Below are 115,343 nucleotides of genomic sequence, written 5' to 3'. Positions count from 1 at the left end.
TTGAGGACTTCCACGGTGCGCGCACCGAATTCCTCGTCATCGCGCGCCGCGACGACGCGCGCGCCGAACTCGACGCCGCATGCGCGCGCGGCGTCGCCGAATTCGAATCGATTCTCACGTTCATTCCGTTGGCGACCGGTCCGGGCGTCCTCGCCGACGCGCTCGACGCGATCCGCGACGCCGGACTTAACATGACAAGCTTCATCTCGCGGCCGATCAAAGGCCACGACGGCACCTACAGCTTCATCGCGACGCTCGACGCAGCGCCGTGGGAGCCGCGCTTCCACGCGCTGCTCGTCGAAATCATCGAACACGGCGATTGGATCAAGACGCTCGCCGTCTATCCGCGCCGCGAGCGGCCGCATCCGCCAGTGGACGAGTGGATGCTTCCGCAAGGCGGGGTACGATGCACTATGGAGACCAACGCCATCGAGACCAACGGGGCATCGTCCGCTCTTGCAAGCGATGATGCGACGATGCGAAAGGAACTGCTGTGGTAGAAGAGGTAGCCGTCGAGGTGACGGACGCGACGATCGAGGAGACCGCGACGATGCCGGCGATCGGCCCGGAGGGCATCGAATGCCCGCGGCACATCGCGATTGTCGGACTTGGACTGATCGGCGGTTCGCTCGCGCTGCGCCTGCGTTCGGCGGGCGTGTGGGTGAGCGCGTGGAACCACCGTCCGCACCCGTACGCGGCTGCGCGCGCCGCCGGAATCGACTGCAAGGACAGTCTCGAAGAGCTCGTCGCTGAGCATCCGGACGTCGTCGTGCTGTGCAATCCGCTCGTCGCGATGCCGAAGATCCTCGAGACGATCAAGCCGATCATCGACCCGACGCGCACGACGCTCACCGATGTCGGCTCCGTCAAGGGACTCGTGCGCGAGCAGGTGCATGCCGCTGGCATCACCGATTGCTACGTTGGCGCCCATCCGATGACTGGCAACGAACGTTCCGGCTGGGCGGCGGCCGATCCGTCGATCTTCGACAACGCGCTGTGGGCGCTCACCTACGACCATCACACCGATTACGCGCGCATCGTGCAGGTCGCCGGCATGATCACGCGCGGCCTGCGCAACACGATGATCGTCGTCGACGACGAGACGCACGACCGCGCCGCCTCACTGATCTCGCACATGCCGCACGTCGTCTCGACGGCGCTCATCAACGAGCTGACCGACAACCCCGACCGCAATATCGCGGCGGCGCTGTCCGCGGGCTCATGGCGCGACATGACGCGCGTCGCATTGACCGATCCGCAGCGCACGGCGGCGATGATCGTCGAGAACGCCGGCAACGTCGAGACGCTGCTGCGCAGCATGGCGCGTCGTCTCGAATCCTTCGCCGACGCGCTGCATGACGACGACAAGGCCGCGCTGCACCGTTTCTTCACCGAAGGCCAGCCGTACCGCGACTACAAGGCGAAGCAGCGTGAGGCGGCCGTCACCGGCGAGACGCAGACGGTGTTCACGACACTGAAGGTCAGCGCCGACGACTGGCGCGCCGACTTGCTCGCGTCGGCGAAGCGCGGCGAGCACATCGTGCGGTTCACCTCCGGCCACCACGCGCTCGCCGAACGCCAGTTCATCATCTGATTGCGAACGCCAGTTCATCATCCGATTGATTGTCTGACTGGACGTTCCGGCACCGGTTTGAGGATCGCGATCTGCTCGGGGCGAATGCTGACGTCCTGCGCCGGCCGCGATCCGTTCGCGGCCGCGTCGCGCGTCAGCTCGAGCGTCGTACCGTCCCATGAGCGGACATGGCCGACGACGTCGCGGTACTGCATGCGTCCGGTGCGTTCGTCGATCCCCGCGTACAGTCGCACGACGACGCGCGCGCCTGCGGGGATATGCTCGGGAAGTCTCATCATCATGCGCCTTTCGTGCAGAACCCTGCAGAACAGGGGAGTGGAGGGCTGAAGGCCCGACTATCACGTGGATTGTAGACGCCGTCGTCGGCAACGGGCAGGGCCCGGTTTCCGTATCGATACGGAAACTGGGCCCTGCGTTGTTCGGATCGCGGAGTCGTGCGCTCACTCGCTCGCGACGGCGTTGAGCACCGGCTGCTTGAGCGCGCGCCGCGCCGGCGAGATGCTCGCGACGAGACCGACGAGGATCGCGACGACGAGGAACAGCACAAGCTGATCCCACGGGATCGCCAACGTCGTCAGACCCTGCGATTCGTAGGCGGCACGGATGACGACGCCCGCCGCGACGCCGACGATGATGCCGACGATCGTGCCGAAGACCGACAGGATGACCGCCTCGATCGCAAGCATGCCGCGCACCTGTCCGTTCGACGTGCCGATCGCGCGCAGCAGGCCGATCTCCTTCGTGCGTTCGGACACGTTGAGCGCGAGCGTGTTGACAATGCCGAAGATCGCGATGACGATCGACAGCGCGAGCAGCGCGTAGATGATCGCAAGCATCGAGTTGATCATCGAGCTCATCGACGACTTGAACTCGTCGCGCGTGAGCACCGAGACCGTGTAGAACGGCTTCACGGTCTTCTTCAGATCCTCGCCGAGCTGCTTGACGTCCGCGCCGGGCTTGGCCTGCAGATACATCTGCGTGACCATCATCATGTCCTTGTCGGTGAGCGTTTCGGCTGTCGGCAGCGAGATGAAGATGCTGTCCGAATACAGCGAGTCGTCGATGATCGCGCCGATCGTGATCTGCGCCTTCTTCGTCTCGGTCTTCATCTTGACGAACTGCTTCGGATCGACGTTCTGCGCTTGCTTGACGACGTTCTCGGCTTCCTTCGCCTTGGCCTGGGCACCTGCGACGTCTCCGGCGGCCGCAAGACGCTGCGCTTCGGTCTGCAACGCCGTCGCCTGCTTCTCGATCTGCTGCTGGTACGCCTCGGACGCCTGCTTCGTGGCTTCCTCATCGACCGATGTGTTCTTCGATTCGAGGTCGACCGTGTCGCCGATCGTCCAGTGTCCGTCATCGGCGACCGTCCGACCGATCGCGGCCTCGCCTCGCTCGATCGCCTGCGCGGCGTCGCCTTCCTGGGATTCGATCGGCGCGATCTTCGTGAGCAGATCGGTCTTGATCGCTGCCGTCATGACGTCCTTCTTGGCGTTCGTCGCCGTCACCGTCGGCAGCATGTACACGGCCGACGAAGCGCCGACGCCCTTGGTGTCTTCGATCGCGTCGACGGCCTTCGCGGAGATCGGCTGCGTCATGCTCGCCGTCATCGCCACATAGTCGGCGTTCACGTTGTTGTCGACGAGGTCGCTCACCGACGTCTTCATCGAAGAGGCGACGACGCCGAGGCAGCTGACGATTGCGACGCCGACGAAGAGCGCGGCCGCCGTGTTCGCCGTGCGTCGCTTCGCGCGTCCGATGTTGCGTGTTGCGAGCTTGCCGGTGACCGGGAACAGCTTCGTTGGGATCCAGCCGAGCACGTGCGCCGACGGTGTGACGAAGGCCGGCGCGCACACGATCGCGCCGATGATGATGAACGCCGCGCCGAGGCCGAGCGTCCAGCCGGAGCCCATGTCCTTGAGCCACGCCCAGTCGACGCGCTTGTCGGCGTCGAGATAGCACAGCGTCCACCATGCGGCACCGATGACGACCATCGCAATGCCGATCCAGCCGCGGGCCTTGACCGGCTTTTCCGGATTGACGGTCTCGTTCATCGCCTGGATCGGAGGAGCGGTCGCGGCCGTCTTCGCCGGCAGTGTCGCGCCGGCGATCGTCACGACGACGCCGACGATCAGGCCGATGACGACGTCGGTCGCCGACGGGGCGGGCGATCCGGACAGCGGCATGCCGCTGCTCGTCATGCCCTTGGCGATCAGTTCAAGCAGACCCCAGCCGAGCAGCACGCCGATGCCGGAGCCGACGAGGCCGAGGATGACGGCCTGGATGAGGACGCTCGCGAAGACCTGCGTCGGTGAGGCGCCGACCGATCGCAGCAGCGCGTAGCCGCGCATCGATTCGCGCACGATCATCGTGAAGGTGTTCGCGATGATGAACGCGCCGACGAACAGTGCGATCGCCGCGAAGATGAGAATCAGCGGCTGGATGAAGCCGAGCTGGTCCTGAATGCTCTTCGTCGCGTCGTCGCGCACCGAATCGCCGGTCACGGCATGCGCGTCGGCGCTCTTCGGCAGCTCCTTGTTGATGCGGTCAGCGAGCTGCTGCTGCGCCGCCTCGTCGAGCGGCGTCGTCTTGTCGCCGTAGACGCCGATGAACTGGACGCTCGATGTGTCCTCGCCCTCCTGCTGCAGCGTATGCTCGACGAAGCTCGGGCGCGCGAGGATCAGGATCGCGCCGAGCTGCGTCGACGGCGATGTGAAGACGCCCGAGACTTTCATCTTGTGCGCCTCGCCGTCGATGACGACCGTCGCCGTGTCGCCGGTCCTGAGTCCGGCCTTGTTCGCGGTGTCCTCGAGCAGCGCGATCTGGTCATCGCTCTTCGCGTAACCGCCGGAGACGAAATGCACCGAGCGCCACGGGTCGTCGGTGTCGACGCCGATGACGAGCGTCGGCGCGCCGACCGTCGTCATCGCGTCGCCGTTGCGGTCGAGCAGCACGACGTTGCTCAGCTGGTGCGTCGCGTCGGCGCTGACGACGCCGTCGACCTTCTCGATGTCGGCGATGACGTCGGTGCTGATCTCGTTGTAGGTGCTGTTGTAGCTGGTGACGCTGCCTCCGTTTTCCTTCTTCTGCTCGGTCGCGCCGCGCACATAGACGTCGGCGTCCGAGTTCGAGCCCATCATCTGCGCGACCTGGTCGTTGAGCATCTCGCGGAAGCAGAACGAGCCGACGACGAACGCGACGCCGAGCGCGATCGCGATGATCGACATGATGAAACGGCGGAAATGCGCCTTCGTGTCTCTGAGTCCGATCTTGAACATCGTTGGCTCAGCCCTCCTTGACGGCTGCGGATTCGACGTTGACCGGGCCGTTGTCCGGATCGTCGTGTTCGGCGAAGACGGCGAGGATCTCGTCGTAGGTCGGGTGGTCCATGTCCTGCGTGATCGAACCGTCGGAGAGCACGAGCACGCGGTCGGCGAAGCTCGCGGCGCGCGGGTCGTGCGTCACCATGACGATCGACTGGCCGTAGTCGCGCACGCACTGGCGCAGGAACTCGAGCACCTCGCGGCTCGAACGCGAATCGAGGTTGCCGGTCGGCTCATCGGCGAAGATGACTGACGGGCGTTCCATCATCGCGCGGGCGCAGGCGACGCGCTGTTGCTGGCCGCCGGAGAGCTGGCTCGGACGATGATCGAGGCGGTTTTTCAGGCCGACGACGGAGACGACCTTGTTGAACCAGTTGCGGTCGATCGGGCGGTGCGCGATCTGTAGCGGCAGCAGGATGTTCTCCTCGGCCGTCAGCGTCGGCACGAGGTTGAAGGACTGGAAGATGAAGCCGATCTCCTTGCGGCGCAACTGCGTGAGCTGCTTCTGGTTCATTGACGAGACCTCGAGCTCCTCGACGAAGACCTCGCCGCTCGTCGGCACGTCGAGACCGGCCATGCAGTGCATCAGCGTCGATTTGCCGGAACCTGACGGGCCCATGATCGCCGTGAGCTCGCCACGGCGGAAGTCGACGCTGACGTGGTCGAGCGCCGTCACCTGGCTGTCGGTGTCGCCGTAGGTCTTGACCAGATCGACCGCCTTCGCGACGATCGGGTCGGTCTTCTCCATGGTGTCGCCTGTGGATTTCCTGTTCATGTGAACCTTTCGCGTATGTATGTCGATTGCGCATGGACGCGCAGTGCGCGGGACATGCGCCTGATGTCGTTACCCGATACCCAATCATCCGCCGCTTCGCCTGCGCGAAGCCATGACCGCCGTCACCTTCGGCGTTGCCGGATCGGCGTCGCATGTGACAGCGGTCACAATCGCGCCGATGTGCGGATCTGCACAACCGAAGCGTAGCGTGTCGGCGGGCGTCGGGTGCGGGAATGTCTATTTTCCCTGGGATTCCCACGTTCCCGATTCGCCGCCGCCGTGGCCACGTCGCGGTCGCACTCCCTACTATCGGTGATATCGTCGCCGCCGTCCGCCAGCTTATGGTTGCAACCCGCTCGAACGACGGCAACCATTGGTTGCATCGGCGTCGTTCCAACGATTTCGCGATGCCTGCGTTGTCATTGCGCGGCCAATGCGTCGCCGTTGCTTGTCTCACGATGCGAGACCGGAGGGCGCCGCCGGGCGCCATGCAACCGTTGTGTCACCGCTGTGCAGCGGCCGTACCTTTTGCGCACAGCCGACATGCGAATGATGGCGGGGGTTGTTAGCTGCTGACTGATTGGTTTGCTTTAACGTATTTCTGAGTACTATACTGTAGTTATGCGAGTAAAGGAATGGGCTAAGCTGGAAGGCTTGAATGTTCAGACGGTATGGCGTTGGTGCCGTAGCGGGAACATGCCTGTCCCTTTCACGCGCACGAAGTCGGGTGCGGTGCTTATCCACGACCCGAAATACGAATCTGACAACACCCGCGAACCCATCGCGGAGGGACGCACGGTCTGCTATGCGCGCGTGAGTTCCGCCGACCAGAAAACAGATTTGCAACGTCAGGCAGACCGTCTGAAAGCGTTCGCCGTCGCAATGGGTGTCACGGACGCCGAAGTGGTGACGGAGACGGGTTCCGGCATGAACGGTTCACGTCGCAAGCTCAACAAGGTTCTGGCCGACCCGACTATTGGCACGATAGTCGTTGAGCATCGTGACCGTCTGGTACGCATGGACTTCCAGCTAATCCAGTCCGCTCTCGAAGCGCAGGACAGGCGTATCGTCGTTGTGGACGATACGGAGATGGATGATGACTTGGTGTGTGACATGACCGAAGCGCTCACCTCGTTCTGCGCCCGTCTGTACGGCAAGCGCGCGGCGAAGCATCGCGCCATGAAAGCGTTGGAAGCGGCGGGTGAGAACGATGCTTAAGGGAATCGACGTGGCGCTCGATCCGACGCCGACGCAGGAACGTCTCATGCGTCAGCATGCGGGCGCTGCACGGTTCGCCTACAATGCGGCGTTGGCTCACATCAAGGCTTGTCTTGACCGCCATGAGAAAACGGGATGGTCGTACTACGGTCTGCGCCGCTGGTGGAACGGCAACAAGGACGTTCTTGCCCCGTGGTGGAAGGAAAACAGCAAGGAAGCGTACAACACCGGACTGGAAGCGCTGTCCAATGGGCTGACGAACTGGTGGAAGTCCAAGACCGGACAGCGCAAAGGCCGTCGCGTGGGGTTCCCGAAGTTCAAGAAACGCACCAAGGCCAAGCGTCGGTTCACGTACACGACCGGAGTTTTCGGCATCATCGAAGGCGACCCATACGGGTTGAAGCTGCCGCGCATCGGCCGTGTGCATTGCATGGAGAACATGCTCCTGCGCACGAAAGGCGGGAAGGTCACTCGCATGACCATCTCCTACCACGGCAACCGCTGGCACGCCGCACTCACCGTTGACGTGTCTGAAACCGTTGCTCCACGGCGGAAGCCGGAAGGTTCCGTCGGCGTCGATTTGGGCATCAAGACGCTTGCCACGATGTCGGACGGCACCGTGGAATGCAATGAGCGTTTCCTGCGCAAGGCGCAGGACATGCTGCGCCACGAACATCGCGCACTGTCTCGCAAACAGTACGGCTCGAACCGTTACCGGAAGCAGCAGTCACGGCTGGGCAGGGTCGAGAACCATGTGGCGAACCAGCGTCGGGACAGGCTCGACAAGCTCACCACACGTCTCGCCAACACGTATGCGGACATCCACATCGAGGACTTGAACGTGCAGGGCATGATGGGCAACCACAAGCTCGCCAAAGACATCGCGGACGCCGCATTCGGCACCATTCGCACCATGCTCACCTACAAGACCGCGCAGACGGGTTCACGGCTGCATATCATCGACCATTGGTATCCAAGTTCCAAGACGTGCTCGAACTGCGGGGCGGTAAAAGCCACACTGTCCCTCAACGAACGAACATATCATTGCGAACATTGCGGATACACGATTGACCGCGACCTTAACGCGGCAATCAACATCAAGAATCACGTCGCCCCGAGTGCCGAGGAGACGGTAAACGCACGCGGAGGGAATGTAAGACGCGACAGCCCACGGGTTGCCGTGCGAAACCCTGTGAAACGTGAACCAAGCAGCAGCGACCGTTGCGTAGGACTTGGAGTTTCCGCTGGCAACGGCGGAATGCTAACTAAAACAAACTAGTTAGCAACGGCGATAGAGTCTGAACGATACAGTGGACTCACATTTACAGTGGACTCACATGTACAGTGGTCGCACATCGTTGGCGGCACAGGCGGCATGAAACAGGGGAGCGGACGATGGCGGATGCGCGACGCATGATCGAGGAATACGTCGACTACTTGCGCGGCGCGAGGGGACTGAGCGAGCACACGGTGGCCGCATACCGCGGTGATCTGCTCGGCTGCATCGCCATCCTCGAATCGGGAGGCACGACCGAGCTCGATAACGTGACGCTCGATGACCTGCGCATGTGGATGGCGCAGGAGTCGAAGCAGGTCGCCAAAAGCAGTCTCGCGCGCAAGACGATCGCCGTGCGCGGATTCTTCGCCTGGGCGCATCGGCGCGGACGGATCGCCCATGACCCGGCGGCCTCGTTGCGCACGCCGAAACTGCCGAAGACGCTGCCGGCCGTGCTCAACGAGACGCAGGCCGAAGCGCTGATGGACAAGGCGGACGCGGAGCCGGCCGACACGGACGATCCGCATCGTCGGGCGCTCGCGCTGCGCGACTGTGCGATGCTCGAAATGCTCTACGCGACCGGCATCCGCGTCGCTGAACTCGTGTCGATGGATCTGGACGACGTGCGCTACGGCAACCGCACGATCACCGTCACCGGCAAAGGGAACAAGCAGCGCGTCGTGCCCTTCGGAGCGCCGGCGCAGCATGCGCTCGAACGGTGGACGTCGCAGGGCAGACCCGTGCTGGCGAACGAGCGTTCGGGGAGTGCGCTGTTCCTCGGCGCGCGCGGAGGCCGCGTCGACCAGCGCGTCGTGCGCGCCGTCGTGCACCGCGAGGCGGCGTGCGCCGGCGTGCCCGACATCTCGCCGCACGCGCTGCGCCACAGCGCGGCGACGCATATGCTCGACGGCGGCGCCGACCTGCGCGAGGTGCAGGAGATGCTCGGCCACGCGTCGCTGCAGACGACGCAGCGGTACACGCACGTCTCGATCGAGCAGCTCAAGGCGCGATATGCGCAGGCTTTCCCGCGCGCATGAGCAAGGATTTCACGTAGTGAGAACGATTGCCGGACATCGTTGGCAATGTGACACCCTGCGTTGCAAACGCTCGCATCGGCATGGCAATCGATATACGTAAGGAACCGATTCGCCATATGCGTTGAGGTGACGGTGTTTCCTGACGGAACCGCCAGCCGTGCATGCCGCCATGTGCGCCGGCGGAACGGCGAATGCGGCCGTCGGTGATGACAGCGTTATCGGTTTCGGTGGTTGCATGGCTGTGGCACAATGGGAAGTTAATCGGCGATGGGGTCGGAACTTGAAACGGTTTCGACCCCATCATTTTCGGCGGCGGGAACCGCCGAACGACTGCAAGAAAAAGGAGTGATCTCATGAAGAAGAAGGCAATCGCCGTCGTCGCAGGTGCCTGCGCGCTCGGCATGCTGCTCGCCGGCTGCGGTGGATCAGGTGATTCGAACGCCAGCGGCAACGTCATCACCGCGTTCAACTCGGAACCGCAGAACGCGCTGATCCCGGGCGACACGAACGAGACCGGCGGCGGCAAGGTCGGCCAGCTGCTCTTCGCAAACCTCGTGCGCTACGACTCGAAGGGCGACACGAAGATGGAGGTGGCCGATTCGATCGAGCCGAACAAGGACGCGACCCAGTACACCGTCAAGCTCAAGGACGGCTGGAAGTTCACCGACGGCACGCCGGTGACGGCCGAATCCTTCACGAAGTCGTGGAGCTACACGGCCAACGCGAAGAACGCGCAGAAGTGCTCGTCGTTCTTCAGCATGATCAAGGGCTATGACGACCTGCAGAAGGACGGCCTCAAGGGTGACGAACAGCTCTCTGGCCTCAAGGTCGTTGACGACAAGACCTTCACCGTGGACCTGACCCAGCCGGATTCGGTCTTCCCGACGAAGGTCGGCTATCTGGCCTTCGCGCCGCTGCCGGAGTCCTTCTACAAGGATCCGAAGGCCTTCGGTGAGAAGCCGGTCGGCAACGGTATGTACAAGCTCGACAAGTGGGACCACAACTCGCAGATCGTGCTGACGAAGAACGCCGACTACAAGGGCGACGAGAAGCCGAAGAACGACGGCGTCACCTTCAAGATCTACACGTCCTCCGACTCCGCCTACGCCGACGTGCAGGCCGGCAACCTCGACGTGATGGACACCGTTCCGGCCTCCGACACGAAGACCTTCGAGAAGGATCCTTCGGTCGAAGCCTACAACAAGGCCGGATCGGTCATCCAGACCTTCACGATCCCGGCGGGCATGAAGCATTGGGAGACCAACACGAAGGAAGGCCAGCTGCGTCGCCAGGCGCTGTCGATGGCCATCGACCGCGAGCAGATCGTCAGCAAGGTGCTCAACGGCGTCGGCACGCCGGCCACCGATTTCACGGCGCCGGTCATCCCGGGCTATTCGAAGGACCTCAAGAACGGCAAGTACCTCAAGGCCGATCCGACCGAGGCCAAGAAGCTGTGGGCACAGGCCGAGGCCATCTCCAAGTGGGACGGCACGCTCACCTTCTCGTTCAACGCCGATGGCGGCGCGCAGCCGATCTACGACGCGATCGTCAACCAGGTGAAGAACAACCTCGGCATCAAGGCCGCGACGAACCCGATGCCGACCTTCCAGGAGTTCCGTAACGCGGTCTCCGAACGCAAGATCGACGGTGCGTTCCGCACCGGTTGGCAGCCCGACTACCCGTCGGCCGAGAACTACCTGTACCAGCTCTATGATTCGGACGCGGCCGACGGCCACGGCTCGAACGACGGCGACTACAAGAACGCCGATGTCGACGAGCTGCTGAGCAAGGCAGCCGCCGCGACGGACAGCGACGAGCAGATCGACCTCTACCATCAGACCGAGGAGATCCTGCTCGAACAGCTGCCGGCCATTCCGCTGTACTACTCGAACGCCAACGGCGTCGCCGCCAAGGGCGTCAAGGGCTTCGAGATGGATTGGCAGAACCAGCCGATCTACGCGAACATGACGAAGTAAGACGGCTGGCGGTGGCCGCCTGATCCGTGGGGCGGTCACCAGCACAGACGACATCGATGTCATTGACGTCATCTCCGTCATCGACGACGAAGGGCTCCGGAACCACCGTGGTTCCGGAGCCCTTCGTCGTCGATGACGTCGCTCAGATCGGCGGCGTCATGCTCTGCGCCCCTCAGTCCTGCCGCGTCTCCTCGGCGGTCTCGGACTCGTCATCGAAGAACTCGATGCGGACGGTCACGGTTGGCTGATCATGCATACGTCCCCCTTTCCGGTCATTTTTGATGTAAATGTATAGTTTAGCAATATAAATCCATCGTTTTTCGTCGCGCTCACAGTGTGGGACGTGGTGCGGCGCCACGCATCGCCGTCACATTGCGCGAAGGCGCGCTGTTCGCCCGGAACGTGGACAGAACGTGTCCGCTTCGGACAATGGCATGAACAAATCGCCCCGGAAGTCAAGTCATGCGGTAGACTTGCTGGATACCGCGACCGCGAGCGGCATGATGCGTCATGCCCGAATGCGGTCTGTACGACAACAAGGAGCAACCAATGGGCAAATATCTTCTGCGCCGCATCCTGCAGATGATCCCCGTGGTTCTCGGTACGACACTGTTGGTGTATGCGCTCGTCTTCGCACTCCCGGGAGACCCGGTCAAGGCGATGTTCGGAGACAAGCCCGTCAATGAAGCCGTCGCTGCCCAGATCCGCGCCGAATACAATCTGGACAAGCCGTTCTTCGTACAGTATTTCCTGTTCCTGAAGAACGCGTTGAGCCTCAACTTCGGTGAGACCTTCGCCGGACAGCCCGTCATCGCGGAGATCGGGCGCGCGTTCCCGGTCACGATCAAGCTCGCGCTCATGGCGTTCTGCTTCGAGGCGATCTTCGGCTGCGTATTCGGCGTCATCTCCGGCCTGAAGAAGGGCAAGTGGTACGACTCGGTCATCCTGATCGTCTCGCTGCTGCTCATCTCGGTGCCGACCTTCGTCACCGGCTTCCTCGGCCAGTATTTCCTCGGCGTCAAATGGCGCATCCTGCCGGTGACTGCCGGCTCGAACCCAGGCTTCCTCGATCTGCTGATGCCGGCGATGGTGCTCGGCTCGGTCTCGATGGCCTACATCATCCGCCTTGCGCGTTCCGAGGTCTCATCGAACATCGCGCTGGACTACGTGCGCACCGCGCGTGCGAAGGGCATGAGCAACACCTCGGTCACCTTCCGTCACATCCTGCGCAACTCGATGATCCCGGTCGTCACCTATCTGGGACAGGACCTCGGTGCGCTGATGGGCGGTGCGATGATCACCGAACAGATCTTCAACATCCATGGCATCGGCTTCCTCACCTACCAGAGCATCCTCAAGGGTGAGGCGAACATGGTCGTCTCGGTCGTCACGCTGCTCACGCTCGTGTTCGTCATCTGCAACCTGTTGGTCGACATGCTGTACGCGGCGCTTGATCCGCGCATCCGTTACGCGTGAGGGAGGGCACAATGACAGACATCACGAAACCGACAGACATCACGAAACCGCTGCCGGGACAGGAACGCTACGTCGCGCCGCTCGACGAGACGCCGCTTGAGACCGTGGACACGGTCGACGAATCGGCGCCCGCGACGAGCATGTGGGCCGACGCCTGGCGCACGCTGCGCAAGAACCCGTTGTTCATCATCTCGGGCGTCCTCATCATCTTCATCATCTTCGTCGCGCTCTTCCCGGGCGTCTTCACGAAGAACGACCCGAACTACTGCGACCTCACCAATTCGTTGGAGCCGGCGCGCCCCGGACACCCGTTCGGATACGACCTGCAGGGCTGCGACGTCTACTCGCGCGTCATCTACGGCACGCGCACGTCGCTGAGCGTCGGCATCCTGACGACGATCATCGTCGTCGCCGTCGGCACGCTCATCGGTGCGATCGCCGGCTTCTTCGGCGGTTGGGTCGACGCCGTCCTCAGCCGTATCGTCGACATCTTCATGGCGATCCCGATGCTGCTCGGCGCGATCGTCGTCCTGCAGATGTTCCGCACGGTCACGTCGATCTGGAAGGTCGTCCTCGTGCTCGCGCTCTTCGGCTGGGTCTCGACGGCGCGCATCGCGCGCGGCGCCGTGCTCTCGTCGAAGAACCTCGAGTTCAACACGGCGTCCACGGCGCTCGGATCGACGCCGACGCGCAACCTGTTCCGCCATATTCTGCCGAACTCGGTTTCGCCGATCATCGTCATTGCGACGACCTCGCTCGGCTCGTACATCGTCTCCGAGGCGACGCTGAGCTTCCTCGGCATCGGCCTGCCGACGACGACAGTCAGCTGGGGCGGCGACATCTCGAAGGCGCAGTCGATCCTGCGCACCGACCCGATGGTGCTGTTCTACCCGTCCGTCGCGCTCGCGATCACCGTGCTGGCGTTCATCATGATGGGCGACGCCGTCAAGGACGCGCTCGACCCCAAGAGCCGCACGGCCTGAGATTTCCCGTAGGAGTAAGCAATGACAGAAGACACGAAGATCGAGGAGAAACTCGAGGATCTGCAACGGCAGGAGGGTCCGCTCCTCGAAGTCAAGGACCTGCAGGTCGACTTCACGACCGACGACGGCCGCGCCGTGCACGCGGTGCGCGATTCGTCGTTCAGCGTCTACCCGGGGCAGTGGGTCGCGATCGTCGGCGAATCCGGCTCCGGCAAGTCGACGTCGGCGATGGCTTGCCTCGGCCTGCTGCCGGGCACCGGCAAGGTCGTCGGCGGTTCGATCAGGCTCAACGGCACCGAGATCTCGCACTACACGCAGAAGCAGTTCGCCGCCGTGCGCGGCTCGAAGATGGGCCTTGTGCCTCAGGATCCGATGAGCAACCTCAACCCGGTGTGGCGCATCGGCACGCAGGTCAAGGAGGCGCTCGTCGCGAACAACATGGACGTCTCGCACGAGAAGCGCTCCGACCTCGCGAAGGCGCTCGCCGACGCGGACATCGAGATCAAGAGCGAAGGTGACGAGACCTTCCTCGGCTCGAAGGAGCTGCCTGAGCTCATCGAGGCGGCCGAGCAGGCGCTCGTCAAGATCGGCAAGAGCGGCGAGGCGCTGACCAAGAAGATGGAGTACTTCCGCTCCGAATGGGTCCCGGGCTCCGAGACGCGCTGGCGTGTCGCCGACGACCTGATCAAGGCGGGCGTCAACGACGACGATGCATGGTATATCGCGAAGAAGTACGTCACCGGCTCCTCGATGGAGGACCGCATCGCCGGTCTGCTCGACGAGGCCGGCCTGCCGGACGCGGCCGTGCGCGCACGTCAGTACCCGCATGAGTTCTCCGGCGGTATGCGCCAGCGCGCGCTCATCGCGATCGGTCTGGCATGCCGCCCCGAGCTGCTCATCGCCGACGAACCGACCTCGGCGCTCGACGTGACCGTGCAGAAGAGGATCCTCGACCATCTGCAGGGGCTCACCGACTCGCTCGGCACGGCGGTGCTGTTCATCACGCACGACTTGGGCCTTGCCGCCGAACGCGCGCAGCACATCGTCGTCATGTACAAGGGCCAGGTCGTCGAATCCGGTCCGTCGCTCGAGGTGCTCCAGCATCCGCAGCATCCGTACACGAAGCGTCTCGTCGCCGCCGCGCCGTCGCTCGCCTCGCAGCGCATCGTCTCCGTTGAGGAGCGCGGCGCGGACGCGAGCGCGCTCATGGAGCACAAGGTCAACGAGGATTCGCTTGAGCACGCCGACACGATCATCGACGTCGAGCATCTGACGAAGGAGTTCAAGCTCCCGCGCCGCAAGGAGATGTTCAAGGCCGTCGACGACGTGAGCTTCAAGGTCAAGCGCGGCACGACGCTTGCGATCGTCGGCGAATCCGGCTCCGGCAAGTCGACGGTGGCGAACATGGTGCTCAAGCTGCTCGAGCCGACGAGCGGCACCGTCACCTACAATGGGCAGGACATCGCCCAGTTCACGGGCAAGTCGCTGCTCGACTTCCGCAGGCACGTGCAGCCGGTGTTCCAGAACCCCTACGGTTCGCTCGACCCGATGTATTCGATCTTCCGCTCGATCGAGGAGCCGCTGCGCATCCACGGCATCGGCGACAAGAAAAGTCGTGCGGCGCGCGTGCGCGAGCTGCTCGACATGGTCGAACTGCCCGAATCGGTCATGCGCCGCTATCCGAACGAGCTGTCCGGCGGTCAGCGCCAGCGCATCGCGATCGCGCGCGCGATGGCGCTCAACCCGGACGTCATCGTATGCGACGAGGCCGTCTCGGCGCTCGATGTGCTCGTGCAGGACCAGGTGCTCCATCTGCTCAACGATCTGCAGGCGAAGAACGGGCTGAGCTACCTGTTCATCACGCATGATCTGGCCGTCGTGCGCCAGATCGCCGACGACGTCGTCGTCATGCAGCACGGCAGGCTCGTCGAGCACGGCACGACCGACGAGGTCTTCCTGCATCCCAAGCAGCAGTACACGAAGGATCTGCTCGATGCGATCCCGGGCGGCAAGCTCGAGCTCGGCCTCGACCTGTAATGTGATCGCTGCCTGATTGCTCAGGCGGCGATCACATTACCGATCACATTACACAGACGGCAACACTCAGACGGAGGAGCGCAATCCGGTCATTTCTCGACCGGATTGCGCTCCTCGTCGTCGTTTGCGTCATCATCATCGTTGCCGTTAGTGTCTTTGTCGGCGTTGTCGTCATTGTTGACGACGGAGCCGTCCTCCTGGGCGAAGCTGTAGGCGGCCATATGGTGCGCCTTGCCGATTCTGTGGATCGAATCGAGCAAATCGAAGGCCTGCGCGAAGATGATCAGCGAGAAGATCTCGTGCGTCACTTCCTTTGTGAGCAGGTCGCCGCCGGGAAGATGGCCGAGCAGCACGAACGCGAAGAACATCGTCGGATAGATGAGCTGGCGTTGGTAGCTGTAGAAGAACGTGCGGTCGCTCAGATGGTAGACGCAGATCGGCACGAGGTTGATCGCTGAGAAGATGAGCTGGATGAGGACGAGCACGCCGACGCCGCGGTTGAAATTGTCGTAGAAGACCTTGCCGAAGATCGACAGGAAGATGATGACGTAGACGTTCGCGCCGATGAGATACCACAGCTGCAGACGCCGGGAATTCGTGAAGAAGCCGGCGATGAACACGACGAACACCGAGATCTCGACGAAGATGTCGCTGTAGAACTCGCTGTCGTCCCGCAGCGAGACGATCGCACACACGAGTGCGACGGCGACGAGCGCCATGCACGCGAGGAACATTTTTGGGATACAGCGACGGGCGCCGGCATGCGGGGACACGGGGGAAGAAGTGGACATTCATTGCTCGATTCGTTGACGGGATTCGTTCATCCGATGACGCCTCCCACGGTAGTGCGCGCCCATGGGCGGCGTTCAACTATGCCGTGGCCGAACGCGGCGGCCATGCGCGTGTCGTGAATCGGAGGACGTTCGGACATGCGCGCGGGTAGGCTCGTGAGCTATGACGATGACGATCACGACCTCGAACCTCAACGGCATCCGCGCCGCGAAACGCAAAGGCATGGAGAAATGGCTCCTCAAGCACACGCCGGACGTGTGGTGCATGCAGGAGACGCGCGCCCCGCAGGAGATACTCGACGAGATCTTCCAGCAGATCGGCGCCGACTACGTCGAGGCGGGGAAGGTCGACAGTCCCGACGATGTCCATACGCTCGACGACGTGTGCGCGATCAAGGGACGCGCCGGCGTCGGCCTCGTCAGCGTGCTGCCGATCGTCGACACGCGCATCGGCCTGCCCGGGCTCGACGAGGACGTCGACACTGGACGATGGATCGAGACGGACGTGACGACCGAACAGGGGTACACGGTGACCGTCGCATGCGTGTACGTGCATGCGGGCGGCGACGGCAACGACATCAAGGAGACGCAGAAGTACCGCTTCCTCGACGCGATGACCGAACGCATGGAGCAGATGCGTCAGGAGGCGGCGGGCGGTGGCAGGCAGGCCGTCATCTGCGGCGACTTCAACATCGCGCACCGGCCGATCGATCTGAAGAACGCGAAGGCGAATCTGACGACGCACGGTTTCCTGCCGGCCGAACGCGCCTACATCGACAAATGGATCGACGAGATGGAATACGTCGACGTCATGCGCGATCTCGCCGGCGACATCCAGGGGCCGTACACGTGGTGGAGCCAGCGCGGCCGCGCCTTCGACAACGACGCCGGCTGGCGTCTCGACTACCAGTTCGCGACGCCCGAGCTCGCGCAGACGGCGCGCGGATTCGTCGTCGACCGCGCCGAGGAATGGTACAAGCGCTGGTCGGACCACGCGCCGCTGAGCATCACCTACGACGTGTGAGCGACGGAAACGACGCAATCGCACGGCATTGGTCGCACGGCATCAACCGTGGAAAAGTCGTGACGGGACACGGGATCGAGCGGACGCGGGCCGTGCGCCCGTGCTAGGCTGGTGGCGATGATCGTCGGCCGCGCCGTGGGTGCCCGGCCGACGGCGCAGGCACGCGCACCAGCAGACATCAGCAGACAGGAGACGAGGCACAGATGGGACTGTTCGGATTCGGCAAGAAGAAGAAAGAGAAGGAAGCGGCGGCGAAGGAACGCGAAGAGAGTCTCGCCAAGGCCGTCGCCTCGCAAACCGAGGACATCGCGCGGGAAGACGCCGACGACATCGACGTCACCGCCGCCGAACAGCCGGACAGGGACGCGAAGATCGCCGACGAGGAGCGCGATGCTGAGCGGCGCGCTGTACGCACCGATGAATCCGAAGGACTGCCCGAAGCCGCCGACGTCGAGGACAACGACGGCGACGACGATGAAGCGCTCGCCGTGCCGACCGAGGCCGTCATGGACTACCAGGGCCGCGGCGAACAGTTCGGCCCGTGGGACATCGACGAGGAGAACGGCCCCGACTATGACGAGTATCTGTCGCTCGGCTCGTTCTACATCCCCTTCGTGCAGGGCATCCAGCTGCGCCTCAAGGCGAGCAAGGCGGACAACACGCTGCTCGGCGCGACGGTGACCATCGGACGTTCGAGCCTCGAACTCGAGGCCTTCGCGGCGCCCAAGACGATGGGCCTGTGGGACGACGTGCGCGACGACCTCGTCGCCGCGAACCCTACCGCGACCGTCGAACCCGGCATCTTCGGCGCCGAGGTGCGCCTGCCGATCCAGCTGCCGAACGGCAAGAAGCACATCACGCGCATCGTCGGCGTCGACGGTCCGCGCTGGATGCTGCGTGGCATCTTCTCCGGCCCCGCCGCCGACAATCCGGACAGCCCGGAGGCGAAGGTGCTCGACCGCTTCTTCTCGTACATCGTCGTCGACCGCGGCGAGGAGCCGCTCGCGCCGCGCGACCTCATCCCGATGGCGCAGCCGCTGACGCCGGGCGAGCGTCGCGCGATGGCCGAAGCCTCCGACGACGCCGGTGACGAGACGCCGGCGACGATCGACGGCAAGCCGACCGGCCCGATGAACTCCGACCACGAGGTCGAGCAGAAGACGACGCTCTCGCGCGGCCCGATGTTCTCCGAACTGCGCTGACGGCATGGCTCAGACACGCAAACGCACCGGACTCGGTGCGCTCGCATCCAGCGACGGGAACGACTTCTCGGTCATCGAGGCGATCGGCGGCCCGCGAGGCGTCGTCGAATCGATGCTGCCGGGCGTCGTCTTCGTCGTCATATTCATCGTCACGAGCGACCTGAAACTCACCGTCATCGTCTCCGCGGCGCTCGCGGTGGCGCAGGTCGTTGTGCGCCTGTGCCAACGGCAGTCGGTCATGGGCGCGCTTTCGGGACTCGTGGCTGTCGCGATCTGCCTGATATGGGCGTGGAAGAGCGGCGAGGCGCGCAACTACTACATGTACGGCTTCATCACGAACGCCGTCTACATCGTCGTCCTGCTCGTCTCGCTGCTCGTCAAGGTGCCTGGACTCGGCTTCCTCATCGAGTTCATCCGCTCGCTGCCGACCGAACGATTCCGCGCATGGCTCGACGGCTGGCGTTCCGACGCCGCGCTGATGCGCGCCTACACGACGATCACATGGCTGTGGATCGGCGTGTTCGCGCTGCGTCTGGTCGTGCAGGTGCCGCTGTATCTGACGAACCACGTCGGCTGGCTCGGCACGGCGCGCCTGCTGATGGGTATCCCGTTCTGGGCGCTCGCGATCTGGGTGTCTTATCTGATCGTGGCCAATCCGATGCACCGCCACAAGCAGCTCGAACGCCAGCGCGCCGAGGAGGAAGGCGCGCGCGAGGCGGAGAAGAGCGCGCAGCGAAGTGCACAACACGAATCGAACGACGATAGTCAGTCAAACACTGAGCAGCACGACGACGGCGATCCAGGGACGGGAGCCTGACATGGCCAATGGCATCATCCTCAAGGTGGCGGTGGGCGTGTGCTGTGCGCTTGCCGTCTTCGCGCTCGCCTCATGCGCGCCGAAGAACGCCGCCGTCGGCGACACCGGATCGTCGAGCACCGACGCCCCGGCGCATGTCGATTCGCCGGGCGAGACGCAGACGGTCGCAATCGTCGGCTCCGCGAACGGCGCGGACGGCCTCGTCGAGGAGGCACTGGACGCCGACGGCTACAAGGTCGTCCTCACGCCGGTGACGGACGCGGATGGCACGACTGATACCGATGCTGCAACGGCCGCGCGCATCCAGGCGGTGCGCGACGCCGTCGGACGCAACATGAGCCTGATCGTCATCGGCGAGGCGGACATGGCGCATCAGGCCGACCAGTGGCGCGACGCGCTGCAATCGGCGCGCGACGCCGGCATTCCGGTCGTATTGCTCGACCCGGTCTCGACGCCGGACGACGACACATTGTTCGCCGCGTCGCTCAAGGTCAACGACCGCATGATGGACGCGACTCCGGTCGGCGAGGCCATACGTCAGGTCATCGAGGACGAGCCGCACGAGCGCGACATCATCGTCACGACGCTGCACTGAGCGCGTCGGCATCACCACACGAACGCAGATACGAACGCAAGCAACGCGCGCCGTACGCACGGCCGCGGGGACAGGAGCAGGCATGGAAGCCACGGTGGACATCGAACGGTACGCGGATCAGGGACGATGCGTCGCACACATCGACGGGCGCGTCGTCTTCGTGCGCTTCGCACTGCCCGGCGAACGCGTGAGGATCGCGCTCGACGAACCGGCCGACCGCAAGGACCGCTTCTGGACCGGCGAGGTCGTCGAGGTGCTCGAGGCGAGTCCCGACCGCGTCGAGCCGGCATGGCCGCTCGCCGGGCCGCTCTCGACCGGCGGCGGCGTCGGCGGCGCCGACCTCATCCACGTCTCGCTCGAAGGTCAGGAACGCTGGAAGGAAGCCGCCGTCAAGGACGTCATGGCACGCCTTGGCCACGTCGAACTCGACGAAGTGCCCGTCTACGCGATGCCCGGCGACGAGGAGACGGGCGGCCTCAACTGGCGCACGCGCATCGAGATGATCACCGACGACGAAGGTAGGCCGTCGATGCACCGGCGCGGCAGCCATGTGCGTGTGCCGATCGACACGATGCCGCTCGCGACGCGCGCCGTGCTTGAGGCGGCCGCGATGAACAACATCTGGGACGGCGACCTGCCGGCGAACGCGCAGCTGCGCATCGCCGTGCCCGAACCGCGCGTCGACGCCGCCGACATCGCGACGCCCGAGGCACTGCGCCGCGCAATCGGCGACAACTACGCCGTCATCGTCGACGGCAAGGTGCGCCACGGCAGCCGCAATCTCACCGAACGCATCGTCGTCGACGGCCGCGAATTCACGTACACGGTCGACGCGGCCGGCTTCTGGCAGATGCACCGCGAGGCGCCGCAGGTGCTGCCGCAGTACGTCGTCGACCAGATCCGCGAGGCGATGGACGGCCGCGCGCCGCGCAATGGGCGCAACCTCGTCATCTGGGATCTGTACTCCGGCTCGGGCCTGTTCACGCTGCCGCTCGCGACGCTGATCGACGAACACGCAAAGCTCGTCAGCATCGAAGGCGCGAAGACTGCCGTCGCGAACGCCCGTCGCAATCTCAAGGCCGCCGGCGTGCACACCGTGCAGGCGCTGTGCGGGGACGTGCTGCGCACGCTTGGCAAGGATATCGACCCGCAGCGCGCGCATCCGGACATCGTCGTCCTCGACCCGCCGCGCGCCGGCGCGAAAGCGAAGGTGTGCGCGAAGATCGCCGATTCGGGCGCGCCGGTCGTCGTCTACATCGCCTGCGACCCGGCGTCGCTCGCGCGCGACACGGCGACGCTGACGCAGCGCGGCTATGCGCTGCGTTCGATCGCCGCCTTCGACATCTACCCGATGACGCATCATGTGGAGACGGTCGCCGTCTTCACGAAGTGAGGGAACGACGATGGTCTTCGACTTCAAGAAGGAATACAAGGCATACTATCTGCCTGCGCGGCGGCCGCAGTTCGTCAACGTACCGCCGATGCGCTGCATCGCCGTGCGCGGCGACGGTGACCCCAACGAGCCGGACGGCGCCTATCACCAGGCGCTCGCGATGCTGTACGCCGTCGCCTACACGATCAAGATGAGCAAGAAAGGCGATCATACCATCGCCGGCTACTTCGATTTCGTCGTGCCGCCGTTGGAAGGCTTCTGGTGGCAGCGCGACGGCGGCGCAGTCGACTTCGCCCACAAGGAGGGCTTCGCGTGGATCAGCGCGATCCGCATGCCCGATTTCGTCGCCGCACAGGACGTGGCGTGGGCGAAGGCGCAGGCCGCCATCAAGAAGAAGCTCGACTGCTCGGCCGTGGAGTTCCTGCGCGTCGACGAAGGGCCGTGCGTGCAATGCCTCCACGTCGGCTCCTACGACGGCGAGCCGGCGACGATCGCGGCGATGGACATGTACGCGCGCGCCCACGGCTGCACACCCGACTTCGCTGACGCCCGCCGCCATCATGAGATCTATCTGAGCGATCCGCGCCGCGTCGCCCCGGACAAACTGAAGACGGTCATCCGCCATCCGGTGCGCGCGGTGGAGGGTGCGGCGGCCAGCGCAGTGGAGCACGGCAGCGTAGTGGACAGCGTGGCGGCGGATGCCACGGACGGCCTTCCCACCGGCTTTGGCGCATGCATCCCCATGCCGGAGTTTACGACGATCGACAGGTGACGCACGCGGCGACAACGTAATCAATATGCGTAGCCGCGGGGGAGCGGGCGCGCGGCCCGATGCACACGGTCGGGTAGACTGGCGCGCATGAGCGAAACGACGAAGGCGGCCACGGCCGCGGCAACGCACGACGACGTTCCGAAGACGGACGCGTCGAGGATGCCGGAGGTGTCCGAACGGGGACTGACGGGCGCCGAGGTCGCCGAACGCGTCGAACGCGGGCAGGCGAACGCCGTCAAATCGTCGACGTCGCGTTCGCTCGCCGACATCGTGCGTGCGAACGTGTTCACATTGTTCAACGGCATCATCCTGACGGCGATGGTCATGGTGCTCATCGCCGGCTCGTGGAAGGACGCCGTCTTCGGCTTCGTCATCATCATCAACACCGGCATCGGCATTGTCACCGAGCTGCGCGCCAAGCACACGCTCGACAAACTGTCGATCCTCGTCGCCTCCGACTACCTTGTGCGCCGCGACGGCACCGACGTCGACGTCTCGCACAACGACATCGTCCTCGGCGACTATCTGTGGCTGCGTTCGGGCGAGCAGGTGCCGGCCGACGCGACGATCGTCGAGACATGGGGACTCGAACTCGACGAATCGATGATCACCGGCGAATCGCGCACCGTGCGCAAGAAGGACGGCGACACCGTCTATTCGGGATCGACGGCCGTCTCCGGCATGGCGCTCGTGCACGTGACCGCCGTCGGCGCGCACAGCTACGCGGCGACGCTCACGGCGCAGGCGAAGGTGTACAAGAAGAACGTCTCCGATCTCAACAAGGGCATCAACACGATCCTCAAATTCATGACCTTCCTCGTCGTGCCGCTGTGCGTGCTGCTCATCATCACGCAGATGCGCACCGTCGGCGGATGGTCGGCGGCAATCGCGACCGGAGAATGGCGGCAGGCCGTCGTCTCGTCGGTCGCCGGCGTCGTCGGTATGGTGCCTGAAGGCCTCGTGCTGCTCACGTCGCTCAACTTCGCGCTTGCGGCAATCAGGCTCGCGCGCAAGAACACGCTCGTCCAGGACCTCGACTCGGTCGAGACGCTCGCACGAGTCGACTGCCTCAATCTCGACAAGACCGGCACGATCACCGACGGCGGCATCGTCTACGACGATTGCGTCACGCTGCCCGGCTGCGCAAACAAAAACCACGCGCTGCAGGCGCTCTACGACCTGGCGAATGAGGCGAGCCCGAACGGCACCGGTCGCGCCGTGCTCGCAGGCCTGAGCAAACAAGGATTCAACGGCACCGCGGATCTTCAACGCGTGCCGTTCTCGAGCGCGCGCAAATGGAGCGCCGTCGCGTTCCACGACGCCCCCGAGGCCGGCCCCGACGGCGTGTGGTACATGGGTGCGCCCGAAGTGCTGCTCTCGGCGCTCGACACATCGTATCCGGACGTGCTCAAGCAGGTCGACGGCTATGCGAACGACGGCATGCGCGTGCTGCTCGTCGCGCACGCCGCCGGCGCCGTGCCGCCCGATTTCGAAACCGACCCGAAGCTCGAGGAGAACGCCAGACCGGTCGCGATCGTGCTGTGTTCCGAACACATCCGCGACGACGCCGAGGCGACGCTCGGCTGGTTCCGCGAACAGGGCGTGCGCTGTCGCATCATCTCCGGCGACAACCCGGTGACCGTCGGCGCGATCGCCGGCAAGGTGCGCCTGACCGGCGAGCGCAAGCCGGTGGCGATGGACGCGCGCAAGCTGCCGAAGGACGTCGACGAACTCGCGCGCGTCCTTGAGGACGTCGACGTGCTCGGCCGCGTGCTGCCCGAACAGAAGAAGGCGATCGTGCAGGCGCTGCACACGCAGCGCCACATCGTCGCGATGACCGGCGACGGCGTCAATGACGCGCTCGCGATCAAGGAGGCCGACCTCGGCATCGCGATGGGCAACGCGGCGCCGGCGACGAAGGCCGTCGCCGAGGTCGTCCTCGTCGACTCGAAGTTCTCGCATCTGCCCGATGTCGTCGCGCGCGGCCGTCAGGTCATGGCGAACATGGAACGCGTCGCGAGCCTGTTCCTGACGAAAACCGTCTACTCGGCGCTCATCTCCTTCGGCATCGTGCTCAGCATGATCCCGTTCCCGTACCTGCCGCGCCACATCAGCTACATCGGCGCGCTGACGATCGGCGCGCCCGCCTTCCTGCTCGCGCTCGCGCCGAACACGCGCCGCTACATCCCCGGCTTCCTGCGCCGCGTCTTCGCGTTCTCGCTGCCCTGCGGCGTCGCGACGGCGCTCGCTGTGCTGCTGTCCGCATGGTTCATCCCGAAGATGATGGATTGGGACGTCGCCACGTCGGCGGCCGAACTGACATTGTGGCGTTCGATGTGCGCGACGGTGCTGTTCGTCATGGGCATCTACGTGCTCGCGCGCGTCGCGACGCCGCTCAACTCGTGGCGCGGCTGGCTCGTCGCGGCCTTCGCGGCCGCCGGCGTCGTCGGCATGTGCATCCCCTTCGTCGCGCATTTCTTCGCGTTCGAACTCCCCGGCGGCACGGCGCTGCTCGCGCTCGGCCTGCAGATCGTCATCGCGACGCTGCTGTTCGCATTGAGCGTGTGGCTGTTCCCGAAGTTCCTGCCGAAGGCGATGCGCGGCGTCATCTCACAATACAAACGCGTTTCCAAGCGGTGAAACATCGTCGCGGTATCGTCATGTGATGGCCGCCGCGGCACGATCGCGCGCGGCGTGCCCGATACACGCAACCGGACCGTCTTGCGGCGGTCCGACACTGAAGTTCGGAGGAACCTATGTCCATGCGCGACGATCAGTTGGACGTCCTCAACGTCGGGGGAGAGTCGTACGACTACTACCGCATCGGCGATCTTGAGGGCATCGATCACCTTCCCTATTCGCTCAAGGTGCTCGTGGAGAACCTCGTGCGCAACATCGACGGCGCCAACATCACCGACGCGCAGGTGCGCGAGCTGCTCGCGTGGGATCCGGCCGCGGACCCGAGCCATGAGATCCAGTTCACGCCGTCGCGCGTCGTCATGCAGGACTTCACCGGCGTGCCGTGCGTCGTCGACCTCGCGACGATGCGCGACGCCGTCAAGGCGCTCGGCGGCGATCCGGAGGTCATCAACCCGCAGGTCCAGTCGGACATGATCATCGATCATTCGGTGCAGATCGACGCCTACGGCGTAGACGACGCCGTCCAGATCAACATGGACATCGAATACGAGCGCAACGGCGAACGCTACCAGTTCCTGCGCTGGGGGCAGCAGGCCTTCGAGAACTTCCGCGTCGTGCCGCCGGGAACCGGCATCATCCATCAGGTCAATATCGAATACCTCGCGCAGGTCGTCATGACGAAGGCCGCATCCGACGGCCGCGCGCTCGCGTATCTTGACTCGTGCGTCGGCACCGACTCGCACACGACGACCGTCAACGGCCTCGGCGTGCTCGGCTGGGGCGTCGGCGGCATCGAGGCCGAGGCGGCGATGCTCGGACAGCCGATCTCGATGCTCGTGCCGCGCGTCGTCGGTTTCAAGCTCAAGGGCTCGATCCCCGAGGGCGTCACGGCGACCGACGTCGTGCTGACGATCACCGACATGCTGCGCCGCCACGGCGTCGTCGGTAAGTTCGTCGAGTTCTACGGCGAGGGCATCGCCTCGGTGCCGCTTGCCAACCGCGCGACGATCGGCAACATGAGTCCGGAGTTCGGTTCGACGTGCGGCATTTTCCCGATCGACGAGGTCACGCTCGACTATCTGCGCCTGACCGGCCGCTCCGATGAGCAGGTCGCGCTTGTCAAGGCGTATGCGAAGGCGAACAAGCTGTGGCACGACGTCAACGACCCCGACTATGCGGAGCCGCAGTACTCCGAGTATCTCGAGCTCGACCTGTCGACCGTCGTCCCGTCGATCGCCGGCCCGAAGCGTCCGCAGGACCGCATCGAGCTCGCGAAGGCCAAGACGACCTTCGAACAGACGCTGCCCGGCTATGTTACCGAGAAGACGAACGGCAACCCGGTGCACGTGTCCACCGATTTCCGCGGCGATTTCGATCTGCGCAACGGCGACGTCGCCATCGCGTCGATCACGTCGTGCACGAACACGTCGAACCCGTCGGTCATGGTCGCCGCTGGCCTCATCGCGCGCAACGCCGTCGCCAAGGGCCTGCACCCCAAGCCGTGGGTGAAGACCTCGCTCGCGCCCGGCTCGCAGGTCGTCGCCGACTACCTCAAGCAGGCCGGTCTGCAGGACGATCTCGACCGCCTTGGCTACCAGCTCGTCGGCTTCGGCTGCGCGACCTGCATCGGCAACTCCGGTCCGCTGCTGCCCGAAATCTCCGCGGCGATCAACGAGAACGACCTGACGGTGACGGCCGTGCTGTCCGGCAACCGCAACTTCGAGGGCCGCATCAGCCCGGACGTCAAGATGAACTACCTCGCCTCGCCGCCGCTCGTCATCGCCTACGCGCTCGCCGGCACGATGGACTTCGACTTCGAGACCGAGCCGCTCGGCACCGACCCGGAGGGTAATGCGGTCTTCCTCAAGGACATCTGGCCGACGAACGAGGAGGTCGAGCAGGTCGTCTCCGGCAACGTCAGCCGTGAGATGTTCCTCAACGACTACGCCTCCGTCTTCGAGGGCGACGCGCGCTGGAAGGGCCTCGACGTGCCCGAAGGCGAACTGTTCGTCTGGAACCCAGATTCGACCTATGTGCGCAAGCAGACCTTCTTCGATGGCATGAGCGCGACGCCGGCGCCGGTCGAGGACATCCGCGACGCGCGCGTCCTCGCCTTCCTCGGTGATTCGGTCACAACCGACCACATCTCGCCGGCGGGCGCGTTCAAGGCGACGAGCCCGGCGGGCGAGTACCTGATCGAGCATGGCGTCGAGCCGAAGAACTTCAACTCCTACGGTTCGCGCCGCGGCAATCATGAGGTCATGGTGCGCGGCACCTTCGGCAACATCCGTCTGCGCAACATGCTGCTCGCCTCGGTCGGCGAGGAGGTCAGGCCCGGCGGCTACACCTACGACTTCCTCGCGATGAAGCCGACGACGATCTATGAGGCGTCGCGTGACTACATCGCGGCGAACGTCCCGCTCGTCGTCATCGGCGGCAAGGAGTACGGCACCGGTTCGTCGCGCGACTGGGCCGCAAAGGGCACGGCGATGCTCGGCGTCAAGGCCGTCATCGTCGAAAGCTTCGAGCGCATCCACCGTTCGAACCTCATCGGCATGGGCGTCCTGCCGCTGCAGTTCCCCGAAGGCGAATCGGCCGAGTCGCTCGGCCTTGACGGCACCGAGACCTACTCGATCGACGGCATCACCGCGCTCAACGACGGCGTGACGCCAAAGACCGTGCACGTCGAGGCGACGCACAAGGACGGTTCGAAGACCGAGTTCGAGGCGGTCGTGCGCATCGACACGCCTGGCGAGGCCGACTACTACCGCAACGGCGGCATCCTGCAGTACGTGCTGCGCAACCTGATGGCCAAGTAGGCCGTCCGCGCTGCGCGCAGCAGACGACGAGGGGCGTCCACGGAACTTCCGTGGACGCCCCTCGTCGTCTGCTGCGCCATCGGCATGGGGGCGGCCGTCGCCGGAGCGTGACACGGCGTCCGGCCACGTCGGCCTACTTGTCCGACTTCCCGGCGGCCTTCGCCGCTTGCTTGCGCTGCTCGTCGGCGACGATCGCTCGCACACGTTCCTCCTGCAGCGCCTCGCGTTCGGCCTGCAGCTTGTCGTCCTTCGTGATGGGCGTCGCCACCTTGCCCATCTGCTCGTAGGCGTCGATGATGCCGGCGCGCACGGCGGCGCGAATCACGTAGTACAGCGCCCAGATGCACAGCGCGGCGATGATGATCATGAACAGGATCGTGTAGATGGTACCGGCCATGGTCGTAGCTCCTTTTGATATCGTCTTTCCTCACGTGATGCCATCGTTGGCAAACACTGAAGGTCATTATAGGCACCATCCGCCGGGCCGTCCGTTTTCTCGCCTGCGAGCACAAGGCTCTCCGCTAGAATCGTGTGCTATGGCGAACAACGACACCGTGAACAACGAAACCCCCGATACGCGCGAGCGCGACCGCATGCTCTCCGGCGAGCTGTACATCGCCGACGACCCGTATCTGCATGAGCTCGGACGCCGCCGTCGCGCACTGCAACAGCAGATCAACACGTCCGCGTGGGACGCCTTCGACGAGCGCGCGCGGCTGTTCCACGAGCTGTTCGGCGCATTCGGCGAGGGCTCGTACATCGAGCCGCCGTTCCGCTGCGACTACGGCTGCAACACCTTCATCGGCGAGCGTTTCTACGCGAACACCGACTGCATCATCCTCGACGTCGCGACCGTCACAATCGGCGACGACGTCTTCTTCGGTCCGCGCGTCGCGCTGTACACGCCGTACCATCCGATCGACGCGGACATCCGCAGCATGCAGCTGGAGGGCGGCCTGCCGATCCGCATCGGCTCCAACGTCTGGTTCGGCGGAAACGTGACCGTCTGCCCGGGAGTCACGATCGGCGACGACGTCGTCATCGGCGCCGGCAGCGTCGTCACGAAGGACATTCCCTCGCATTCGGTCGCCGTCGGCAATCCGGCGCGCGTCGTGCGCGGCATCGGCGGCGACGACCGCGCCTACTGGAGTGCGCGCGTCGACGAATACCGCGCGTGGAGGGACGCGCGCTGACGTCCGATGCGCGGCGCGCGACCCGGTGCATGCGAGGGCGCGTGCATTAGAATAGCGAACGTGTGCACGAAGAAGACAGCATTGATCATCGTCGACGTCCAGCCGACGTTCACCGAGGGCGGCGAGCTCGCCGTCGAGGGCGGCGAGGCCGTCGCCCAGACCATCCATGACTTCGTCGAACGCGAGCGCGGACGGTACGCGCTCATCGCCACGACGCAGGACTGGCACGTCGACCCCGGCGACCACTGGTCGGCGCAGCCGGACTATGTGGACACGTGGCCGCGGCACGGCGTCGCCGGATCGGCGAACGCGCGGCTGCATCCGGCGATCGAATCGCTCGACGTGCCGCACCACATCAGGAAAGGGCAGTACGCGGCCGCCTACTCCGGATTCGAGGGTGTCGAGGACAACGACGAGCGCATCCCGACGCGCGACGAGGTCGACGCGGCGATGGCGGCAGGGCGTTCGCTCGACGCGCTGCTGCGCGCGCACGGCGTCACGCGCGTCGACATCGTCGGCATCGCGCTGTCGCACTGCGTGCGCGACACGGCGCTCGACGCGGTCGCGCGCGGCTATGAGACGCGCGTCTACGAGGACCTGAGCGTGCCGGTGAGCGCACAGCTCGGCGCTCAGGCCGTCGAGCGGATGCGCGACGCCGGCGTCACGATCATCGAGGGGGAACGATATGTCGATTAGCGCAAGCGAAAAGCCGCTGTCCAAGGTCTTCACATCCGACTACCGTTTCGCGATCCCCGCGTTCCAGCGCGCCTACAGCTGGCACGATGTGCAGATGCGTCAGCTCATCGAGGACGTCTCCGACGCGTGCGCCGTCGACGACGGCCCGTATTTTCTCGGCTCGCTCATCCTCGTGCGCGACGAGCACGGCATGCATCAGGTCATCGACGGCCAGCAGCGCCTCGTGTCGCTGTCGATCGTCTTCTCGGTGCTGCTCACGCTCGAAGAGGACCCGCAGCTGGCGGCGAGCCTCGCCGGGCTGCTCACCGAAGCCGGCGACAAACTGCGCGGCATCGCCGCCGAGCCGAGGCTCAGCCTGCGCGAACAGGACGAGGGATTCTTCCGCGAATACGTGCAGCGCGGCGACCTCGAGGCGCTCTTCGACCTGCGCGAGGCCGACATCGCCACGACGGCGCAGCGCAACATCCAGACGAATGCGAAATGCGCGTACGACATGCTCGCGCCGCTCAAGGAGGAGGAACGCCGCCGCTTCGCCTCCTACCTCGTCAACGACGTCATGTTCGTCATCGTGACGACCGACGACATCTCCGGCGCCTACCGCATCTTCGACGTCATGAACATGCGCGGCATGCCGCTGACGCCGTCCGACGTCTTCAAGGCGAAGGTCGTCTCCGGCATCTCGAGCGCCGCCCGCGACGTGTACGCGCGCTACTGGGACGACATCATGGAGCCGATGGGCGACGACAACGCGCGCATCGAACGATTCTTCGCCGACCTCGACCTCATCTTCACGCGCGCGCCGATGTGCCAGTCGCTGCTCGCCGACTTCAGCGACCATGTGCTCGCGAAGTACATCGGCAAAGGACAGTGCATCGAATTCATCGACGACGTGCTGCGGCCGTACGCGATCTGTGACGAGATCCTGCACAAGCCGGGAGAAAGCCTGCTGCCGGCCAAGGTGCGCGATCTGCTCGCCGGACTCGCCGACTATCCGTACGACGACTGGAAGCCGGTGGCGCTGTGGTCGCTCGTGCACACGCTCAAGAACCTCGACGATCCCGACACCGTCGTCTTCGCGGGCGGCAAAGTCGGTCCGCATGTCTTGCTGCACGACGGCGAACGGCTCGTGCAGATCCTCACGTTGCTCGACCGTGTCACCGGCATCGACTGCCTCAACGGCAAGTCGGAGCTTGAACGGCGCACGCGTTCGGCGACGATCGTGCGCGATCTGGCCAAGGGGATGCCGCTGCAGCGCATCGCCGGCTTCCATGTCAGTGGCGATGAACAGCGGCTTGCGATGCTGCATCTGCGCGGCGAACTGTCGATCGACGCAGGCATGAAACGGCTGCTGCTCATCCGGGCGAACGAACAGCTCGCCGGCGAACGCATCACGCGGCCGCGCAGCCTCAACGCCGTGCCGATCATCCCCGAACGCATCTCGTCGCGTTCGCCGTTCGCGTCGTGGCCGGCGGGCACATGCGACTACTGGGCGGAACGGATCGGCAATTATGTGCTCACGCAGACGATGCCCCGCTCGCTTGAGGATGTCGACGATTTCGCGACGCGACGCAATTTCATCCTGCGTTCCGCCAGCTCGCAGCGGTTCCCGCTCACGCGCGCGCTGCTCGACCTCGAGACGCTCACGCCGCAGTTCCTGCAGCTGCGGCAGAAGCAGATCATCGACCTGATCGCGCAGGCGTGGCGCATCAGCTACGAGGACATCGTCGTCGCCGAACAGGAGGAGCGACGCCGCGAGCGCGCGGGCGGCAGCACGCATCGGCCGAAGCGCACGTCGAAGCGGGTGACGGTCGCCGAGGTCGTGCGCGCCGGGCTGCTCAAGGAAGGCGACCGATTCGTGTGGGTGCGGCCGCGCAAACACGAGACGTGGGTCATCACCGTCACCGGCGACGGCTTCCGCGGCGACGACGGCACCGAATACGCGACGCCCACGGCCGCCGCACGTGCGGTCGGCGGCGCGAGCGCGAGCCTCAACGTCTGGAAACGCGAGTCGGATGGCCGCGCGCTGAGCGACATCTGGAAGGCCTACCGCGCCGCGATGTAGAACGAATGCCGCAGCCGATCATCGCGTGCACAGTGCGCGCGCGACGATCGGCTGCGGGGCCGCTTGAAGCGGCGCGGGGTCAGACTTCGGCGAGTTGGGTGGTGCCGGGGGCGGCGAGGACAGGGTGGCTGCGGCGACCTTTCGAGAAGGCGAGGCCGAGGCAGATGAACGCGACGCCGAAGAGCAGCACGAGGCCGTTGCACGACAGCCAGCCGCCGAGGTCGACGCGGCCGTCGACGCCATCGACCGCGTCGATCGACTGGCAGAACCACCAGCCCGGCAGCAGCTTGCCGATCGTGATCATCACCTTCGGCATCATGTCGATCGGGAACGCCATGCCCGACGTGAACATGACGAGCAGGCCGTATACGTTCGCGATCGCGTTGATGGCCACGGCGTTGACCGACAGCATGCCGATCATGAAGCCAGACGCCACCGACACGAGCGCGTACAGCGCCAGCGAGACGCCGGAGTACAGGATCGTCGGCAGCGGGATGCCGTCGATCGGCAGGCCGGCGAGCGCGGGCAGCGCGAGTGAGATGCCCCAGTACAGCAGGCTGACGACGATGCCGAAGAGCGCGCAGCCGGCGAACTCCTGGATGACCATCGTGCCGGTGCGCTGCGGCGACGCGTACAGACGGCGGCGCACGTTCGCGCCGGCGAAGGCGTTCATCGTCAGCGCCGTGCACACGAGCATCGCGGCGAGCAGCGGGTAGACGCCCATCTTGACGGTCTGTACGTAGGCCGTGCGCGCCGCCTCCTGACGGTCGCCCGCAGCGCCCGGGTCGTCGGCGACGGCGATCCGCGGATAGGCGTCCGAGGCGTCGGCGAGTGTGTCGACGACACGGTCTGCGGCGTCGGCGAGTGCCGCCGCGCTCACCGACGCGTCATGCGCGGCCGCGAGCGCGGCGGTGCGTGTGAGCCGCAGGAACTCGTCGACCTGAAGTCGGGCGAGTGAGCCGTAGGCGCCGGTGAAGCTGACGACGACGTCGAGCTGCGGCATGCGCGCGTCCCGCCCGATCGCGTCGGCGAGGCGGTCCGTGTAGCCGTCGGGGATGATGACGATCAGGTCGACGTAGTTCGAGGCGGCGGCCGTCTGCAGCTGCTCGTCGGTCGTGCCGACGTCGACGAGGTCGCAGTCCCTCTCGAGGAAGGCGCGCATCGGCTCGTCGAGGCCCGCGCCGTGCGCGTCGCGGTTGACGACGGCGACTTCGGGGCGCGCCGAATCGAAGGTGGTCGAATTGTCCATCTTGGACAGGTCGGAGATGAGCGACCAACTCAGGCCGAACATCATCAAGCACAGCCATACGACGTAGATGAGGATCATCAGACGCTGCGCAAGCAGGATCTTCAACGTGGCTTTAAAGGTGCGCATAACGCTGCCTCCTGAGGAACACGGTCGCCAGCGCGAGGGCGAGGACGGCCATCGTCAGCAGGATGCCGACGGTGCGGAAGAACGGGGTGTAGGAATCGTAGTAGAGGATGTCGTAGAACAGGTTCGTCACCTGCTGCGTGGGGTTGATCGTCGCGACGACCGGCATGTTGCGCTGGATCCAGTCGCTGAGCGCCATCGCGCCCGAGCCGTACAGGCCGCTCAGGAGCGACAGCGCGCACGAGAACGCCGTCGTCAGGCCGATCTTCGCGCCGGCGGTCAGCTTCGGCAGCGAGCCGAGCAGCGTGCCGAGCGCGTTCGCCGTGAACGAGGCGACGACAATCGCGAGCAGCGTGGCCGTCCATCGTCCGCCGAAGGAGATGCGGCACACGAAGTGGATGTAGAGCAGCGTGACGACGAGCGAGCAGAACGTGCACAGCCAGCTGGCGAGGAATCCGCCCATCAGCTGCTTGAAGCGCGTCAGCGGCGCGAGCGAGCGGCGCATGCCGAGCGCCGAAAGGTTGGCCTGCGTCGAACATACGGTCGTCACGGCGAAGGTCATCGCCATCAGCGCCGTCATCGCGAGCAGCGCATAGTAGTAGCGCGCGCCTTCGTCCGGCTTGAAGTTCGTCAGGCGCACCTGTCGCGTGAAGTCCGGCGATTCGCCGACGGCGGCCGTGAACGACGGCGACGCGAACGCGGACGGGTCGGTATGCATGATCTGTTCGAGCGTCAGTGTCTGGCGGTTGAACATGCCGATCGCGCCGTTGAGGATGCTCAGCGACACCGGCAGTCCCGGCGAGGACATCGCGTCGCTCGCGTTCGAGACGGTCGCGCGGCTGATCGTCATATGCGGCAGGCCGTCGTCATCGACGCTGATGAAGCCGCGCACGTCGTCGTCGCGGTTGATCAGCGCGATCGCCTCGCGCGTGTCGTCGACGGCCGTCAGCTCGAGCAGGTCGCGCAGGTCGACGCCGCCGGAATCGACGTCCGCCGCCTCCTGTGCCGCGGGCGTCGCGGCGCAGGAGGCGGGCGTGATCGGGTCATGCTGCATCGCGGCGAGCAGCGCGCGCGTATCGTCCGCCTTGCAGTAGGCGTCGTCGGCCACGACGGCGAAACGCATCGTCGTGATCGCATAGGTGGCGTCCAGATTGCCGAACATGCCGAGGAACATCGTCGACAGCAGGATCGGGAAGCAGAACAGCCAGAACAACGACGACTTCTCGCGCAGGTTGATGCGCAGCGTCGTCAGGAACGTGGTTCCCATCGTCGTCTTTCCTTTCTTTTTGTCGCTCCGGGCGGCTCAGTCGCGCAGGTCGGTGCCGGTGAGCGCGAGGAACACGTCGTTGAGCGTCGGCGTGTGCGAACTGACATGGCCGGCGGGTACGTCGAGGTCGCGCAGCGCCTGCAGCACGTCGATGAGGTTGTGCGCGCCCTGCACGCAGGAGACGACGAGCACGTCGTCCTCGTAGTCCGCGTCGCGCACAACGTCGAGCGCGCGCAGCGCCGCGAGCGTGCGTTCGCGCAGGTCGGCGTCCGCGGCGAGTGACGGCGTCTCGATGCTGATGCGTTCGCCGACGTCGATCATGCGCTTGAGTTCTTCGGCGGTGCCGAGCGCGATCTGACGGCCGTGGTCGATGATCTGGATGCGATCGCAGATCTGCTCGACCTCCTCCATGTAGTGGCTCGTGTACACGATCGTCGAACCTTCGGCGTTGAGTTTGCTGATGCCTTCGAGGATCGAGTTGCGGCTCTGCGGGTCGACGGCCACCGTCGGCTCGTCGAAGAAGATCAGCTCGGGCTTGTGCACGATGCCGCATGCGATGTTCAGGCGCCGCAGCAGGCCGCCCGAGAGTTTGCGCGGGCGGAAACGGCGATAGTCGCCGAGGCCGACGAATGCGATCGCCTCGTCGACAAGACCCTTGCGGCGCGCGCGGTCGGCGACGTAGAGCGAGCAGAAGTACGAGATGTTCTCCTCGACCGTCAGCTCGTTGAAGACGGCGATGTCCTGCGGGACGATGCCGATGCGGCGCTTGAGGTCGTAGCTCGTCGGGCCCATCGGCTCGCCGAAGATGCGGATCTGCCCCGAATCGTAGGTGAGCAGGCCGAGGATGCAGTTGATCGCCGTCGTCTTGCCCGAGCCGTTGGGGCCGAGCAGACCGTAGATCTCGCCGCGGCGCACGCGCATGTTCAGGTAGTCGAGGGCGAGCTTGTCGCCGTAGTGCTTGACGAGTTCGTCGACGGCGATCGCGGGGGAGGGGTGCGCGACGCGCTGCGCGGGGCGGGTTGCCGTGCGCGTCATGGAATCGGCATGGGTCGTATCGTTCATGATTCCATGATGCGCGGCGCGGCGCGCGCAAAACGGTGTCCCAAGTCCCCGTTCGCGTGGACGTATCGTGACAATTGTCATCATCGGACGCGCCGGCGGCCGTGCGATGCTCGATAATGGAAACGGACGGGTGGCGCGCGTCTGTGTGCGTGGACAGCGCGCGTCGCACAGACGTGTGCAGGCGGCACATCAAGGCATATCAGGACTTATCAGGACGCATTTGGCACAGGGAGGAGCGGGACATGGTGGACACGATCGTGCATGTGCTCATGATCGCCGTGTGCGCGCTGCTCGCCGTGCTCGCGCACGACGATGTCACCGCCGTCGCGATCGTCGGTCTCCTCATCGCCGCGACGCTCGCCGCGCTCACTGTGCTCATCGGCGTCCGCCCGTGGTTCGCACTGGCCACCGCGTTCTGCATCGCCGCATGCGCGGTGCCCACATGGGCGACGCTGCTGCCGGTCGTCGGCTGCGACGCCGCCTACCGGATCGTCGAAGGCGCGTGTCCCCGCACACGCCGCGCACGCTTCGCGCTCGCCGCGATCCCGTGCGCCGGCGCGTTCGTTGTGGCGCTGATCGCGCTCGCGCACGTCACAACGAACGCGCCGGCAGACGAGTCGACGATCGTCGCGCTGCTGCTCGTGCCGCTGACGGCGGTGACGAGCGTCGCCGGATACCTGCGCGCCGACGGACTGCGCGCGCAGATGCGCTACCGCGCGCTCGCCGACGAACGACGAGAACGATTGCGCCTGTCGCACGCGCGCATCAATGACGTCGAAGCGTCGCGCGCCGCCGACATGCGCCGCGCGCGGCTCAACGAACGCACGCGCATCGCGCGCGAGATCCACGACAACGTCGGCCATCTGCTCACGCGCGCGATCATGATGGCGCAGGCCGACCAGGTTGTCGCGACGACGGTCGGCGACGACGTGCACGCCGCGCAGTTCGCGAGCCTCGGCACGACGCTCGACGAGGCGATGACGATGATCCGCCGATCGGTGCACGGCCTCAAGGACGAAGGTACCGACTTCCACGGGATGATGCAGGACGCGGCCGCCGTCTCCGACGCCTCGTCACTGCAGGTGCGGCTCGACGACGGTATCGGACAGGCGCCGTCCGCGCTCGCGCACTGCTTCGCCGCTGTCATCCGCGAGGCGCTGACGAATACGGTGCGCCACGGCACGGCGTCACACGCGACGGTGCGGCTCATCGATCTGCCGGGGCTGTGGCAGCTCGTCGTGCAGGACGACGGCGGTCCAATCACGCGTACGCCGTCGCGTTCGGGCGGCATCGGTCTGGCGGACATCGAGGAACGCGCACGCGCGCTCGGCGGCAACGCTACGTGCGGGCCGTACGCGCAAGGCTGGCGCGTCTTCGTCTCGGTACCCAAGACACTCGGCGACGACGCGGCGGCTGCGGGTACGCGGGCGGCGCAGTCGGAAATCAATGTGATGCAACGGATGGAGGGATGATGGCGATTTCGGTGGCCATTGTGGACGACGATCCAATCGTGTGCTCGTCGATCGGCACGATTCTGACGGCGACGGGCACGGCGACGGTGCTGTGGACGGCGCATGACGGCGCGGCGGCCGTGCGCGAATACGCGGCGCACGGGCCGGACGTGCTGCTCATCGACGTGCAGATGCCCGGCATGGACGGCCTCGACGCGGCCGAACGGATCCTGCGCGAGCATCCAGGCGCGCGGATCCTCATTCTGACGACTTTCGCCGACCCCGACTACATTCGCCGCGCCGTCGAACTGCATACGAAGGGGTATCTGATCAAGCAGGACGTCGCGTCGGTCATCCCGGCCGTGCAGGCCGTCATGGCTGGGCAGATCGTGCTCGGCGCCGAAGTGCTCGGGCAGCTGACGGCGCCGCAGGCCTCCGCGCCCCAGCCGGACGACGTTGTGCCGATCATCGAGGACGAACGATTCGCACGGTTGACCGACCGCGAGCGCGACGTGGCCGCGCTTGTCGCCGAAGGCTACGACAACCGGCAGATCGCCGCTGAGCTGCATCTGAGCGAAGGCACCGTGCGCAACCGCATCAGCGACATCCTTGCGAAGACGAACATCGCGAACCGCACGAAGCTCGCCGTCGAATGGCTCAGCTGTCACTGATGTGGCTGGTTGGTGAGGCAACGGTGGCCGGTGGTTGAGCTCAATCGCATACTGCCGTTGCGGCGGCGGTCGGTGGCAGTCGATGGTTGAGTTCAATCACGTACTGCCATCGGAGGGGCGACGGATGGCAGTTGGTGGTTGAACTTAATTACGGACTGCCGTTGTAGGGGTGTGCGGTGGCAGTTGGTGGTTGAGCTCAATCACGTACTGCCGTTGGTCGTTATGGTTGGTTGTTGCGGCGGCAGACACTGCACAGATGGACGCCGTGCAACGAATGCTGACATCGTTGCAGGAGATGTATGCAAATGTTGTCATACTGATACACAATATGAGTAGGATGATTTTGTTTTCAAATCTGCATAGGTTATCATTGGGTCATGGAGACAGCAGACACCGTTACGAAGACAGTGGCAAACGCAGCGGACGCAGCAGCTACGCCGGTGGCAGCGGCCGGCACGATGCTGGACGTCAACGGCACTTCCTATGAGGTCGTGCGGCTGCTTGGCAAGGGCAAGGGCGGGTGTTCGTATCTCGTGCGCGATGCGGACGGCGTCGGGCTCGTGCTCAAGCAGATCCACCACGAGCCCTGCTCGTACTATCAGTTCGGCGACAAGCTCGCCTCGGAGCTCAACGACTACCGGCGGCTGAACGAGATCGGCGTCGCGATGCCGCGGATGATCGACGTGGACGAGGACGCCGAACGCATCCTCAAGGAATACGTCGACGGGCCCACCGTCTACGAGCTCGTCCTCGCCGGCGGCGTGCGCCCCGAGTACATCGAGCGGATGCGCGCGATATGCCGCAGGCTGTACGCAGCGGACACGAACATCGACTACTTTCCGACGAACTTCGTCGTGCGCGGCGACGCGCTGCTCTACGTCGACTACGAATGCAACGCCTATATGGAGGAGTGGGACTTCGAGCATTGGGGGATCCGCTACTGGAGCCGCACGCCCGAACTGCTCGCCTACGCCGCCGAACACGGCGACGACGTGCGCGAAACGGACGCCGTAGCCGCTGATGATGAACCGATGAACAAGGAGGAATCATGACACCGTTCGAATCACTGTGGCGCGCTTTCGCGCAGCTGCCTGAAGTGACGGCGATCGCACTCGGCGGATCGCGCGCCGGCGGCGTGTACGACGCGACGAGCGACTACGATCTGTACATCTACTGCGACGCGCTGCCGAGCGAGGCCGAGCGCCGCGCGATCATCGCCGAACATTGCGGATACGCCGAGATCGGCAACGCGTTCTGGGAGCTCGAGGACGATTGCACACTCAACGACGGCGTCGACATCGACATCCTCTACCGCAGCCTCAACGATTTCGCGCGCTCGATTTCGGCGGTCGTCGACGAAGGTGAGGCGGCCACCGGATATACGACGTGCATGTGGCACAATCTGCTGCGCTGCCGTGTCCTGTTCGATCGCGACGGGCGTCTCGAGGCGCTGCGCCGGCGTTACGCGGTCGACTATCCGGACGAGCTGCGCGCGAACATCATCGGCAAGAACATGCGTCTGCTCACCGCGAACCTGCCGTCCTACGACCATCAGATCGCGAAGGCGGCGTCGCGTGGCGACCTCGTCAGCGTCAACCATCGCACGGCCGCATATCTGGAGTCGTATTTCGATGTGCTGTTCGCGCTCAACCGGCTCACGCATCCGGGCGAGAAGCGCATGGCGAGCTATGCGCGCGAGCATGCGGGGCTGCTGCCCGCGCATTTCGACGAGGATCTCGACACGCTGTTCTCGTCGATGTTCACCGACGCCGACGCGACGTCGCGCACGCTCGCGCGGATGACCGACGAATTGGGCGGCCTCGTCGACATGGCCGACCGCGCCGCCTGAGCGCCGACGACCGCAGACGCTAACTGACCGCAGAACAGGGGAGGGGCGTGGGCTCGGCACATGCGCTGAGCCCACGCCCCTCGTTATCTTTCTTCTCTGCGTCGGCGACCGCCTGCTCTGTTTCCGCCTCCGTCTATCGGCGGTGTCGTCGGCTCACGCGACGTACAGCGCGGCCGGGTAGGTGAGGTAGCGGATCTCGTCGAGCTGGTCGACGGTGACGTATCCGGCCGGCGCGTTGAGCACGTCGGGGATGCGGTTGACGACCGTCGCGCAGGTGTGCTCGACGGTGGCCGGCTTGACGACGTGGAACTCGGTGTCGGGTTCGCCTTCGATCTTCCAGTCGCACATGTCGCCGTCGTCGGGGCCGTAGACCTTGCCGATGCATGCGGTCTCGAGCACCGGTCCCTGCATCGTCTCCGTCGTGACGACCGCCGACATGCCGACGCACCTGCCGGCCGGGATCGTCTCGCCCATCGTCTGCGAATACACGTCGACGTCGTTGAAGTACGGCACCGCCTTCTGCGTCTGCGATTTGATCGTCAGGCCGAGCTTCTGCGCGAGCGCCTCGTTCGAGTTCCACACGTACGACGGCACGATCTCCTCGGGGTGCGCGAGCTGCGCCTCGAACTCCTCTGCCGTCAGGCCCACGCCGTGCGCCTTCGCGAGCGCCAGTCCGTAGTCCTCGACGTTGTAGCTGACGGCGCCGGTGATCTTGTCGACGCGATCGCAGCCGCCGGCGACGAGCGCGACCATGTTGATCCAGAAGATGTCCTGCATCCCCGTGCCCACAATCGTCGCGCCGTGTTCCTTGGCGATGCGGTCGAGGCGGTTTGTGACGGTCGGGTTCGTCGTCCACGGGTAGATCGCCTCCTCGCAGGTCGTGACGACGTTGACGCCGTGTTCGAGGCACAGCTCGCACATCGGCGCGATGTCGTCCATGAAGCTGAACAGCGTGACGACGGCGATGTCGGCGTCGCATGAGTCGAACACGGCCTCGGCGTCGTCGCTCACCTTGACGTTGAGCGGGCCGATGCCGGCGAATTCGCCGATGTCCATGCCGACGACATCCGGGTTGACGTCGATTGCGCCGACGATCTGGATGCCCTTCTCATGCATGTAGCGCACCGTGTACTTCGCCATCTTGCCGCAGCCGTACTGAATCGCTCGTATTGGTTCCATCGTCGCTCCTTTGGTCACATGGATGGATGCGTCCGCTCCAGCCGTCGTCGACATCGGTGTCTGCATCAGCGGCGTGGGACGTGCCATCCACTATAGCCCGCCGCGCGGGGCGCGAACCGCCGGCGAAGACCGCCCAAACGCCGCCGAGGGCGGGAATACCGCCGTCGCGGCACCTGTTGTGAAGATACTGCGAACATTTACGGACGCTCATGGTTTTCCCAGCGCGCTTTCAGCCAAGCGGCGCGGACGGCCGGTAGAATGGGGGTCCGATACGAAACCATCAAGGAGCAACGAATGACTTATGGTCAGCAGCCGGGCGAGCGTCGCCCGGACGGCGCGCAGCCGTACGGCGCGGCGCCGCAGTACGGCATGTACGGCGCGAACCAGGGCGCCGGCACGATGCATCAGGGCGCCGACGGCATCTACACGATCCAGCCCACCGCCGTCACCGAACGCGCCGAGCACGTCTCGATGACGCGCGCCTACGGCGAGATGACGATCGCGCTCGTGCTCACGGGCCTCGTCGCAATCGTCACGAACATGACGGGCCTGTATGCGCGTTTCATCCTCGCGACCGGCACGCTCGGCGTGTGGCTGCCGATGATCGTCGAGGTCGGCATCGCCATCTACCTGGGCATGCGTGTCATGAACATGAAGTCGTCGACGGCGCGCGTGTGGTTCTACGTCTACGCGGCGCTCATGGGCTTCTCGCTGAGCGTCATCTTCAGCTTCTACGAGATTGCCACGATCGGCTACGCATTCCTCATCAGCGCCGTCTTCTACTTCGCGCTGACGATGTTCGGCCTGACGACGAAGGCGAACATGCTCAAGGCGGGCCCGGTGCTCGTCATCGGCCTCATCGTGCTCATCGTCACGCAGGTCGTGCTGATGTTCGTCGCGCCGACGAACACGACGCTCAAGATCGTCGCCGCGATCGGCATCGTGCTGTTCGCCGCGATGACGATCTACGACGCGCAGTTCACGAAGCGCGTCTTCGCGCAGTACGCGTCGCAGGGCCCGGAGATGATCAAGCGCGTCTCGATCCTGTGCGCGCTCAACCTCTATCTCGACTTCGTCAACATGTTCCTCTACGTGTTGCAGCTGCTGGGACTGAGCCGCGACTGACGCCGACACATACCAACGCGGGCGCCCGCACACATCCTCTTGTTGATGTGTGCGGGCGCCCGCGTTTTGTGTTCCGTGGCGATTGCCGTACGCCGTCCGTCAGCTCAGGTGACGCGGCGCGCCGTCGGTCGCCGGCGCCTGCGAACCCTGCGGCGCGCCGTTGATGTCCCGATGGATCGACTGCATCTGCGTTTCGACGTTCTGCAGCGAACGTGCGCAGTCGAGCAGCGTCTGCGAATGCTCGGTGAGCTTGGCGTCGGGAAGGTCGGTCTTGTAGCGCAGCGCATGCTCGAGGCTCGCCCAATAGTCCATCGCGATCGTGCGGAACTGCACCTCGACCGGCGTGTAGTGCGCGCCACTCGACAGGAACACCGGCACCGCGTAGATGACGTGCAGCGAACGGTAGCCGTTCTGTTTGGGGTTGAGGATGTAGTCCTTGACGCGCAGCACCTGGATGTCCGACTGCGCGGACAGATAGTTGGCGACCGAATACACGTCGTCGCGGTAGTTGCAGATGACGCGGATGCCGGCGACGTCGAAGAGGTTGTCGCGCACCGACTTGACGGTGAACGGCAGATGCTTGCGGCGCATCTTCTCGATGATCGAATCGATCGACTTGAGACGGCGCTCCATATGGTGGATCGGGTCGTGCGAGAAATGCACCTGGAACTCCGAATCGAGGATCTCGAGCTTCGTGCTGATCTCGTACATCGCGCCCTCGTACACCTGCATCTGGTCGATGAACTCGGTCACGGCGTCCACTTCGGACGTCTCGATTGCCGGCGCGCCGTCGCGTTGCTCGAGCTCGTCGGCGATCGCGCTCAGGCGGGCGCGCAGTTCATTGGTGTTCACACGGTTCTGACGGTCAAGTATCACGATCGACCATTGTAGCGGGCGCGCCTGTCGGCATGCTGAAAACGGCCAGCGTCGACGCTGCGGGGCGTGGATGTGCGGCTGCTGTGACGATGCGCGGCAGTGCGGTCGCACTGTGCCCGCCCTCGGTTAGCATGTGCGGTATGAACGAAGAGATGATGACCGAAGAGGAACGTGCGCTCGCGACCGGAGGCGACGAGGGCGCGGGGCGCGGCAGGGGCGTGTTCGCCGTGCACACGCTCGGCTGCCAGATGAACGTGCACGACTCCGAACGCATCGCCGGCGTCCTCGAGGCGGCCGGCTACGTGCGCGCAAGCCAAGCGCAGGAGGAGGCGCATGACCTCGACCTCATCGTCATGAACACCTGCGCCGTGCGCGAGAACGCCGCCGAACGCATGTACGGGACGATCGGCCTGTGGGCGAAGATGAAACGCGAACGTCCGGGCATGCAGATCGCAATCGGCGGCTGCATGGCGCAGCTCGACCGCGAACGGATCGCACGGCGCACCCCATGGGTCGACGCCGTCTTCGGCACGCGCAACATCGAGGATCTGCCGACACTGCTCGAACGTGCGAAGGCCACCGGCAAGCCACAGACAAAGGTCAACGAACGCCTCGAGGTCTTCCCGAGCGAACTGCCGGTGCACCGCGCGTCGAAGACGTCGGCGTGGGTGGCGATCTCGGTCGGCTGCAACAACACGTGCACGTTCTGCATCGTGCCGACGACGCGCGGCCGCGAGCGCGACCGCCGTCCCGGCGACGTCCTCGACGAGATCCGCGCCGTCGTCGCCGACGGGGCGAAGGAGGTCACGCTGCTGGGGCAGAACGTGAACTCCTACGGCTACGGCATCGGCGACCGCTACGCGTTCTCGAAGCTGCTGCGCGCGTGCGGGGACATCGAGGGCCTCGAGCGTGTGCGGTTCACGTCGCCGCATCCGGCCGCGTTCACCGACGACGTCATCGCGGCGATGGCCGAGACGCCGAACGTCATGCATCAGCTGCATTTCCCGCTGCAGTCGGGCTCCGACCGCATCCTGCGCGCGATGCGCCGCTCCTACCGTTCCGAGCGTTTCCTGTCGATCCTCGACAAGATCCGCGCGGCGATGCCGGACGCGCAGATCTCGACCGACATCATCGTCGGATTCCCCGGCGAGACCGAGGAGGATTTTCGCGACACGCTGCGCGTCGTCGAACAGGCGCGCTTCTCGTCGGCGTTCACGTTCATCTATTCGCCGCGTCCGGGCACGCCGGCGGCGTCGATGGAGCAGGTGCCGCACGAGGTCTCGCGCGAGCGCATCGAACGGCTGCTCGCGCTGCAGGAGCGCATCACCGCCGAGAACCTGCGCGGCTTCGAGGGACGCGACGTCGAGGTCATGGTCACGGGGCGCGCCGGCAAGAAGGACGGCGAGACGCATCGCGTGACCGGCCGCGAGCGCACCGGCGTGCTCGTGCACGTCGGCGTGCCGGAAGGCGAGCCGATGCCCGAGGTCGGCGATTTCGTGACGGCGACCGTCACGCATGCCGGCGTGCACAACCTCATCGCCGACCCGGACATCGCGGCCGGACAGACCTATATGGTGCGGCGTTGAAACGGCGCGCGCACGACGACGCGCAGATGGAGGCGACGATGGACGACGATGTGACGATGAACGATGCTGCGATGACGAACGCTGAGACGGCGAACAATATGATGACGGACACTGCGACGACGGACGCTGCGATGATGAATGATGCAGCCGCCGCGCAGACGACGCCGCGCGTCGTGTCGATCGTCGGGCCGACGGCCTCAGGCAAGACGGGACTCGGCATCGCGATCGCGCGGCGCCTCGCCGAGCGCGGTGAGCGCGCCGAGATCGTCAACGCCGACGCCTACCAGATGTACAAGGGAATGGACATCGGCACCGCGAAGGCAGACTCCGACGAGCGCGCCGCCGTGCCGCATCATCTGCTCGACGTCATCGGGCCGCAGGAGACGATGACGGTCGCGCGTTTCCAGCAGATGGCGCGCGCAAGCATCGCCGATCTGCAGGCGCGCGGCGTGCGTCCGATCCTCGTCGGCGGCTCGGGACTCTATGCACGCGCGGCGATCGACGACATCACATTCCCAGGCACTGATCCGGCCGTGCGCGCGCGTCTCGAGGAGCGCGCCGAACGCGAAGGGCCGGGCGTCCTGTTCGCCGAACTCGAGCGGCTCGACCCCGAGGCGGCGGCGCGCATGGATCCGCACAATCCGCGGCGCACGGTGCGCGCGCTCGAGGTGATCGAGGTCACCGGCAGGCCGTATTCGGCGTCGTTGCCGCGCTACCGCTACGTCATCCCGTCGGTGCAGATCGGCCTCGACCTGCCGCGCGCCGAGCTCGACCGGCGCATCGACCTGCGCACGAAGACGATGTTCGACGACGGCTTCGTCGAGGAAGTGCGCCGGCTGCGGCCGTATCTGGGCGCGACCGCCTCGCGTGCGCTCGGCTATCAGCAGGTCATCGACTATCTCGACGGCCTGAGCGACCTCGACGAGACGCGCTTCCTCGTCGCGCAGAAGACGAAGCGCCTCGCGCGCAAGCAGATGGGCTGGTTCGGTCGCGATCCGCGCATCCACTGGCTGCAGGCGCTCAACCCGCGGCTCGTGGATCTGGCGATGGGGATCATCGACGTGGCCGACCGCGGCGGCTACGACGCCGTCGACATGCATGCGGACGAGTACGTCCGCCATCATCTCGGCGACCTGACGTGACGTCTGGGCGACGCCGGCCGCGCGCCGTTTCGGCGGGCGCGGCCTCGCGATAGAATCAAGGACTGTTATGGCACGATCCACATCCTCGAACGCAAGCAAACGACCGCGCAAGGCGAGCTCGACAGGCTCGTCGGCGCCGGCGTCGAAGGGGCGCCGTCCGGCGCAGGAGACCGACGAACCATCGTGGAAGCGGGCGCTGCTTGCCGTGCCGCGCGCCTTCGGCGCCGCCGTGCGCAAGGTGAGCGTCGGCGACTATGATCCGGCGTACCGCCGCGACGGCCTGTGCTTCGTGCTCATCGTCCTCGCTGTCTTCTTCGTCGGCTCCGAATGGTTCCGCGTCGACGGGCCGCTCGGACGCGGGCTGCACGCATTCGCCTCCGGATTGTTCGGCGTCATGAGCATCGTCGTTCCGGTGCTGCTCGTGCTCGTCTCGGTGCGGCTGATCCGCAACTCCGGGCGTGGCTCGGGCAATCCGAGCGTGCTCGTCGGCTGGACGATGCTGCTGTGGTCGGTGTGTTCGATCATCGACGTCGTCATGGCCGCCGACACGAAGGGGTTCTCCTGGCCCAACCTGCAGCACGCCGGGGGCCTGTTCGGATTCCTGATTGGCTCGCCGCTCGCGTGGGGGCTCTCGCAGAGCTTCGCGATCATCGTGTTCGTCGTCTCAGCGCTGTTCTCGCTGCTGCTCATCACACGCACGCACGTCACTGAGGTCCCCGCCAAGCTGCGCGCATTGTTCGGCGGCGCCGCGCACGAGGACGGCGAACGCGACGGCGACGACGAATTCCCCAACGAGGTGCGCGTTGGCGACGACGACACGCTGCGCTTCGCCGAGGGCGTGCCGACGCATGACGGCGACGACGAAGCGGATGCGCCGAGCCGTCGCGAAGGCTTCCTCAGTCGTCTGTTCCGCCGGCGCAGGCGTCGCGACGACGACGGCAAGCTCGACAGCTACGCCGGCGACGAGGCTTTCGTCAACGCGGCGAGCCGGCACGGCGAGACCGCCGAGACGCGCGTCGCCGGTTCGCCGCGCACGGTGAGCAGCGGCGGCGCCTACAACGACGACGCGACGCGCAGCATCGACTCGAACACGTGGTCGGCGCAGCAGCCGGAGGTTCACACGACGCCGATGCCGTCGGGGTCGATGCCGGCTGTGGCGGGCGCCGGGGCGGCGGCCGACCCGTGGGGCGCGCTCGACGACATGTCGTCGCTGCTCGTCTCGCCGCACACCGGCGAGGTCGTCGACATGCGCGCGTCCGCGCCTCAGGCGGCCGCCGCATCGCCGATGCCGGGCTCGGCGGCCACGTCGGCTGCAACGTCGGCCGCGGCGACGCCGAACGCATCAGCCGACGGCACCGCCGCCAATGTTGCTGCTGCCGCCGCCGACACTGCCGCCGCGGGTGCCGAGCTCGCGCCGTATCGGCTGCCCGATCCGAATCTGCTGATGAAAGGCAAGCCGCACGCGGCGCATACGCAGGCGAACGACAACGTCATCCGCGCGCTCGACAACACGTTCCAGCAGTTCAAGGTCGACGCGAAGGTCGTCGGCTTCCTGCGCGGCCCGTCGGTCACGCAGTACGAGGTCGAGGTCGCCCCGGGCGTCAAGGTCGAGAAGGTGACGAACCTCGACAAGAACATCGCCTACGCCGTCGCGAGCTCCGACGTGCGCATCCTTTCGCCGATCCCCGGCAAGTCGGCGATCGGCATCGAGATTCCGAACACCGACCGCGAGATCGTCCATTTGGGCGACGTGCTGCGTTCGGACAAGGCGATGAACGACCCCAACCCGATGCTCGCCGGCGTCGGCAAGGACGTCGAGGGCCATTTCGTGACCGCCGACCTGACGAAGATGCCGCATCTGCTCGTCGCCGGCGCCACCGGCTCGGGCAAGTCGAGCTTCATCAACTCGATGCTCACGTCGATCATCATGCGCGCCACGCCCGAGCAGGTGAGGATGATCATGGTCGACCCCAAGCGCGTCGAACTGTCCGCGTACGCGGGCATCCCGCATCTGCTCACGCCGATCATCACCGATCCGAAGAAGGCGGCGCAGGCGCTCGAATGGGTCGTCAAGGAGATGGACGCGCGCTACAGCGATCTCGAGTTCTTCGGCTTCCGCCACGTCAAGGACTTCAATGAGGCGGTGCGCGCCGGCAAGGTGCACGCGCCGGCCGGCTCGAAGCGCAAGGTGGCGCCGTACCCGTACCTGCTCGTCGTCGTCGACGAGATGGCCGACCTGATGATGGTCGCGAAGAACGACGTGGAAAGCTCGATCCAGCGCATCACGCAGCTCGCGCGCGCCGCCGGCGTGCACCTCGTGCTCGCAACGCAGCGCCCGTCGGTCGACGTCGTCACCGGCCTGATCAAGGCGAACATCCCCTCGAGGCTCGCGTTCGCGACGTCGTCGGCGACCGATTCGCGCGTCATCCTCGACGCGACCGGCGCCGAGACGCTCATCGGACAGGGCGACGCGCTGTTCATGCCGATGGGCATGGCCAAGCCGATCCGCGTGCAGGGAGCGTGGGTCAACGAATCGGAGATCCGCAAGGCCGTCGACTTCGTGCGCCAGCAGCGCAAGCCGCATTACCGCGAGGACATCGAGCAGATGGCGAACGAGGCGGAGAAGTCGAAGCTCGACCCGACCGAGGACATCGGCGGCGATATGGACGAACTGCTCGCGGCCGCCGAACTCGTCGTCAGCTCGCAGTTCGGTTCGACGTCGATGCTGCAACGCAAGCTGCGCGTCGGCTTCGCGAAGGCGGGACGTCTGATGGATCTGCTCGAGTCGCGTGGCGTCGTCGGACCGTCGGAGGGGTCGAAGGCGCGCGAAGTGCTCGTGCAGCCGGCCGACCTGCCGCAGGTGCTCGCGTTCATCAAGGGCGAGACGACGTCGTTGACCGGCGGCGGGGATCAGCCGTCCGAGCCTGCGGCGACGCCCGCAGCCTGAGTTTGCGCCGCGCCGCCGCATGCGCCACGGTATTGTCACGCGACTGTCATACGGCGTGGGGTAGTGTGAACGGCATGGAACAGCGAAGCAAACGTGCAGCATGGTGGGACGGATGGAACACTCCGGCGAATCTCGTCACCTTCTCCCGCATCATCCTCGTCATCGTCTTTCTCGGCCTGTACATCGGCGCGGGGCAATGGGGCTCGCGCAACATGGGCATGCGCTGGGCGGCGGCGGCCATCTTCGCGCTCGCCGCGTCGACCGACAAGATCGACGGCTGGATGGCGCGCAAATACAATCAGGTGACCGAACTGGGCAAGCTGCTCGATCCGATCGCGGACAAGCTGCTCACGCTCGGCACGCTCATCGTGGCCGCGAGCCTCAACGAGTTCGGCATCGCATGGCTCGGCTGGGTCGTCACCGCGCTGTTCTTCGTGCGCGAGATCGGCATCACAGTGATGCGTTTCTTCGTCATCGACCACGGCGGCTCCGTCATCGCCGCCTCCCAGCTCGGCAAATACAAGACCTTCACGCAGTGCCTCGGACTGGGGCTGCTGCTCATCCCGGTGTGGTCCTTCGTGCCGGCCGGCGCGCATCCGGCGTGGCTGACCGTCTATTTCGTCGTCACCTACACGCTGATCTACTTCTCGCTGATCCTGTGCCTGTACTCGGGATGGGAGTATGTGCGCGGCGTGCTCAAGGCGTCGAAATCCGCCGGCGCGCACGCCAAGGGCGCGGCGAGCGCGGCTGCACAGCCGCGCTCTGATGCGGCCGAAATCAACGACGCGGATGCAGCTACGTCGGCGTCGACGCAGCATCGTTTTGACGATGCCGCCGCGTCGTCCGGACGCTGAGGCTGCACGGCAACGTCGATATCGGCGAAACGATATCGACGACAGTGACGATGCCGAAACGCCCGCGGCCGGTCGACGACATGCCGCGCTGTGGCGTTCATGGGTGCGCGCTCCTAGGATGGAGCGCGCACGCGCATATACGGGCTTCGCGTGCGTGCGCATGACATATGGAAGGTGGGTCATGACGAGACAGTTCGAATATGCGGGCGCCGATCCGCGCCGAATTGACGATATGGGACGGCTGCGCGACTACTGCGACGAGCAGGCGGCGGCGATCCTCGCATGGTGTGAGGCACGTGGTGTGAAGATCGCGTGCGCCGAATCGCTCACGGCAGGCCTGCTCGCCGATGCATTCGTCAGGATCCCCGGCGCCTCGCGCGTCTTCCTCGGCTCAGCCGTGACCTACGACATCCACGCGAAGGCGAAGGTGCTCGGCGTCGACGCGGAGCTGCTGCGCACGCACGGCGCCGTCGACCCCGAGGTCGCACGCCAGATGGCGGCGTCGACGGCAAAACTGTTCAGCCAACCGGAATATCGCTCCGGGATTATCGGACTGTCGACGACCGGTGTCGCGGGGCCCGGACCGGACGAGGGAAAACCGGCTGGATTGGTGTACTTCGGCGTGTCGCTGCCGAGAAGCGAGTATTTTTTCACGAGTTCTTCACAATACGCAGTAGAGTTGGAATTGCAAGGTTCTAGAGAGGTTATTAGACAGCGGACCGTGGGCTGTGTTTTGGGAAACCTGAGAGAATTCACAGGTTCTTCACAGGAATGATTCCCGATACTGGAAATGAAGAACACTGTCGATAAGGAAAGGAGTGTGATTGCCATGAACACTATGGATATGATGACTTTCACCGAAGGACAGACCGAGGTCAGGAAGGTCGAGGTTTCCACTCCATCGCGCAACGGAACGGCACGCATGCGTGAACTGACGCCAGCCCAGCGCCGCGCCGTCATGTTCGCGCAGCAGCAGGTGCTTCGCGCCCGCGCCGCCAAGAAGGCCAAGGACGAGCGTCAGGCCGCGCTCGTGCGCATGTGGCAGGAGGAGGACGCGGAGACTGCCAAGCCCCGCGCCGTCGTCCGCAAGCGCGAAACGATGGGCGAGGTCAAGGAGGTCTCGCTGCGCGAGGCCATCGGCCACGTGCTGCGCGACCTGCGCACGCACGACCACAAGACGCTGCGTGAGGTCAGCGAGAAGGCCGGGGTCTCCCTCGGCTATCTCTCCGAAGTCGAACGCGGACAGAAGGAGGCCAGCTCCGAGCTGCTCGCGTCGATCTCCGAATCGCTCGGTCTGAGCACGTCGCAGATGCTGCGCATGGTCGCCGACTACCTCGACTCCGTGGACGCCTGAACGACGGACCGATACGGCGCGCGCCGCGCATGACGGCCGCTGAGCGCCTGAACATGAATGGGGACGCCCCGGTGGGGACGTCCCCATTCCCGTTGTGTGAGGATCTTGCGCGTTGGGCTTTCGCAGGCTGGGACTTTCGCGTGAGCCGCGCGCGGTGTACAGTGGCGCGGTATGCGTGAACGAGAATTCTGGGAACTGCTCGAGGAAGTGTTCGGCTCGGCCTACGGGCGCGCGCTCGCCCATGACCAGGGGTTGACGAAGCTCGGCGGCCGCACCGTCGTCGAGGCGCTCGCCGACGGCGAGGAGCCGCGCGTCGTATGGAATGTGCTGTGCGACCAGATGGACGTGCCCGACGCGCGGCGCTGGGGCAAGGACCACGTCGCCCCGCCGCTGCCGGTCGACTTTCGTTGACGGCGCCGGTCGGCTTGTACAGGCGGCGCTCATTGGTTTTCAGGGACATCGCTTGATTTTCAGGGACATCGCTGAACGTCGCGCGACACGCCGCCGATGTTCGAACAAATGTTCGTATCTTCCGGTATGATGGTGCCTCGACACAGCCGACACGGCTGTGCAGCGCTCGGCGAAATGTGGATAACGGGTCCGTCCGTACACATACTTCCATCAGGGCGGACACACGCCGTGCCCGTGCATATCGTGGATGGCGCCCGCGCGGCCCGGACCGCGTGCGCGCCCGTGGCAACGTAAGACAAAGGAGGGCTGCGATGGCAGCAGCGAAGGCGGAGAAAGCCAAGGAGTCCGACAAGGACATGAGCTTCGGGCCGAATGTGGACCCGCGGCGTCAGGAGGCGCTCAGGAACGCGCTCAAGCAGGTGGAGAAGAGCTTCGGCAAGGGATCGGCGATGCGTCTGGGCGACAAGCCCGAACAGGACGTCGAGGTCATCCCGACCGGCTCGCTCGCGCTCGACATGGCACTCGGCATCGGCGGCCTGCCGCGCGGCCGCATCGTCGAGATCTACGGACCCGAATCGTCCGGCAAGACGACGCTCGCGCTCCACGTCGTCGCGAACGCGCAGAAGAACGGCGGCGTCGCGGCGTTCATCGATGCCGAGCATGCGCTCGACCCGGTCTACGCGCGCAATCTGGGCGTCGACACCGATTCACTCATCGTCTCGCAGCCGGACAACGGCGAGCAGGCGCTCGAGATCGCGGACATGCTCATCCGCTCCGGCGCGCTTGACGTCATCGTCATCGACTCGGTCGCGGCCCTCGTGCCGAAGGCCGAGATCGAAGGTGACATGGGTGACAGCCATGTCGGCCTGCAGGCGCGTCTGATGAGCCAGGCGCTGCGCAAGATGACCGGCGCGCTCGCGCAGGCGAACACGACGGCGATCTTCATCAACCAGCTGCGCGAGAAGATCGGCGTCTTCTTCGGCAGCCCGGAGACGACGACCGGCGGCAAGGCGCTCAAGTTCTACGCGTCGGTGCGCATGGACATCCGCCGCATCCAGACGCTCAAGAGCGGCGACGACGCGGTCGGCAACCGTACGAAGGTCAAGGTCGTCAAGAACAAGATGGCGCCGCCCTTCAAGTCGGCCGAATTCGACGTGCTCTACGGCGAGGGCATCTCGCGCGAAGGCTCGGTGCTCGACATGGCGCTGCAGACCGACATCGTCAAGAAGTCCGGCTCGTGGTTCACCTACGAGGGGGAGCAGCTCGGCCAGGGACGCGAGAACGTGCGCCGCTTCCTCAAGGACAACCCGCAGATCGTCGACGAGATCGAGAACAAGGTCAAGATCGCCTACGGTCTCATCGACGCGCCCGAGGACACCTTCGCACAGGGCGAGGAGGTCGAATCGACGATCGAATCCGAGGACATCGCCACGACCGAGGCCGGCGGCGAGACGGCGAAGAAGAACGGCTGATGATCTCCGTCGAGGAGTTCCTCGTGGCGCATCCGGTGCCGGCGGCGCCGCAGGAGGTCGTCACCGGGCGTGACAAAGGTCGTGGCGGTGGCAAGCACACGGCCGTCCGCGACGACGTGGCCGTTCGCGACAATGCGGATGCCCGCGAGGACGCTGTCGCCTATGACGATGCTATTGGCTGCCGCGGCGCGGATGTTCGTGAGGACGATGCCGATTGTGGCGACATAGCTGTCCACGATGACACGGCCGCGCCGCGCTCGTCTGCCCGGTTCGGTGGCACTTTCGGCGCATCGAGGGACGATGACGTAGTCCGTTATGCGCGTAGTGGACGACGCGCCGGCGCACGCAAGGCCGATCGTCGCGATGAGCGCCGGCGTTCGGCGGGCGGCTTCGCCGTCACGCAGACCGATGATCCGCGTGACGGCGAACGATGCAAGGAGGCGGCGCTGCGGCTGCTCGACGCGGCCGCCCGTTCGACGGGGGCGTTGCGCGCCAAGCTCGCCGAACGTGGCTACGCCGACGACGTCATCGGCGAGGTCGTCGACCGGCTGACCGAGCTGCGGCTGCTCGACGACGAGGAATACGCGCGCGCGGTCGCGCGGTCGTGCGCGAACCGGATGATGGGAATGCGTGGCGCCGTCATGGAGATGACGCGCAAGGGCGTCGACCGCGCGCTGGCGACGCGCGTCGCCGCCGAGGCCGACGCCGACGGACTCTTCGTCGACGCGGCATGGGCGCTCGGCCGCTCCGTCGCCGTGCGCACGCGCGGCAAGGATCCGCAGGTCGCGCGCCGCCGCTTCTGGAGCGCGGGAGGCCGCAAGGGGCATGATTCGCAAATGCTGCGCGAAGTCGGTGAGGCGCTGTTCAGCGCACGCGGCGACAATAGGGGAGACGAATAGAAAGTAGAAGGTGAGACCTCTTATACCCCGGGTTCTGTCGTGACGCGCCACGCCGAAAACCCGGCACGACGCGCCACGGATGGCCATCCATCTCGACCTGACGTCGCCGTCAGGCTCTAGCAGCCTACCCGAAGACATTGGGCGAGCAGCCCTCAAGCGTCTTCTGCTTGGCCTTGCTCCCGATGAGGCTTGCCATGCGGCCGGCTGTTGCCAGCGGCCCGGTGGTCTCTTACACCGCCGTTTCACCCTTACCCGTCCCGAAGGGCGGGCGGTCTGTTCTCTGCTGCGCTATCTCTCAGGTCGCCCTGGGCGGACGTTATCCGCCATCGTGCTCTGCGGAGCCCGGAAGTTCCTCAACCATTGCTGGTCGCGGCCATCAAGAGGTCTCAAAGGCAGTATTCTAACACGATGCGCGACATCGCGGTCAATCATGGACGGGTCGTATCGAAAAAAAGTTAAACCAGCAGCTTTACCGCACTTTCCCGCATGTCGTCGGTTACAATGAGTGATATCCGGACGGCGGAACCGTCGTCCCGGTCCGTATATAGCGGCATGCCGCCGCTTGAGTCTAGGGAGGTCCACATGGATATCGTGATTACCGGCCGTCACATTCAGATCAAGCAGAAGTTCCGTGACGTCGTCGAAAGCAAGATGAATCGTGTGACCGCAATCGCCCCTGATGCGCAGCGCGTCCAGGTCGTGCTGTCGCATGAGGGCAATCCGCGTATGCATGACACGGCGATGCGCGTCGAGCTCACCGTCATCGCCGGCGCCACCGTCATCCGCGCCGAGGCCTCGAGCCTCGACGAGATCAGCGCGCTCGATCTGGCGCTCGACAAGCTGACGCTGCGTCTGCGCCGTGCTCGTGACCGCCGCAAGGATCACCGCAAGAACTACACGCCGGTCCCGGTCGACGCGGGCGAGTTCGTGCCGCCGTCCGAGGAGGAAGAGGACATCATGGGCGCCGCCGCCGACGCCAACAGCCCGGCCGCCGCGGTCGCGTCCGATCTCGGCCCCGGCGAGTCCATCGAGGTGCACGTCGGCGATACGCCGATCGTCATCCGCCGCAAGCTCCACGTCGCCGAGCCGATGAGCATCGACGAGGCGCTCTACGAGATGGAGCTCATCGGCCATGACTTCTTCCTGTTCGTCAACAAGGACACGATGCGCCCGTCCGTCGTCTACCACCGTCACGGCTGGAGCTACGGCGTCTTCGAGATCGACACCCCGGAGAACATCAAGAAGGCCGAGGAAGCCAAGAAGGCCTGATCTTGGGCCATACGCGCCGGCAATCTGAAAGGTCGCCGTGCAGCGGTCGGTCGGGGACGGCTCCCGAGGAGGGGGGCCGTCCCTGATTTTCGTATCCGGGGAGGGGCGCCGGACGGGCGTTTGTGGATGTCCTGTGACAGAACGTGAGAAATTTACGTAAACAGGTCGAAAAACGAAGGGGAAAATCCGTCCGTCCGTTATTGTGGATGATGTTAGCGACCATCTCACAAAGGGAGTGACATTGGTAGACATCGTAGACAAGGCCCTTCGCATGGGCGAAGGCCGTCAGATCAAGCGCCTGGAGAACGTGGCCAAGGAGGTCAATGCGCTCGAGGACCAGATCGCGGCGCTGAGCGACGAGGAACTCAAGGGACAGACCGCCAAGTTCAAGGAGAAGCTCGCCAACGGCGCGACGCTCGACGACATCATGGCAGAGGCCTTCGCCACCGTGCGTGAGGTCTCGAAGCGCACGCTCGGCCAGCGCCACTTCGACGTCCAGCTCATGGGCGGCGCGGCGCTGCACTGGGGCAACATCGCCGAAATGAAGACCGGTGAAGGCAAGACGCTCGTCGCGACGCTGCCGAGCTACCTCAACGCGCTCGAAGGCAAGGGCGTGCACGTCATCACCGTCAACGACTATCTCGCGAGCTACCAGAGCGAGCTCATGGGCCGCATCTACCGCTTCCTCGGCATGAGCGTCGGCTGCATCGTCACCGGCCAGAAGCCGGCCGAGCGCCGCAAGCAGTACAACGCGGACATCACCTACGGCACGAACAACGAATTCGGCTTCGACTACCTGCGCGACAACATGGCGTGGGAGAAGAACGAGCTCGTGCAGCGCGGCCACCACTACGCGATCGTCGACGAGGTCGACTCGATCCTCATCGACGAGGCGCGTACGCCGCTGATCATCTCCGGTCCGGCCGAGGGCGACGTGACGCGCTGGTACCGCCAGTTCGCCAAGCTCGTGCTCAAGCTCGTGCGCGACGAGGACTACGAGGTCGACGAGAAGAAGAAGACCGTCGGCATCCTCGACCCGGGCATCACGAAGATCGAGGACTACCTCGGCATCGACAACCTGTACGAGCCGAGCAACACGGCGCTCATCGGCTACCTCAACAACGCGATCAAGGCCAAGGAGCTGTTCCTGCGCGACCGCGACTACGTCGTCACCGGTGGTGAGGTGCTCATCGTCGACGAGCACACCGGCCGCATCCTGCCGGGCCGCCGCTACAACGAAGGCCTGCATCAGGCGATCGAGGCGAAGGAGAACGTCGAGGTCAAGGCCGAGAACCAGACCTTCGCGACGATCACGCTGCAGAACTACTTCCGCATGTACGACAAGCTCGCCGGCATGACCGGCACCGCCGAGACCGAGGCCGCCGAGTTCATGGGCACCTACAAGCTCGGCGTGCTGCCGATCCCGACGAACCGACCGATGATCCGTCAGGACAAGGACGACCTGATCTTCCGCACGAAGAAGGAGAAGCTTCAGGCGATCGTCAAGGACGTCGCGGAACGCCACAAGAAGGGCCAGCCGGTCCTGCTCGGCACCGCCTCCGTCGAAGCCTCCGAAGTTGTCTCCTCACTGCTCGACGTCGTCGAGATCCCGCACAAGGTCCTCAACGCGAAGCAGCACGAGAAGGAGGCGGCCGTCGTCGCCGTCGCCGGCCGCAAGGGCGCCGTGACCGTCGCGACGAACATGGCAGGCCGAGGCACCGACATCATGCTCGGCGGCAACGTCGAGTTCCTCGCCGACGCCAAGCTCAAGGAGGAAGGCTACTCGCCGGAGGACACGCCGGAGGAGTACGAGAAGCTGTGGCCCGAGACACTCAAGCAGATCAAGGAGCAGGTCAAGGACGAGCATGAGGAGGTCGTCGAACTCGGCGGTCTGTACGTGCTCGGCACCGAGCGCCACGAGTCGCGCCGTATTGACAACCAGCTGCGCGGTCGTTCCGGCCGTCAGGGCGATCCGGGCGAATCGCGCTTCTACCTGAGCCTCGAGGACGACCTGATGCGCCTGTTCAACACGCAGCTCGTCGCGCGCGTCATGGCCAAGGGCATGCCGGAAGGCGAGCCGATCGAGTCGAAGGCCGTCTCCAAGGGTGTGCGCAACGCGCAGAAGGCCGTCGAATCGCGCAACTTCGAGATCCGCAAGAACGTCCTCAAGTACGACGATGTGATGAACAAGCAGCGCACCGTCATCTACTCCGAGCGTCAGGCGGTGCTCAAGGGCGAGGATATCCACGAGGACATCGAGCGCTTCATCAAGGACACGATCACGAGCTACGTGACCGGTGCCAAGCGCGGCTCCGACAAGCCGAAGGACTGGGACTGGGACGGCATGTTCAAGGCCGTGCGCGGCATCTTCCCGACGACCGTGACCGAGGACGAGGCCAAGAAGGTCGCCGAAGGCCTCAAGGGCGAGAAGGCCGTCGACGCCGTCGTCGACCTCTTCGTCAAGGATGCGCAGGAGCAGTACGCGCAGTTTGAGGATAAGCTCGGCAAGGAGGGCCTGCGCACGCTTGAGCGTCGCGTCGTGCTCGCCGTGCTCGACCGCAAGTGGCGCGAGCACCTCTACGAGATGGACTACCTCAAGGACGGCATCGGCCTGCGCGGCATGGGCCAGCGCGATCCGCTCGTCGAATACCAGCGCGAAGGCTACCAGATGTACAACTCGATGATCGAAGCGATCAAGGAGGAGTCCATCCAGCTGCTGTTCCATGTGGACATCGACTCGGTCGCGCAGACGCGCGACCACGAGGATATGGCCCAGGATGTCACCGACGATCAGGTCGTGGATGCCGCGGAGACCGCGCTCGGTGAAGGTGTGGACGTCGACGAGCTCAACGACGACGAAGTGCGCGAAGTCGAGCCGGAGGAGCCGTCGAAGTACGACGACACCGCCGATGAGACCGCAGTCGCGATGGGCGAAGAAGTCAAGCACGCAGTCGAGCAGATCGACGAGAACGACATGCACTCGCCGATCGGACCGGCTCCGATCTCGCACGCCGAAGGCAAGGTGCCGGCGAACAAGCGCCCGAAGAACGAGGAGCTCAAGACGCCGTGGGCGGACGGACGCACATTCCCGGGCACGCCGAAGAACGCGCAGTGCCCGTGCGGTTCGGGCAAGAAGTACAAGATGTGCCACGGCCAGAACGAGCAGTGAGCCGACCCAAGCGTCAATCACTGATCGGGATATGACGGCGGGGGCGCCGCAGCAGTTGCTGCGGCGCCCCCGCCGTTTTCAAATTTCATAGCGGGCGCACGTCGATGCCGTGCGCGGCGAAGACGGTGCTGACGCCGGCGTAGTCGCCGCTCATGATCGTCGCCGAGCGCAGATTCGGGAACTGCGCCAGTTCGGCCGTGCTCACGGCGTCGAGGTCGAAGACGTCGTCCTCGCCGTCCCACTGTGGAATGATGTTCATGTACACATCGTCGGCGCCGTCCATCGTGAACGACGTGAGTTCAGATGCCAGCCGGGCGGGGATGGGCAGCCGCTTGAACCAGTTGAGTGCAGGACGGATGACTGTCTCGCTCTCGGTGTCGATTGGTTTGCCGGAATACTGCGCGGCGAAATCGAAGATGTCGAAGCGCGGCGTGAGCACCTCGAGTTCGTACATGAGCCGCTGGATGACGGCGAGCTTGAAATTGAGATGGGTGAAAGCCAGCACCGGTTCCTTTGGTTTGCGGATCGTGTAGTTCGCCGGAGGGAACCTGCGCTCGGGACAAAAAGAGACGGACAGCGGATCGTTGACGTCGGGTGCCGGACCGTCGGGGCCGTGGCCGTCTTCGGGCCAGCGGATGACATGGAGTGCGCCGATCTCGTCGCGGTCGGAGATGAAATACAGCGGATTTCCGCCGGCCTTCGCGATGCGCGCGGCGCAGGGGGAGTCCGGCAGCACGCGCTCGCGCCATTGCGGGCGCACAGCGGGACCGCAGTAGACGTCCATGCCGGTGATGATATGGTCGTCGTCGATGTACGCGTCGCGTTTGCGCAGCCAGTCCATCGGTGCGCGCAGGGGAGCGAATACCAGACCGAGCCCGTCGTAGACGAGATGGCGCGCGCCGTGCTCGTCCACGACATCTCGGTCCGGCATGCAGCCGAGCGCGGCAGTGAGCTCGCCGATGGACATCGGGAAGGGGACGGTGACGGCGTCGAAGCTGACGGCGTCGTCGGACAAGAGGATCGTATGCGGCATGGGTGCCTCCGTCGATGTTGCGATCGGTGTTGCGATGGAGGTGATTGTAGAGAGACGCAGACCAGACGTGAGGCGCATGACCATGATGCGGGAATCGAAACAGGTTCGTTGCACGGCCTTCCTAGACTGGTCGATGCATTGCACGATACCGATGAGGAGAGGTCATGGCCGACATCACCTGGAAAACGATCCTGATGAAGCTCGTGAAGGGCGAGCATCTGAGCGCCGAGGAATCCGAGTGGTTCGTCGACGACCTCATGCAGGGCAACGCGCAGCCGGCGGCCGTCGGCGCCGTGCTTGCAACGCAGCAGCAGCTGGGCCTGACGGCCGCCGAGGTCGCGGGCGCCGCGAAGGCGATGGTGGCGCACGCCGTGCCGCTCGACGTGAACCGTGAATGCACCGACATCGTCGGCACCGGCGGCGACGGCGCGCACACCGTCAACCTGTCGACGATGGGAGCCGTCATCGCGGCGGCCGCCGGCGTCATGATCGTCAAGCACGGCAACCGCGCGGCGAGCTCGAAATGCGGCGCCGCCGACTGCCTCGAGGCGCTCGGACTGCCGCTCGACCTCAAGCCGGCCGCCGTCGCCGAGATCGCCGACGAGGTGGGCATCACCTTCGCGTTCGCGAAGACCTTCCATCCGGCGATGCGCTTCGTCGGACCGGTGCGTGCCGCGCTTGGCGTGCCCTGCGTTTTCAACGTGCTCGGACCGTTGACGAACCCGGCGAACCCGAAGCACATGGCGATCGGCTGCGCGAATCGCGCGATGAGCCCGATCATGGCCGCCGTCTACGCGGCGAACGGCCAGAGCGGTATGGTCTACACATCCAACGAGGGACTCGATGAGATGGCGCCGACCGGTCCGATCTCGGTGTGGGAGTTCAAGGACGGCGAGGTCGTCGAGACGACCTTCGACCCGATCGAGGAACTGGGACTCGCGAAGGTCACGATCGACGATCTGCGCGGCGGCGAGCCGGACTACAACGCGCAGGCCGCGCGCGACCTGTTCGCCGGCAAGGACGTGCCGTTCCGCACGACGGCGCTGCTCAACGCGGCATCGGCGATCGTCGCCGACGGATCACTCATCGACGCCGACGCGACGCTCGCTGAACGCTTCCGTCAGGCCTATGCGATCGCCGAACGCACCGTCGACGAAGGCAAGGCACAGGCGCTGCTCGACGAGTGGATCGCCGTCGCGAAGAGCAAGGCCTGAAGGCAGCGCAAGGCCTGAACGGGGCCTTGCAATGTGGATTATTCGGCGCCCGCGGATGAATGGATCGTTCAGACGCGGGCGCCGTTGTCCGAATCGTCGTCGTGAATGACGTCGCGGCCCTCGTGCTGCGCGATGAGGCCGCCAGCACCGACGAGGACGCACAGCGCGGCGATGAGGCCGACGATGCCGGCGACATGCGGCAGGCAGGCGGCGAGGATGACGCCGACGACGCCGATCGCGCCGATCGCTGCGCAGATGAGCTTCGAGACGCGGATGCCCTTGAGTGACGGGTTCGGCGCCGAGAAGCCCATGCCGTGGCGGTCGAGGACGTCGTCGGTGTCGAGCCAGCTGCTTGTGTAGTCGCGCGGGCCGCGCCCCGCGCCGGTGAACGCCTCGTCGGACAGGTCGTCGACGGTGAGCATCGTCTTTTTCTCCTCGCGCCGGGCGTGGCGGTCGAACTTCTTCGCCGTGCGCGAGCGCTCCACATCCTCGAGCTCGCCGGCGTGGTCGTTGAGGAAGGCCTCCCAGTCGTCATGTCCGGACGCATCGTTGCCCCGGCGCGCGTCGCCGTCGTTGCTGCTATTGTTGAGGTCGGTCATGACCACTACTGTAGCAAGCGGAATGTGAAGCGCGTAAGGAGACTTCGGATGCTGTACTGGTTTTTCGTCAAGACGCTTGGGCCGATCGCGCGGCGGCGCTTCAATCCGACGGTCGAGGGCCTCGAACACATCCCGCATGAGGGTGGCGCGATCATCGCCGCGAACCATCTGGCCGTCATCGACGACGCGCTGCTGCCGATGACGTGCCCGCGCATGATCCATTTCATGGGTAAGGCCGAATACTTCGAAGGCAAGGGCCTCAAGGGCCGGTTCAAGAAGTGGTGGTTCTCGTCGGTCGGCGTCTTCCCGGTCGACCGTTCCGGAGGCTCCAAGTCGCTCGGTGCGCTCGAGCATGCACGTGAGATCATCGAGGACGGCGAACTGTTCGGCATCCACATCGAAGGCACGCGCAGCCCCGACGGACGGCTGTACAAGGGACACACCGGCGCCGCGCGACTCGCGATCGAGACCGGCTGCCCGATCGTGCCGGCCGCGATCATCGGCTCGCGCGAGCTGCAGCAGCCCGGTCAGGTCATCCCCGGCAAGGGCAGCAGCAAGGTCATCTACGGCGAGCCGATCCCCGTCGAGAAGACGGCCGCCGATCAGGTCACGCATGAGCGGCTGCGCGAACTGACCGACGAGGTCACGCGCCGCATCCAGGCGATGAGCGGACAGGAATACGTGCCTGAATACGCGCAGGTCGTCAAGAAGCAGATGCAGCAGGAGCAGGCGGCGATCGACGCTGCCGCCGCGCAGGAAGCCGACCGCGAGTAGAAGAAGCAGAACGTTCCGTGGCTTCCGGTCGGAAGCCGCATATGGAAGGAGCCGGGCGACCGATCATGGCCACCCGGCTCCTTCCATATGCGCCGCCGTACTCGAGTGGCTACACTCAGACTACGTACTGCTCAGACGACGCGGATCGTCACCGTCGTCGGTTCGCCGTCCTTCGTGCGCTTCGGCACGTCGGTGCCGGCCGCCGGATCCTGGCTTTGGACGAGGTGCAGCACCTCCGCGCCGGCGAGCGGCCTTTCGATCTTGACCTTGAAGCCGAGCGCCTCGAGCTCCTTGCGCGCCTCGTCCGTCGATTTGCGGACGACGTCGGGCATCTTCACGGTCTCCGGGCCCTTCGAGAGCGTCACTGTGACCGAATCGCCCCAGTGCAGCGTCGATCCGGCGTCCTGTGAGGTGTAGAGGACGCGGCCCGCGGCGACGCTGTCGCTGTACTCCTCGTTGAACGTGACCTCGAGCTTGTCGTCCTTGAGAGTCTTCTGCGCGTAGTCCTTCGTCTGGCCGATCAGATCGGGCATCTGCACCGGCATCGGCCCCTTGGACAGCACGACGTCGACGGTTTCGTTGTGCGCGATCGTCGTGCCTGCATCCGGCGTAATGCTGATGATCATGCCCTGCGGCACGTCGAGCGACCATTCGTCGGTGTCGTCCGCATGCTTGACGTGTTCGATGCCGGCCTGCTTGAGCGCGGCGAGCGGATCGTCCGACGATGTGATGTCCTCGGGGATCGTCACCTGCTGCACGCCGAGCGAGACGACGACCCTGACCATCTGCTCGTGGCGTTTGCTCACATGCGCGTCGACGTAGGCCGGATCGGTGGAGATGATGTCGCCTTCGGGCACGTCGTCGCTGTGGGCCTCGCTCACCGCATAGTGGATGTCCGCGATGTCGAGCGCGCTTTTGTACTGCTTCCAGTCCACGCCGGTGATCTTGCATGGCGCGTTCTGCTCACACGTGAGTTCCTCGGGCTTCGGCATCGTGTTGTAGCTGCCGGGGCCCGCGTAGTACCACCACGCCCATGCGCCGCCGGCGCCGAGCACGGCGAGCACCGCCACGATGATGCCGATGATGAGGCCGACATGGCGCTTGCGGCGCGGCTGCATCGCCGTCGGGCTGTCATCGCCCGCCGGGGGACGCCCATCCGTGGGGGAGGCCTTCGGCATCGCGATCGTGCTCGTCGGATCGTTGTTCGCGCGCGGCGCCATGCCGCTGTGCATGCGCGCCATCGGCTGCGCCGGCGACCCCGGATGGACGTCGGAAGCCGGCTGTGTGCTGGGTGTTGATTGTGTGCTGGGTGTTGATTGCGCGCCCGACGTCGGTTGTGTGTGGGGTGTCGATTGTGCGTTGGGCGTCTGCTGCGTGCCGGGTGTCTGCTGCGCGTTGGGCGCCGGCGTGGGCATGTTCGCGGCGTTCGCGGCGAGCGCTGACATCGCCGTCGTCGCCTGCGGCTGTGCGGACGGGTCGTAACGGTAGCGCAGCGCGTCCGGCGGCAGCGTGCGCATGAGCTCCTGAAGTCGGTCGAGTGCGACCGACGCGTCGGCGGGACGGTCGCACACGTCGCGGTTCGTCAGGCTGGAGATGAAACGGGCGACGCGCGGGTCGATGCCGGTGCACACCGTCGCGACCGACGGCACGTTCTCGTTGACGTGCTTGAAGACCATCGTCACCGGATTGTCGGTCTGGAACGGCACGCGGCCGGCGAGCATCTCCCAAGCCATGATGCCGACCGAGTAACAGTCGCCCTGCGGCAGCGCCTCGTTGTCGCTGATCATCTCCGGCGCGAGGTACGCGGCCGTGCCCAGCAGCATGCCGGTCGACGAGAGCGTGGCCTGCGAGATCGCCTTCGCGAGGCCGAAATCGGTGATCTGGACGCGCCCGCGGTTGTTGATCAGGATGTTCTCGGGCTTGATGTCGCGGTGCACGACGCGCGCCGCATGCGCCGCCGCGAGTCCGCTGAGCGTCTCGGCGACGACGCGCAGCGTCTCGCGCACGCTGAACGTGCGCTTGCGCTGCATCTCGGCGCGCAGGTTGACGCCCTTGACGTATTCCATGACGAGGTAGTCGAGGCCGTCGTGCTCGCCGGTGTCGTAGACCTGCACGATGTTGGGGCTCGCGATCGAAGCGGCTGCGTTCGCCTCGCGGTGGAACCTCGCGATGAACTGCTCGCGGTACGGTCCCTGCGCGAGCTGCTGATGCATGATCTTGATCGCGACGTCGCGGCCGAGCCTGACATCCACCGCCTGATAGACGGTGGCCATGCCGCCGTCCGCGATCTTGCGCACGATGCGGTAGCGGCCGTCGACGAGCCTGTCTTTGGGCATATCCTGCGCTTCACTCATGCTTGATCCGTCGTATCCCTTACCCGAAAAGCTGTGCGGCCGTGAAGGCCGATGACGACGTCATTCTACATGGTGGTGTGCTTCTCATGCGCGCGCCGACTGAGGGATGAACCGCGCGCAGATCGCGGTCAGGCGCGCGGTGCGTTCGGCGTCGAGTCCCATCGCGTCGATCGCGTCGCACGCGCGGTTCCACATCTCCTCGATGCGCGCGTAGGAGCGGTCGATCGCGCCGGTCGAGCGCATGAGCGCCGTGACGCGTTCGACGTCCGACGCCCCGCGCCGGCGCTTCGCGTAGATGCGCGTGAGCTCGCGCGCCTCCTTCGGCGAGGCGGCGCGCAGCGCGTCCGACAGCAACACCGTGCGCTTGCCTTCGCGGATGTCGCCGCCGACGGGTTTGCCGGTCTGGCTCGACGAGCCGATGACGTCGATGAGGTCGTCGGCGAGCTGGAAGGCGACGCCGAGCGGCCAGCCGATCGCCATCGCATGGCGCGTCGCCTCCTGCTGGTCCATGCCGGCGGAGAGGAACGCGAGTTCGAGCGGCGCGATCGTCGTGTAGCTCGCCGTCTTCCAGCGGAACACCTCGTAGGAGGCCTTGCCGAGCCGGTCCGGATCATTCAACGGCATCCGCTCGATCGCCAGGTCGAGCACCTGGCCGATCTCCACTTCGTGATGCATCGTGATGAACGTGCGCCGCAGATCCCTCGCCTGCGGGATGTCGAGCCGCTGGCTCGCGTCGTCCATGATCGCCGTGCAGGCGGTGGCGAGCAGATCGCCGAGCATGACCCCGAGTCCCCGGCCGATCGCCTCGCTGTGCGTCGCCTGTTCGAGCGCGCGGTGCGCCGACGGCTTGCCGCGCCGCAGATCGGCGTCGTCGATGATGTCGTCGTGCACGAGCGCCGCCGTCTGGAACACCTCGATCGCGCAGGCAATGTCGAGCATCGCGCAGCGGCGAGCCTCGCCAGCGTCCGGCGCGAACAGATCGTAGGTCTCGAGCGCGAGCAGCGCGCGCAGCCGCTTGCCGCCTTCGCTCGAGACGACGGCCTGGTCGATCGTGCGTTCGAGCGTGTCGTCGAGCTCCGGGGGGATGTCGGCCTGCCGGGCCAGTCCCGCGTATTCGCGCACGAGCGCGCCGATTCGCGATTCGATCTGCTGCAAGTCAGTGGAGGGGCTCATAGCTGCCATTCACCCACAGCGTTGCGACAATCGCAGGCGTTCCATGATGGCTGACGGCGATCGCATCGGCGATCTTCGACGGCCATCGTCGGCGCCCCGGGCGTGGCGGATTTCCCCGTGCGCGAATTGTGGATAACGGTACCGTCCGTACACATGCCCCCGTTCGGCTGGACGCCGCCGGTGCGCCTTGGCGAGAGTGGAGACGCGTCCGGTTCCGTGTGGATCCGGACGCTCGGCCGACGCGGCCGGAACAACAGGCCCGACACGATGAACGGAGGCAATGATGGGCAGCTACAACGAGGAGACCAAGCGCAACGAGACGACGATGGACGAGAACATCGAGTCGACCAACCGTGACGCATCGATCGGGACGGCGGAGGCCGTCGGCACGCTGTTCGTCCCGCTCGAGGGATTCGAGCCGGACGAGGATCGGATCATCGACGAACGCGACGCCGAGCGCTGCCAGACGCTGCACGAGCGCTACCGCGAGCGCTGCCGCGACCGCGGCCCCGACGAGGCGACCGGCGAACGGTTCGCCGAGGTGTGCGCCGACTGGCTCGCATGGCTCGACGCCGACGACTTCGACCCCTTCGACTGCGAGGCGGAGCGGCTGTGCGCGCTCGCGGTGCTGATGACCGATTCGCTCGCCTCGCGCGACGCGCTCATCATGACGCTCGTCGCGCCCGGCGACACGCACGACGCGGCGGATTTCGCCGGCTTCGCCGTCCATCCGCACGCGCCCGGCAACGCGGCGCGCATGGAACGCGAACTCAATGCGGCGTTCACGGCGCAGGAGCCTCCCGACGTCGAACGCATCCTGCGCGGCGTCGAGATCTGCGAGCGCGCCGCGCAGATTGTGCCCGACGCCTTCGCCGCGCATCCACTCGCCGTCGCCTCCTACGGGATGTGGTGGACCGGCGACGCCCGTGCGCTTAAGACGGCGGCGCACGCGATCATGCTCGACGAGGGGATGCGTCTGGCCGGCATCATCCTGACGGCGTTGCTGCGCGGCGTCGCACCGCAGTGGCTGGAGACGCGCCCGTGACGCGGCCGACGACATGCGCGGGGACGTGGAATAATCGTCCCCGCGACATGGTTAACTCACTTAGTGCGCGACTTGCCCTTGCCGCAACTATGCCTTCGCGAAGGGAGGCGGCCCGGGCGTCGCATGATCATGAGCGAGCAGGAGGAACAGTTTGGCCACGAAGCGAACGGCGAACACCACGGGCAAGTCGGAAGACAAGGACACCTCCACCGTCGAAGGCGCCTCCGCCAAGAAGGACAAGAAGGAGACGGCGGGCAAGCCGGCGAAGCGTACGCGCAAGAGTACGTCCTCCGCGTCGGGCACGCGCAAGGCCGCGGCGAAGAAGAAGTCCGCATCCACCGAGGCCACGAAGCAGCCGCGCAAGGCCGCGGCGAAGAAGAGCGCGAAGAAGGAGACGGCCAAGCGCGCCGCGCAGTCCGAGGACGACGAGGACGTGATGCTCGACGAGGACGACGAGCAGATCGACGAGGAGAGCCTCGACCTCGACGAGGACCTCGATGACGTCGATGACCAGGACGAGGACGACGACGAGGACGAGGACGAATCGGAGCCCGAGCCCGAGGAGGACGAGGACGACGAGGAGAAGAAGCCCGAGGAACCCAAGGAGAAGGGCGCCTTCGTCGTGCGCGACGACGATGACGACGAGACGCTCGCGCCGACCGGCACGAACCCGCGCCGCCGCGTCGTCACGACGGGCGCGACCGCCGATCCGGTCAAGGACTACCTCAAGCAGATCGGCCGCGTCTCGCTGCTCAACGCCGAACAGGAGGTCGACCTGTCCGAACGCATCGAGGCCGGCCTGTATGCGCAGCACCTGCTCGACACCGAAGGCGACAAGCTCGACTTCAAGCGCAGGCGCGAGCTCAAATGGGCGGCCGCCGACGGCAAGAAGGCGAAAGACCATCTGCTTGAGGCGAATTTGAGGCTCGTCGTTTCGCTCGCCAAGCGCTACACGGGACGCGGCATGCTCTTCCTCGACCTGATTCAGGAAGGCAACCTCGGCCTGATCCGCGCCGTCGAGAAGTTCGACTGGAAGAAGGGCTTCAAGTTCTCCACCTACGCAACCTGGTGGATCCGTCAGGCGATCACGCGCGCGATGGCCGACCAGGCGCGCACGATCCGCGTGCCGGTGCACATGGTCGAGGTGATCAACAAGCTCTCGCGTGTCCAGCGCCAGATGCTGCAGGACCTCGGCCGCGAGCCCACGCCGGACGAGCTCGCGCGCGAACTCGACATGCCGGTCGAGAAGGTGCAGGAGGTGCAGAAGTACGGGCGCGAGCCGATTTCGCTGCACACGCCGCTCGGCGAGGACGGCGATTCGGAGTTCGGCGACCTCATCGAGGACACCGACGCGATCGCGCCGTCGGACGCCGTCGCCTTCTCGCTGCTCCAGGAGCAGTTCCGTCAGGTGCTCGAGACGCTCTCGCCGCGCGAGGCGGGCGTCATCAAGATGCGCTACGGCCTCGAGGACGGCCAGCCGAAGACGCTCGACGACATCGGTCGCGTCTACGGCGTGACGCGTGAACGCATCCGCCAGATCGAGTCGAAGACGATGTCGAAGCTGCGCCATCCGTCGCGTTCGCAGACGCTGCGCGACTTCCTCGACCAGTGACAGCAATCTGAGCAACGGTGCGGCGGCCCGCTCAGGTCGGCCGCCGCAGCACAAGAGCGCGGGCCATGCGGCTGCGCGCTCTTTTGCGTGCAACCTTGACATGACCTGCATGACAGAACCTGCATGACAGACGGGCGGCCCGCGGCCGCCGCAACCCAGGAAGGCGGAAGATGGCGAAGAAAGACTACGGCGCCGACTCGCTGACGGTCCTCGAAGGCCTCGACGCGGTGCGCAAGCGCCCCGGCATGTACATCGGCACGACCGACACGCAGGGCCTCATGCACTGCCTGTGGGAGATCATCGACAACGCCGTCGACGAGGCGCTCGCCGGTGCGTGCACGCACATCGTCGTCACGCTGCACAAGGACGGCTCGGTCGAAGTCGCCGACAACGGACGCGGCATCCCGGTCGACGTCGAGCCGAAGACGAAGCTCACCGGCGTCGAGGTCGTGCTCACGAAGCTGCACGCCGGCGCGAAGTTCGGCAACGCCTCCTACAACGCGGCCGGCGGCCTGCACGGCGTCGGCTCGTCAGTCGTCAACGCGCTGAGCTCGAGGCTCGACGTCGAGGTCGACCGCAACGGCAACACGTATCACATGGCCTTCCATCAGGGGCATCCGGGCGTCTACACGGACGCCGACCCGGCGCATCCCTCGCCGGACGCCCCGTTCAAGAAGACGCGCAAGAACCGGCCGACCGAACTCGAGATCATCGGTCACGTCAAGCCGAAGACGACTGGCACACGTATCCGCTACTGGGCCGATCCGGAGATTTTCAACGACACGGCGCGCTTCGACTACGATCAGCTCATCGACCGTGTGCGCCAGACGAGCTTCCTCGTGCCGGGGCTCAAGATTGACGTCGTCGACGAACGCATTGAGGCGACCGGCGACGAGCGCGTCGACGCGCTCATCGAGGACGACGTCGACGTCGCGCAGGCCGCGCAGGCGGAGACCGACGAGGATGAGAACGCCGCGATCGAGCGTGCCGAGGCGGGCGACGACGCGATCGCGCGCACCGAGGCCGAGCAGGCGCAGCAGGAGGCGAACGCGGGTGTCGCGACGACGCTCGAGGCCGAGGTCGCACCGTCGTCCGCGGCGCCGACGCCGGGGCATCGGCGCGTCGAGGAGTTCCGCCACACCGGCGGCGTCGTCGACTTCGTCGACTTCCTCTCACATGGCGAGCCGATCTCGAACATCTGGAAGATCACCGGGCAGGGCACCTACCATGAGGAGACGCAGGCCGTCGACGAGCACGGCGACCTGCACGCGCAGGACATCACACGCGAATGCGACGTCGACATCGCGCTGCGCTGGGTCAACGGATACGACACGACGATCCGCAGCTTCGTCAACGTCGTCGCCACGCCCGGCGGCGGCATGCACGTCGACGGATTCCTCAACGCCGTCACCAGGCAGGTGCGCAAGGCCGTCGAGGACAATGCGCGCAAGCTCAAGGTGAATCTCAAGGACGCGAAGATGAAGGTCGAACGCGACGACATCCTCGCCGGCCTCGTCGCCGTCGTCACCGTGCGTATCGCCGAACCGCAGTTCCAGGGGCAGACGAAGGACGTGCTCGGCACCGCACAGGTCAAGCCGGTCGTCACGCGCATCGTCGACAAGCAGTTCTCCGAGATGATCACCGGCGCCAAGCGCGGCTACAAGGAGCAGTCGTCGCGCGTGCTCGAGAAGATCGTCGGCGAGATGCACGCGCGCATCCAGGCGCGCAAGACGAAGGAGGTCGCACGCCGCAAGACGGCGCTCGAATCGGCGAGCATGCCGCCGAAGCTCTCCGACTGCCAGCCGGGCAACGACGACGTCGCCGAACTGTTCATCGTCGAGGGCGATTCGGCGCTCGGCACGGCGAAGGCGGCTCGCAACTCGGCGTTCCAGGCGCTGCTGCCGATCCGCGGCAAGATCCTCAACGTGCAGAAGGCGTCGCTCGCGCAGATGCTGTCCAACAAGGAATGCGCGGCGATCATCCAGGTCGTCGGCGCCGGGTCGGGCGCCTCCTTCGACCTTGCGCAGGCGCGCTACAACAAGATCATCATGATGACCGACGCCGACGTCGACGGCGCGCACATCCGCACGCTGCTGCTGACGCTGTTCTACCGCTATATGCGTCCGCTCATCGAAGCCGGCCATGTGTATGCGGCCGTTCCGCCGCTGCACCGGATCGCGCTGACGGGGTCGCGCAAGGGCGAATACATCTACACGTACTCCGACGACGAACTCGCCGGCAAGCTCGAACAACTCGATCGCGACCACATCGGCTACGCCGACGACATCCAACGCTACAAGGGTCTGGGCGAGATGGACGCGAACCAGCTCGCCGACACGACGATGGACCCGCGCACGCGTCTGCTGCGGCGCATCCGCATGGAAGACGCCGAGCGCGCGAGCGCGATCTTCAGTCTGCTCATGGGCGACGAGGTGCCGCCGCGCAGGCAGTTCATCGTCGACAACGCCGACGACTTCGACCGTTCGAAGATCGACACCTGATCCGTTGACGGCGCCGCAGCGGCGCCGTCAACGGCGGCGGTCGGCGATCGCGCGCCGGTAGACCTCCTCGAGACGGTCGGCGACGCTACCCACATCGTAACGTGCCAGCAGGCGCAGCTCGCGCTCGTGCAGCGCCTGCACCCAGTCGGGGTCGACAAGCGCGCGGCGGATGCGGTCGGCGAGCACGCGCGCATGGTCGGCGCCGACGTCGAAGAGCGCATCGTCGTCGCCGAGCAATGTGGAACGATAGCCGGGATTGTCCCCGGCGAGCGTGACGCCGGCGCCCGAGGCGATCGCCTCGAGCAGCACGATGCCGAAGGATTCGCCGCCGGTGGCCGGGAAGACGGCGACGTCGGCGCTCGCGAGCAGCGCCGGTTTGTCCTCCTCCTCGACGAAGCCGAGGAACTCGATCGGCGTGCGCAGCGCCTCGGCGCGGCGTCTGCATTCGTCGAGCAGCGGCCCCTTGCCGGCGAATTTGACGTGGAAGCCTTCGGGGAACATGTCGTGCGCCTCGCCATAGGCGATCGCGTCGAGCAGCAGTTCGGCGCCTTTGCGCGGCACGAACCGTCCGAGGAACACCGCAAGGTGTTCCTCGGATGACGACGGCCCGGTCCGTCTCGCGGCCCGGGCCGCGCCGGCGAGCTTGTCCACATCGACCGGGTTGGGGATGACGACGCCGCGCACGTGCGCGGTCTGTTCGGCATAGCGCGCGGCGACCTGCGAGACGGCGACGACCTCGTCGACGCGGCGGTGCGTCGACGCGTTGATCAGGCCGAGCAGACGGCCGCCGACGCGCGACGCCAGATCGGCCGAGGCGATATGGTAGGTCGCGACGACGCCGGTGTGGCGGGAGGCGGCCGAAAGCACACGTCCGGCCATGAACGGGCTGTAGGGCGCCTGCACATGCAGGATGTCGAAATCATGGGCCGCGAGCGTCTCGCGGATCCTCGCACGCTTCGCCGGCAGCGGGATGCGCATGCGGTTGCCGTTGAAGCGCACCATGACGTTGCGGGAGAGCGGATGGGTGTTGGGCACCGGCGAATCGTGCGTCTCACCGACGAGGTAGTGCACGTCGTGGCCGCGGCGGCGCAGCTCCTCGCCGATTGTGACGATATGCTGCTGCACGCCGTCGAGCACGTCGAGCGTGTCATCGAAGACGAATCCGATGGTCAAAGGCATAGGCGACAGTCTATGTCCCCGAAACGACCGAGAGGGTGAGAGAGACGGATCTGGATTTTCTTGCGGAGGGAATATAATCGGGGCGTCCATTCGTGTCATGTCCATCGATGTTCGTGCATCGATGTCCTGTCCGTCGCCGCAAAGGAGCTGCCATGACCAATCTGCTGCTTGCGATCATCTATCTTGCGTTCATCTCGCTCGGGCTTCCCGACGGGCTGCTCGGCGCCGCATGGCCGACGATGAGCGGCCAGCTCGGCGCGCCGCTGTCCTGGGCCGGCGGCGTCTCGATGGTCATCAGCGCCGGCACGATCGTCTCCGCGCTGCTGAGCGACCGGCTGACATTGCGTTTCGGCGCGGGGCGTGTGACGGCCGCATCGGTCGGTCTGACGGCGCTCGCGTTGTTCGGCTTCTCGTTCGCACCGAACTACTGGACGCTGCTCGTCATGGCCGTCCCCTACGGTCTGGGCGCCGGCGGCGTCGACGCGGCGCTCAACAACTACGTGGCGGTCCACTACACGAGCCGGCATATGAGCTGGTTGCACTGCATGTGGGGCGTCGGCGCGCTGCTTGGCCCGTACATGATGGGCTTCGCATTGTCGCGCCAATACGGCTGGCAGTGGGGATACCGTTCGGTCGGCGTGCTGCAGGTCGTGCTGACGGCTGTGCTCATCGCGAGCCTTCCGCTGTGGCGCAACCGCACGGTCACATCGGCAGCTCCGACGTCGGATACGTCATCGGATACGAAGAAGACGGCGGAGAGGACAGCGGATGAGCCGCGCAAGCCGCTTGGCCTGGTCGGCGTGCTGCGCATCCGCGGCGCCGCGCAGATCCTCATCATGTTCTTCTGCTACTGCTCGATCGAGCAGACGACGATCCTGTGGGCGAGCAGCTACATGGCCGGCGTCGACCATGTGGACGCGCAGACGGCCGCGAGCTATGCGAGCCTCGTGTTCATCGGCATCACCGTCGGCAGGTTCGTCAGCGGATTCCTGACGATGCGGCTCAGCGACGCGTGGATGATCAGGCTCGGCGCTGCGATCATCGTCGCCGGCGTCGTGCTGCTCGCATTGCCGGTGCCGGGCGTGTGGAACGCGGTCGCCGGCTTCGTCGTCATCGGCCTCGGCTGCGCACCGGTCTACCCGTGCATCATCCATTCGACGCCCGCATATTTCGGCGCAGACAAGTCGCAGGCGATCGTCGGCGTGCAGATGGCGAGCGCCTACGTCGGCACGATGCTGATGCCGCCGCTGTTCGGCCTGATCGCGCAGCACACGACGCTCGGGCTGCTGCCGTGGTATCTGCTCGCGTTGGCCGCGGGGCTCATCGTCATGCACGAATGGCTGCGCGCGCTGCGGCGCGACTCGATGCATGCCGTAGGCTGAACGCTCCGCGCAGACACCGCCGACGACTTGCGCCGCGGACGGTCGCAGGACGATAATCGAACATATGGTCGAATGCATGGCATCCTTCAGCGAACCGACGCGGCGCTGGTTCAGCCGCGTCTTCGGCGCGCCCACCGAGGCGCAGACGCTCGCATGGCCTGCAATCGCCGCGGGGGGCGACGTGCTCGTCATCGCCCCGACCGGCTCGGGCAAAACGCTCGCGGCGTTCCTCGCGGCGATCGACCGCGTCATCGCCGGCATGGCGAGCGACGCCGTCGCGAACATCGGCGATGACGCGGCCGCGGCGAAACAGGCGGTGAAAACGACACAGCCAGAGAAGACGGCACAGCCGACGAAATCGAAACAATCGGGGAGGAAGAAGGGTTTCCGGAAGGCGAAGCGCGGTGTGCGCATCCTGTACATCTCGCCGCTCAAGGCGCTCGGCGTCGACGTCGCGAAGAACCTCGAGGCACCGCTCGACGGCATCCGCCACGAATACAAGGCCATGGGACTGGCGGTGCCGCAGGTCTCGATCGCGACGCGCAGCGGCGACACGACGGCGCAGGAGCGCCGCGCGATCGTCGCGCATCCGCCGGACATCCTCGTGACGACGCCGGAATCGCTGTATCTGATGCTCACCTCCAAGGCGCGCGGCATCCTCGAGACGGTCGACACGGTCATCCTCGACGAGGTGCATGCACTCGCCGGCACGAAACGCGGCGCCCATCTGGCGCTGAGCCTCGAACGGCTCGATGCGCGCCTCCCGCGGCCCGCGCAGCGCATCGGCCTGTCGGCGACCGTCAACCCGGTCGAACAGGCGGCGCGCTTCCTCGCCGGCGCGCGCGACGTGACGATTGCGCAGGCACAAAGCTGCCCGCGACTCGACATCAGGATCGTCGACGCGGGCGCCGCGCTCGGCGCGACGCGCACGATGGGAGGGAACGCCGGCTCCAAGGATTCAGTCGACGGCACAACAGCGTCGGCAATGCGCACCACGTCGACGCATATCACCGGCGTGACGCCGGCGATGGAACGCGCGGCACGCAGACGCGGGCAGTCCGATGCGCTGACGCCGCGCGCGGACGGCGCGGCGCCAGCGGGCGGCGGCGAGCCGAACGCCTCCGTGTGGCCGTACATCGAATCCAGTGTGCTCGACGAGGTCCTCGCGCACCGCACGACGCTCGTCTTCGTCAACTCGCGCGGCCTGGCCGAACGCCTCACCGCACGGCTCAATGATCTGTATGCGAGCCGACGCGGCGCGACGCGCGACGAGGGACGCGAACCCGCGCACTACAATTCGCTCATCGGTTCGACGACGAAGCTCGTCGGTGCCGTCGACCCCGACGATGTAGTTGCGATGGCGCACCACGGCTCGGTTTCGAAGGACCGCCGCAAGCAGATCGAAACGCAGCTCAAACAGGGCAGGCTGCGCTGCGTCGTCGCGACGAGCAGCCTCGAACTGGGCATCGACATGGGATCGGTCGACCTCGTCATCCAGATCGCGCCGCCGCTGTCGATCTCCTCGGGACTGCAGCGCGTCGGCCGCGCCGACCACCATGTCGGCGGCATCTCCCACGCGATCATGTATCCGTGCACGCGCCAACAGATCGTCGCTGCTGCCGCGAGCGCCGAGCACATGCTCGCCGGCGCGATCGAGCCGCTGCACGTCCCGCAGTGCCCGCTCGACGTGCTCGCGCAGCAGACGGTGGCCGCCGCGAGCCTCGAACCGCTCGACGCCGACGAGTGGTTCGCCACGGTGCGCCGCGCCGCGCCCTACATGCATCTGGAACGCGACGTCTACGACGCCGTCGTCGGCATGGTCTCGGGCGCCTACGACGGCGAGGAATTCTCCGCCTTCCGGCCGGCGCTCGTCTACGATGCCGCGACGCATACGCTCGCCGCCCGTCCCGGCGCGCAGCGTCTCGCCGTGACGAGCGGCGGCACGATCCCCGACCGTGGCATGTACACGGTCGTGCTGCCCGAGGCCGAGGCCGGACGCGGCCCGCGGCGCGTCGGCGAACTCGACGAGGAGATGGTCTACGAATCGCGCGTCGGCGACATCATCACGCTGGGCACGACGTCGTGGCGGATCGAGCAGATCACGAACGACCGCGTCGTCGTCGTGCCGGCACCGGGGCGCAGCGCGCGCCTGCCGTTCTGGCACGGCGAGGGCGACGGCAGGGACTACGGATTCGCTCTGGCGATCGGACGGTGGGTCGGCGAAGTGGGCGCCGGACTCATCGCAGCCGCGCGGGCAGACGTGGACGTGGTTGCCGCGGCGGACGGTGATGCCGAGGACGGTGCTGGCAAGGACAGTGCTGGCAAGGACAGTGCTGGCAAGGACAGTGCTGCTCAGGGCGACGTCGCCGCACAACCGGCCGTCGCGAAGCCGCGGTTCACGCCCGAGGTGCGCGCACGGCTCGTCGACGACGGCCTCGACGATGCCGCGATCGACGCGGCCGCCGCATTCCTCGCCGCGCAGAAGGCCGCGACCGGCGTCATCCCGGACGCCACGCACATCGTCATCGAACGGTGCCGCGACGAGGAGGGTGACTGGCGCGTCCTCGTGCACGCCCCCTTCGGACGGCGCGTGCACGAGCCGTGGGCGCTCGCGATCAATGCGCGGCTGCTGCAGCGCTACGGCGTCGACGGGCAGATCTACGCGGCGGACGATGGTCTCGTCATCCGGTTGCCCGACGGCGATGGCTCGATCGACATCGCCTCGCTCATCGCCTTCGACGCCGACGACGTCACACGCCTTGTCGAGACGCAGGTCACCGGCAGCGTGCTGTTCGCCGCGCGGTTCCGCGAATGCGCGGCGCGCGCGCTGTTCATGCCGCGCGCCGACCCGTCGAAACGCGTGCCGCTGTGGCAGCAGCGACTGCGCGCCGCGCAGCTGCTCACGGCGGCGCGCACGCACCGCAACTTCCCGCTGCTGCTCGAGACGGCGCGCGAATGCCTGCAGGACGTCTACGACGTGCCGGCGCTGCGCGAAGTGCTCGACGGGCTCGCCGACGGTCGCATCGGCGTGTACGAAAGCGTCACGACGACGCCGTCGCCGATGGCCGAGCAGCTGCTGTTCGGCTTCATCGGTTCGGTCATGTACCAGTACGACGTGCCGCAAGCGGAACGCAACGCGCGGCTGCTGTCGATGGATCCGCAGGTGCTCGAACGGCTGCTCGGCTCCGACGACCTCGCGTCGGTGCTCGACGACGCCGTCATCGACGACGTCGCGGACGCGCTCGCGCGGCGCACGTTCTGGAACACGCTCGCCGACGACGACGTGCGCGGGCGCGTGCACCGCTATCTGTCGACGCACGGACCGTTCACGGCGGACATGATGATCGCCGACCTGCGGCTGCCCGCCGAGGCGTGCATCGACGAACTCAACGCGCTGCAGGCGTCCGGCGAGGCGCTCGCCGGCCGTTTCGACGACCGTCTGCCCGCCGACGTGCCGCAATGGGTCGCGCGCGATGTGCTCAAACGCATCCGTTCGCGGTCGCTCGCCAAGGCGCGCAAGTCCATCAAGCCGGTCGCCGTCGCGGACTTCCAACGTTTCGTGCTTGAGCGGCAGGGCGTCGGTTCCGCCGGCGGCCAGCGTTTCGACGGCGTCGACGGCGTCATGCGCGTCATTGAGCAGCTCGAGGGCGCCGCGCTGCCGATCGACGTGTGGGAGTGCGCCGTGTTCCCCGCGCGTGTGCGCGACTACACGCCGACGATGCTCGACGAGCTCGTCGCCGCGGGGGAGGTCGTCTGGGTCGGGGCGTCGTCTGCGTCGGCATCTGCGTCGGCGTCTGCGTCGTCATCGTCATCGTCGGATGGGCTCGCCGCGGTCATGCTGTTTCCCTTCGATTCGACGCAGCTGCAAGAGCGATGCGCGCCGGTGGATGCGCAGACGCAAGCGCAGACGAAGACACAGACGAACGATGACGGACGCGCGGACGACGACGGATCTACGGACGACGCATCGGCGCCGCTCGGCGTCGGCGACGCGATCGTCGCCGCGTTGGCGGACGGCGGCGCCTACGGGCCGCAGCCACTCGAGGAACGCGCACGCGCATGCTGGGAGCATGCGGGCGCCGAGCCGTGCATCGACGAGACGACCGGCGAAGTCGTCGGCACCGCGTGGAGTCATACGCGTTTCGAGGATGCGCTGTGGTCGCTCGCACGGCGCGGACGTATCACGAACTCGTCATTCGCGGTGGCACGCGCATCGGAGACGCGCGGTGCGCCGGCACGTCCGACGCGACGCCGCCGCATGCGCGCGCATATGCCACGGCCGACGATGAACGGCGGCCTGTGGTCGCTCGTGCGCGCGGTCGGCGAACCGTGCACGCCGGAGGAACGTGTCATCGACCTGATCGATGTGCTGCTCGACCGCTACGGCGTCATCACGCAGCCGGTCGTCGACCACGAGGGCGTTCCCGGCGGCTTCTCGGGCCTCTATCCGGTGCTGCGGCGCATGGAGGAGCAGGGCGTGCTGATGCGCGGCGTGTTCGTCGACGGCTTCGGCGCGGCGCAGTTCGCCAGACGCGAGACCGTCGACACGATGCGCGGATTGATTGGCAACGCGCCGGCCACGGTTGCGCTCGACGCGTCCGACCCGGCCGTCCTCTACGGCACGGCGATCCGCTGGCCCGAGCCGATGCGGATGACCGCGGTGCAGAACGCGGACAGTGCCGATGACGCGGACGACGCGGCGTGTACAGGCGGAGCCAAGCCGATGCGTCGCGCGGGGTCGATCGTCGTGTTGCGCGGCGGCGACGCGCTGCTGTACGCGGCGCCGAAGTCGGGACGACTCGTCATGTTCGACGAGCCGATCAGCCTCGCCGAACGCGCATGCACGGCGCTCGCGGACATGCTGCGGCGCCTGCCGGGCGGATCGGTCACGTTCCGCGACTGCAACGGCGTGCCGCTCACGGCGAGGCTCGCGGTCACGCCGGCGTTGCGCGCCGCCGGTTTCGCTCCATCTCCGCAAGGCATGAAGCTCTACCGGTGAGCTCGCTGCAGACGGGCGCGTCGGAGCAATGCCGCGACGCTATGAGCAAAAGACGGCCACGTCCTGCCACATGACGGGCATAGAATAACTGACGTCGTGCCGCCGTTCGTCCCGATATACGGCGGACGGCGCCCCCGCGCGCCGCCGTGGCGTTCGTGGATTCGCGACGACGGACACTCGCACACGGAAAGGCAAGGGAGGGCGTCTTTCGCATGGACATGCTCATCGCGCTGCTGCCGGCGCTGTTCCTCGGATCGAACAGCGTCATCACGGCGAAAATCGACGGCAAGCCGAGTCAGGGAACACTGGGCACGACGATCGGCGCTGTCATATTCGCCGTGCTCGTCTCGGTGTGCTACACGGTGCCGAACGCCGGACTGGCCTTCGCATTCAATCCCAGGATCTGGCTCGTAGGCCTGTGCTCGGGCGTCTTCTGGACGATCGGCTCCTTCGGCCAGTTCTCCGCGCTCAAGCCGTTGGGCGTCTCGATGGCGATGCCGATTTCGACGGCCGGACAGGTCGTCGGCAACGCGCTGCTCGCCGCGATCGTGCTCGGCCAGTGGCGCACGCTCAACGTCTGGATCATCGGTGTCATCGCGATCATCCTCGTCACATCCGGCGCCGTGCTGTGCTCGGCGAAGGACTCGGCCGCTGACGCGCGCCGGATCAGCGCGAAGGACATGCGTTTCGGTCTGGGCGCGCTGCTGTTCTCGACGATCGGCTTCATGCTGTACTTCATCTTCCCGAACCTGCTGCACCATACCGGATTCATCTCCGACGCCATCTACGATGCGCCGAGCGGCGACGGACTCTATTACATGACCGCCGTCATCCTGCCGCAGTCGATCGGGCAGATCATCACGGCGCTCGCGATCGTCAACTTCGTCGAACGCGACCGCACGCTCATCCTGCACCGCAAGACGGCGTTCAACATCATCACCGGCCTGCTGTGGGCGGTCGGCAACATGCTCATCTTCGTGTCTGCGGCGAACCCGCACGTCGGACAGGCGATCGCGACGACGTTCTCGCAGCTCGGCGTCATTGTCTCCACCTACGGCGGCATCGTCGTGCTGCACGAACACAAGACGAAACGCCAGATGGTCGCGATCCTGCTCGGCACGTTGCTCATTGTCGCCGGCGCCGTCCTGATGGGCCTCTATACGACGACCTGAGGCCGGCGCACGCGAAGTCCGCGAACGCGGCATATGCATGATGCACCCGAACCGTTCGCGAGGACGACCGTCCGCGAACGGTTCGGGTGCATCATCTGACCGATGCGTTCGCGGCGACGCCCGTCCGTGAACGCATCGGGTGTCTTATGCGACGTAACCGATCGGGGCGGGCAGTTCGCTGCCGGAGCCGTCGCGACGCATATCCGGGGCGGGCAGTGCGACCATGTGTCCCGATTCGGTGCACGCGACGAGCGGCCACGCGTCCACATACGCGCGGATCAGCGTGTTCTGTCCCTTGAGGAACCGCTGCGAACGCACGCCGCCGGTGCCGCGCCCCTTCGTCGGATACAGCGCGAGCGGCGAGACCTTCGCCGATCCGGTGTCGGTGCCCAGCAGCGATGCGCCGTCGCCGGCCACCGTGAGCACGACCGCGCCGTGCGCCGGCGACGTCGTGCCGTCCTCGCGCGTCTCCTCGGCCGTCCACGCCAGTTCGTCCTCGTGCACGACGGCGAAGGCGAGCACCTCGCAGCCTTCAGCGAGACGGATGCCCGCCATGCCGCCCGCTGTACGCCCCTGCGGACGCACCTGTTTGGCGTCGAAGGTGAGCAGCGACGAATCAGTCGAGACGAAGACGAGCCGGCTGCCGTCCGGCGCCTCGCGCGCCGCGAGCAGCTCGTCGCCGTCCTTGAGATCGATGACGCCCCACGAATCCATCGTCGTCGGCGACTCCCTGTTCCACCGTTTGACGACGCCGCCGCGCGTGCCCAGCGCGAGCGGCGCGGCGTCCTCGCCGTCCTTCAGCGGTGCGACGACGGCGATGACGCGTTCGCCGTCGACCGGCTCCGTGCTGGCCGTCGACGACACGAGTTCGCGCGCGTCGATGCCTGCGGACAGGTCGAGCGGCGCGGTCGCGGTGATATGCGGCAGCTCGACGGCGTGGGCGAGCACGAAGCGTCCCGCCGACGTGACGATGCCGTAGTCGGCGCGCGTGCTCGTCGTGATCATCGACGTAATGCACATGTCGCCGTCCGTCACATCCGATGGCGTGCGCGCCGCCCAGACCTCAGCCGCCGACGGGTCGAGGCGCGCGATGCGTCCGGCCGCGCTCAGCGCGACGACGCACGGCTCGTCCTCAATCTGTAGCGCGCTCGCCGCGTCGCCCTTGCGCGCGGCCGCCACGTCCGCCGCGGCCTCGGAGACCTGCTCGACGTGGCGCGCCGCATTGAGCGCGAACTCGTTGAGCGTGCCGTCAGCGTCGCGCGCCGTGACCGGCGTGAGCCTGCCGTCGGCGTCCACGTCGAGCAGCACGGTGCGCCGCGGCGTGCCGTAGGCGGCGACGGTCTCGTCCATCTCGCGTTCGACGACCTCGTCGAGGGCCGCGTCGGACGCGAGGATCGCCTCGAGTTCGTCGATCCTGCCGCGCAGCTCGTCGCGTTCGGCCTCGAGCTCGATGCGGCTCATCTTCGTGAGCCTGCGCAGACGAAGGTCGAGGATGTACTGCGCCTGCACATCGTCGAGGTCGAAGACGGCGATGAGCTTCGTCTTCGCCGCGTCCGCGTCGTCGGACGAGCGGATGACCTGGATGACCTCGTCGATGTCGACGAGTGCGAGCAGCAGACCCTCGACGAGGTGCAGTCGTTCGAGCGCCTTGCGCCTGCGGTATTCGCTGCGCCGGCGGATGACGCCGCGCCGATGCCCAATCCACACGTCGAGCATCTCGCGCAGCCCCATCGTGTGTGGACGACCATCGACGAGCGCGACATTGTTGATTGTGAAGTTCTCCTGCAGCGGCGTGTGCTTGAACAGCTGCGAGAGCACGGCGTCCGGGTCGAAGCCGGTCTTGAGTTCGATGACGATGCGCGTGCCGTTGTGCCGGTCCGTCAGATCGATCGCGTTTGAGATGCCTTCGAGCTTGTGGTTCTTGACGCCTTCCGAGATGCGTTCGAGCACGCGTTCGGGGCCGACCATGTACGGCAGCTCGGTGACGACGATCGCCTTCTTGCGCGCCGTGACGTTCTCGATGTGCGTCGCCGAACGCGTCGTCAGCGAGCCGCGTCCGCTTTCGTAGGCCTCGCGGATGCCGTCGCGGCCGATGACGATGCCGCCGCCCGGCCAGTCCGGACCGGGCAGGTAGTCCATCAGCTCGTCGAGCGTGGCCTCGGGATGGCGCATGACGTGCTTGGCGGCGGCGACGACCTCGCCGAGGTTGTGCGTCGCCATGTTCGTGGCCATGCCGACGGCGATGCCGGAAGCGCCGTTGACGAGCAGGTTCGGGATCGCCGCGGGCAGCACCTCGGGTTCCTTGAGCTTGTTGTCGTAGTTCGGCGTGAAGTCGACGGTGTCCTCGTCGAGTCCGGCGTTCATGCCGAGCGCGGCCGGCGCCAGACGCGCCTCCGTGTATCGGGAGGCCGCCGGGCCGTCGTCGAGCGAACCGAAGTTGCCGTGGCCGTCGACGAGCGGCAGCCGCATCGCGAAGGGCTGCGCAAGGCGCACCATCGCCTCGTAGATCGCCGAATCGCCGTGCGGGTGCAGCTTGCCCATGACCTCGCCGACGACGCGCGCCGACTTCATGTACGGGCGCGTCGGCAGCAGGTTCATCTCGCCCATCTGGTAGACGATGCGTCGTTGCACCGGCTTGAGGCCGTCGCGCGCGTCGGGCAGCGCGCGGGCGTAGATGACCGAATAGGCGTATTCGAGGAAGGATTTGCTCATCTCCTCGCCGAGCGGCGTCTCGACGATGTGTTCCTTGACCGTGCGCGGATCATAGGCCGCTGCTGGCGGCTTGCGACGCGAAACCATGCTGACTTCCTCCATATGACTTGAGAACCGTACCATTCTAGCAAGCGGGCGGATGGCTGCGCGGCGGCGTCCGCGCATCGGCGGCTGTCGCTACACTGGGCGGTGCGGACGTGCGCCATGCATGAGCGTGCAGCGAAGGGACATGCCCGCGCAGAGAGCATCCTGCAGCGGAAGGAAACCGAAGATGTCAGGTACCCCCATGCCGCCGCAGCGTCCGGCGCCGCCGAATCCCGTGCGCCCGCCGCAGGCCGGCGTGAACCGTTCGATGCCGGCGCCTCGCCAGTCACAGGGCGTGCCGCAGCCTCGCGTCGCGGCGCCGCGTCCGCAGCAGCCGCCGCGCGCCGCCGCCGACCAGACGCGCACGTTCTTCGGAGGCGGCCATTTCGGTCCCGAAACCGTCGTCATCATCGAGGATGGCAACGCGAGCGTCTACCCGCTTGCCGGCCACGAGGTCTGGGCGTTCGGGCGCGCGATGAGTCAAGATCCGGGAGTACCGACGCTGCGTGTGCATTCGAGCATCGTCAGCGCGAACCACGGCGCCTTCGTGCTCGTCGACGGCCGCTGGCACTACCAGTCGCGCCAGACGACGAACCCGACCTACATCAACGGACGCAGACTGCAGCCGGACGCGCGCTATCCGCTCGCCGACGGCGACCTCATCCGCATCGACGGCGATCTGGGCAATCCCGATGCGCAGGGCGTCATCATCATCTTCACCGTCGACCAGAACCTCGGCCTGTGGCGTTCGTACCCGCTGCCACGGCAGGAGGGGCGCACGACGTACATCGGCCGCGCCGCCGCGCCGGACACGATCGTGCAGAACGTGCCCTATGTCTCGCGCAGGCACGCGCGCATCGACTTCGTGCGCGGGCAATACGTGATCCGCGACATCAAAAGCCGCATCGGCACCTATATCGACGGCCGTCCGCTGCGCGGCGCGCATGTGCTGCAGGAGAAGGACGTCATCGCGATCGGCGACTGCCGCTTCTATTTCACGAAAGGCACGATCGTTTACGACCAGCGCGTCGGCGCCGGCGTGCGAGCGGCCGCGCAGCCGACGCCCATGCCGTCGATCGCCGTGCCCGCGCCGGCCGCCGCGACGGGACCTTTGGCGATGCCTGCGCCGATCACGACGGCGCTCGGCAAGCGTCCGGCATCGCCGGCGCCGAGCACGGCCGTGCAGCCGACGGCCGCGCAGATCGCGCAGCCCGTCATGCTCGACGTGCAGATCGACGACAAGACGGTCGGCGGCAGGCATCCGAAGACGCTGCTCAAGGACATCCATTTCCAGATCCCGCAGCACAGCCTCGTCGCGATCATCGGCACGTCGGGCGCCGGCAAGACGCTGCTGCTCAACTGCCTGTCCGGCAAGGACTCGCTGTACAACGGGCACACGCGCTACAAGAACCAGGAGGACCTGCGCGCCCACTACAAGAACCTCGGGCCGATGATCGGCTACGTGCAGCAGAGCAACGTGTTCCTGCAGGAGCTCACCGTCTTCGAGGAGATCTACTCGTCGGCGAAGCTGCGCATGGCCGAGGATTCGTCGCGCGCCGAGATCAAGGAGCAGGTCGACTCGGTGTTGCGCAAGCTCGACATCTACGCATTGAAGGATTCGCCGATCAAGAAGCTCTCCGGCGGCCAGAAGCGCCGCGTGAGCGTCGCACGCGAACTCGTCGGCTACAAGCCGGTGCTGTGCCTCGACGAACCCGACGCCGGCCTGAGCTACATCGACAAGGACAAGCTGTTCACGAAGCTGCGCGACATCGTCCACCCGCCGCGCGACATGCGGCGCACGGCCGGCGAGGACGGTTCGGAACGCGTGCTGTCGATCATCATGGTCATCCACGAGATCGACATGCTCGACATGTTCGACGAGGTCATCGTCGTCGCCGCGCCACGCGCGAAGGACCCGGGGATGCACAATCCCGGACGCCTCGCGTTCGCCGGCACGCCCGCCGACGCCCTTAGGCACTTCGGCGGCGCGAAGGACTTCCGCGAGATGTTCAAGAACCTCAACGACCAGATCAGCGATCCCGACCATATCACCTTCCAGCCATACGAGGTGCCGGGGCTCGCGCCGCAGCCGCCGCTCGGCAGGTGACGCGCGCGGCGTGAGCGTACGCGCGGGAGAACGAAAGCAAGGGGAGTGCAACGATGAAGATGGTGCTCAGGCAGTTCGCGAGCTGTTTGGACGTCGCGTTCAAACTACTGTTCCGCGGAGGCAAAAGCCTCGTCATCATGATGATGTTCCCGATCGCGGGCGTCGCGATCGTCATCGCCGTCGCAGGAGACAACGTCTACCATCTGCAGACGGCGACGAAATCGGTCGCGTTCCTGCTCATGTGCACCTGCATCTGGGGCGGCCTGTTCAACTCGGTGCAGGTCGTCGTCAAGCAGCGCACCGTGCTGCAGGCCGACCTCGCCGCCGGACTCTACCCGGTCGCGTTCACGCTCGCAAACGCGATCGTGCAGTTCCTGCTGTGCGCGTTCCAAAGCGCCGTGCTGTGCCTGTGCTTCCCCGGCATCGCGCTCGTCTACGACGCGCGGCCGCCATCCTCGGGCGCGCTGATCGGCGGCCCCGGCGGCATCTACTGGGAGTACTACATCACATTCCTGCTGTTGTTCTACGCCTCCGACGCGCTCGGCATGGTCGTCTCCACATTGATGAAAAGCGCCGAGACGGCGACGTCGGTCACGCCGTACATCCTCATCGTCGAACTCGTGTTCTGCGGCATGCTCTTCGAACTCAAGGGCATCCTCAACAAAATCTCGTACGGCATGATCAGCCGCTGGGGCATGGAGGCGCTCGGCACGACGAGCGACCTCAACTGCCTGCCGCTCAAGGACCCGTCGGAGCAGGACGAGAACTCGTCGTCCGGCGGGGCGACGGGCGGCGGCACACAGGCGAACGTGGCACCGACCGACGCGGCCGCCAATCCGTCCGCCTCGCCTTCGCCGTCCACATCCGGCGACGCCTCGTTGCCCACCGACGACCCGTCCGCATCGGCAAGCGGGGGAGCGGACGGCGTCGACCCGTCCGCATTGGGAGACGCGGCGGGCGCCGCGAATCCCGACGCGGCCGCGGCCGCCGACCCGTCGGCGCTCGCGGCCGCGAAGCCGAAGCTTCCCGACGACCTGTCCTACTGCCCTGCCGGCATGAAGGACGAGATGCTCGACGGCGGCGGCTTCAAATACAGCGACGACTACCTCTACAACGACTGGCACATCGCGAAGGCGTGGATCATCCTCGGATGCACGGCGGTCGCGCTCTTCATTGTCGCCGACATACTCGTCCACCGCTTCAAGAACACGAACAACCTCGGTAGGGAGTGAGGGGACGGGCGTGGAGGCTGCGGCATCGTCGATGACTACAACGATTCCGTGCCCACGGCGTTTCCGAATGGTTCCTCGTCGGCGTGGTATTCCTTGTTCCGTTTCTCGAAGAGCCGGGAAAGATCGGCGATTCGGATGATGCGTGTTGATTCGGCATTCTCGTCGTATGCGTTCATGCCGCTTGCCGACGAGCTCTGGTGCTGAGGTTCTTCTTCCGATATCTTCATTATGTCGTCCTTCGCAGGCTGATTGTGCATGTGCAGTGATATGAGCGGCATAGATCTGATGCGTTATTCAGATGCCTCGATGCCGGTGTCGTCATGGCCGATTGTGCTCTGTGGTCGATTGTGCATCTGCGCTTTGTCGCACATCGTACTTCGGCATATAGGATGCCGTATCGAGACGATGATTGCCGAGAAGCGGAGATGTGTTTTTTCTTACGGGTAGTCGACCATTTCTCACTTCTCTCGACATGTGCGACCGTCGTGTTGGCAATGTGGATGCCGACAGGGTCATCGTGGACCCTACTGATTGTGACGAACGGCAGAGAGCGGAGCGTGGTATCGATGAGGTCGGAGATGGCTGATCGGCACATGTGTGCCGTCGGTCAGTACGAAATCGCTTTTCGTGATCGCGTTGACGAAGTCGAAGTTCACCAGATAGCTCGAATGGCAGCGGTGGAAGCGCGACGGCAGGCGTTCGGCGACGTCGGACAGCTTCATGTACGTGCGCACAGTGCCGTTGTTCTCGCCGTGGAAGACGGCCACGCGCAGCTTGCTCTCCACATACATGACCTGCGCTGGCCTGACGACGTAGGAGGTATTGTTGAAGCGCACGGCGCAGGGCTGCTCGCGCAGGTCGCGCAACCGGTTCAGCGCGCGGCGGAACGTGTCGGAGAGCTCCTGACGCCTGACCGGTTTGAGCAGGAAGCCGATGTGCCGCGTGTCGTAGACGACCGAGCAGTATTCGACGTGCCCGGTCACGTAGATCACCTGCACGCAGGGACGGTCGGCGAACATCTGCATCACCTCTTCGATGCCGTTCTCCCCGTCGCCCAGACAGATGTCGGCGAAGACGATGTCCACCTGCTGCCCGTCGAGTTCGCCCAGACTGGCGTACATGTCGATCCTGCAGTCGAGTTCCGCGGGAATGAGTTCCCGGAGCATGTCGTGCAGGCCGGCGCATTGCTCGGCGTCGTCATCCACAATCGCGATACGGTACATGATTTCCCTTTCCTGCTCGTGCCCACCAGCTTTCTCCACTAGCACCGATAAGCGGAAATCGTTATACAACGCCGGATATGCCTGATATGCCTCGACGTCATAAGTTCCCGACGCCGTGTCAGAAATGACGTCCCCCGCGCATGTATCGTCATGATTCCACATGACGATTATGACATGAACCCGTACGTTTCTTACATCATACATTCAATGTGGTCATGTACTGCTGCTACGGGCGGACGGCGGCGCGGCCGTCCCGACCGCCGCACACACACCGCGTCCGACAAGCGCGGTTGAATGGGAGCCATGAGCATTGACGTTCCGGATATGACGACCCTGTTGCGATTCGTGCCGACCGCGCAGTACGGGGACACGATCGACACGGCGCGCCGCTGTGACGTGCCGGCGCCGTTCACGCCGGCCGATACGGCGCCGCGCGGGGGAGCGCTGCACCTGTCGTCGGTGCTGCCGGCGCTGAGCGCGGCGATCGGCGTACCGACGACGACAGCCGTGCATGAGGAGCCCGCGGCGCTCGCATCAGCGCTCGGCATCCCCCAGGCGCGCAGCGCGATCGTCGTGCTCGTCGACGGCCTGGGCTTCTGGAACCTCAAGATGAGCCTCGGCCACGCGCCGTATCTGCGCGCATTGCTGCACGACGCGGTAAACGACCGGCCGATCTGCACCTGCTCGCCGAGCACGACGACGGCCGCGATGGCGACCTTCGGCACCGGCACCTGCCCGGGGCTGACGTCGATGACCGGATACACGCAGCGCAACCCGCTGACCGATGAGATCTGCCAGCTTATTCAGTTCCGCGGCGCGCCGCATCCCGAGGATCTGCAGCGCGTCGAGACGGTGTTCGAGAAACTCGCGGCGCAGGAGGTGCGCGTCACAAGCGTCAGCCTGACGCGGTTCATGGCGTCGCCGCTGACGCGCGCGGCGCTGCGCGGCGCGCACTACATCGGCAAGGACAATCCGCTCGACCGCATCCGCGCGGCCGCCGACAGCGCGAAGGAGCCGGGACTGACCTACCTGTACCTGCGCGACGTCGACAAGACCGGACACGCCGAAGGATGGCGGTCCGAACAGTGGACGACGACGCTCGAGAGGATCGACGGCCAACTGGAGACGCTGCGCAGGCTCGCGCCGCGTGGCACCGTGATCGTCGTCGTCGCCGACCACGGCATGGTTGCGATCGACCCCGAACGACAGATCGACGTCGCCGCCGAGCCGCAGCTACTCGACGGCGTGCGCATGTTCGGCGGCGAACCGCGTTCGGTCATGGTGTACGCGGACGACGGCGCCGACGTCGATGCGCTCGCCGCACGCTGGCGTGCACGGCTCGACGGGCTCGCGTGGGTGCGAACGAAGGACGAGGCGATCGACGCGGGATTCTATGGCCCGGTGAGCGAGGAGACGCGGCAGGTGCTCGGCGACATCGTCGTCGAAGCCGCCGACGATGTGACGATCGTCGATTCGCGCACGCAGACCGAGCTCGCGATGGCGATGCCGGGCGTGCACGGCTCGCAGACGATGCTCGAAATGGACATTCCGTGCATCGTCGACATGACCTGAACATGAGGACATCGTCTGCATCGACAATCTGATTTGCGCGGACGATCTGATCTGCGCAGATCAGATCGTCGATGTGGCTACAGCGGATACCGCATGAGGGCGTGTTGTCTGATTTCGGCTACGCCTTCGGCTACGCCTTCGGCTACGCCTTCGGCTACGCCTTCGGCTTGCCAGCAGTGTTGTCTGGTTTGGCTACGCCTTCGGCTTGCCAAACATGATCTCATCCCAGCTGGGGACCGGGGGACGGTGGCGGTCGGTGCGGCGGTCGGACTTGGATTCGTCGGCGCGCGCGTCGGCATGCCGTTCGTCCGTGTGAGAAGCCGTCTGGGCGTCGTCGCAGGAGGCAGTTGTCCCGGACGGCTGCGGCTCGGGGGAGATCTCAGGCTGCTGCGGCGCGGACTGTGCTGCGGACTGCGCCTGCGCCTGCTCAGCCTGCTGCGCCTGCGGCGGCGCGGCGTCGGCGGGGTCCATCATATCCGGCTGCTGCGTGGCCGGCGTATCGCGGGGTTGGCTCCATGCGGCGACCGTCTGCTCGATGCGGGCGGAGCGCGCCGAATCGCCGGGCAACGAAATCGACGAGGGGATCGCGTCGTCGGGCACGTCGTCACCGCCGTTCACCGTGGCGGCGGTCATATCCGTCTCGCCGATGAGCTTGCGCGCGGCGTTGTTGATGCACACGACCGAATTGTCGTGCATGTTCCATGACCATTCCGCATGGATCGGGTGTCCGGCGGATGTGAAGGAGGCGGTGATGCGCCACGGTTCGAGGCCTCGCCGCGTCGCCTTCCACTCGACCTCGTCGCGCCGCACGCGCGCCGCGGCGAAGGTGCGTTCGATGACATCGCCGAGCGAGCGCATCCGCGACTCCTTGGGGGCGGGCACGCGCAGGAACTGCTCGATCGCGTAGTTCTTCTCCGATTCGATGGCCGACGAGAAGCGGCGCACGAGGATCGGGCTCAGCCCGTAGCGTTCGGCGACCTGATCGGGCTCCATGCCGGCGCGGATGAGCGCCTGGATCTGCGAGATCGGCAGCGTGCGCTGCTGCGCGGGCGCCTCCTCGACGTGCCGTTCCGATTTGATCTGCTTGGCTTCGAGCAGGGCGCGCTCGAGCGTCTCGTCGATGTCCACGGCGAAGGAGGAGCCGCCCACGGCGAACACCAGCAGGCCGGTCTTCGTGACATGGTCGAACCGTGCAACCGGGTAGGAGTCACCTGCCATAGCCAACACCTCTTTCATCCAGAATGTGAACGCTTTCCATTGTGCCCCACGTGTCGGATTTTGCGTAACGACTTCATCGTGTATCCTATGCGGGGAAAACCATGTATTGTATGGTGCGTCGCAATGATTAAGTCGCCATCAATCGATGAAAGGAATCGCTATGGCACAGGATTATGATTCCCCGCGCAACAAGGACGAGGATGAGGAGTCGCTGCAGGCGCTCGGCAAGAGCTCGCAGAACTCCGCGACCGATATGGACGACGACGAGAACGCGATCGCCGAGGACTACGAGCTGCCCGGCGCCGATTTGAGCAACGAGGACGCATCGGTGACCGTCATCCCGATGCAGGGCGACGAGTTCATCTGCTCCGAATGCTTCCTCGTCAAGCACCGCAGCCAGCTCGCGTACACGACGCCGGACGGCCAGCCGGTGTGCAAGGAGTGTGCGGCCTGATGAGCTTCGACCCCGCATACAACGAACCCGAATCTACCGAGGTGCTCGTCTGCCCGGTCGACCCGGCGCATCCGGTCGAACTGCGCTACGCGCACGCCGGGGACGCCGGCGCCGACCTGATCACGACCGAGCATGTGGAGCTCGAACCTTTCGAACGGGCGCTCGTGCACACCGGCGTGCGCATCGCGCTGCCGGCAGGCTATGTGGCGCTCGTGCATCCGCGTTCGGGCCTCGCCGTGAACAAAGGCGTGACGGTGCTCAACGCGCCTGGCACCGTCGACGCCGGATACCGAGGCGAGATCATGGTGCCGTTGATCAACCTCGACGCCCACGAACGGGCCATCTTCGAGGCGGGCGATCGCATCGCACAGCTCGTCATCCAGCGTTATGTCGAGGCGACTTTCGTGCCGGCCACGGCGCTGCCCGGATCCGACCGGGCCGAACGCGGCTTCGGGTCGACGGGGGCATAGAGGCGTGCCGATCGGCGGCGTGCCGCGCGTAGAATGAAATGACGCCCGTGGGAAGACGGCGCGTGGATGAGAGAGGAGCATGGACGATGGCGGACATGGACGAGGAGATGCAGCCGGCCAACATGCTCGGCTGCGAAATCAGCGAGAACCCGCTCGATCCGCTTGCCCCGATCTTGGCCATCTGCCGGCAGCACCATCCGGACGAGGACATGGAGATACTCTCGCGCGCCTACCGGCGCGCCGTGCTCCAGCATTCGACGCAGCGGCGCAAATCCGGCGAGCCGTACATCATCCATCCGCTCGCCGTCGCGCAGATCCTCGCCGACCTCGGCATGGGTCCGCTCGTCGTCGCAGCAGGCCTCCTGCACGACACGGTCGAGGACACCGACTACACGCTCGAGGAATGCCGCGCCGAGTTTGGCGACACGGTGGCCGGGCTCGTCGACGGCGTCACGAAGCTGACGAAGATGGACTACGGCGACTCGGCGCAGGCGGAGACGATCCGCAAGATGGTCGTCGCGATGAGCCGCGACGTGCGCGTGCTCGTCGTCAAGCTCGCCGACCGCGTACACAACGCGCGCACCTGGCGCTACGTCAAGCCGTCGAGCGCGCAACGCAAGGCGCGCGAGACGCTCGACGTCTACGCGCCGCTCGCGAACCGTCTGGGCATGAACGCGATCAAGACGGAGCTCGAGGAGCTGAGTTTCAAGGTCCTCTACCCGAAGATCTACAACGAAATCGTCATGCTCGTCGCGCACCGCGCCGGCCAGCGCGAGGTCTACCTCAAGCAGATCATCGCCGAGATCAACGAGGATCTCGGGGATCTCAACATCCACGCGATGGTCACCGGACGACCGAAGGACTACTTCTCGATCTATCAGAAGATGATCGTGCGCGGCCATGATTTCTCCGACATCTACGACCTCGTCGGCGTGCGCATCATCGTCGACACAATCCAGGACTGCTATGCCGTGCTCGGCGCCGTGCATGCGCGCTGGAGCCCGGTGCCGGGCCGGTTCAAGGACTACATCGCGATGCCGAAGCTCAACATGTACCAGAGCCTGCACACGACGGTCGTCGGCCCCGGCGGCAAGCCGGTCGAGATCCAGATCCGCACGTGGGACATGCACCGGCGCGCCGAGTTCGGCATCGCCGCGCACTGGAAGTACAAGGCGAACGGGCAGGCCGGACGCGCGCTAAGCACGCCGGACAAGGCGGACCGCGAACGCGGCAGGCAGGAGCTCGAGGAGGCCGACAACCTCAAATGGATCCAGCAGCTCGCCGACTGGACGAGCGAGACGCCGGATTCGAACGAGTTCCTCGGTTCACTCAAGGAGGACCTCGGTTCGGCCGAAGTGTACGTGTTCACGCCGAAGGGCAAGATCGTCTCGCTGCCGGCGGACGCCACGCCGGTCGACTTCGCGTACGCCGTGCACACCGAGGTGGGTCACCGCACGATGGGCGCGCGCGTCAACGGGCGTCTCGTCCCGCTCGACACGACGCTCGAGAACGGCGACACCGTTGAGGTCCTCACGAGCAAGTCGGATACGGCCGGCCCGTCGCGCGACTGGCTGAGCTTCGTCAAAAGCCCGAAGGCCCGCAACAAGATCCGCCAATGGTTCAGCAAGGAGCGGCGCACCGAGGCGATCGAGGAGGGCCGCGACGAGCTGACGCGCGCGATTCGCAAACGCAACCTGCCGGTCAACGCGCTGCTGACGCCGGAGGCGATGGTCGGCGTGGCCGACGACCTCAACCTGCCGAACGCCGAAGCGGTCTACGCGGCGATCGGCGAGGGGCAGGTCTCGACACAGAACGTCATCTCCCATCTGGTCAAGGACGCCGGCAGCGACGAGGTCGCCGAGGAGGCGGAGGAGGAGGTGCTGCCGCTGCGCGTGCCCAAGCGCCGCCACGCCGGCTCCGGCCCGGGCATCGCCGTCAAGGGAGTCACCGACATCTGGGTCAAGCTCGCCAAATGTTGTATGCCGGTGCCCGGCGACAGCATCATCGGCTTCATCACGCGCAACGAGGGCGTCTCGGTGCACCGCGTCGACTGCCTCAACATGATCAACCTCAAACACCGTGAACCCGAACGCGTCGTCGAAGTGTCGTGGACGAACGACAAGGGCCTGTTCATGGTGCGCATCCAGGTCGAGGCGCTCGACCGTCCGCATCTGCTTTCGGACGTGACGCGCGTGCTCTCCGACCACGGCGTCAACATCCTGTCCGGTTCGATCGCGACCGGCTCGGACCGCGTCGCCACGAGCCAGTTCAGCTTCGAGATGGCCGATCCGCAGCATCTGAACACGTTGCTGTCCGCGGTGCGCAAGATCGACGGCGTCTTCGACGTCTACCGACTGACCGGCGCGAAGGACTCCGCGCAGCCGCGCATGCGCCGCATCCGCGACGGCCTCGACGCGCAGCACTGAGCGCACGGGCGGCATCGACACGTCATCAGCAACGACAAGCGGACGGGAGGGGTGTCCCTCCCGTCCGCTTATGTCGTCACGAAACCGGCCGCCGTCGCGACGTCGTTCGTCGTCGCGGGGCCTCGGCGGCCGAAAAGCCTCAGTCCTTGACTTCGATCGATTCGATCATGACCGGCTCGAGCGGGCAATCGCGCGCATCGGTCGCGACGGAGTCGATCCTGTCGACGATCGCCTTCGACGCCTCGTCGGCGACCTCGCCAAAGATCGTGTGGTGGCCGTCGAGCCACGGCGTCGGCACCGTCGTGATGAAGAACTGCGAGCCGTTCGTGCCGTGCAGCTTGCCGTCGGCGCCGCGGGCGAGGCCGGCGTTCGCCATCGCGAGCAGGTAGGGGCGGTCGAACTTGAGCGTCGGGACGATCTCGTCGTCGAAGTCGTAGCCGGGGCCGCCGGTGCCGGTGCCGAGCGGGCAGCCGCCCTGGATCATGAAGTCCTTGATGACGCGGTGGAAGGTCAGGCCGTCGTAGAAGTGTTCGTTGGACTGCTCGCCGGTGAACGGGTCGCGCCAAGCCTTCTGGCCGGTGGCCAGACCGAGGAAGTTCTCGACGGTCTTGGGCGTCTTGTCGTCGAACAGGTCGATCGTGATATCACCTTCGGAGGTGTGCATGATAATAGTGGTCATACCTCGACACGGTAGCATACGGCCGCGCTCGCGCACGACGCTGCGCCCGACGGCGAACGGAGCGCCGCGCGCAGAATCGATGATGTCAATGAATCGATGATGTTGCTGAATCGATGATGCCGATGTCGTCACAGCACACCGAAATGCCGCAGAGCACGCACGACGCCGTCGTCGTCAACGCTTCGCGTGACGTAGTCGGCGGCCGCCTTCGCGTCGTCGGTGCCGTTGCCCATCGCGACGCCGATATGCGCGTAGCGCAGCATGTCCACGTCGTTGCCGCCGTCGCCGAAGGCCATTGACTGTTCGCGCGTCAGTCCGGCGTCGGACAGCAGCGCTTCGATGCCACGGTCCTTGCCGCCCGAGGCCGGGATGAGGTCGACGAAATCGGGATGCCAGCGCACGCCGCGCACATTACGGCATTCCCCGACGATCGCATGCTCGTCGTCGCGGCCCACATAGGGGCTGATTTGGTAGATGCGATGGTCGCCGATGCGCGTATGCGGGTCGATGAAGCGCAGCTTCGGCGCCGTCTTGCCCAGCGATTGCCACATCGCGCGCATCCGTGCGGAATCGTGGTTGAAATATGCGGTGTCGCGTTCGCCGAACACGGCGACGACGTCCGGATGACGGTCGAGCCAGCCGACGATCACGCGCACGTCCTCCTCGTCGATCGGCCGGTCCGCGACGATCGTGCCGTCGCTCCTGTAGCAGATTTGGCCGTTGACGGCGGCGATGCCGTCGAAACGGATCGGCAGCGCGTCGAGCACGACTTTCATCTGTTCGGGGGAGCGGCCGGTGCAGATGTAGATGCGGATGCCCTTCGCGCGCAACGCGTCGAGCGCGTCGATCGTCGAGGGCGGCACCTCGTGCGTCGTGAAGCTCGTCAATGTGCCGTCGATGTCGAAGAACACGGCGCGCACGTCGCGCCCCGCCTCGCGGGCGGCTGCGTCGTTCGCGTATCGGTCGGAGTCGGTTGTGGTCGTCGTCATGGAGGTCAGTCTATCGTGCGCCGCTGCCGTTATTGTCGTCGCCGTCGTCGTCGCATGTGGACGCAGACGGCAACGTCGCCGGATGCGCGATCGTTGGCGTTGCCATGCGTGAACGCCGCTTATAAGAGGAAACGATAACGACACGGCACCGTCGCGTCCCGCGCGGTCGTATCCTTGAACACGTCGCGGCGCCGACGGGCACGTTCGGGCGCACGCGGGACCTACGCACACCAAGGAACCATCGAGAGAGGAACGAGAGGAAACGAGATGAGCCAGAACAACGCCAACGAACCGGGCAAGGCGCCCGAGCTGAACACCGACGAGCCGGTGCGCGTCAACCACACGGCGCGCAACATCATCATCGCCGTCGTCGTCGTGCTGCTCGTGGCGGCGGGCGCCTTCTTCGGCTTCCACCGCGCGAACAACGGCGGGAAGGCGGCCGCGAGCGCCGAGACGAAGGGCACGAAGGACAATCCGGTGAAGATCGGCGTCGTCGGCGCGACCGATCCGCAGTGGATCGAATTCAAGAAGCAGGCCGAGGCGAAGGGCGTCTACGTGGACATCGTGGACTTCCAGGACTATACGAGCGAGAACCCGGCGCTTGACGCCGGCGACCTCGACATGAACGAGTTCCAGCATCTGCTGTATCTGGCCAACTACAACGTGCAGAACAACAAGAACCTGCAGCCGCTCGGCGGCGTGGCGATCTACCCGCTCGGCGTCTACTCCTCCTTCGACAAGGACGGCAAGCCGAAGTACACCGACATCAAGGATCTGCCGGCCGGCTCGACGGTCGCGATTCCGAACGACGAGACGAACCAGGCGCGCGCGATCGGCGTGCTCAAGGCCGCCGGCGTCGTCACGCTCAAGGGCGACTGGACGGCGTTCACGATTCCGCAGGACATCGACGAGGCGAAGTCGAAGGTCAAGGTCGTGCCGATGAAGGCCGAGCAGATCGCAAACACACTCAAGTCGGGCGGCGACGACCTGTCCGCCGGCGTCATCAACAACGACTACGTCGCCGACGCCGGCCTCGACCCGACCGACGCGATCTACCATGACGACGCAGAATCTGAGGAGTCGCGCCCCTACATCAACATCTTCGCCGTGCGAGCCGACGACGTGGACAACGCCGTGTACCGCAAGTGCGTCGAGATCTACCAGACGAAGCCGGTGCTCGACGCGCTGCAGGAGGAGTCGGCAGGCACCGCCGTGTTCGCAGACAAGTTCTCGCAGACCGAACTGGCGAAGTACCTGACCGACATCGAATCGGACATCCGCGCGAGCGGCAAGTGAGCCCTTCGCCGCACACGGCGCGCCGCCACGGGGCAACGCGCACGATGAGCCGCCCGTGCCGCTACAATGGCGGCCGGCGGCTTTCTCTCGCATTCGGCGCGATGCGCGGGCGACGGGGGAGAGGCGGGGCAAATCAAGGAGACAAAGGCGACACAATGACGCAAGGCAAGGAACCCATCATCGTCTTCGACCATGTGGTCAAGGAGTTCAGGCAGCGCGGCGCGAAGAAGACGATGCGCGCCGTCGACGACGTCTCGCTGAGCATCGACGAAGGCGACATTTTCGGCATCATCGGCTATTCGGGCGCCGGCAAGTCGACGCTTGTGCGCATGATCAACGCGCTCGAGCAGCCGACGAGCGGCACCGTCACCGTCATGGGCCACGACGTGTCGCATATGGGCGAGGGCAGGCTGCGGCCGGTGCGCCAGAAGATCGGCATGATCTTCCAGCAGTTCAATCTGTTCTCGCAGAAGACGGTCGCGCAGAACATCGCCTATCCGCTGAAGCTCGACCATTGGCGCAAGGACTATCAGGACAAGCGCGTCCGCGAGCTGCTCGAGTTCGTAGGCCTGTCCGAACATGCGAACAAGTACCCGTCGCAGCTGTCGGGCGGCCAGAAGCAGCGCGTCGGCATCGCGCGCGCCCTGGCGACGAACCCGAAGATCCTGCTTGCCGACGAGGCGACGAGCGCGCTCGACCCGGAGACGACGACCGAGGTGCTCCAGCTGCTCGAACGCGTCAACCGTCAGCTCGGCATCACGATCGTGCTCATCACGCATCAGATGAACGTCGTGCAGCAGATCGCCAACCGCGTCGCTGTCATGAGCGCCGGCCGCGTCGTCGAACAGGGCGATGTCTACGACGTCTTCGCCGCGCCGAAGCAGCCGGTCACGAAGCGCTTCATCGCCACGGCGATGGACGGCCTGCCCGACCCGGCGCGCATCGCCGTCATGCGCGAGCAGTGGCCGGGACGTCTCGTCACCGTCGTCGTGCGTCAGCGCGACATCGTCGACGCCGACGGCAACGTGCTCGTGCCCGCCTCCGGACAGGACATCTCCGAACTCATCGCCCGCCACGGCATCAGCAGCGGCCTGCTGTACGGCGGCATCGACACCGTGCAGGACATCGCGATCGGCGCGATGACCTACGAGTTCACCGGCGACGAGGCGCGGATCGACGCCTTCCTCGACGACCTGCGCCGCCACAGCGACATCGTCGACTTCGGCACGAAGGCACATCCGGTCGATTACGACACGGCCGTCGAACGCGCCCGCATCGCGCTCGGCCCCGACGAGGCGACAGCCACGTCGACGCCCACGCTCGACGACGATCTCGAAATGATCGAACAGAACGACGACGTCGTCGACATGACGCCCACGACCCCGCGGGAACGCAAGGCCGCACGAAAGGAACGTGACTGATGTACACCCTCGCATCCGCATCCGCATCCGCATTCGCCCCCGCCGCGACGCTCGCGAGCCGCAGCGACTGGAGCGTCCTCAAGCCGCTGCTCGCGCAGTCGGTCGTCCAGACGCTGCAGATGGTGCTCATCACAATCGTCATCGGCGGCGTGCTCGGCCTCGTGCTCGGCGTCATCCTCTACGGCACGCGCCCGGGCAACCTCTTCGAGAACCGCGTCGTCTATCGCGTGCTCGACATCCTCGTCAACATCGTGCGTCCGATTCCGTTCATCATCTTCCTCGCCGCGATGCAGCCGCTGACCGTCAAGGTCGTCGGCACGTCAATCGGCACGACGGCGGCGATCTTCCCGATGTGCATCATGTGCACCTTCGCGACGTCGCGCCTCGTCGAGCAGAACCTCGTGCCGGTCGACCACGGCGTCATCGAAGCGGCGCGCGCGATGGGCGCGTCGAAGTTCACGATCATCCGCACCGTGCTCATCCCCGAGGCGCTCGCGCCGCTCATCCTCGCCTACGCGTTCCTGTTCATCGGCGTGCTCGACATGTCCGCGATGGCCGGCTACATCGGCGGCGGCGGCCTGGGCAACTTCGCGATCGCGTACGGCTACCAGAAGTTCGACCAGACTGTCACCTGGACGGCCGTCATCATCATGATCGTGCTCGTGCAGGTCGTGCAGGCCATCGCGAACGCGATCGCCAAGCGGCTGCTGCGCCGCTGAGCGACGGCGTAGCCGGGAAGGCCAAACGCAGCAGAGAAGAACAAACAACAGGGAAGAAGGCAATCATGGCCGTGAGCATCGAACTGAGCGACGAACTGCGCGCGATCCGCCACCATCTGCACCGCCATCCGGAACGTTCCTTCGAGGAACGCGAGACGAGCGCATATCTGCGCTCCGTGCTCGCCGCGCACGGCGTCGAACTGCTCGACGACCCGATGCCGACCGGCGTCGTCGCGCGCATCGAGGGCGCGCACGACGGACCGGTCGTCGGCCTGCGCGCCGACATCGACGGCCTGCCGGTGCGCGAGGATTCGGGACTCGACTTCGCGTCCGTCAACGACGGCGTCATGCACGCCTGCGGTCACGACCTGCACATGGCGAGCCTGCTCGGCGCCGTGTTCTGGCTCAACGCGCACCGCGACCTCATCCACGGCACGCTGCGCGTCATCTTCCAGCCGGCCGAGGAGCTCGGACGCGGCGCACGCGCCGTCATCGACGCCGGGCTCGCCGACGGTCTCGACGCGATCATCGGCACGCACAACAACCCGAACTACGCGCCCGGCGTCCTCGCCGCCGGCGCGCAGCCGATGATGGCCGGCTGCGTGCGCTTCCGCGTCGACCTGCACGCCGACGGCGCGCACGGCGGCTACCCGCACAAGGGCACCGGCCCGTTCGAGGCGATGAGTTCGATGATTCTCGCGCTGCAGACGATCGTCAGCCGCAACGTCTCGCCGTTCCACCCGCTCGTCGTCTCGGTGACCGAGGTGCACGGCGGCGACGTGTGGAACGTCATTCCCGCCGAAGCCGGATTCCAGGGCACCGCCCGCTACTTCCACCGCGAGGACGGCGACCTCGCCGCCCGCCGTTTCAAGCAGATCGTCATGTCGACGGCAGCGGCCTACGGTATCCGCGCCGACATCGAATGGGACGACTTCCAGGCCCCGCTTGTGTGCGACCCCGACCTGATCGCGCCGGTCGCCGCCGCGATCGGCGCCTACGCTGAGGCCGCGCCGATCATGCCGTCGATGGCGGGGGAGGACTTCGCCGAATACGCCGAGGTGACACGCCTCGTCTTCGCCTTCGTCGGCTCGAATGGCACGCCCGGCTGCGCCGACTGGCACAGCCCGCGCTTCGTCGGCTTCGACGAGACCGTGAAGACCGGCGCCGAGTTCTACGCGAATGCCGCGCTCGAGACGCTGCATACGCTCGCGAACGAATAGGAAGGCGCGCGGCGCAACACCTGGGCGCTACACTTGGTGGGCATGAGCACACTACGTTTCGCACTCGCGCAGATCGACACCTGCGTCGGAGATCTCGACGGCAACGCCCGCAAGGTCCTCACGTTCACCCGGCGCGCCAAGGAGGGCGGCGCCGACGTCGTCGTCTTCCCGGAGATGACGCTCACCGGCTACCCGATCGAGGACCTCGCGCTGCGCGCGACCTTCCGCAAGGCCGCCTGGGAAACCGCCGACCGGCTCGCCGCCGCGCTTGGCGACGAAGGCCTGGGCGAGCTGTATGTCGTCGCCGGCACGATCGGCACCGACCACGCCAACGGCAAGCCGCGCAACCGTCTCGTCGTCCTGCACGACGGACGCGTCTGGGCGGGCTACGACAAGCACTTCCTGCCCAACTACGGCGTCTTCGACGAATTCCGCATCTTCTCGTCCGGCGAGCGCGCCGTCGTGCTCGACATCGCCGACGCACGCGTCGGCGTCGCGATCTGCGAGGACATCTGGCAGGACGGCGGCCCCGTCGCCGAACTCGCACGCCTCGGCATCGACCTGCTGCTGACGATCAACGGCTCGCCGTACGAGGAAGGCAAGACGCACACGCGCCTCGAGCTGGGAGCGCGGCGCGCGGCCGAGGTCGGCGCGCCGATGATCTACGTCAACCAGGTCGGCGGTCAGGACGACCTCGTCTTCGACGGCGGCAGCTTCGTCGTCGACGTCGACGGCACGCTGCTCGAACGCTCGCCGATGTTCGTCGAGGACCTCGCGTACTTCGACCTCGACACGCAGGCCGACCGCCAGCGGCCGACGACGATCGCCGCGCCGCTCGACGAGGACGAGGAGGTCTACATGGCCTGCGTGCTCGGCCTCAAGGACTACATGGCCAAGAACGGCTTCACGACGGTCACGCTCGGCCTGTCCGGAGGCATCGACTCGGCGCTCGTCGCCGCGATGGCCGCCGACGCCGCCGGCGGCGAGGCCGTGTACGGCATCTCGATGCCGAGCATGTACTCGTCGGACGGGTCCAAGGACGACGCGGCCGACCTCGCCGCGAACCTCGGTGCCCACTACGACGTGCAGCCGATCGAACCGCTCTTCGACGCCTTCCAAAGCCAGCTGCAGCTGGAGGGCGTGGCCGCCGAGAACCTGCAGGCGCGCATCCGCGGCGTCATCGTCATGGCGTATTCGAACTCGAAGGGTGCGCTCGCGCTCGCCACCGGCAACAAATCCGAACTCGCCTGCGGCTATTCGACGATCTACGGCGACGCCGTCGGCGGCTACGCGCCGATCAAGGACGTCTTTAAGACGAAAGTGTGGGCGCTCTCACGCTGGCGCAACCGCGCGGCCGCCGAGGGCATCGGCGTCGGCGGCCTGCGCATCGTCGGCAACGAGGAAGGCGACGCGGGCGTCATGCCGGCCGGCGGCGTCGTCATCCCGGTCAGCTCGATCGAGAAGGCGCCGAGCGCCGAGCTGCGCCCCGGACAGAAGGACTCGGATTCGCTGCCGGAGTACGCGCTGCTCGACAAGGTCCTCGAAGCCTACATCGAACGTGCGCACGGACGCGCCGACCTGCTCGCCGACGGCTTCGACGAGAAGACCGTGGACACGGTCATGCGTCTCGTCGACCGCGCCGAATGGAAGCGCCGCCAATACCCGCTCGGACCGAAGGTGAGCGCGCTCGCGTTCGGCCGTGACCGGCGTCTGCCGGTCACCGACAGGTTCCGCGAATAGCGGACCCGCACGCCCCCCGGCGTACAGTGGTGAGCGCAACAGGCGTCTGCGGCGGCGCAATCGCGCAGCGGCAGAAATTGCATGGGACACGGCTCGGTCGGCACGCCGGCCGAACGCAATACAAGGAGCGAGAGCATGAGCGAAGCGCAGCAGTGGTATTACAACACGGCGACCGGGCAGGTCGAGCTCGGTCCGCAGTCGCCGATGGAGCACCGCATCGGGCCGTACCCGACGAAGCAGGCGGCGATGGACGCGCTCAAGACGGCGGCCGAACGCAACAAGCGCTGGGACGACGAAGACCACGCGTGGAACAGCTGGGGCTCGTCGAAGTGACGGGTCCCACGGGACGCTGAAGACGACGACGAAGGCCGCGCCGATCGAACGGACGTCGATCGGCGCGGCCTTCGTCGTCGATGAACGGAGTCGGTTATCGATGCGCGTCACTCATCGTCAATGTGCACGCTCACATTGACGATGAGTGACGCGCATCACATGGAAAAACCGGGAATGTGACCAAGGTCACGCGTGTGCGCAGCCGTTCGCCGATGACGAACGGTTATCATGAAACAGGCAAACGACACGAAGACGCGTCGCAACAGACCCCCCAAAAAGGAGTGAATATGGCAGCAGTTGAGGCAACCGCGGTCTCCCCGGAGGACATCAAGGAGCAGGCCTGGAAGGGCTTCGTTCCCGGCAACTGGGAGAAGGACATCGACGTCCGTGACTTCATCCAGAAGAACTACACGCCGTACGAGGGCGACGAGTCCTTCCTCGCGGACGCCACCGACAAGACGAAGCATCTGTGGCAGTACCTCGACGACAACTATCTGGCCGTCGAGCGCAAGCAGCGCGTCTACGACGTCGACACCCAGACCCCGGCCGACATCGACGCGTTCCCGGCCGGCTACATCGATTCGCCGGAAGTCGACGACGTCATCGTCGGCCTGCAGACCGACGAGCCGTGCAAGCGCGCGATGATGCCGAACGGCGGCTGGCGCATGGTCGAGCAGGCGATCAAGGAAGCGGGCAAGGAGCCCGACCCGGCCGTCAAGGCAATCTTCACGAAGTACCGCAAGACCCACAACGACGGCGTCTTCGGCGTCTACACGAAGAACATCAAGGTCGCGCGCCACAACAAGATCCTCACCGGCCTGCCGGACGCGTACGGTCGCGGCCGCATCATCGGCGACTACCGCCGCGTCGCGCTGTATGGCGTCGACACGCTGATCAAGTTCAAGCAGCGCGACAAGGACGCGATCCCGTACCGCAACGACTTCTCCGAGACTGAGATCGAGCACTGGATCCGCTACCGCGAGGAGCACGACGAGCAGATCAAGGCGCTCAAGAAGCTCATCAACCTGGGCAAGGAGTACGGTCTCGACCTCGCGCGTCCGGCGATGAACGCGAAGGAGGCCGTCCAGTGGACCTACATGGGCTACCTCGCCTCGGTCAAGAGCCAGGACGGCGCCGCGATGAGCTTCGGCCGCGTCTCCACATTCTTCGATTGCTACTTCGAGCGTGACCTGAAGAACGGCACGATCACCGAGCAGGACGCGCAGGAGATCATCGACAACCTCGTCATGAAGCTGCGCATCGTGCGCTTCCTGCGTACGAAGGACTACGACGCGATCTTCTCCGGCGACCCGTACTGGGCGACCTGGTCGGACGGCGGCTTCGGCGACGACGGCCGCACGATGGTCACGAAGACGTCGTTCCGCCTGCTCAACACGCTCACGCTCGAGCATCTCGGACCCGGTCCGGAGCCGAACATCACGATCTTCTGGGATCCGAAGCTGCCGGAAGGCTACAAGGACTTCTGCGCGAAGATCTCGATCGACACCTCGGCTATCCAGTACGAGTCCGACAAGGAGATCCGCTCGCATTGGGGCGACGACGCCGCGATCGCATGCTGCGTCTCGCCGATGCGCGTCGGCAAGCAGATGCAGTTCTTCGCCGCGCGAGTCAACTCCGCGAAGGCGCTGCTGTACGCGATCAACGGCGGCCGCGATGAGATGACCGGCATGCAGGTGATCGACAAGGGCATCATCGACCCGGTCCAGCCGGAGGCCGACGGCTCGCTCGACTTCGAGAAGGTCAAGGCGAACTACGAGAAGGCCCTCGAATGGCTTTCGGAGACTTACGTCGAGGCGCTCAACATCATCCACTACATGCATGATAAGTACGCCTACGAGTCGATTGAGATGGCGCTGCACGACCGCGAGGTCTACCGCACGCTCGGCTGCGGCATGTCCGGCCTGTCGATCGCGGCCGACTCGCTGTCTGCATGCAAGTACGCGAAGGTCTACCCGATCTACAACAAGGACGCCAAGGACATGCCGGGCCACGAGTTCGAGTACGTCGAGGGCGCGGACGACGACCTCGTCGTCGGCTACCGCACCGAAGGCGAGTTCCCGCTCTACGGCAACGACGACGACCGCGCCGACGACCTCGCCAAGTGGGTCGTCTCGACGGTCATGGGTCAGGTCAAGCGCCTGCCGGTGTACCGCGGCGCCGTCCCGACGCAGTCGATCCTGACGATCACGTCGAACGTCGAATACGGCAAGAACACCGGTTCGTTCCCGTCCGGCCACGTCAAGGGCACGCCGTACGCGCCGGGCGCGAACCCGGAGAACGGCATGGACTCGCACGGCATGCTGCCGTCGATGTTCTCGGTCGGCAAGATCGACTACAACGACGCGCTCGATGGCATCTCGCTGACGAACACGATCACGCCCGACGGCCTGGGCCGCGACGAGGACGAGCGCATCGCCAACCTCGTCGGCATCCTCGACGCCGGCAACGGCCACGGTCTGTACCACGCGAACATCAATGTGCTGCGCAAGGAACAGCTCGAGGACGCCGTCGAGCATCCGGAGAAGTACCCGCACCTGACCGTGCGCGTCTCCGGCTACGCCGTCAACTTCGTCAAGCTGACGAAGGAGCAGCAGCTCGACGTCATCTCCCGTACCTTCCATCAGGGAGCCGTGGAGGACTGAGCGCCGATGAGCGCACCGGCGGACCCGTCATAGGACGGCGGGTCGCCTGAGGACGACAGGCAAAGGGCGGGGTCGCGCACCCTGCCCTTTGCCGTATCCGGCCGCCGACGCCGGCGGCATCACACGACATCGAAATCACACGACGGCGGCATCGCACGACATCGAAGACGAATGGACGAATGGAGGAACCGATGGACGAGCAGACGGCATTCCGCTCGACGACGCGGCACATGCTCAAGGAATCGAAGACCTATGCGAGCCAGACGCTCATGGGCGGCCTGTCCGGCTTCGAATCGCCGATCGGCCTCGACCGGCGCGACCGCATCCGCGCGCTGAAGACCGGCGACATCGGCTTCGTGCATTCATGGGACATCAACACGTCGGTCGACGGCCCCGGCACGCGCATGACGGTGTTCATGAGCGGATGCCCGCTGCGCTGCCAGTACTGCCAGAACCCCGACACATGGAAGATGCGCGACGGCAAGCCGGTCTACCTCGAGGCGATGGTCGACAAGGTGAAGCGTTACGCCGATCTGTTCAAGGCGACCGGCGGCGGCATCACGTTCTCCGGCGGCGAATCGATGATGCAGCCGGCCTTTGTCTCGCGCGTGTTCCATGAGGCCAAGGCGATGGGCGTGCACACCTGCCTCGACACCTCCGGTTTCCTCAACCGCAACTACACCGACGAGATGATCGACGACATCGACCTGTGCCTGCTCGACGTCAAATCGGGCGACCCGGACACGTACGAACGCGTCACCGGCGGCATCCTGCAGCCGACGATCGACTTCGGACGACGTCTGGCGGCACGAGGCAAGAAGATCTGGGTGCGGTTCGTGCTCGTGCCGGGGCTGACCGACGCCGAGGAGAACGTCGACAAGGTCGCGCGCATCTGCCAGAGCTTCGGCGACGCCGTCGAACACATCGACGTGCTGCCGTTCCACCAGCTCGGACGCCCCAAATGGCACGAGCTGCGCATCCCGTATCCGCTCGAGGACCAGAAGGGGCCGTCGAAGGCCTGCAAGGACCGGGTGCGCGAGCAGTTCGAATCGTACGGGTTCCGCGTCTACTGAGCCTTCGGTGCCATGTGGCCTTCCGTGCGCTGTCCTCGAGTGGCTGCATCATGCGTTATGTGACATCGCAAGGATCTGAAGGAGAGCACACGTGGACGCTGAGCCGGTCCTGCTGACGCAACCACGCGAAGGCGTGCCGGAGGTCACCGACACGCTCGCCGGATACGAGAGGGCCTGCGAGCGCCTCGCCGCGGCCTCGGGGCCGCTCGCCGCCGACGCCGAACGGGCCTCCGGCTACCGCTACGGACACGAGGACCGCCTCATCCAGTTCAAGCGCGAGGGCGCCGGCATCGTCCTGCTCGACCCGATCGCGCTCGGCGAACAGGGGGTGGACTGGGGTCTGTTCAACGAGGCCGTCGGCGACGCCGTCTGGATCCTGCACGACTCGAGACAGGACCTGCCGGGGTTCGCCGATCTGGGCCTGTGCCCCGAGCATCTGTTCGACACCGAGATCGCCGCGCGCATGCTCGGGCTGCACCGTTACGGGCTCGCCTATGTCACCGAGCACTACCTCGGCTTCGCGCTCGCCAAGGAGCATTCGGCCGCCGACTGGTCCCACCGCCCGCTGTCGCGCGACCTGCGCAACTACGCGGCGCTCGACGTCGAGCTGCTCATCGAGCTCGAGGCGGCGATGACGCGCGACCTCAAACACCAAGGCAAGTTCGCGTGGGCCCAGGAGGAGTTCGCCCACGCGCTGGCGGCGGGCCTCGAGCCCCGCCGGCCACACCCGACGCCGTGGATGCGCGTCTCGCACATCACCGACCTCGGCGGCGACGCCCGCGCGCTCGCCGTCGCGAAGGCGCTGTGGGAGCGGCGCGACGGGCTCGCCCGGCGCTATGACATCGCACCGACGCTGCTGCTGCCCGACGCCGCGATCATCGAGGCGGCGAAGCGCAAGCCGCACAACGCCGCGCAGTTCCGCGCGATCCGCTCGCTCAACGAACGCGTGCGCATCCAGCTGGGCACCGAGCAGGACAAGATGTTCGAGCGCTACGCGCCGATCCAACGTCAGGTCAAGCCGCGCGTATGGAAGGAGACGATCCAGCAGGCGCTCGAGCTGCCCGACGCGCAGCTGCCGCAGGTCGTGCGCCAGCAGGGAGGCGCGGAGGCCGGCAACGCGCCGAAGTCGATGCGGATATGGCGCCAGCACCATCCGCAGCGATACCGGCTGCTGCAGGAATGCCGCGCCGCCGTCAACCAGATCGCCGAGGACGTGCGCATCCCGCCGGACATGGTGCTCAAGCCGCAGATCCTGCGCAACCTGTGCTGGACCGATCATCCGAAGCGGCGCGACGTGGCCGCTTTCCTGCGCGCGGAGGGCGCCAGACAATGGCAGATCGGGCTGTTGAACGCGTCGCTGACTCGCGTTATCATGTAAAAGTTGCCTTCGGGCAGACCATACGACCATATCTTTTCAGGAGCTAAGCGTGAAAATCAGCGTCAGGAACCTCGAGCCCACCAAGGCCAAGCTCACCATCACCGTCGATCAGGACGAATTCGAACCGTACCTCGACGGGGCCCGCAAGGAGATCGCCGAGCAGATCACCGTCCCCGGCTTCCGCAAGGGCCACGTGCCCGGCAAGCTCGTCGACAAGCGCGTCGGCTTCGGTGCCGTCGCCGGCGAGGCCGTGAACAAGGCGCTGCCGGACTTCTACTCCCAGGCCCTGCAGGAGAAGGACATCCGTCCGATGGCGCAGCCGGAGATCGAAGTCGTCGAACTGCCGGAAAGCGCCGATGACGACACGAAGCTCAAGTTCACCGCGACCGTCGAGCGCCGTCCCGACTTCGAGCTTCCCGAGCTCGACGGCATGACGATCGCCGTCGAGAAGGACGAGGTCTCGGACGACGACGTCAACGCGCGCCTCGACATGCTCCGCCAGCGCTTCGCGACGCTCGTCGGCGTCGACCGCCCGGCCCAGAACGGCGACTACGCGAACATCGACCTCACGGCGACGATTGACGGCGAGACCGTCGATTCCCAGGAGGGCGTCAGCTACGAGATCGGCTCCGGCACGATGCTCGAAGGCCTCGACGAGGCGCTCGACGGCCTGTCGGCGGGCGAGGAGACGACCTTTGAGTCGAAGCTCGAAGGCGGCGAGCACGAGGGCGAGACCGCCACCGTCAAGGTCAAGGTCAACTCCGTCAAGGCCGAGGAGCTCCCGGAGGTCGACGACGACTTCGCGCAGGAGGCCTCCGAGTTCGACACGCTCGACGAGCTCAAGGACGAGATCCGCAAGAACGTCGAGGCCGACGCCGAGGGCCGTCAGGCCACGAAGGCGCGCGATGCGTTCATCGAGACGATTGAGAAGGACCTTGACATCCCGGCGCCGAAGGGCGTCAAGGAGCACATGGTCGAGCAGCAGCTGCAGTCCATGGGCGTCGACAAGGACAAGGCGACCGCCGAGCAGAAGAAGCAGGCCGAGGAAGAGGTCGACAAGCTGCTCAAGGACCAGATGGTCCTCGACGCGCTCGCCGAGAAGCTCGACGTGCAGGTCTCCCAATCCGACGTCTTCAACTTCCTCGCCTCGATCGCCCAGCAGTACGGCATGGACCCGAACCAGTTCATCCAGGCCATCATGCGCAACGGCCAGATCGGCTCCGCCGTCGAGGAAGTCGCCCGTTCCAAGGGCCTGCTCGCCGGCATGCGCGCCGTCACCTTCACGGTCGACGGCGAACCGCTCGACCTGAGCGCGTTCCTCGGCTCCGATGACGCCGCCGCCGAGGTCGACGAGGACGAATCCGTCGCCGCCGCGGCCGCCGCCGCAGCCGTCGCCGATTCGCTCAACGCCGGCGACGAGACCGAAGCCTGATTCTTCGGTTTCCTCGGCTGAACGGCCATAGCGCCGATCCGTTTGTGATGCCCCGCATCCGCACGCCGCGGACGCGGGGCATCGCCTTTGACGTAATCCCGTCGCTGCGGCGGGCATCATGGAGGGCATGGGCATGAACATCACCGCAGGGCATTTCGACAACGGCGAGGCCGTGGCCGGCGAACTGCGCGACGACGACCTCGATCCGGGGCGCGCGCCGCTCGGCTCGCGGCTGACGGCGCTCGTCGTCACCGTCGTGCTGCTCGGCATCGCCGTCGGCGTGTGTTCGGGACTGCTCACGCTGCTGCTGTACGCGATTGAGCATCTGGCGCTTGGCTTTGTCGAATCGCCGGCGATGCCCGGGCCGTTCCTGACCCATCCGCTCAGGCGCGCCGTCTCGCTGATCGGCGGCGCGACGATCGCCGCCGTATGCTGGTGGCTGCTGCGTACGCGCACGACCGCTGTGCCGTCGGTGCGCCAGGCCGTGCGCGGCGGCCTGATGCCGGCATGGCAGACCGTGTGCCACGTGCTGCTGCAGATCGGCATCGTCGGATGCGGATTGTCGGTCGGCCGCGAGGTCGCGCCGCGTGAACTCGGCGCGATGCTCGCGCAGCGCCTGTGCCGATGGACGGGGCTGCACCGGCGCGACCTGATGGAGGTCGTCGCGATTTCGGCGGGTGCGGGCCTCGCTGGCGTCTACAATGCGCCGCTCGCCGGCGTGTTTTTCGCAATCGAGATCCTGCTCAAGGACGTGACGGCGGCCACCGTCGCGCTGTCGATGCTGTGCTCGAGCCTCGCCGCGTGGGTCGCCACGCTCATCAAGGGGACGCATGCGTTCTACGTCATCGGCACAGTCGACGCGCATTTCACGCCCGACCTGTTCGCCTTCGCGATTGTCGTCGGCACGCTCGCCGGTGTATGCGGTGCTTGGTTCCGCCGCGGCGCGTCGTGGGCGGAGTCGCACAAGGCCTCCGGCACGGCGATTCTGTGGCAGCTGCCGCTCGCCGGCGCCATCACCGCGCTCATCGCGATCTGGATTCCGCAGGTCATGGGCAACGGGCGCGCGACGGCGCAGATGGGCTTCTCCGGACGCCCCGAGCTCGCGTTCATCCCGTTGCTGCTCGTCTCCTTCGCCGCGAAGGCCGTCGTCACGCTGATGACGATCCGCGCGGGCGCCTCGGGCGGCGTGCTCACGCCGGGCATCGCGCTCGGCTCGTCGCTCGGATGTGCGCTCGGCGTGCTGTGGCTGCTCATGTTCGGCACGAACTCGATCGGCGTGTATGCGCTGCTCGGGGCGTGCGCGCTGCTCGCCGCCTCGCAGAACGCGCCGCTGATGGCGATGACGCTCGTCATGGAGCTCACCGAGGCACCATCGAACCTGTATGTGCCGGTCGCATGCGCATGCGCCATCTCGGTCGGCGTCGGACGATTCGTCGCGTCCGTGCACGAGCGCCGGCTTTCGGAGGCTGCGCACGCCGTGCGCGCGGGTCGGGAATAGAAACGGGTCCGCGTCGTTTGAACCAAGTAATGTGACTGTTCAGGACACACCAATGAAGGAGACAACGTGAGTAACCTACTTACGCCGACGATGGACGACGGCGCGATGCCGGCGGGCCCCGCCGATCCGATCTTCAACCGACTCCTCAAGGACCGCATCATCTGGATGGGCGAGGAGGTCAAGGACGACATGGCGAACCGCATCTGCGCGCAGATGCTCATGCTCGCCGCCGAGGATCCCAAGAGCGACATCTGGCTGTACATCAACTCGCCGGGCGGCTCGATCACGGCGGGCATGGCGATCTACGACACGATGCAGCTCATTGAGCCGGACGTCGCGACGGTCGGTATCGGCATGTGCGCGTCGATGGGCCAGTTCCTGCTGAGCTCGGGCACGAAGGGCAAGCGCTTCCTCACGTCGCATGCGCGCGTGCTCATGCATCAGCCCTCGGGCGGCATCGGCGGCACGACGACCGACGTGCGCATCAGCGCCGAACTCATCATGAACATGAAGAAGACGCTCGCGGAGCTCACGGCGGAGCAGACGGGGCACACCGTCGAGGAGATCTACCGCGACAACGAATACGACCACTGGTTCACCGCGCAGGAGGCACTCGAGTACGGCTTCGTCGACAAGCTCGTCTCGACGCACGACACGATGAACATGGACAAGGAGTGAGCATGGCATCCGAGGAAGCGAAATTCGTCGCCCGCGCCGAACGACTCGCGGGACCGCGCGGCATCGCCGGTTTCCAGACGCCGCAGAACCGGTACATCGTGCCCGAATTCGAAGAGAAGACGCCGTACGGCTACAAGCGGCAGAACCCGTACACGAGGCTCTTCGACGACCGCATCATCTTCATGGGCGTCCAGGTGGACGACACGACGGCCGACGACATCATGGCGCAGCTGCTCGTGCTCGAAAGCATGGACCCGAACCGCGACGTGATGATGTACATCAACTCGCCGGGCGGTTCGATGACGGCGATGACGGCGATCTACGACACGATGAACTACATCCAGCCGGACGTGCAGACCGTGTGCCTCGGCCAGGCGGCCTCGGCGGCGGCGATCCTGCTCGCTGCGGGCACGAAGGGCAAGCGCCTGATCCTGCCGAACGCGCGCGTGCTCATCCACCAGCCGGCGATCGACCAGGGATTCGGTAAGGCGACCGAGATCGAGATCCAGGCCAAGGAGATGCTGCGTATGCGCCAGTGGCTCGAGGACACGCTCGCGAAGCACACCGGTCAGCCGATCGAACGCATCCGCAAGGACATTGAGGTCGACACGTTCCTGACGGCCCAGGAGGCCAAGGAATACGGCATCGTCGACGAGGTGCTCGCGCCGCGCGGCGCGAAGGCCTGAGCCGTAATCGACGACGCACAATCAACGCACAATCAACAACGACGGCGGCGCGGACAGTAGAGGGGATATTCCCGGTTGTCCGCGCCGCCGTCGCCATAGCGGCTCAGCGGCGTCGGCCGATGCGCGGTGTATCCTGACGGCTATCATGGGTCGCGGCGGCGCACGGCGCGCCGCGGCCGGCGACGACGGCATCCGCGACGTGACGAGGACGGCGACGATGGGACGAGTGATCAGCTACAACGACGGCATGCAGCGCTGCGCGTTCTGCGGCAAAAGCGAACGCGAGGTGAACCGCCTCGTCGCCGGCGCGGGCGTGGCGATCTGCGACGAATGCGTCGCGCTGTGCGTCGAGATCATCGCCGACGAACAGACGAAGGACACGAAGCTCGAGGTCATGAAACTGCCCAAGCCGGCGCAGATCAACGCCGTGCTCGACGAATACGTCATCGGGCAGGAATCGGCCAAGCGCACGCTGAGCGTCGCCGTCTACAACCACTTCAAACGCATCGAGATCGAGAAGGCGCGTCGTGCGCGGCACGGGGGCGCCGACGGCGACACGCTGCTGACGGCCGCCGCGCGGCGCATCGCAGATCCGGACGACGACGTCGACGTCGCCAAATCGAACATCCTGATGCTCGGACCGACCGGCGTGGGCAAGACCTACCTCGCGCAGACGCTCGCGAAGGCGATGCGCGTGCCTTTCGTCATCGTCGACGCGACGACGCTCACCGAGGCCGGCTACGTCGGCGACGACGTCGAGACGGTGCTCCAGCGGCTCATCCAGACCGCCGACGGCGACGTCGCGCGCGCGAGTCACGGCATCATCTACATCGACGAGATTGACAAGATTGCGCGCAAGAGCGGCGAGAACACGTCGGTGACGCGCGACGTGTCCGGCGAGGGCGTGCAGCAGGCGCTGCTCAAGATCATCGAAGGCACCGTCGCGAATGTGCCGGTCGAAGGTGCGCGTAAGCACCGCGAGGCCGAATCGGTGCAGATCGACACGCGCGACATCCTGTTCATCTGCGGTGGCGCCTTCGTCGGTCTCGACGACATCGTCGCCGACCGGCTCGGACGGCGCACGAGCGGCTTCGGCACGTCGTGGGGTGCGCGGCAGGTCGGGCGTGCCGAACTGCTCGCGCAGGTCACCGCCGACGACCTCGAGAACTTCGGGCTGCTTCCCGAGTTCATCGGTCGCCTGCCGGTCGTCACGGCGCTCGACGAGCTTGGCGCCGACGACCTCAAGGAGATCCTGACGAAGCCGGCGAACGCGTTGACGCGCCAGTACCGCAAGCTGTTCGCCGTCGACGGCGTGACGCTCACCTTCACCGACGACGCGATCGAGCGCATCGCGCGCATCGCGCTCGAACGCGGCACCGGCGCGCGCGGGCTGCGCTCGATCATCGAACGCACGCTCGAGGACGCGATGTATGACGTGCCGGGTGACGACGCGGTGAGCGAGGTCATCGTCGACGCCGAGGCCGTCGACGGCACACGCGGACCGAGGATCGTCTCCGAAGGGCACCGGCCGGTGCTGCGCCTCGAACGCAGCGGCGTGTGAGGGGAGTGCGACGGGTCGCCGAACACGCGGAAACATTGGCGACACGCCGTCGATTTGATGTGATTGTGAAAGCGTTGTATATTTTTCGAGTTGCCGAAAACAAGCAACATGCGCGAGTAGCCCAGCGGATTAGAGCAGCTGACTACGGATCAGCAGGTCGCAGGTTCGAATCCTGTCTCGCGCACTTGGCCGTTGTAGTGGAGGCGTGCAAACGTCGGTCACTTCGGATGCAGCGGTGCTGCGCGAGTAGCCCAGCGGATTAGAGCAGCTGACTACGGATCAGCAGGTCGCAGGTTCGAATCCTGTCTCGCGCACAATAAGCCCTTGGTCGCGTATGCGGCCAAGGGCTTAACCAATTTCGGTTGCGTCCCCTTCGTGCGCGTGCACAGAAGACCAGCCGATGGGCCATGAAGGTGTGTGCCCGGTTGCCGCGGCATACGCGCCCATGAGCGGCATGGGCGACCGGGCATCATCAGGGTGGCGGCAGTGGTGAAGGTCCGGTGAACCGAGGCGGGGGAGTGCGCCGTCCGTAACACGGCGGCACTAGGGTGGCGTTCCGTACAGAGCGGACGGCGCGCCCCAATGGCGTGCACAGAGTATGGAGACAGCATGTTCGATTTCGACACACGCCCCGAACGCCGGCACACGACGTCGGCCAAATGGAAGCTCATCGAGGACGAACTCGGCGCGGGGCATGACGACGTCGTCGCGATGTCGGTCGCCGACATGGAGTTCGTGCCGGCGCCGCAGATCGTCGACGCGATCGTCGACGCGGCGCGCCGGGACGTCTTCGGCTATGACTACGCGACCGACGCCTACTACGAGGCGGTCGTCGGATGGATGTGCCGCCGTCACGGCCTCGAGATCGACCCGTCGTGCATACGGCTGTCCGACGGCGTCATGCCGGCGATCAACACGGCGCTGCGCGCGTTCACGCATCCGGGCGATACGATCGTCATCCAACGTCCCGTCTACTACCCGTTCACCGACGCCGCGCGCGGCAACGGGTTGACGATCTCGAACAACGCGCTTATCTACGACGAGGCGTCTCGCCGCTATACGATCGACTTCGACGACCTCGATGCGCGTCTCGCCGACCCGCGCTGCACGGCGATGCTGCTGTGCAACCCGCACAACCCGGTCGGCCGCGTCTGGACCGCCGACGAGCTGCGCCGCATCGGCGACCTGTGCCGTGCGCACGACGTGCTGCTGCTTGTGGACGAGATCCACGCCGACTTCGGCCGCGACGGCCACCCGGTGACGATGTTCGGCGCGCTCGGCGAACCCTATGCGAGTCAGGCGATCGAATTCACGGCGCCGACGAAAACCTTCAACCTCGCTGGATTGCTGTGCTCGAACGCCTTCATCCGCGACGCACGTCTGCGCGAACGCTACGACGTCGCCGCCGCGAACATCGGCGGCATGACCGTCAGCCATTTCGGACTCGTCGCCTGCATCGCCGCCTACAACGACGCCGAGGCATGGTTCGACGAACTGCTCGGCGTGCTCGAGCGCAATCGCGGCGTGCTCGCCGACTTCGCGCGCACGCATCCGGACGTCGCGCTCGTTGAACCGGAGGGCACCTACCTCGCATGGATCGACCTGCGCTCGCTGGGACTCGAGACGGACGCGCTGCGCGACTTCATGCACGAGCGCGCCCGCGTCTACTTCGACGAAGGCGTGATGTTCGGCGACGAAGGCGCCGGCTTCGAACGCGTCAACCTCGCCTGTCCGACGCCGATGCTCGAGGAGGTGCTCGCGCGCCTCGAGACGGCGCTCGCGACGCTCGGACGGTGACGTGCGGCGCCTGCGACGCCGGATGGCACACGCGGGCGGCGAGGTCGAGAAAGCGTGAACATCGCCGCCCGGCGCATGTACGGACGGCGTCGGATGCGGCATAATGGAAGACGTTTTGTGTGTGGAAGGGCGGCCGTCATGGCCGCATGAACGGGAGGTGTGATGAGCGGAACGGCACAGGGACCATGGGCGGCCATCAGAAGAGTGGCGGCGTCGGACCGCATATCCGGCCTGATCATGCTCGGCTTCGCGCTCATGGGCCTCGTCCTGGCGAACATCCCGGCGACGGCCGCATGGTTCGAGCATCTGTCGCATTTCGAACTGGGCGTGCCCGGTACGAACATCACGATGGGTGTCGGCCACTGGGCACAGGACGGACTGCTGACGATCTTCTTCCTCGTCGTCGGCCTTGAGCTCAAACAGGAGTTGACGACCGGGTCGTTGTCGAACATCCGCGCCGCCGCCGTGCCGATGCTGTGCGCCGTAGGCGGCATGATCGTGCCGCCAATCCTGTTCATCGCCGTCGTCGCGCTGTTCTCGCGCTACGGCGCCGGCGATCCGGGCAGTCTGCTCATCGCGAACGGCGCGACCTTCCCGTTCTCCGAGGCGGCGCATGGATGGGCGATTCCGACGGCGACCGACATCGCGTTCTCGCTCGCCGTGCTCGCGCTGTTCGCCAAGGCACTGCCGGGTTCGATTCGCGCGTTCCTGATGACGCTCGCGACCGTCGACGATCTGCTCGCGATCATCCTCATCGCCGTGTTCTTCTCGTCGCTCAACGCTTGGTATTGGTTCGTCGGCATCGCCGTGTGCGCCGTGGCATGGTATTTCCTCGTGCGCATGCGCAAGGTGCCGTGGTTCGGCGTCGCCGTTATCGGCATCCTCTCGTGGGTCATGATGTACGAGGCGGGCGTGCACCCGACGCTCGCTGGCGTCCTCGTCGGCCTGCTCACGCCGGCGCGCGCGATGTACGGGGAGCGTTCCCCGCGCGCCGAACGCTACGCCGACAAACTCCAGCCGTTCTCGGCGCTGCTTGCGCTGCCGATCTTCGCGTTCTTCGCCACCGGCGTGCATTTCGACGCGATCACGCCGATGCTGCTCGTCTCGCCGATCGTCATCGGCATCATCGTCGCGCTCGTCGTCGGCAAGCCCTTGGGCATCATGGCCGTCGCATGGTGCTCGACGCATCTGGGATCCCTGCGCATGCCGAAGGGACTGCGCGTGCGCGACATGTTCCCGGCGGCCGTCGCCTGCGGCATCGGCTTCACCGTCTCCTTCCTGATCGCCTCGCTCGCCTACGCCAACGCCGAACTGTCCGCCGAGGCGCGCTTCGGCGTGCTGCTCGCGTCGCTGCTCGCCGCGGCCGTCTCCGGCGTGCTGCTCAGCCGCCAGTCGAGGCGTTTCGAGGCGCGCGCGGCCGCCGAGCAGACCGTCCCCGACGTGCAGCGCGGCTCGGGACGCACCGAGACCACGCTCGCCGATGGTACTGTGGTGCTCAGCCAGAGCATCGGCGGCAGACGAAAGGAGCCGGCACATGACGACGGAGCAGGAAGCTCGGGACGACGCACGAAGCGAGGACGCCGCGCGCGTCGATGAAGTGACGTGGGGCGAGGGGAGCGAAGGCGCCTCGCCGCTGGGGCAGACCTACCGGCAGGGCGCTGTTCTGCTGCGCGGCCAGATGATCCCGCAGGAGAGCACGACTGAACGGCTGCTCAAGCCGGACGCGTCGACCGACTGGCTGCACCGCGACCCGTGGCGCGTCCTGCGCATCCAAGCCGAGTTCGTCGACGGCTTCGGCTCGCTTGCCGATCTGGGTCCCGCAGTCAGCATCTTCGGATCGGCGCGCATCCGGCCTGACGAGGACGCCTACCACGCCGCGCTCGCGATGGGTGCACGCATTGCACGCCGCAACGTCGCCGTCATCACCGGCGGCGGCCCCGGCATCATGGAGGCTGCGAACAAGGGCGCCGCGCTCGCCGGCGGCAAATCGGTGG

At 66.0% G+C, this 115,343-nt stretch carries 86 protein-coding genes, 2 tRNA genes, 1 other RNA gene and 2 pseudogenes (2 of these 91 running past the window's edge); 69 read left to right on the top strand and 22 right to left on the bottom strand.

Annotated features, from left to right (window positions below; translation table 11 throughout):
* Together G606_RS0105655 and G606_RS0105650 are read left to right on the top strand one after the other, a co-directional pair.
* Nucleotides 1–500: the end of a prephenate dehydratase gene (locus G606_RS0105655; RefSeq protein WP_026645136.1), read on the top strand. The gene continues 544 nt to the left of window position 1, outside the view; only the last 500 of its 1,044 coding nucleotides appear in the window; its start codon lies off the left edge, out of view; it ends in the stop codon at nucleotides 498–500.
* Nucleotides 501–550: 50 nt separating this feature from the next.
* Nucleotides 551–1,594, top strand: coding sequence for a prephenate dehydrogenase (locus tag G606_RS0105650; protein ID WP_051198643.1), 1,044 nt, complete (start codon nucleotides 551–553; stop codon nucleotides 1,592–1,594).
* 17 nt (nucleotides 1,595–1,611) lie between these two features.
* Here the strand turns inward: G606_RS0105650 and G606_RS0105645 are convergent, their stop codons facing one another.
* The 3 genes from G606_RS0105645 to G606_RS0105635 all read right to left on the bottom strand — a co-directional run bounded on the left by G606_RS0105645 (nucleotide 1,612) and on the right by G606_RS0105635 (nucleotide 5,689).
* Complete coding sequence (locus G606_RS0105645; protein ID WP_026645134.1) at nucleotides 1,612–1,869, bottom strand: DUF6725 family protein; 258 nt, start codon at nucleotides 1,867–1,869, stop codon at nucleotides 1,612–1,614.
* 165 nt (nucleotides 1,870–2,034) lie between these two features.
* Entirely contained in the window at nucleotides 2,035–4,869 is a 2,835-nt protein-coding gene (locus G606_RS0105640) for an ABC transporter permease (RefSeq protein WP_026645133.1), read from the bottom strand.
* 7 nt (nucleotides 4,870–4,876) lie between these two features.
* Nucleotides 4,877–5,689, bottom strand: coding sequence for an ABC transporter ATP-binding protein (locus G606_RS0105635; RefSeq protein ID WP_034523765.1), 813 nt, complete (start codon nucleotides 5,687–5,689; stop codon nucleotides 4,877–4,879).
* A 621-nt stretch (nucleotides 5,690–6,310) separates the two neighbouring features.
* On the opposite strand from G606_RS0105635, the gene G606_RS0105630 reads away from it, so the two are divergent.
* The 7 genes from G606_RS0105630 (at nucleotide 6,311) to G606_RS0105595 (ending at nucleotide 15,692) form a co-directional block, all read left to right on the top strand.
* Nucleotides 6,311–6,907, top strand: a complete 597-nt coding sequence (locus G606_RS0105630; protein ID WP_026645131.1) for an IS607 family transposase — start codon at nucleotides 6,311–6,313, stop codon at nucleotides 6,905–6,907.
* On the top strand, nucleotides 6,900–8,186 hold the full coding sequence (gene tnpB / locus G606_RS0105625) for an IS607 family element RNA-guided endonuclease TnpB (protein ID WP_026645130.1): 1,287 nt from the start codon (nucleotides 6,900–6,902) through the stop codon (nucleotides 8,184–8,186). The genes G606_RS0105630 and tnpB overlap by 8 nt, the downstream gene beginning before the upstream one ends.
* Nucleotides 8,187–8,302: 116 nt before the next feature.
* Nucleotides 8,303–9,220 carry a tyrosine recombinase XerC gene (locus G606_RS0105620; RefSeq protein WP_026645129.1) on the top strand — a complete coding sequence of 306 codons (918 nt, stop codon included), beginning with the start codon at nucleotides 8,303–8,305 and terminating at the stop codon, nucleotides 9,218–9,220.
* Nucleotides 9,221–9,573: 353 nt separating this feature from the next.
* Nucleotides 9,574–11,196 (top strand): peptide ABC transporter substrate-binding protein, encoded by a 1,623-nt coding sequence (locus G606_RS0105615; RefSeq protein ID WP_026645128.1) that lies wholly within the window; start codon nucleotides 9,574–9,576, stop codon nucleotides 11,194–11,196.
* Nucleotides 11,197–11,745: 549 nt separating this feature from the next.
* A complete protein-coding gene (locus G606_RS0105605; RefSeq protein ID WP_026645127.1) occupies nucleotides 11,746–12,672 on the top strand; it encodes an ABC transporter permease in 927 nt (308 codons plus the stop codon).
* 11 nt (nucleotides 12,673–12,683) lie between these two features.
* Nucleotides 12,684–13,655: an ABC transporter permease gene (locus tag G606_RS0105600; protein WP_026645126.1), complete on the top strand. Its 972-nt coding sequence runs from the start codon at nucleotides 12,684–12,686 to the stop codon at nucleotides 13,653–13,655.
* A 21-nt stretch (nucleotides 13,656–13,676) separates the two neighbouring features.
* Nucleotides 13,677–15,692, top strand: coding sequence for a dipeptide ABC transporter ATP-binding protein (locus G606_RS0105595; protein ID WP_026645125.1), 2,016 nt, complete (start codon nucleotides 13,677–13,679; stop codon nucleotides 15,690–15,692).
* A gap of 89 nt (nucleotides 15,693–15,781) precedes the next feature.
* Here the strand turns inward: G606_RS0105595 and G606_RS0105590 are convergent, their stop codons facing one another.
* Nucleotides 15,782–16,411, bottom strand: a complete 630-nt coding sequence (locus G606_RS0105590) for a hypothetical protein (RefSeq protein ID WP_231371431.1) — start codon at nucleotides 16,409–16,411, stop codon at nucleotides 15,782–15,784.
* 235 nt (nucleotides 16,412–16,646) lie between these two features.
* Between G606_RS0105590 and G606_RS0105585 the strand changes: the two genes are divergently transcribed.
* The 8 genes and pseudogenes from G606_RS0105585 to acnA all read left to right on the top strand — a co-directional run bounded on the left by G606_RS0105585 (nucleotide 16,647) and on the right by acnA (nucleotide 27,745).
* Nucleotides 16,647–17,507, top strand: a complete 861-nt coding sequence (locus G606_RS0105585; RefSeq protein WP_026645123.1) for an exodeoxyribonuclease III — start codon at nucleotides 16,647–16,649, stop codon at nucleotides 17,505–17,507.
* 203 nt (nucleotides 17,508–17,710) lie between these two features.
* A complete protein-coding gene (locus G606_RS0105580) occupies nucleotides 17,711–18,709 on the top strand; it encodes a DUF3710 domain-containing protein (protein ID WP_026645122.1) in 999 nt (332 codons plus the stop codon).
* Between the two features lie 4 nt (nucleotides 18,710–18,713).
* Nucleotides 18,714–19,526 carry a DUF3159 domain-containing protein gene (locus G606_RS10080; protein ID WP_081664067.1) on the top strand — a complete coding sequence of 271 codons (813 nt, stop codon included), beginning with the start codon at nucleotides 18,714–18,716 and terminating at the stop codon, nucleotides 19,524–19,526.
* Nucleotide 19,527: 1 nt separating this feature from the next.
* Entirely contained in the window at nucleotides 19,528–20,121 is a 594-nt protein-coding gene (locus G606_RS0105570; protein WP_051198595.1) for a hypothetical protein, read from the top strand.
* An 82-nt stretch (nucleotides 20,122–20,203) separates the two neighbouring features.
* Nucleotides 20,204–21,514, top strand: a complete 1,311-nt coding sequence (locus tag G606_RS0105565) for a class I SAM-dependent RNA methyltransferase (RefSeq protein ID WP_026645120.1) — start codon at nucleotides 20,204–20,206, stop codon at nucleotides 21,512–21,514.
* A 10-nt stretch (nucleotides 21,515–21,524) separates the two neighbouring features.
* A pseudogene (locus G606_RS10075) lies at nucleotides 21,525–22,145 on the top strand (GyrI-like domain-containing protein); the annotation flags it as partial.
* Between the two features lie 300 nt (nucleotides 22,146–22,445).
* Nucleotides 22,446–24,926, top strand: coding sequence for an HAD-IC family P-type ATPase (locus G606_RS0105555; RefSeq protein ID WP_026645119.1), 2,481 nt, complete (start codon nucleotides 22,446–22,448; stop codon nucleotides 24,924–24,926).
* A 116-nt stretch (nucleotides 24,927–25,042) separates the two neighbouring features.
* Complete coding sequence (acnA, locus tag G606_RS0105550; protein WP_026645118.1) at nucleotides 25,043–27,745, top strand: aconitate hydratase AcnA; 2,703 nt, start codon at nucleotides 25,043–25,045, stop codon at nucleotides 27,743–27,745.
* A 133-nt stretch (nucleotides 27,746–27,878) separates the two neighbouring features.
* Here the strand turns inward: acnA and G606_RS0105545 are convergent, their stop codons facing one another.
* Entirely contained in the window at nucleotides 27,879–28,142 is a 264-nt protein-coding gene (locus G606_RS0105545; protein ID WP_034523763.1) for a DUF6019 family protein, read from the bottom strand.
* A gap of 139 nt (nucleotides 28,143–28,281) precedes the next feature.
* On the opposite strand from G606_RS0105545, the gene G606_RS0105540 reads away from it, so the two are divergent.
* The 3 genes from G606_RS0105540 to G606_RS0105530 are packed head-to-tail and all read left to right on the top strand — an operon-like array spanning nucleotide 28,282 to nucleotide 31,696.
* Nucleotides 28,282–28,938: a sugar O-acetyltransferase gene (locus tag G606_RS0105540; RefSeq protein WP_051198591.1), complete on the top strand. Its 657-nt coding sequence runs from the start codon at nucleotides 28,282–28,284 to the stop codon at nucleotides 28,936–28,938.
* A gap of 60 nt (nucleotides 28,939–28,998) precedes the next feature.
* The gene (locus G606_RS0105535) at nucleotides 28,999–29,634 is read left to right on the top strand and encodes an isochorismatase family protein (RefSeq protein WP_034523756.1); all 636 of its coding nucleotides are present in this window, start codon (nucleotides 28,999–29,001) and stop codon (nucleotides 29,632–29,634) included.
* The gene (locus tag G606_RS0105530; protein ID WP_026645114.1) at nucleotides 29,624–31,696 is read left to right on the top strand and encodes a GmrSD restriction endonuclease domain-containing protein; all 2,073 of its coding nucleotides are present in this window, start codon (nucleotides 29,624–29,626) and stop codon (nucleotides 31,694–31,696) included. Before G606_RS0105535 ends, G606_RS0105530 begins: the two co-directional genes overlap by 11 nt.
* Nucleotides 31,697–31,775: 79 nt before the next feature.
* On the opposite strand, the gene G606_RS0105525 is transcribed toward G606_RS0105530, so the two are convergent.
* The 3 genes from G606_RS0105525 to G606_RS0105515 are packed head-to-tail and all read right to left on the bottom strand — an operon-like array spanning nucleotide 31,776 to nucleotide 35,370.
* On the bottom strand, nucleotides 31,776–33,071 hold the full coding sequence (locus tag G606_RS0105525; protein WP_026645113.1) for an ABC transporter permease: 1,296 nt from the start codon (nucleotides 33,069–33,071) through the stop codon (nucleotides 31,776–31,778).
* Nucleotides 33,058–34,335, bottom strand: coding sequence for an ABC transporter permease (locus G606_RS0105520; protein ID WP_026645112.1), 1,278 nt, complete (start codon nucleotides 34,333–34,335; stop codon nucleotides 33,058–33,060). Before G606_RS0105520 ends, G606_RS0105525 begins: the two co-directional genes overlap by 14 nt.
* A gap of 36 nt (nucleotides 34,336–34,371) precedes the next feature.
* The gene (locus G606_RS0105515) at nucleotides 34,372–35,370 is read right to left on the bottom strand and encodes an ABC transporter ATP-binding protein (RefSeq protein WP_026645111.1); all 999 of its coding nucleotides are present in this window, start codon (nucleotides 35,368–35,370) and stop codon (nucleotides 34,372–34,374) included.
* Between the two features lie 269 nt (nucleotides 35,371–35,639).
* On the opposite strand from G606_RS0105515, the gene G606_RS10070 reads away from it, so the two are divergent.
* From G606_RS10070 to G606_RS0105495, 4 genes are all read left to right on the top strand, one after another.
* A complete protein-coding gene (locus tag G606_RS10070; RefSeq protein ID WP_081664060.1) occupies nucleotides 35,640–36,869 on the top strand; it encodes a sensor histidine kinase in 1,230 nt (409 codons plus the stop codon).
* A gap of 5 nt (nucleotides 36,870–36,874) precedes the next feature.
* Nucleotides 36,875–37,519 (top strand): response regulator transcription factor, encoded by a 645-nt coding sequence (locus tag G606_RS0105505; RefSeq protein WP_026645110.1) that lies wholly within the window; start codon nucleotides 36,875–36,877, stop codon nucleotides 37,517–37,519.
* Nucleotides 37,520–37,896: 377 nt separating this feature from the next.
* Entirely contained in the window at nucleotides 37,897–38,571 is a 675-nt protein-coding gene (locus G606_RS10065) for a serine/threonine-protein kinase (protein ID WP_231371430.1), read from the top strand.
* Nucleotides 38,568–39,368, top strand: coding sequence for a DUF4037 domain-containing protein (locus G606_RS0105495; protein ID WP_026645109.1), 801 nt, complete (start codon nucleotides 38,568–38,570; stop codon nucleotides 39,366–39,368). The genes G606_RS10065 and G606_RS0105495 overlap by 4 nt, the downstream gene beginning before the upstream one ends.
* Nucleotides 39,369–39,521: 153 nt before the next feature.
* Here the strand turns inward: G606_RS0105495 and G606_RS0105490 are convergent, their stop codons facing one another.
* Entirely contained in the window at nucleotides 39,522–40,547 is a 1,026-nt protein-coding gene (locus tag G606_RS0105490; protein WP_026645108.1) for an NAD(P)H-dependent amine dehydrogenase family protein, read from the bottom strand.
* Nucleotides 40,548–40,841: 294 nt separating this feature from the next.
* On the opposite strand from G606_RS0105490, the gene G606_RS0105485 reads away from it, so the two are divergent.
* The gene (locus G606_RS0105485; RefSeq protein WP_026645107.1) at nucleotides 40,842–41,672 is read left to right on the top strand and encodes a Bax inhibitor-1/YccA family protein; all 831 of its coding nucleotides are present in this window, start codon (nucleotides 40,842–40,844) and stop codon (nucleotides 41,670–41,672) included.
* A 99-nt stretch (nucleotides 41,673–41,771) separates the two neighbouring features.
* Here G606_RS0105485 and G606_RS0105480 read toward each other — a convergent pair whose 3' ends face one another.
* Nucleotides 41,772–42,548: a GTP pyrophosphokinase gene (locus tag G606_RS0105480; protein WP_026645106.1), complete on the bottom strand. Its 777-nt coding sequence runs from the start codon at nucleotides 42,546–42,548 to the stop codon at nucleotides 41,772–41,774.
* Nucleotides 42,549–42,688: 140 nt separating this feature from the next.
* Between G606_RS0105480 and miaB the strand changes: the two genes are divergently transcribed.
* The 9 genes and pseudogenes from miaB (at nucleotide 42,689) to G606_RS10965 (ending at nucleotide 53,213) form a co-directional block, all read left to right on the top strand.
* Nucleotides 42,689–44,134: a tRNA (N6-isopentenyl adenosine(37)-C2)-methylthiotransferase MiaB gene (gene miaB, locus G606_RS0105475; protein ID WP_026645105.1), complete on the top strand. Its 1,446-nt coding sequence runs from the start codon at nucleotides 42,689–42,691 to the stop codon at nucleotides 44,132–44,134.
* A 131-nt stretch (nucleotides 44,135–44,265) separates the two neighbouring features.
* On the top strand, nucleotides 44,266–45,276 hold the full coding sequence (gene miaA, locus G606_RS0105470; RefSeq protein ID WP_051198635.1) for a tRNA (adenosine(37)-N6)-dimethylallyltransferase MiaA: 1,011 nt from the start codon (nucleotides 44,266–44,268) through the stop codon (nucleotides 45,274–45,276).
* 67 nt (nucleotides 45,277–45,343) lie between these two features.
* A complete protein-coding gene (locus G606_RS0105465; protein WP_026645103.1) occupies nucleotides 45,344–48,223 on the top strand; it encodes a DNA translocase FtsK in 2,880 nt (959 codons plus the stop codon).
* Nucleotides 48,224–48,297: 74 nt separating this feature from the next.
* Nucleotides 48,298–48,936: pseudogene (pgsA, locus tag G606_RS10060) on the top strand (CDP-diacylglycerol--glycerol-3-phosphate 3-phosphatidyltransferase); the annotation flags it as partial.
* A 322-nt stretch (nucleotides 48,937–49,258) separates the two neighbouring features.
* Nucleotides 49,259–49,852 carry a CinA family protein gene (locus G606_RS0105455; RefSeq protein WP_034523754.1) on the top strand — a complete coding sequence of 198 codons (594 nt, stop codon included), beginning with the start codon at nucleotides 49,259–49,261 and terminating at the stop codon, nucleotides 49,850–49,852.
* Nucleotides 49,853–49,915: 63 nt separating this feature from the next.
* The gene (locus tag G606_RS0105450; protein ID WP_026645101.1) at nucleotides 49,916–50,431 is read left to right on the top strand and encodes a helix-turn-helix domain-containing protein; all 516 of its coding nucleotides are present in this window, start codon (nucleotides 49,916–49,918) and stop codon (nucleotides 50,429–50,431) included.
* A gap of 171 nt (nucleotides 50,432–50,602) precedes the next feature.
* Complete coding sequence (locus tag G606_RS0105445) at nucleotides 50,603–50,842, top strand: DUF3046 domain-containing protein (protein ID WP_026645100.1); 240 nt, start codon at nucleotides 50,603–50,605, stop codon at nucleotides 50,840–50,842.
* A 356-nt stretch (nucleotides 50,843–51,198) separates the two neighbouring features.
* Nucleotides 51,199–52,314, top strand: coding sequence for a recombinase RecA (gene recA / locus G606_RS10055; RefSeq protein WP_165778700.1), 1,116 nt, complete (start codon nucleotides 51,199–51,201; stop codon nucleotides 52,312–52,314).
* Nucleotides 52,314–53,213: a regulatory protein RecX gene (locus G606_RS10965; RefSeq protein ID WP_081664058.1), complete on the top strand. Its 900-nt coding sequence runs from the start codon at nucleotides 52,314–52,316 to the stop codon at nucleotides 53,211–53,213. Before recA ends, G606_RS10965 begins: the two co-directional genes overlap by 1 nt.
* A 7-nt stretch (nucleotides 53,214–53,220) precedes the next feature.
* On the opposite strand, the gene rnpB is transcribed toward G606_RS10965, so the two are convergent.
* Nucleotides 53,221–53,602: RNase P RNA component class A (gene rnpB / locus G606_RS10730), an RNA gene on the bottom strand.
* Between the two features lie 193 nt (nucleotides 53,603–53,795).
* On the opposite strand from rnpB, the gene hpf reads away from it, so the two are divergent.
* Together hpf and secA are read left to right on the top strand one after the other, a co-directional pair.
* Nucleotides 53,796–54,482, top strand: a complete 687-nt coding sequence (hpf, locus tag G606_RS0105425) for a ribosome hibernation-promoting factor, HPF/YfiA family (protein ID WP_026645099.1) — start codon at nucleotides 53,796–53,798, stop codon at nucleotides 54,480–54,482.
* Between the two features lie 241 nt (nucleotides 54,483–54,723).
* On the top strand, nucleotides 54,724–57,651 hold the full coding sequence (secA, locus tag G606_RS0105420) for a preprotein translocase subunit SecA (RefSeq protein WP_026645098.1): 2,928 nt from the start codon (nucleotides 54,724–54,726) through the stop codon (nucleotides 57,649–57,651).
* An 85-nt stretch (nucleotides 57,652–57,736) separates the two neighbouring features.
* On the opposite strand, the gene G606_RS10045 is transcribed toward secA, so the two are convergent.
* Nucleotides 57,737–58,684: a DUF6892 domain-containing protein gene (locus G606_RS10045; protein WP_026645097.1), complete on the bottom strand. Its 948-nt coding sequence runs from the start codon at nucleotides 58,682–58,684 to the stop codon at nucleotides 57,737–57,739.
* Nucleotides 58,685–58,848: 164 nt separating this feature from the next.
* On the opposite strand from G606_RS10045, the gene trpD reads away from it, so the two are divergent.
* Nucleotides 58,849–59,898, top strand: coding sequence for an anthranilate phosphoribosyltransferase (trpD, locus tag G606_RS0105410; RefSeq protein WP_026645096.1), 1,050 nt, complete (start codon nucleotides 58,849–58,851; stop codon nucleotides 59,896–59,898).
* Between the two features lie 68 nt (nucleotides 59,899–59,966).
* Here the strand turns inward: trpD and G606_RS0105405 are convergent, their stop codons facing one another.
* The gene (locus G606_RS0105405; RefSeq protein WP_026645095.1) at nucleotides 59,967–60,497 is read right to left on the bottom strand and encodes a hypothetical protein; all 531 of its coding nucleotides are present in this window, start codon (nucleotides 60,495–60,497) and stop codon (nucleotides 59,967–59,969) included.
* A gap of 48 nt (nucleotides 60,498–60,545) precedes the next feature.
* On the opposite strand from G606_RS0105405, the gene G606_RS0105400 reads away from it, so the two are divergent.
* A complete protein-coding gene (locus tag G606_RS0105400) occupies nucleotides 60,546–61,271 on the top strand; it encodes a lysophospholipid acyltransferase family protein (protein WP_026645094.1) in 726 nt (241 codons plus the stop codon).
* 131 nt (nucleotides 61,272–61,402) lie between these two features.
* Here G606_RS0105400 and G606_RS0105395 read toward each other — a convergent pair whose 3' ends face one another.
* Together G606_RS0105395 and G606_RS0105390 are read right to left on the bottom strand one after the other, a co-directional pair.
* Nucleotides 61,403–63,625, bottom strand: a complete 2,223-nt coding sequence (locus G606_RS0105395; RefSeq protein ID WP_026645093.1) for a Stk1 family PASTA domain-containing Ser/Thr kinase — start codon at nucleotides 63,623–63,625, stop codon at nucleotides 61,403–61,405.
* An 84-nt stretch (nucleotides 63,626–63,709) separates the two neighbouring features.
* On the bottom strand, nucleotides 63,710–64,798 hold the full coding sequence (locus G606_RS0105390; RefSeq protein ID WP_026645092.1) for a polyprenyl synthetase family protein: 1,089 nt from the start codon (nucleotides 64,796–64,798) through the stop codon (nucleotides 63,710–63,712).
* Nucleotides 64,799–65,078: 280 nt separating this feature from the next.
* On the opposite strand from G606_RS0105390, the gene G606_RS10715 reads away from it, so the two are divergent.
* The 3 genes from G606_RS10715 (at nucleotide 65,079) to G606_RS0105375 (ending at nucleotide 69,956) form a co-directional block, all read left to right on the top strand.
* Nucleotides 65,079–65,843, top strand: a complete 765-nt coding sequence (locus tag G606_RS10715; protein ID WP_155802789.1) for a hypothetical protein — start codon at nucleotides 65,079–65,081, stop codon at nucleotides 65,841–65,843.
* Nucleotides 65,844–65,994: 151 nt separating this feature from the next.
* Entirely contained in the window at nucleotides 65,995–67,455 is a 1,461-nt protein-coding gene (locus G606_RS0105380) for an RNA polymerase sigma factor (RefSeq protein ID WP_026645091.1), read from the top strand.
* A 170-nt stretch (nucleotides 67,456–67,625) separates the two neighbouring features.
* Nucleotides 67,626–69,956: a DNA gyrase/topoisomerase IV subunit B gene (locus G606_RS0105375; RefSeq protein WP_026645090.1), complete on the top strand. Its 2,331-nt coding sequence runs from the start codon at nucleotides 67,626–67,628 to the stop codon at nucleotides 69,954–69,956.
* Between the two features lie 27 nt (nucleotides 69,957–69,983).
* Here G606_RS0105375 and G606_RS0105370 read toward each other — a convergent pair whose 3' ends face one another.
* Nucleotides 69,984–71,135 carry a glycosyltransferase family 4 protein gene (locus G606_RS0105370; RefSeq protein WP_026645089.1) on the bottom strand — a complete coding sequence of 384 codons (1,152 nt, stop codon included), beginning with the start codon at nucleotides 71,133–71,135 and terminating at the stop codon, nucleotides 69,984–69,986.
* A 152-nt stretch (nucleotides 71,136–71,287) separates the two neighbouring features.
* Between G606_RS0105370 and G606_RS0105365 the strand changes: the two genes are divergently transcribed.
* The 3 genes from G606_RS0105365 (at nucleotide 71,288) to G606_RS0105355 (ending at nucleotide 78,688) form a co-directional block, all read left to right on the top strand.
* Complete coding sequence (locus G606_RS0105365; protein WP_026645088.1) at nucleotides 71,288–72,517, top strand: MFS transporter; 1,230 nt, start codon at nucleotides 71,288–71,290, stop codon at nucleotides 72,515–72,517.
* A 64-nt stretch (nucleotides 72,518–72,581) separates the two neighbouring features.
* Nucleotides 72,582–77,516 carry an Lhr family helicase gene (locus tag G606_RS11420; protein ID WP_026645087.1) on the top strand — a complete coding sequence of 1,645 codons (4,935 nt, stop codon included), beginning with the start codon at nucleotides 72,582–72,584 and terminating at the stop codon, nucleotides 77,514–77,516.
* A gap of 212 nt (nucleotides 77,517–77,728) precedes the next feature.
* A complete protein-coding gene (locus G606_RS0105355) occupies nucleotides 77,729–78,688 on the top strand; it encodes a GRP family sugar transporter (protein WP_026645086.1) in 960 nt (319 codons plus the stop codon).
* Nucleotides 78,689–78,832: 144 nt separating this feature from the next.
* Here G606_RS0105355 and G606_RS0105350 read toward each other — a convergent pair whose 3' ends face one another.
* The gene (locus tag G606_RS0105350; protein WP_026645085.1) at nucleotides 78,833–81,487 is read right to left on the bottom strand and encodes a DNA gyrase/topoisomerase IV subunit A; all 2,655 of its coding nucleotides are present in this window, start codon (nucleotides 81,485–81,487) and stop codon (nucleotides 78,833–78,835) included.
* Nucleotides 81,488–81,671: 184 nt separating this feature from the next.
* Between G606_RS0105350 and G606_RS0105345 the strand changes: the two genes are divergently transcribed.
* Entirely contained in the window at nucleotides 81,672–83,591 is a 1,920-nt protein-coding gene (locus tag G606_RS0105345) for an FHA domain-containing protein (RefSeq protein ID WP_196800004.1), read from the top strand.
* A 53-nt stretch (nucleotides 83,592–83,644) separates the two neighbouring features.
* On the top strand, nucleotides 83,645–84,823 hold the full coding sequence (locus G606_RS0105340; RefSeq protein WP_026645083.1) for an ABC transporter permease: 1,179 nt from the start codon (nucleotides 83,645–83,647) through the stop codon (nucleotides 84,821–84,823).
* Between the two features lie 35 nt (nucleotides 84,824–84,858).
* Here the strand turns inward: G606_RS0105340 and G606_RS0105335 are convergent, their stop codons facing one another.
* Both G606_RS0105335 and G606_RS0105330 read right to left on the bottom strand, forming a co-directional pair.
* On the bottom strand, nucleotides 84,859–85,050 hold the full coding sequence (locus G606_RS0105335; protein WP_026645082.1) for a hypothetical protein: 192 nt from the start codon (nucleotides 85,048–85,050) through the stop codon (nucleotides 84,859–84,861).
* A gap of 297 nt (nucleotides 85,051–85,347) precedes the next feature.
* Nucleotides 85,348–86,046, bottom strand: a complete 699-nt coding sequence (locus G606_RS0105330; protein ID WP_026645081.1) for a LytR/AlgR family response regulator transcription factor — start codon at nucleotides 86,044–86,046, stop codon at nucleotides 85,348–85,350.
* A gap of 303 nt (nucleotides 86,047–86,349) precedes the next feature.
* On the opposite strand from G606_RS0105330, the gene G606_RS0105325 reads away from it, so the two are divergent.
* Complete coding sequence (locus G606_RS0105325; protein ID WP_026645080.1) at nucleotides 86,350–87,618, top strand: alkaline phosphatase family protein; 1,269 nt, start codon at nucleotides 86,350–86,352, stop codon at nucleotides 87,616–87,618.
* A 192-nt stretch (nucleotides 87,619–87,810) separates the two neighbouring features.
* Here G606_RS0105325 and sepH read toward each other — a convergent pair whose 3' ends face one another.
* Nucleotides 87,811–88,836, bottom strand: a complete 1,026-nt coding sequence (sepH, locus tag G606_RS0105320) for a septation protein SepH (protein ID WP_026645079.1) — start codon at nucleotides 88,834–88,836, stop codon at nucleotides 87,811–87,813.
* Between the two features lie 160 nt (nucleotides 88,837–88,996).
* On the opposite strand from sepH, the gene G606_RS0105315 reads away from it, so the two are divergent.
* The 3 genes from G606_RS0105315 (at nucleotide 88,997) to G606_RS0105305 (ending at nucleotide 92,186) form a co-directional block, all read left to right on the top strand.
* A complete protein-coding gene (locus tag G606_RS0105315; protein ID WP_026645078.1) occupies nucleotides 88,997–89,290 on the top strand; it encodes a DUF4193 domain-containing protein in 294 nt (97 codons plus the stop codon).
* Nucleotides 89,290–89,760 carry a dUTP diphosphatase gene (dut, locus tag G606_RS0105310; RefSeq protein ID WP_026645077.1) on the top strand — a complete coding sequence of 157 codons (471 nt, stop codon included), beginning with the start codon at nucleotides 89,290–89,292 and terminating at the stop codon, nucleotides 89,758–89,760. The genes G606_RS0105315 and dut overlap by 1 nt, the downstream gene beginning before the upstream one ends.
* Before the next feature lie 86 nt (nucleotides 89,761–89,846).
* Nucleotides 89,847–92,186 carry a RelA/SpoT family protein gene (locus G606_RS0105305; RefSeq protein WP_026645076.1) on the top strand — a complete coding sequence of 780 codons (2,340 nt, stop codon included), beginning with the start codon at nucleotides 89,847–89,849 and terminating at the stop codon, nucleotides 92,184–92,186.
* 139 nt (nucleotides 92,187–92,325) lie between these two features.
* Here G606_RS0105305 and G606_RS0105300 read toward each other — a convergent pair whose 3' ends face one another.
* Complete coding sequence (locus G606_RS0105300; RefSeq protein WP_026645075.1) at nucleotides 92,326–92,865, bottom strand: peptidylprolyl isomerase; 540 nt, start codon at nucleotides 92,863–92,865, stop codon at nucleotides 92,326–92,328.
* A 128-nt stretch (nucleotides 92,866–92,993) separates the two neighbouring features.
* The gene (locus tag G606_RS0105295) at nucleotides 92,994–93,854 is read right to left on the bottom strand and encodes a Cof-type HAD-IIB family hydrolase (RefSeq protein ID WP_081664052.1); all 861 of its coding nucleotides are present in this window, start codon (nucleotides 93,852–93,854) and stop codon (nucleotides 92,994–92,996) included.
* Between the two features lie 267 nt (nucleotides 93,855–94,121).
* Between G606_RS0105295 and G606_RS0105290 the strand changes: the two genes are divergently transcribed.
* From G606_RS0105290 to G606_RS0105200, 19 genes are all read left to right on the top strand, one after another.
* Complete coding sequence (locus G606_RS0105290) at nucleotides 94,122–95,150, top strand: MetQ/NlpA family ABC transporter substrate-binding protein (protein ID WP_026645073.1); 1,029 nt, start codon at nucleotides 94,122–94,124, stop codon at nucleotides 95,148–95,150.
* A 155-nt stretch (nucleotides 95,151–95,305) separates the two neighbouring features.
* Nucleotides 95,306–96,571, top strand: coding sequence for a methionine ABC transporter ATP-binding protein (locus G606_RS0105285; RefSeq protein WP_026645072.1), 1,266 nt, complete (start codon nucleotides 95,306–95,308; stop codon nucleotides 96,569–96,571).
* On the top strand, nucleotides 96,571–97,290 hold the full coding sequence (locus G606_RS0105280) for a methionine ABC transporter permease (RefSeq protein WP_034523743.1): 720 nt from the start codon (nucleotides 96,571–96,573) through the stop codon (nucleotides 97,288–97,290). Before G606_RS0105285 ends, G606_RS0105280 begins: the two co-directional genes overlap by 1 nt.
* 65 nt (nucleotides 97,291–97,355) lie before the next feature.
* On the top strand, nucleotides 97,356–98,510 hold the full coding sequence (locus G606_RS0105275) for a M20 metallopeptidase family protein (RefSeq protein WP_026645070.1): 1,155 nt from the start codon (nucleotides 97,356–97,358) through the stop codon (nucleotides 98,508–98,510).
* A 42-nt stretch (nucleotides 98,511–98,552) separates the two neighbouring features.
* The gene (locus G606_RS0105270; RefSeq protein WP_026645069.1) at nucleotides 98,553–100,250 is read left to right on the top strand and encodes an NAD+ synthase; all 1,698 of its coding nucleotides are present in this window, start codon (nucleotides 98,553–98,555) and stop codon (nucleotides 100,248–100,250) included.
* 135 nt (nucleotides 100,251–100,385) lie between these two features.
* The gene (locus G606_RS0105265; RefSeq protein WP_026645068.1) at nucleotides 100,386–100,583 is read left to right on the top strand and encodes a hypothetical protein; all 198 of its coding nucleotides are present in this window, start codon (nucleotides 100,386–100,388) and stop codon (nucleotides 100,581–100,583) included.
* Between the two features lie 287 nt (nucleotides 100,584–100,870).
* Nucleotides 100,871–103,246 (top strand): formate C-acetyltransferase, encoded by a 2,376-nt coding sequence (gene pflB / locus G606_RS0105260; protein ID WP_026645067.1) that lies wholly within the window; start codon nucleotides 100,871–100,873, stop codon nucleotides 103,244–103,246.
* A 191-nt stretch (nucleotides 103,247–103,437) separates the two neighbouring features.
* Nucleotides 103,438–104,319 (top strand): pyruvate formate-lyase-activating protein, encoded by an 882-nt coding sequence (pflA, locus tag G606_RS0105255; RefSeq protein WP_026645066.1) that lies wholly within the window; start codon nucleotides 103,438–103,440, stop codon nucleotides 104,317–104,319.
* A gap of 91 nt (nucleotides 104,320–104,410) precedes the next feature.
* Nucleotides 104,411–105,697 (top strand): HRDC domain-containing protein, encoded by a 1,287-nt coding sequence (locus G606_RS0105250; protein ID WP_026645065.1) that lies wholly within the window; start codon nucleotides 104,411–104,413, stop codon nucleotides 105,695–105,697.
* A gap of 49 nt (nucleotides 105,698–105,746) precedes the next feature.
* Nucleotides 105,747–107,129 (top strand): trigger factor, encoded by a 1,383-nt coding sequence (gene tig / locus G606_RS0105245; protein WP_026645064.1) that lies wholly within the window; start codon nucleotides 105,747–105,749, stop codon nucleotides 107,127–107,129.
* Between the two features lie 133 nt (nucleotides 107,130–107,262).
* Nucleotides 107,263–108,627 (top strand): chloride channel protein, encoded by a 1,365-nt coding sequence (locus G606_RS0105240; protein WP_231371429.1) that lies wholly within the window; start codon nucleotides 107,263–107,265, stop codon nucleotides 108,625–108,627.
* Nucleotides 108,628–108,717: 90 nt separating this feature from the next.
* Complete coding sequence (locus G606_RS0105235) at nucleotides 108,718–109,305, top strand: ATP-dependent Clp protease proteolytic subunit (protein ID WP_026645062.1); 588 nt, start codon at nucleotides 108,718–108,720, stop codon at nucleotides 109,303–109,305.
* 2 nt (nucleotides 109,306–109,307) lie between these two features.
* The gene (locus G606_RS0105230) at nucleotides 109,308–109,991 is read left to right on the top strand and encodes an ATP-dependent Clp protease proteolytic subunit (protein WP_026645061.1); all 684 of its coding nucleotides are present in this window, start codon (nucleotides 109,308–109,310) and stop codon (nucleotides 109,989–109,991) included.
* 217 nt (nucleotides 109,992–110,208) lie between these two features.
* Nucleotides 110,209–111,552, top strand: coding sequence for an ATP-dependent Clp protease ATP-binding subunit ClpX (gene clpX / locus G606_RS10035; protein WP_051198633.1), 1,344 nt, complete (start codon nucleotides 110,209–110,211; stop codon nucleotides 111,550–111,552).
* 110 nt (nucleotides 111,553–111,662) lie between these two features.
* Nucleotides 111,663–111,736 (top strand) — tRNA-Arg (locus tag G606_RS0105220).
* Nucleotides 111,737–111,792: 56 nt separating this feature from the next.
* Nucleotides 111,793–111,866, top strand: a tRNA-Arg gene (locus tag G606_RS0105215).
* 295 nt (nucleotides 111,867–112,161) lie between these two features.
* On the top strand, nucleotides 112,162–113,349 hold the full coding sequence (locus tag G606_RS0105210; RefSeq protein ID WP_026645060.1) for a MalY/PatB family protein: 1,188 nt from the start codon (nucleotides 112,162–112,164) through the stop codon (nucleotides 113,347–113,349).
* A 162-nt stretch (nucleotides 113,350–113,511) separates the two neighbouring features.
* On the top strand, nucleotides 113,512–114,945 hold the full coding sequence (gene nhaA / locus G606_RS0105205; RefSeq protein ID WP_026645059.1) for a Na+/H+ antiporter NhaA: 1,434 nt from the start codon (nucleotides 113,512–113,514) through the stop codon (nucleotides 114,943–114,945).
* On the top strand, nucleotides 114,830–115,343 hold the 5' portion of the coding sequence (locus tag G606_RS0105200) for a TIGR00730 family Rossman fold protein (protein WP_423734391.1). It continues 362 nt past the right edge of the window; only the first 514 of its 876 coding nucleotides appear in the window; it begins with the start codon at nucleotides 114,830–114,832; its stop codon lies beyond the right edge, outside the window. The genes nhaA and G606_RS0105200 overlap by 116 nt, the downstream gene beginning before the upstream one ends.

Source organism: Bifidobacterium sp. AGR2158, from assembly GCF_000424225.1.
In the GTDB taxonomy this organism is placed as follows: Bacteria; Actinomycetota; Actinomycetes; order Actinomycetales; family Bifidobacteriaceae; genus Bifidobacterium; species Bifidobacterium anseris.
Note: the sequence above shows the minus strand (reverse complement) of the source record. Positions and strands in the feature narration are given on the sequence as shown.

Bases quoted from the DNA above. Each gene is read 5' to 3' on its own strand.
- G606_RS0105235 (WP_026645062.1), top strand. From the start codon at position 108,718: ATGGACGACGGCGCGATGCCGGCGGGCCCCGCCGATCCGATCTTCAAC.
- G606_RS0105455 (WP_034523754.1), top strand. From the start codon at position 49,259: ATGACGAGACAGTTCGAATATGCGGGCGCCGATCCGCGCCGAATTGAC.
- G606_RS0105605 (WP_026645127.1), top strand. From the start codon at position 11,746: ATGGGCAAATATCTTCTGCGCCGCATCCTGCAGATGATCCCCGTGGTT.
- acnA (WP_026645118.1), top strand. From the start codon at position 25,043: ATGTCCATGCGCGACGATCAGTTGGACGTCCTCAACGTCGGGGGAGAG.
- sepH (WP_026645079.1), bottom strand. From the start codon at position 88,836: ATGGCAGGTGACTCCTACCCGGTTGCACGGTTCGACCATGTCACGAAG.
- G606_RS10065 (WP_231371430.1), top strand. From the start codon at position 37,897: ATGGAGACAGCAGACACCGTTACGAAGACAGTGGCAAACGCAGCGGAC.
- G606_RS10965 (WP_081664058.1), top strand. From the start codon at position 52,314: ATGATCTCCGTCGAGGAGTTCCTCGTGGCGCATCCGGTGCCGGCGGCG.
- trpD (WP_026645096.1), top strand. From the start codon at position 58,849: ATGGCCGACATCACCTGGAAAACGATCCTGATGAAGCTCGTGAAGGGC.
- G606_RS0105290 (WP_026645073.1), top strand. From the start codon at position 94,122: ATGAGCCAGAACAACGCCAACGAACCGGGCAAGGCGCCCGAGCTGAAC.
- G606_RS0105630 (WP_026645131.1), top strand. From the start codon at position 6,311: ATGCGAGTAAAGGAATGGGCTAAGCTGGAAGGCTTGAATGTTCAGACG.
- G606_RS10070 (WP_081664060.1), top strand. From the start codon at position 35,640: ATGGTGGACACGATCGTGCATGTGCTCATGATCGCCGTGTGCGCGCTG.
- G606_RS0105570 (WP_051198595.1), top strand. From the start codon at position 19,528: ATGGCCAATGGCATCATCCTCAAGGTGGCGGTGGGCGTGTGCTGTGCG.
- G606_RS0105545 (WP_034523763.1), bottom strand. From the start codon at position 28,142: ATGGCCGGTACCATCTACACGATCCTGTTCATGATCATCATCGCCGCG.
- miaA (WP_051198635.1), top strand. From the start codon at position 44,266: ATGATGAATGATGCAGCCGCCGCGCAGACGACGCCGCGCGTCGTGTCG.
- G606_RS0105370 (WP_026645089.1), bottom strand. From the start codon at position 71,135: ATGCCTTTGACCATCGGATTCGTCTTCGATGACACGCTCGACGTGCTC.
- G606_RS0105450 (WP_026645101.1), top strand. From the start codon at position 49,916: ATGGATATGATGACTTTCACCGAAGGACAGACCGAGGTCAGGAAGGTC.
- recA (WP_165778700.1), top strand. From the start codon at position 51,199: ATGAGCTTCGGGCCGAATGTGGACCCGCGGCGTCAGGAGGCGCTCAGG.
- G606_RS0105495 (WP_026645109.1), top strand. From the start codon at position 38,568: ATGACACCGTTCGAATCACTGTGGCGCGCTTTCGCGCAGCTGCCTGAA.
- G606_RS0105600 (WP_026645126.1), top strand. From the start codon at position 12,684: ATGACAGACATCACGAAACCGACAGACATCACGAAACCGCTGCCGGGA.
- G606_RS0105585 (WP_026645123.1), top strand. From the start codon at position 16,647: ATGACGATGACGATCACGACCTCGAACCTCAACGGCATCCGCGCCGCG.
- G606_RS0105620 (WP_026645129.1), top strand. From the start codon at position 8,303: ATGGCGGATGCGCGACGCATGATCGAGGAATACGTCGACTACTTGCGC.
- G606_RS0105515 (WP_026645111.1), bottom strand. From the start codon at position 35,370: ATGACGCGCACGGCAACCCGCCCCGCGCAGCGCGTCGCGCACCCCTCC.
- G606_RS0105335 (WP_026645082.1), bottom strand. From the start codon at position 85,050: ATGAAGATATCGGAAGAAGAACCTCAGCACCAGAGCTCGTCGGCAAGC.
- G606_RS0105345 (WP_196800004.1), top strand. From the start codon at position 81,672: ATGTCAGGTACCCCCATGCCGCCGCAGCGTCCGGCGCCGCCGAATCCC.
- G606_RS0105350 (WP_026645085.1), bottom strand. From the start codon at position 81,487: ATGGTTTCGCGTCGCAAGCCGCCAGCAGCGGCCTATGATCCGCGCACG.
- G606_RS0105405 (WP_026645095.1), bottom strand. From the start codon at position 60,497: ATGACCGACCTCAACAATAGCAGCAACGACGGCGACGCGCGCCGGGGC.
- pflB (WP_026645067.1), top strand. From the start codon at position 100,871: ATGGCAGCAGTTGAGGCAACCGCGGTCTCCCCGGAGGACATCAAGGAG.
- G606_RS0105275 (WP_026645070.1), top strand. From the start codon at position 97,356: ATGGCCGTGAGCATCGAACTGAGCGACGAACTGCGCGCGATCCGCCAC.
- G606_RS0105520 (WP_026645112.1), bottom strand. From the start codon at position 34,335: ATGGGAACCACGTTCCTGACGACGCTGCGCATCAACCTGCGCGAGAAG.
- G606_RS0105565 (WP_026645120.1), top strand. From the start codon at position 20,204: ATGGAAGCCACGGTGGACATCGAACGGTACGCGGATCAGGGACGATGC.
- G606_RS0105650 (WP_051198643.1), top strand. From the start codon at position 551: ATGCCGGCGATCGGCCCGGAGGGCATCGAATGCCCGCGGCACATCGCG.
- G606_RS0105645 (WP_026645134.1), bottom strand. From the start codon at position 1,869: ATGAGACTTCCCGAGCATATCCCCGCAGGCGCGCGCGTCGTCGTGCGA.
- G606_RS0105330 (WP_026645081.1), bottom strand. From the start codon at position 86,046: ATGTACCGTATCGCGATTGTGGATGACGACGCCGAGCAATGCGCCGGC.
- G606_RS0105485 (WP_026645107.1), top strand. From the start codon at position 40,842: ATGACTTATGGTCAGCAGCCGGGCGAGCGTCGCCCGGACGGCGCGCAG.
- G606_RS0105445 (WP_026645100.1), top strand. From the start codon at position 50,603: ATGCGTGAACGAGAATTCTGGGAACTGCTCGAGGAAGTGTTCGGCTCG.
- G606_RS0105305 (WP_026645076.1), top strand. From the start codon at position 89,847: ATGGCGGACATGGACGAGGAGATGCAGCCGGCCAACATGCTCGGCTGC.
- G606_RS0105240 (WP_231371429.1), top strand. From the start codon at position 107,263: ATGAACATCACCGCAGGGCATTTCGACAACGGCGAGGCCGTGGCCGGC.
- G606_RS0105210 (WP_026645060.1), top strand. From the start codon at position 112,162: ATGTTCGATTTCGACACACGCCCCGAACGCCGGCACACGACGTCGGCC.
- G606_RS0105530 (WP_026645114.1), top strand. From the start codon at position 29,624: ATGTCGATTAGCGCAAGCGAAAAGCCGCTGTCCAAGGTCTTCACATCC.
- G606_RS0105400 (WP_026645094.1), top strand. From the start codon at position 60,546: ATGCTGTACTGGTTTTTCGTCAAGACGCTTGGGCCGATCGCGCGGCGG.
- G606_RS10715 (WP_155802789.1), top strand. From the start codon at position 65,079: ATGATGGGCAGCTACAACGAGGAGACCAAGCGCAACGAGACGACGATG.
- G606_RS0105375 (WP_026645090.1), top strand. From the start codon at position 67,626: ATGGCGAAGAAAGACTACGGCGCCGACTCGCTGACGGTCCTCGAAGGC.
- G606_RS0105590 (WP_231371431.1), bottom strand. From the start codon at position 16,411: ATGGCGCTCGTCGCCGTCGCACTCGTGTGTGCGATCGTCTCGCTGCGG.
- clpX (WP_051198633.1), top strand. From the start codon at position 110,209: ATGGGACGAGTGATCAGCTACAACGACGGCATGCAGCGCTGCGCGTTC.
- nhaA (WP_026645059.1), top strand. From the start codon at position 113,512: ATGAGCGGAACGGCACAGGGACCATGGGCGGCCATCAGAAGAGTGGCG.
- G606_RS0105395 (WP_026645093.1), bottom strand. From the start codon at position 63,625: ATGAGTGAAGCGCAGGATATGCCCAAAGACAGGCTCGTCGACGGCCGC.
- G606_RS0105465 (WP_026645103.1), top strand. From the start codon at position 45,344: ATGGCACGATCCACATCCTCGAACGCAAGCAAACGACCGCGCAAGGCG.
- G606_RS0105555 (WP_026645119.1), top strand. From the start codon at position 22,446: ATGCCGGAGGTGTCCGAACGGGGACTGACGGGCGCCGAGGTCGCCGAA.
- G606_RS10080 (WP_081664067.1), top strand. From the start codon at position 18,714: ATGGCTCAGACACGCAAACGCACCGGACTCGGTGCGCTCGCATCCAGC.
- G606_RS0105285 (WP_026645072.1), top strand. From the start codon at position 95,306: ATGACGCAAGGCAAGGAACCCATCATCGTCTTCGACCATGTGGTCAAG.
- G606_RS0105580 (WP_026645122.1), top strand. From the start codon at position 17,711: ATGGGACTGTTCGGATTCGGCAAGAAGAAGAAAGAGAAGGAAGCGGCG.
- G606_RS0105540 (WP_051198591.1), top strand. From the start codon at position 28,282: ATGGCGAACAACGACACCGTGAACAACGAAACCCCCGATACGCGCGAG.
- hpf (WP_026645099.1), top strand. From the start codon at position 53,796: ATGGATATCGTGATTACCGGCCGTCACATTCAGATCAAGCAGAAGTTC.
- tnpB (WP_026645130.1), top strand. From the start codon at position 6,900: ATGCTTAAGGGAATCGACGTGGCGCTCGATCCGACGCCGACGCAGGAA.
- G606_RS0105640 (WP_026645133.1), bottom strand. From the start codon at position 4,869: ATGTTCAAGATCGGACTCAGAGACACGAAGGCGCATTTCCGCCGTTTC.
- G606_RS0105390 (WP_026645092.1), bottom strand. From the start codon at position 64,798: ATGAGCCCCTCCACTGACTTGCAGCAGATCGAATCGCGAATCGGCGCG.
- dut (WP_026645077.1), top strand. From the start codon at position 89,290: ATGAGCTTCGACCCCGCATACAACGAACCCGAATCTACCGAGGTGCTC.
- G606_RS0105365 (WP_026645088.1), top strand. From the start codon at position 71,288: ATGACCAATCTGCTGCTTGCGATCATCTATCTTGCGTTCATCTCGCTC.
- G606_RS0105315 (WP_026645078.1), top strand. From the start codon at position 88,997: ATGGCACAGGATTATGATTCCCCGCGCAACAAGGACGAGGATGAGGAG.
- G606_RS0105265 (WP_026645068.1), top strand. From the start codon at position 100,386: ATGAGCGAAGCGCAGCAGTGGTATTACAACACGGCGACCGGGCAGGTC.
- miaB (WP_026645105.1), top strand. From the start codon at position 42,689: ATGAACGAAGAGATGATGACCGAAGAGGAACGTGCGCTCGCGACCGGA.
- G606_RS10045 (WP_026645097.1), bottom strand. From the start codon at position 58,684: ATGCCGCATACGATCCTCTTGTCCGACGACGCCGTCAGCTTCGACGCC.
- G606_RS0105280 (WP_034523743.1), top strand. From the start codon at position 96,571: ATGTACACCCTCGCATCCGCATCCGCATCCGCATTCGCCCCCGCCGCG.
- G606_RS0105300 (WP_026645075.1), bottom strand. From the start codon at position 92,865: ATGACCACTATTATCATGCACACCTCCGAAGGTGATATCACGATCGAC.
- G606_RS0105230 (WP_026645061.1), top strand. From the start codon at position 109,308: ATGGCATCCGAGGAAGCGAAATTCGTCGCCCGCGCCGAACGACTCGCG.
- G606_RS0105295 (WP_081664052.1), bottom strand. From the start codon at position 93,854: ATGACGACGACCACAACCGACTCCGACCGATACGCGAACGACGCAGCC.
- G606_RS0105525 (WP_026645113.1), bottom strand. From the start codon at position 33,071: ATGCGCACCTTTAAAGCCACGTTGAAGATCCTGCTTGCGCAGCGTCTG.
- G606_RS0105635 (WP_034523765.1), bottom strand. From the start codon at position 5,689: ATGAACAGGAAATCCACAGGCGACACCATGGAGAAGACCGACCCGATC.
- G606_RS0105270 (WP_026645069.1), top strand. From the start codon at position 98,553: ATGAGCACACTACGTTTCGCACTCGCGCAGATCGACACCTGCGTCGGA.
- G606_RS0105340 (WP_026645083.1), top strand. From the start codon at position 83,645: ATGAAGATGGTGCTCAGGCAGTTCGCGAGCTGTTTGGACGTCGCGTTC.
- pflA (WP_026645066.1), top strand. From the start codon at position 103,438: ATGGACGAGCAGACGGCATTCCGCTCGACGACGCGGCACATGCTCAAG.
- G606_RS0105490 (WP_026645108.1), bottom strand. From the start codon at position 40,547: ATGGAACCAATACGAGCGATTCAGTACGGCTGCGGCAAGATGGCGAAG.
- G606_RS0105615 (WP_026645128.1), top strand. From the start codon at position 9,574: ATGAAGAAGAAGGCAATCGCCGTCGTCGCAGGTGCCTGCGCGCTCGGC.
- G606_RS0105595 (WP_026645125.1), top strand. From the start codon at position 13,677: ATGACAGAAGACACGAAGATCGAGGAGAAACTCGAGGATCTGCAACGG.
- G606_RS0105325 (WP_026645080.1), top strand. From the start codon at position 86,350: ATGAGCATTGACGTTCCGGATATGACGACCCTGTTGCGATTCGTGCCG.
- G606_RS11420 (WP_026645087.1), top strand. From the start codon at position 72,582: ATGGTCGAATGCATGGCATCCTTCAGCGAACCGACGCGGCGCTGGTTC.
- G606_RS0105355 (WP_026645086.1), top strand. From the start codon at position 77,729: ATGGACATGCTCATCGCGCTGCTGCCGGCGCTGTTCCTCGGATCGAAC.